This is a genomic window from Bosea sp. 685 (assembly GCF_031884435.1).
Classification (GTDB): domain Bacteria; phylum Pseudomonadota; class Alphaproteobacteria; order Rhizobiales; family Beijerinckiaceae; genus Allobosea.
The window spans coordinates 6060162-6173274 of sequence record NZ_CP134779.1; the positions used below are offsets into that span (position 1 = coordinate 6060162).

General features: G+C 65.1%; 103 protein-coding genes and 2 tRNA genes (1 of these 105 running past the window's edge). 47 read left to right on the forward strand and 58 right to left on the reverse strand.

Annotated elements, in window-relative coordinates:
* Positions 1 to 203: 203 nt before the first annotated feature.
* Positions 204 to 1001 (reverse strand): response regulator, encoded by a 798-nt coding sequence (locus RMR04_RS29510; RefSeq protein ID WP_311912064.1) that lies wholly within the window; start codon positions 999 to 1001, stop codon positions 204 to 206.
* A 197-nt stretch (positions 1002 to 1198) separates the two neighbouring features.
* Here RMR04_RS29510 and RMR04_RS29515 point away from each other — a divergent pair, with 197 nt between their 5' ends.
* Genes RMR04_RS29515 through RMR04_RS29525 form a run of 3 tightly spaced genes read left to right on the forward strand, consistent with a single transcriptional unit; the run spans position 1199 to position 3644 of the window.
* Positions 1199 to 1417 (forward strand): NepR family anti-sigma factor, encoded by a 219-nt coding sequence (locus RMR04_RS29515; protein WP_311912065.1) that lies wholly within the window; start codon positions 1199 to 1201, stop codon positions 1415 to 1417.
* Positions 1414 to 1974 (forward strand): sigma-70 family RNA polymerase sigma factor, encoded by a 561-nt coding sequence (locus RMR04_RS29520; RefSeq protein ID WP_311912066.1) that lies wholly within the window; start codon positions 1414 to 1416, stop codon positions 1972 to 1974. The genes RMR04_RS29515 and RMR04_RS29520 overlap by 4 nt, the downstream gene beginning before the upstream one ends.
* Positions 1974 to 3644 carry a sensor histidine kinase gene (locus tag RMR04_RS29525; RefSeq protein ID WP_311912067.1) on the forward strand — a complete coding sequence of 557 codons (1671 nt, stop codon included), beginning with the start codon at positions 1974 to 1976 and terminating at the stop codon, positions 3642 to 3644. The genes RMR04_RS29520 and RMR04_RS29525 overlap by 1 nt, the downstream gene beginning before the upstream one ends.
* 127 nt (positions 3645 to 3771) lie before the next feature.
* Here RMR04_RS29525 and RMR04_RS29530 read toward each other — a convergent pair whose 3' ends face one another.
* The 3 genes from RMR04_RS29530 to RMR04_RS29540 form a co-directional block, all read right to left on the reverse strand.
* Positions 3772 to 4650 (reverse strand): transglutaminase family protein, encoded by an 879-nt coding sequence (locus tag RMR04_RS29530; protein ID WP_311912068.1) that lies wholly within the window; start codon positions 4648 to 4650, stop codon positions 3772 to 3774.
* Positions 4651 to 4798: 148 nt separating this feature from the next.
* Complete coding sequence (locus RMR04_RS29535; protein WP_311912069.1) at positions 4799 to 5077, reverse strand: hypothetical protein; 279 nt, start codon at positions 5075 to 5077, stop codon at positions 4799 to 4801.
* Between the two features lie 134 nt (positions 5078 to 5211).
* Complete coding sequence (locus RMR04_RS29540; RefSeq protein WP_311912070.1) at positions 5212 to 7020, reverse strand: ABC transporter ATP-binding protein/permease; 1809 nt, start codon at positions 7018 to 7020, stop codon at positions 5212 to 5214.
* 224 nt (positions 7021 to 7244) lie between these two features.
* Here RMR04_RS29540 and RMR04_RS29545 point away from each other — a divergent pair, with 224 nt between their 5' ends.
* From RMR04_RS29545 to RMR04_RS29555, 3 genes are all read left to right on the forward strand, one after another.
* Positions 7245 to 8000 (forward strand): Crp/Fnr family transcriptional regulator, encoded by a 756-nt coding sequence (locus RMR04_RS29545; protein WP_311912071.1) that lies wholly within the window; start codon positions 7245 to 7247, stop codon positions 7998 to 8000.
* A 195-nt stretch (positions 8001 to 8195) separates the two neighbouring features.
* Complete coding sequence (locus RMR04_RS29550; RefSeq protein ID WP_311912072.1) at positions 8196 to 8933, forward strand: class I SAM-dependent methyltransferase; 738 nt, start codon at positions 8196 to 8198, stop codon at positions 8931 to 8933.
* Between the two features lie 209 nt (positions 8934 to 9142).
* Positions 9143 to 9712: an NADPH-dependent FMN reductase gene (locus RMR04_RS29555; protein WP_311912073.1), complete on the forward strand. Its 570-nt coding sequence runs from the start codon at positions 9143 to 9145 to the stop codon at positions 9710 to 9712.
* A gap of 12 nt (positions 9713 to 9724) precedes the next feature.
* Here RMR04_RS29555 and RMR04_RS29560 read toward each other — a convergent pair whose 3' ends face one another.
* Positions 9725 to 10237, reverse strand: coding sequence for a hypothetical protein (locus RMR04_RS29560; RefSeq protein WP_311912074.1), 513 nt, complete (start codon positions 10235 to 10237; stop codon positions 9725 to 9727).
* Positions 10238 to 10528: 291 nt separating this feature from the next.
* On the opposite strand from RMR04_RS29560, the gene RMR04_RS29565 reads away from it, so the two are divergent.
* Positions 10529 to 11461 carry a glutaminase gene (locus tag RMR04_RS29565; protein ID WP_311912075.1) on the forward strand — a complete coding sequence of 311 codons (933 nt, stop codon included), beginning with the start codon at positions 10529 to 10531 and terminating at the stop codon, positions 11459 to 11461.
* A 10-nt stretch (positions 11462 to 11471) separates the two neighbouring features.
* Here RMR04_RS29565 and RMR04_RS29570 read toward each other — a convergent pair whose 3' ends face one another.
* The 8 genes from RMR04_RS29570 to RMR04_RS29605 all read right to left on the reverse strand — a co-directional run bounded on the left by RMR04_RS29570 (position 11472) and on the right by RMR04_RS29605 (position 18214).
* Complete coding sequence (locus tag RMR04_RS29570; protein WP_311912076.1) at positions 11472 to 12305, reverse strand: shikimate dehydrogenase family protein; 834 nt, start codon at positions 12303 to 12305, stop codon at positions 11472 to 11474.
* 43 nt (positions 12306 to 12348) lie between these two features.
* Positions 12349 to 13371, reverse strand: a complete 1023-nt coding sequence (locus tag RMR04_RS29575; RefSeq protein WP_311912077.1) for a Gfo/Idh/MocA family protein — start codon at positions 13369 to 13371, stop codon at positions 12349 to 12351.
* A 127-nt stretch (positions 13372 to 13498) separates the two neighbouring features.
* The gene (locus RMR04_RS29580; RefSeq protein WP_311912078.1) at positions 13499 to 14533 is read right to left on the reverse strand and encodes a Gfo/Idh/MocA family protein; all 1035 of its coding nucleotides are present in this window, start codon (positions 14531 to 14533) and stop codon (positions 13499 to 13501) included.
* 37 nt (positions 14534 to 14570) lie between these two features.
* On the reverse strand, positions 14571 to 15020 hold the full coding sequence (aroQ, locus tag RMR04_RS29585) for a type II 3-dehydroquinate dehydratase (RefSeq protein ID WP_311912079.1): 450 nt from the start codon (positions 15018 to 15020) through the stop codon (positions 14571 to 14573).
* A 133-nt stretch (positions 15021 to 15153) separates the two neighbouring features.
* Entirely contained in the window at positions 15154 to 15885 is a 732-nt protein-coding gene (locus RMR04_RS29590; RefSeq protein WP_311915983.1) for an amino acid ABC transporter ATP-binding protein, read from the reverse strand.
* 72 nt (positions 15886 to 15957) lie between these two features.
* Positions 15958 to 16800, reverse strand: a complete 843-nt coding sequence (locus RMR04_RS29595; RefSeq protein ID WP_410492167.1) for a transporter substrate-binding domain-containing protein — start codon at positions 16798 to 16800, stop codon at positions 15958 to 15960.
* Positions 16801 to 16892: 92 nt separating this feature from the next.
* Positions 16893 to 17534, reverse strand: a complete 642-nt coding sequence (locus RMR04_RS29600) for an amino acid ABC transporter permease (protein ID WP_311912080.1) — start codon at positions 17532 to 17534, stop codon at positions 16893 to 16895.
* A gap of 11 nt (positions 17535 to 17545) precedes the next feature.
* The gene (locus RMR04_RS29605) at positions 17546 to 18214 is read right to left on the reverse strand and encodes an amino acid ABC transporter permease (RefSeq protein WP_311912081.1); all 669 of its coding nucleotides are present in this window, start codon (positions 18212 to 18214) and stop codon (positions 17546 to 17548) included.
* Positions 18215 to 18466: 252 nt separating this feature from the next.
* On the opposite strand from RMR04_RS29605, the gene RMR04_RS29610 reads away from it, so the two are divergent.
* Positions 18467 to 19138, forward strand: coding sequence for a TetR/AcrR family transcriptional regulator (locus tag RMR04_RS29610; RefSeq protein WP_311912082.1), 672 nt, complete (start codon positions 18467 to 18469; stop codon positions 19136 to 19138).
* A 31-nt stretch (positions 19139 to 19169) separates the two neighbouring features.
* Here the strand turns inward: RMR04_RS29610 and RMR04_RS29615 are convergent, their stop codons facing one another.
* Complete coding sequence (locus RMR04_RS29615) at positions 19170 to 20003, reverse strand: sugar phosphate isomerase/epimerase family protein (protein ID WP_311912083.1); 834 nt, start codon at positions 20001 to 20003, stop codon at positions 19170 to 19172.
* Positions 20004 to 20024: 21 nt separating this feature from the next.
* Positions 20025 to 20720 carry a GntR family transcriptional regulator gene (locus RMR04_RS29620; RefSeq protein ID WP_311912084.1) on the reverse strand — a complete coding sequence of 232 codons (696 nt, stop codon included), beginning with the start codon at positions 20718 to 20720 and terminating at the stop codon, positions 20025 to 20027.
* Between the two features lie 367 nt (positions 20721 to 21087).
* Here RMR04_RS29620 and RMR04_RS29625 point away from each other — a divergent pair, with 367 nt between their 5' ends.
* The 3 genes from RMR04_RS29625 (at position 21088) to hpaI (ending at position 23729) form a co-directional block, all read left to right on the forward strand.
* Positions 21088 to 21981, forward strand: coding sequence for a dioxygenase family protein (locus RMR04_RS29625; protein ID WP_311912085.1), 894 nt, complete (start codon positions 21088 to 21090; stop codon positions 21979 to 21981).
* A gap of 174 nt (positions 21982 to 22155) precedes the next feature.
* Complete coding sequence (gene hpaH, locus RMR04_RS29630; RefSeq protein ID WP_311912086.1) at positions 22156 to 22938, forward strand: 2-oxo-hept-4-ene-1,7-dioate hydratase; 783 nt, start codon at positions 22156 to 22158, stop codon at positions 22936 to 22938.
* A gap of 8 nt (positions 22939 to 22946) precedes the next feature.
* Positions 22947 to 23729: a 4-hydroxy-2-oxoheptanedioate aldolase gene (gene hpaI / locus RMR04_RS29635; protein ID WP_311912087.1), complete on the forward strand. Its 783-nt coding sequence runs from the start codon at positions 22947 to 22949 to the stop codon at positions 23727 to 23729.
* 75 nt (positions 23730 to 23804) lie between these two features.
* Here hpaI and RMR04_RS29640 read toward each other — a convergent pair whose 3' ends face one another.
* Entirely contained in the window at positions 23805 to 25895 is a 2091-nt protein-coding gene (locus RMR04_RS29640; RefSeq protein WP_311912088.1) for a M48 family metallopeptidase, read from the reverse strand.
* 685 nt (positions 25896 to 26580) lie between these two features.
* Between RMR04_RS29640 and RMR04_RS29645 the strand changes: the two genes are divergently transcribed.
* The gene (locus tag RMR04_RS29645) at positions 26581 to 28197 is read left to right on the forward strand and encodes a carboxylesterase/lipase family protein (RefSeq protein ID WP_311912089.1); all 1617 of its coding nucleotides are present in this window, start codon (positions 26581 to 26583) and stop codon (positions 28195 to 28197) included.
* A gap of 344 nt (positions 28198 to 28541) precedes the next feature.
* Here RMR04_RS29645 and gyrB read toward each other — a convergent pair whose 3' ends face one another.
* The 11 genes from gyrB to RMR04_RS29700 form a co-directional block, all read right to left on the reverse strand.
* The gene (gene gyrB / locus RMR04_RS29650; protein WP_311912090.1) at positions 28542 to 30962 is read right to left on the reverse strand and encodes a DNA topoisomerase (ATP-hydrolyzing) subunit B; all 2421 of its coding nucleotides are present in this window, start codon (positions 30960 to 30962) and stop codon (positions 28542 to 28544) included.
* Positions 30963 to 31092: 130 nt separating this feature from the next.
* Positions 31093 to 32928: a DNA helicase RecQ gene (gene recQ / locus RMR04_RS29655; protein WP_311912091.1), complete on the reverse strand. Its 1836-nt coding sequence runs from the start codon at positions 32926 to 32928 to the stop codon at positions 31093 to 31095.
* 39 nt (positions 32929 to 32967) lie between these two features.
* The gene (locus tag RMR04_RS29660) at positions 32968 to 33324 is read right to left on the reverse strand and encodes a hypothetical protein (RefSeq protein ID WP_311912092.1); all 357 of its coding nucleotides are present in this window, start codon (positions 33322 to 33324) and stop codon (positions 32968 to 32970) included.
* A 6-nt stretch (positions 33325 to 33330) separates the two neighbouring features.
* Positions 33331 to 33945 carry a LysE family translocator gene (locus RMR04_RS29665; RefSeq protein ID WP_311912093.1) on the reverse strand — a complete coding sequence of 205 codons (615 nt, stop codon included), beginning with the start codon at positions 33943 to 33945 and terminating at the stop codon, positions 33331 to 33333.
* A gap of 84 nt (positions 33946 to 34029) precedes the next feature.
* Entirely contained in the window at positions 34030 to 35355 is a 1326-nt protein-coding gene (locus RMR04_RS29670) for a methyl-accepting chemotaxis protein (protein ID WP_311912094.1), read from the reverse strand.
* 71 nt (positions 35356 to 35426) lie between these two features.
* Entirely contained in the window at positions 35427 to 36554 is a 1128-nt protein-coding gene (gene recF / locus RMR04_RS29675; RefSeq protein WP_311912095.1) for a DNA replication/repair protein RecF, read from the reverse strand.
* 129 nt (positions 36555 to 36683) lie between these two features.
* Positions 36684 to 37799, reverse strand: coding sequence for a DNA polymerase III subunit beta (gene dnaN, locus RMR04_RS29680; protein WP_092173020.1), 1116 nt, complete (start codon positions 37797 to 37799; stop codon positions 36684 to 36686).
* Between the two features lie 165 nt (positions 37800 to 37964).
* Positions 37965 to 39488, reverse strand: coding sequence for a chromosomal replication initiator protein DnaA (dnaA, locus tag RMR04_RS29685; RefSeq protein WP_311912096.1), 1524 nt, complete (start codon positions 39486 to 39488; stop codon positions 37965 to 37967).
* A gap of 792 nt (positions 39489 to 40280) precedes the next feature.
* Entirely contained in the window at positions 40281 to 40547 is a 267-nt protein-coding gene (gene rpsT / locus RMR04_RS29690) for a 30S ribosomal protein S20 (protein WP_092173014.1), read from the reverse strand.
* A 184-nt stretch (positions 40548 to 40731) separates the two neighbouring features.
* Positions 40732 to 41721 carry a threo-3-hydroxy-L-aspartate ammonia-lyase gene (locus RMR04_RS29695; RefSeq protein WP_311912097.1) on the reverse strand — a complete coding sequence of 330 codons (990 nt, stop codon included), beginning with the start codon at positions 41719 to 41721 and terminating at the stop codon, positions 40732 to 40734.
* A gap of 193 nt (positions 41722 to 41914) precedes the next feature.
* Positions 41915 to 43339 (reverse strand): sodium:proton antiporter, encoded by a 1425-nt coding sequence (locus tag RMR04_RS29700; RefSeq protein ID WP_410492168.1) that lies wholly within the window; start codon positions 43337 to 43339, stop codon positions 41915 to 41917.
* A gap of 137 nt (positions 43340 to 43476) precedes the next feature.
* On the opposite strand from RMR04_RS29700, the gene RMR04_RS29705 reads away from it, so the two are divergent.
* Both RMR04_RS29705 and RMR04_RS29710 read left to right on the forward strand, forming a co-directional pair.
* Complete coding sequence (locus RMR04_RS29705) at positions 43477 to 43956, forward strand: hypothetical protein (protein ID WP_311912099.1); 480 nt, start codon at positions 43477 to 43479, stop codon at positions 43954 to 43956.
* A 229-nt stretch (positions 43957 to 44185) separates the two neighbouring features.
* The gene (locus RMR04_RS29710) at positions 44186 to 44974 is read left to right on the forward strand and encodes a class II glutamine amidotransferase (RefSeq protein ID WP_311912100.1); all 789 of its coding nucleotides are present in this window, start codon (positions 44186 to 44188) and stop codon (positions 44972 to 44974) included.
* A 24-nt stretch (positions 44975 to 44998) separates the two neighbouring features.
* Here RMR04_RS29710 and RMR04_RS29715 read toward each other — a convergent pair whose 3' ends face one another.
* Complete coding sequence (locus RMR04_RS29715) at positions 44999 to 45850, reverse strand: hypothetical protein (RefSeq protein ID WP_410492169.1); 852 nt, start codon at positions 45848 to 45850, stop codon at positions 44999 to 45001.
* A 205-nt stretch (positions 45851 to 46055) separates the two neighbouring features.
* Between RMR04_RS29715 and hrpB the strand changes: the two genes are divergently transcribed.
* Entirely contained in the window at positions 46056 to 48563 is a 2508-nt protein-coding gene (gene hrpB, locus RMR04_RS29720) for an ATP-dependent helicase HrpB (RefSeq protein WP_311912102.1), read from the forward strand.
* 146 nt (positions 48564 to 48709) lie between these two features.
* Here the strand turns inward: hrpB and RMR04_RS29725 are convergent, their stop codons facing one another.
* The 3 genes from RMR04_RS29725 to aroA form a co-directional block, all read right to left on the reverse strand.
* A complete protein-coding gene (locus RMR04_RS29725; protein WP_311912103.1) occupies positions 48710 to 49525 on the reverse strand; it encodes a DUF1194 domain-containing protein in 816 nt (271 codons plus the stop codon).
* Positions 49526 to 49661: 136 nt separating this feature from the next.
* Positions 49662 to 50348, reverse strand: a complete 687-nt coding sequence (cmk, locus tag RMR04_RS29730; protein WP_311912104.1) for a (d)CMP kinase — start codon at positions 50346 to 50348, stop codon at positions 49662 to 49664.
* Positions 50345 to 51685 (reverse strand): 3-phosphoshikimate 1-carboxyvinyltransferase, encoded by a 1341-nt coding sequence (gene aroA / locus RMR04_RS29735; RefSeq protein ID WP_311912105.1) that lies wholly within the window; start codon positions 51683 to 51685, stop codon positions 50345 to 50347. The genes cmk and aroA overlap by 4 nt, the downstream gene beginning before the upstream one ends.
* 165 nt (positions 51686 to 51850) lie before the next feature.
* On the opposite strand from aroA, the gene RMR04_RS29740 reads away from it, so the two are divergent.
* Positions 51851 to 52252: a TIGR02300 family protein gene (locus tag RMR04_RS29740; protein WP_311912106.1), complete on the forward strand. Its 402-nt coding sequence runs from the start codon at positions 51851 to 51853 to the stop codon at positions 52250 to 52252.
* 212 nt (positions 52253 to 52464) lie between these two features.
* Positions 52465 to 52540 (forward strand) — tRNA-Ala (locus RMR04_RS29745).
* A gap of 241 nt (positions 52541 to 52781) precedes the next feature.
* On the opposite strand, the gene RMR04_RS29750 is transcribed toward RMR04_RS29745, so the two are convergent.
* Positions 52782 to 53033 carry a hypothetical protein gene (locus RMR04_RS29750; RefSeq protein ID WP_311912107.1) on the reverse strand — a complete coding sequence of 84 codons (252 nt, stop codon included), beginning with the start codon at positions 53031 to 53033 and terminating at the stop codon, positions 52782 to 52784.
* 781 nt (positions 53034 to 53814) lie between these two features.
* Here RMR04_RS29750 and RMR04_RS29755 point away from each other — a divergent pair.
* Entirely contained in the window at positions 53815 to 54327 is a 513-nt protein-coding gene (locus tag RMR04_RS29755) for a DUF4142 domain-containing protein (RefSeq protein WP_311912108.1), read from the forward strand.
* Positions 54328 to 54440: 113 nt separating this feature from the next.
* Here the strand turns inward: RMR04_RS29755 and RMR04_RS29760 are convergent, their stop codons facing one another.
* The 3 genes from RMR04_RS29760 to RMR04_RS29770 all read right to left on the reverse strand — a co-directional run bounded on the left by RMR04_RS29760 (position 54441) and on the right by RMR04_RS29770 (position 55729).
* A complete protein-coding gene (locus RMR04_RS29760; RefSeq protein ID WP_311912109.1) occupies positions 54441 to 54635 on the reverse strand; it encodes a hypothetical protein in 195 nt (64 codons plus the stop codon).
* 292 nt (positions 54636 to 54927) lie between these two features.
* Positions 54928 to 55515 (reverse strand): SCO family protein, encoded by a 588-nt coding sequence (locus RMR04_RS29765; protein ID WP_311912110.1) that lies wholly within the window; start codon positions 55513 to 55515, stop codon positions 54928 to 54930.
* A 37-nt stretch (positions 55516 to 55552) separates the two neighbouring features.
* On the reverse strand, positions 55553 to 55729 hold the full coding sequence (locus tag RMR04_RS29770) for a hypothetical protein (protein WP_158516160.1): 177 nt from the start codon (positions 55727 to 55729) through the stop codon (positions 55553 to 55555).
* 473 nt (positions 55730 to 56202) lie between these two features.
* Here RMR04_RS29770 and RMR04_RS29775 point away from each other — a divergent pair, with 473 nt between their 5' ends.
* The 4 genes from RMR04_RS29775 (at position 56203) to RMR04_RS29790 (ending at position 59693) form a co-directional block, all read left to right on the forward strand.
* On the forward strand, positions 56203 to 56778 hold the full coding sequence (locus RMR04_RS29775; RefSeq protein WP_311912111.1) for a hypothetical protein: 576 nt from the start codon (positions 56203 to 56205) through the stop codon (positions 56776 to 56778).
* 114 nt (positions 56779 to 56892) lie between these two features.
* On the forward strand, positions 56893 to 57213 hold the full coding sequence (locus RMR04_RS29780; protein WP_311912112.1) for a hypothetical protein: 321 nt from the start codon (positions 56893 to 56895) through the stop codon (positions 57211 to 57213).
* Positions 57206 to 57988: a hypothetical protein gene (locus RMR04_RS29785; protein WP_311912113.1), complete on the forward strand. Its 783-nt coding sequence runs from the start codon at positions 57206 to 57208 to the stop codon at positions 57986 to 57988. The genes RMR04_RS29780 and RMR04_RS29785 overlap by 8 nt, the downstream gene beginning before the upstream one ends.
* Before the next feature lie 502 nt (positions 57989 to 58490).
* Entirely contained in the window at positions 58491 to 59693 is a 1203-nt protein-coding gene (locus RMR04_RS29790; RefSeq protein ID WP_311915986.1) for a BaiN/RdsA family NAD(P)/FAD-dependent oxidoreductase, read from the forward strand.
* Between the two features lie 798 nt (positions 59694 to 60491).
* Here RMR04_RS29790 and RMR04_RS29795 read toward each other — a convergent pair.
* Positions 60492 to 61016 carry a hypothetical protein gene (locus RMR04_RS29795; RefSeq protein ID WP_311912114.1) on the reverse strand — a complete coding sequence of 175 codons (525 nt, stop codon included), beginning with the start codon at positions 61014 to 61016 and terminating at the stop codon, positions 60492 to 60494.
* A gap of 303 nt (positions 61017 to 61319) precedes the next feature.
* Positions 61320 to 61394, reverse strand: a tRNA-Gly gene (locus tag RMR04_RS29800).
* A 342-nt stretch (positions 61395 to 61736) separates the two neighbouring features.
* Between RMR04_RS29800 and RMR04_RS29805 the strand changes: the two genes are divergently transcribed.
* From RMR04_RS29805 to RMR04_RS29820, 4 genes are all read left to right on the forward strand, one after another.
* A complete protein-coding gene (locus RMR04_RS29805) occupies positions 61737 to 62696 on the forward strand; it encodes a DMT family transporter (protein WP_311912115.1) in 960 nt (319 codons plus the stop codon).
* A gap of 35 nt (positions 62697 to 62731) precedes the next feature.
* A complete protein-coding gene (locus tag RMR04_RS29810; protein WP_311912116.1) occupies positions 62732 to 63790 on the forward strand; it encodes a Glu/Leu/Phe/Val family dehydrogenase in 1059 nt (352 codons plus the stop codon).
* Positions 63787 to 64917 (forward strand): acetylornithine deacetylase, encoded by a 1131-nt coding sequence (gene argE / locus RMR04_RS29815; protein ID WP_311912117.1) that lies wholly within the window; start codon positions 63787 to 63789, stop codon positions 64915 to 64917. The genes RMR04_RS29810 and argE (RMR04_RS29815) overlap by 4 nt, the downstream gene beginning before the upstream one ends.
* A gap of 105 nt (positions 64918 to 65022) precedes the next feature.
* Entirely contained in the window at positions 65023 to 66339 is a 1317-nt protein-coding gene (locus RMR04_RS29820; RefSeq protein ID WP_311912118.1) for an MFS transporter, read from the forward strand.
* A 38-nt stretch (positions 66340 to 66377) separates the two neighbouring features.
* On the opposite strand, the gene RMR04_RS29825 is transcribed toward RMR04_RS29820, so the two are convergent.
* Entirely contained in the window at positions 66378 to 67208 is an 831-nt protein-coding gene (locus RMR04_RS29825; protein ID WP_311912119.1) for an AraC family transcriptional regulator, read from the reverse strand.
* A gap of 16 nt (positions 67209 to 67224) precedes the next feature.
* On the reverse strand, positions 67225 to 67845 hold the full coding sequence (locus tag RMR04_RS29830; RefSeq protein WP_311912120.1) for a TetR/AcrR family transcriptional regulator: 621 nt from the start codon (positions 67843 to 67845) through the stop codon (positions 67225 to 67227).
* A 305-nt stretch (positions 67846 to 68150) separates the two neighbouring features.
* Here RMR04_RS29830 and RMR04_RS29835 point away from each other — a divergent pair, with 305 nt between their 5' ends.
* The 10 genes from RMR04_RS29835 to RMR04_RS29880 all read left to right on the forward strand — a co-directional run bounded on the left by RMR04_RS29835 (position 68151) and on the right by RMR04_RS29880 (position 78866).
* Positions 68151 to 69020: a siderophore-interacting protein gene (locus tag RMR04_RS29835; protein ID WP_311912121.1), complete on the forward strand. Its 870-nt coding sequence runs from the start codon at positions 68151 to 68153 to the stop codon at positions 69018 to 69020.
* A gap of 314 nt (positions 69021 to 69334) precedes the next feature.
* A complete protein-coding gene (locus RMR04_RS29840) occupies positions 69335 to 70114 on the forward strand; it encodes an IclR family transcriptional regulator (protein WP_311912122.1) in 780 nt (259 codons plus the stop codon).
* Positions 70092 to 71201 (forward strand): ABC transporter substrate-binding protein, encoded by a 1110-nt coding sequence (locus tag RMR04_RS29845; RefSeq protein WP_311912123.1) that lies wholly within the window; start codon positions 70092 to 70094, stop codon positions 71199 to 71201. The genes RMR04_RS29840 and RMR04_RS29845 overlap by 23 nt, the downstream gene beginning before the upstream one ends.
* Before the next feature lie 77 nt (positions 71202 to 71278).
* Positions 71279 to 72985 carry an ABC transporter permease gene (locus tag RMR04_RS29850; RefSeq protein WP_311912124.1) on the forward strand — a complete coding sequence of 569 codons (1707 nt, stop codon included), beginning with the start codon at positions 71279 to 71281 and terminating at the stop codon, positions 72983 to 72985.
* Positions 72978 to 74054, forward strand: coding sequence for an ABC transporter ATP-binding protein (locus RMR04_RS29855; protein ID WP_311912125.1), 1077 nt, complete (start codon positions 72978 to 72980; stop codon positions 74052 to 74054). Before RMR04_RS29850 ends, RMR04_RS29855 begins: the two co-directional genes overlap by 8 nt.
* A gap of 34 nt (positions 74055 to 74088) precedes the next feature.
* Positions 74089 to 74973: an HpcH/HpaI aldolase/citrate lyase family protein gene (locus tag RMR04_RS29860; protein WP_311912126.1), complete on the forward strand. Its 885-nt coding sequence runs from the start codon at positions 74089 to 74091 to the stop codon at positions 74971 to 74973.
* Between the two features lie 3 nt (positions 74974 to 74976).
* Positions 74977 to 76203 carry a CaiB/BaiF CoA transferase family protein gene (locus RMR04_RS29865; protein WP_311912127.1) on the forward strand — a complete coding sequence of 409 codons (1227 nt, stop codon included), beginning with the start codon at positions 74977 to 74979 and terminating at the stop codon, positions 76201 to 76203.
* 54 nt (positions 76204 to 76257) lie between these two features.
* Positions 76258 to 77217 carry a Bug family tripartite tricarboxylate transporter substrate binding protein gene (locus RMR04_RS29870; RefSeq protein WP_311912128.1) on the forward strand — a complete coding sequence of 320 codons (960 nt, stop codon included), beginning with the start codon at positions 76258 to 76260 and terminating at the stop codon, positions 77215 to 77217.
* A gap of 65 nt (positions 77218 to 77282) precedes the next feature.
* Entirely contained in the window at positions 77283 to 78113 is an 831-nt protein-coding gene (locus RMR04_RS29875; protein WP_311915987.1) for an amidohydrolase family protein, read from the forward strand.
* 51 nt (positions 78114 to 78164) lie between these two features.
* On the forward strand, positions 78165 to 78866 hold the full coding sequence (locus RMR04_RS29880; protein WP_311912129.1) for an RraA family protein: 702 nt from the start codon (positions 78165 to 78167) through the stop codon (positions 78864 to 78866).
* Positions 78867 to 79078: 212 nt separating this feature from the next.
* Here the strand turns inward: RMR04_RS29880 and RMR04_RS29885 are convergent, their stop codons facing one another.
* The 3 genes from RMR04_RS29885 to RMR04_RS29895 form a co-directional block, all read right to left on the reverse strand.
* The gene (locus RMR04_RS29885; protein ID WP_311912130.1) at positions 79079 to 80005 is read right to left on the reverse strand and encodes a transposase; all 927 of its coding nucleotides are present in this window, start codon (positions 80003 to 80005) and stop codon (positions 79079 to 79081) included.
* A 270-nt stretch (positions 80006 to 80275) separates the two neighbouring features.
* The gene (locus tag RMR04_RS29890; protein ID WP_311912131.1) at positions 80276 to 81628 is read right to left on the reverse strand and encodes an NAD(P)H-dependent oxidoreductase; all 1353 of its coding nucleotides are present in this window, start codon (positions 81626 to 81628) and stop codon (positions 80276 to 80278) included.
* Positions 81629 to 81914: 286 nt separating this feature from the next.
* On the reverse strand, positions 81915 to 82823 hold the full coding sequence (locus RMR04_RS29895; RefSeq protein ID WP_311912132.1) for a LysR substrate-binding domain-containing protein: 909 nt from the start codon (positions 82821 to 82823) through the stop codon (positions 81915 to 81917).
* Between the two features lie 379 nt (positions 82824 to 83202).
* On the opposite strand from RMR04_RS29895, the gene RMR04_RS29900 reads away from it, so the two are divergent.
* From RMR04_RS29900 to RMR04_RS29915, 4 genes are all read left to right on the forward strand, one after another.
* Positions 83203 to 84258 (forward strand): TRAP transporter substrate-binding protein, encoded by a 1056-nt coding sequence (locus RMR04_RS29900; RefSeq protein ID WP_311912133.1) that lies wholly within the window; start codon positions 83203 to 83205, stop codon positions 84256 to 84258.
* Positions 84255 to 86138, forward strand: a complete 1884-nt coding sequence (locus RMR04_RS29905; protein WP_410492170.1) for a TRAP transporter large permease — start codon at positions 84255 to 84257, stop codon at positions 86136 to 86138. Before RMR04_RS29900 ends, RMR04_RS29905 begins: the two co-directional genes overlap by 4 nt.
* Before the next feature lie 79 nt (positions 86139 to 86217).
* Positions 86218 to 86568, forward strand: coding sequence for an antitoxin Xre/MbcA/ParS toxin-binding domain-containing protein (locus tag RMR04_RS29910; RefSeq protein ID WP_311912134.1), 351 nt, complete (start codon positions 86218 to 86220; stop codon positions 86566 to 86568).
* A gap of 2 nt (positions 86569 to 86570) precedes the next feature.
* Positions 86571 to 87074 carry an RES family NAD+ phosphorylase gene (locus tag RMR04_RS29915; RefSeq protein ID WP_311912135.1) on the forward strand — a complete coding sequence of 168 codons (504 nt, stop codon included), beginning with the start codon at positions 86571 to 86573 and terminating at the stop codon, positions 87072 to 87074.
* Between the two features lie 48 nt (positions 87075 to 87122).
* On the opposite strand, the gene RMR04_RS29920 is transcribed toward RMR04_RS29915, so the two are convergent.
* On the reverse strand, positions 87123 to 88154 hold the full coding sequence (locus RMR04_RS29920; RefSeq protein WP_311912136.1) for a 2'-deoxycytidine 5'-triphosphate deaminase: 1032 nt from the start codon (positions 88152 to 88154) through the stop codon (positions 87123 to 87125).
* Positions 88155 to 88491: 337 nt separating this feature from the next.
* On the opposite strand from RMR04_RS29920, the gene apaG reads away from it, so the two are divergent.
* The 3 genes from apaG (at position 88492) to RMR04_RS29935 (ending at position 91294) form a co-directional block, all read left to right on the forward strand.
* Positions 88492 to 88884 carry a Co2+/Mg2+ efflux protein ApaG gene (apaG, locus tag RMR04_RS29925; protein WP_310155749.1) on the forward strand — a complete coding sequence of 131 codons (393 nt, stop codon included), beginning with the start codon at positions 88492 to 88494 and terminating at the stop codon, positions 88882 to 88884.
* Positions 88885 to 88928: 44 nt separating this feature from the next.
* A complete protein-coding gene (argE, locus tag RMR04_RS29930; RefSeq protein WP_311915989.1) occupies positions 88929 to 90059 on the forward strand; it encodes an acetylornithine deacetylase in 1131 nt (376 codons plus the stop codon).
* A gap of 311 nt (positions 90060 to 90370) precedes the next feature.
* Positions 90371 to 91294: an IS5 family transposase gene (locus RMR04_RS29935; RefSeq protein ID WP_311909523.1), complete on the forward strand. Its 924-nt coding sequence runs from the start codon at positions 90371 to 90373 to the stop codon at positions 91292 to 91294.
* Between the two features lie 253 nt (positions 91295 to 91547).
* On the opposite strand, the gene RMR04_RS29940 is transcribed toward RMR04_RS29935, so the two are convergent.
* From RMR04_RS29940 to RMR04_RS29950, 3 genes are read right to left on the reverse strand one after another with little or no spacing between them, the layout of a single operon-like run.
* The gene (locus RMR04_RS29940) at positions 91548 to 92555 is read right to left on the reverse strand and encodes an Hsp33 family molecular chaperone (RefSeq protein WP_311912137.1); all 1008 of its coding nucleotides are present in this window, start codon (positions 92553 to 92555) and stop codon (positions 91548 to 91550) included.
* Positions 92555 to 93502, reverse strand: a complete 948-nt coding sequence (argF, locus tag RMR04_RS29945; RefSeq protein WP_311912138.1) for an ornithine carbamoyltransferase — start codon at positions 93500 to 93502, stop codon at positions 92555 to 92557. Before argF ends, RMR04_RS29940 begins: the two co-directional genes overlap by 1 nt.
* 31 nt (positions 93503 to 93533) lie before the next feature.
* Positions 93534 to 94757 carry an aspartate aminotransferase family protein gene (locus RMR04_RS29950; RefSeq protein WP_311912139.1) on the reverse strand — a complete coding sequence of 408 codons (1224 nt, stop codon included), beginning with the start codon at positions 94755 to 94757 and terminating at the stop codon, positions 93534 to 93536.
* 550 nt (positions 94758 to 95307) lie between these two features.
* Here RMR04_RS29950 and RMR04_RS29955 point away from each other — a divergent pair.
* Positions 95308 to 95862: a GcrA family cell cycle regulator gene (locus tag RMR04_RS29955; protein WP_311915990.1), complete on the forward strand. Its 555-nt coding sequence runs from the start codon at positions 95308 to 95310 to the stop codon at positions 95860 to 95862.
* A gap of 145 nt (positions 95863 to 96007) precedes the next feature.
* On the opposite strand, the gene RMR04_RS29960 is transcribed toward RMR04_RS29955, so the two are convergent.
* Positions 96008 to 96913: a hydrogen peroxide-inducible genes activator gene (locus RMR04_RS29960; RefSeq protein WP_311912140.1), complete on the reverse strand. Its 906-nt coding sequence runs from the start codon at positions 96911 to 96913 to the stop codon at positions 96008 to 96010.
* A gap of 194 nt (positions 96914 to 97107) precedes the next feature.
* Between RMR04_RS29960 and katG the strand changes: the two genes are divergently transcribed.
* On the forward strand, positions 97108 to 99372 hold the full coding sequence (gene katG, locus RMR04_RS29965; protein WP_311912141.1) for a catalase/peroxidase HPI: 2265 nt from the start codon (positions 97108 to 97110) through the stop codon (positions 99370 to 99372).
* A 118-nt stretch (positions 99373 to 99490) separates the two neighbouring features.
* Here the strand turns inward: katG and RMR04_RS29970 are convergent, their stop codons facing one another.
* The 9 genes from RMR04_RS29970 to RMR04_RS30010 all read right to left on the reverse strand — a co-directional run bounded on the left by RMR04_RS29970 (position 99491) and on the right by RMR04_RS30010 (position 108255).
* The gene (locus RMR04_RS29970; RefSeq protein ID WP_311912142.1) at positions 99491 to 100540 is read right to left on the reverse strand and encodes an amino acid ABC transporter permease; all 1050 of its coding nucleotides are present in this window, start codon (positions 100538 to 100540) and stop codon (positions 99491 to 99493) included.
* Positions 100537 to 101700 carry an amino acid ABC transporter permease gene (locus RMR04_RS29975; RefSeq protein WP_311912143.1) on the reverse strand — a complete coding sequence of 388 codons (1164 nt, stop codon included), beginning with the start codon at positions 101698 to 101700 and terminating at the stop codon, positions 100537 to 100539. The genes RMR04_RS29970 and RMR04_RS29975 overlap by 4 nt, the downstream gene beginning before the upstream one ends.
* 89 nt (positions 101701 to 101789) lie before the next feature.
* A complete protein-coding gene (locus tag RMR04_RS29980) occupies positions 101790 to 102371 on the reverse strand; it encodes a YdcF family protein (protein ID WP_311912144.1) in 582 nt (193 codons plus the stop codon).
* Between the two features lie 188 nt (positions 102372 to 102559).
* Positions 102560 to 103588, reverse strand: coding sequence for an amino acid ABC transporter substrate-binding protein (locus RMR04_RS29985; protein WP_311912145.1), 1029 nt, complete (start codon positions 103586 to 103588; stop codon positions 102560 to 102562).
* 221 nt (positions 103589 to 103809) lie between these two features.
* Positions 103810 to 104409 (reverse strand): short chain dehydrogenase, encoded by a 600-nt coding sequence (locus tag RMR04_RS29990; protein ID WP_311912146.1) that lies wholly within the window; start codon positions 104407 to 104409, stop codon positions 103810 to 103812.
* Positions 104406 to 104768, reverse strand: a complete 363-nt coding sequence (locus RMR04_RS29995; protein ID WP_311912147.1) for a MerR family transcriptional regulator — start codon at positions 104766 to 104768, stop codon at positions 104406 to 104408. The genes RMR04_RS29990 and RMR04_RS29995 overlap by 4 nt, the downstream gene beginning before the upstream one ends.
* 271 nt (positions 104769 to 105039) lie before the next feature.
* Positions 105040 to 106083 (reverse strand): GMP reductase, encoded by a 1044-nt coding sequence (locus tag RMR04_RS30000; protein ID WP_311912148.1) that lies wholly within the window; start codon positions 106081 to 106083, stop codon positions 105040 to 105042.
* A gap of 121 nt (positions 106084 to 106204) precedes the next feature.
* Positions 106205 to 107140: an acetamidase/formamidase family protein gene (locus RMR04_RS30005; RefSeq protein WP_311912149.1), complete on the reverse strand. Its 936-nt coding sequence runs from the start codon at positions 107138 to 107140 to the stop codon at positions 106205 to 106207.
* A 23-nt stretch (positions 107141 to 107163) separates the two neighbouring features.
* Complete coding sequence (locus RMR04_RS30010) at positions 107164 to 108255, reverse strand: DMT family transporter (protein WP_311912150.1); 1092 nt, start codon at positions 108253 to 108255, stop codon at positions 107164 to 107166.
* A 369-nt stretch (positions 108256 to 108624) separates the two neighbouring features.
* Between RMR04_RS30010 and RMR04_RS30015 the strand changes: the two genes are divergently transcribed.
* On the forward strand, positions 108625 to 109650 hold the full coding sequence (locus RMR04_RS30015; protein WP_311912151.1) for an AbrB family transcriptional regulator: 1026 nt from the start codon (positions 108625 to 108627) through the stop codon (positions 109648 to 109650).
* Positions 109651 to 109716: 66 nt separating this feature from the next.
* Here the strand turns inward: RMR04_RS30015 and RMR04_RS30020 are convergent, their stop codons facing one another.
* Positions 109717 to 110889 (reverse strand): glycosyltransferase, encoded by a 1173-nt coding sequence (locus RMR04_RS30020; protein WP_311912152.1) that lies wholly within the window; start codon positions 110887 to 110889, stop codon positions 109717 to 109719.
* Between the two features lie 330 nt (positions 110890 to 111219).
* Between RMR04_RS30020 and RMR04_RS30025 the strand changes: the two genes are divergently transcribed.
* The gene (locus RMR04_RS30025; protein ID WP_311912153.1) at positions 111220 to 112272 is read left to right on the forward strand and encodes a glycosyltransferase family 2 protein; all 1053 of its coding nucleotides are present in this window, start codon (positions 111220 to 111222) and stop codon (positions 112270 to 112272) included.
* A gap of 2 nt (positions 112273 to 112274) precedes the next feature.
* Here RMR04_RS30025 and RMR04_RS30030 read toward each other — a convergent pair whose 3' ends face one another.
* Positions 112275 to 113113: the 3' portion of an O-antigen ligase family protein gene (locus RMR04_RS30030; protein ID WP_311912154.1), read on the reverse strand. Its footprint extends 463 nt past the window's final position; the window shows 839 of its 1302 coding nt (coding positions 464–1302); its start codon lies off the right edge, out of view; its stop codon occupies positions 112275 to 112277.

Here is a 113113-nt window from a genome sequence, read left to right on the forward strand (position 1 = left end):
CAAGACCTCCCGAAAGGCGACCGGTTTGGTCCGGCCTGCCATTGCGCGTAACGCCGGAGCGACCCACTGGTTCCTGCCTCGTTCATGCGCCCTGATCGGTCCACCCATGCTTCCCCGGTCGACCTAAGCCGACAGTCCCGAACGACGAAAAAAGCCGGCGGCATGGAAATACCGCCGGCTCTCATCAATAGGTTAGAGCAGGATCAAGCTGCCTTGCGGCCGGCCCGGCGATCGAAGAACAGAGCCTGGCTGATCGCAGCCTTCACCGCCTCGGGCTGGAACGGCTTGGTGATCAGAAAGGCCGGTTCCGGCCGGTCACCGGTCAGCAGACGCTCTGGATAGGCGGTGATGAAGATCACCGGCACATCAATCGAGGAGAGGATCTCGTTGACGGCGTCGAGGCCGGAGCTGCCATCGGCGAGCTGGATGTCGGCCAGGACAAGGCCGGGGCGCTTCTTGGCGACGAGGGCGATCGCCTCACGATGCGTGCGGGCGACACCGGTCACGGTATGGCCGAGTTCCTCCACCATGGTCTCGATGTCGAGTGCGATGATCGGCTCGTCCTCGATGATCAGCACATCGGTCGCGACCTGCTCGGCGATCTCCTGACCGGCCGCTTGGATGAGGCCGGCAGCGTCGGACGCTGAAATATCCATGATCGTGGCGACCTCCTCGATCGAGAAACCTTCGACGGTGCGTAGCAGGAAGGCCTGGCGCGGCCGCGGCGTCAGCGCTTCGAGATTGCGCTCGGCCGAGGGCCGATCGGTCTCGGCGGAGCGCGCGCCCGTGGCGTTGAGGCTGACCGAGGACCACAGCTTCAAAAACGTATGGTAGAGGCCGAGCCTGGGATCGAACCCGCGCGGGAACGAAGAGGGATCGTCGACGAGTGCTTCAAGCATCGCGACGACATAGGCGTCTCCGCTCGCCTGCGTCCCGCTCAGCGCCCGGGCGAACCGGCGCAGATAAGGCAGGTGCGGCGCAATTTCTTTCGCAATCGACATGCAAAGATCCCTTGATAACAGGCCGAAAATGAGCACCTGCGGTGGCTTTCTGACAAGCAATTTATTTTTTGTTCTTCGTGGAACCTTTTCCGCTAAAGCCTGTTATCTGGCCGTATAAGTGCCGGCTTGGGCGGGTCGGCATGATCAAGCGCGGGACCAGCTGGAAAAGCAGGCTTGCTTTCGTTGCGAGGGCTGACATGAACAACGCGAGCGTCTCGATGGCGGAATCCGGCGGGGGTGACAATGACGAGGTCGAACTGATCCTCGATCCCAGAGTGCAGGAATCGATCGGGCGGTCTCTGAAGGCGCATTACGACGATATCGTCAACGCGCCGGTGCCCGACAAATTCCTGGTGCTGCTCGCCCAGCTCGAAGCTCAGGAAGCCCGCGCCGCTTCGGGGAACATGTCCGAATGAGCGCCTCTGATTTCAAAGACGGGCTGATCAAGGAGATCCCGAATCTGCGCGCCTTCGCGGCCTCGCTTTCCGGCTCGATGCAGCTCGCCGACGATCTCGTGCAGGACACGCTGCTCAAGGCCTGGGGCAATTCGGAGAAATTCGAGCCCGGCACGAGCCTGCGCGCCTGGCTCTTCACGATCCTGCGCAATACCTATTATTCGCTCTACCGCAAGCGCGGGCGGGAGGTGCAGGACAGCGAGGGCACCTATGCTGAGCGCATGGCGACGCATGGCAACCAGGAAAGCCATCTCGACCTGGCCGATTTCCGCAAAGCGCTCGCCAAGCTGCCCGAGGAACAGCGCGAAGTGCTGATCATGGTTGGCGCGACCGGGCTGTCCTATGAGGAAACCGCCGAGATCTGCGGCGTCGCCATCGGCACGATCAAGAGCCGGGTCAACCGCGCCCGGACGAAGCTGGCCGAGCTGCTTTCGATCGGCGGCCTTGACGATCTCGGGCCAGACCGCAAGAGCGCGGCCGCCATTCAAAGGGCCGGTTCCGAAATCGTCGGCCTCTAATGCGGCTGGCGCGCTTCAAGACCGTCAGAGGGCGCCTGCTCGCGCTGCTGATCGGCATAGCGCTGCCAATCGCCTGCCTGACCGCGATCACCGCCGTCACCACCTACCAGACCGTCACCGCCGCGATCCGCGCGTCCCAGATGCGCACGGCCGAGGACTACGCCGTGCGCACTCGCGTCTGGTATCGCGGCGCCTTGCGGTCGCTGCTCGCCGGCGGTTCCGCATTGGCCCTGAACCCTCGCGACAGCAGCGATTGCGGCAAAGTCGGCGGCCAGACGCTCGCTCGGGTCGCCGGCTATCGCGCCATCCATATCCTGCCGCAGAGCGGCGGCGCCTGCGCCTTCTCGCTCGATCCCGAGGTCAACGCCGCCGATCTCGCCGCGGCAACGGCATCGTTGCAGGCAAAACCCCCGGTTCAGATCTGGGCCGGGGCGGAGCTCGCCCAGGCGCGCTACGACCATGTGACGCTGGGTGGCAAGCGCTATCTCGCCGTCTATGCGCGAAGCGACGATGCCGGCAGCCCGATGCGGGAAGGCTTGCTGCTGGTCGATCCGGAGTTGCTGGACCAGGTCTTCGACCTCGGCGACGGCGAGCCTGGACTCGTGGTCGCCCTGGCCGGCCGCGACGGTGACATCATCGTTTCGCGCGGTGCCGCGAAGCCGGACGACACTTCATGGCTGCCGGCGCAAGACCTGGCGTCGCGAGACCTGGCGTTACCGGCGAAGGAGCCCTGGCAGACGCAGAGCCGCGCCGAGGTCTTGCGCGTCTACGCCACCCACACCGTCGCCGACCCTGATTTCTACATCGTCGCCAGCTTCGACGATGCGCCGGGGCGGGCGGCCCGGACACAGTTTCTGGTGCTGCTACTGGCGCCGCTGATGACGCTGGCTCTGCTCTGCGTGGTCTATCTGCGCGCGATCGACAAGCATTGCGTGCGCTGGCTGCGCGGCATCGAGGCGGCAGCCAGGACACGCTCGACCCTGACGACGGCACGCGCGGTGATCGCCGACGACATGCCAAGCGACATCCGCAGCGTCGCGGAAGCTTTCAACATCATGGTCGAGGAGCAGGAGGTCAGGCAGCGCAAGCTGCAGACGGCGCTCGACGACAACCGTTTCCTCGTTCGCGAACTGCATCACCGCGTGAAGAACAGCCTGCAGGTGGTGCAGAGCTATATCGGTCTGACCAAGCGCGATTACCGCGGCGAGGCGCGGATGGCTTTGGCCGACGCCGAATGCCGCGTTCACGTGCTCTCGGCCGCCTATCGCTTCACGCTCGCCGATGGCGAGATGCAGCCCGTGCGCGTCGACCTCTTCGTCGACGATGTAGTGACGATGATCTCGAACCTGCTGCGCCGCCGCGACCAATGGGTCACCAGCACCGTCGAGACGCGCGCCTCGCTCTCGGTCGACCGGATCATCCCGCTCGGGTTCCTGATCGTCGATGTGATGTCGCGCGCGCTGCGCAGCACGCCGGGCGTCAGCATTCAGATCTCCGTCTCCGACATCGACGACGGGATGATCGAGATCGCCATCGAGGCCGATCGCGAGATCGCACATAGCGAGCCGCCCAAGCTCTTCGCCGGCCTCGTCACCCAGATCGAGGCGGTTCAGGCAGGCGCACCGGAAGGGTCGCGGCTTGGCGCCTGGAGGGTCGCCCATTCCGCCTGACGCGTTTTCTTCACGCGAGCCGGTACCCACGTCACTCGAAAACGCTCTACATCCTTGTTTTATCGCATTTTCTTCACGCGAACCGGTGTCCACTTCGCTCGAAAATGCTCTAGGGAGCGCCGCGCCATCAGGCCGGCTTGTCGATCGGCTCGATATTGACGCCGACGCTCAGCCCGAGAAACGAGCCCGTCCCCCCGGTGAAACTGCCGGAGACCGGCGAGGCATCCTCGGGCACGCGCGCGACGGCGACGCGCAGAAGTTGCCTGTCAGCGACAAGATCATTGGTCGGGTCGAACTCCACCCAGCCATCGCCGGGGATGAAGACATCGGCCCAGGCATGGGTCAGGCCGATGCTGGAGACCAGCCCGGCCGCGTCGGGCGAGCGGTCGTGAATATAGCCCGTCACGAAACGCGAGGCGAAGCCCATGCGCCGGGCGAGCTCGATGAAGAGCCAGGCATAATCGCGGCAGGAGCCGGCCAGCCCCCGCAGCGTATCGGCGGGATGCTGGGTGCCTTCGTCGAAGCGCACCGCATAACTCAGCCCGGTATAGATCGCATGGGCGAGATCGCGCAGCAGATGCCCGGAACCATGGCCGATGCGGGCGCGAAAATCCGCCAGCCATTGGTCGAGCAGGCCGTCAGGGTCGGCTGCAGCGAGATCGAGATAGGGCTGGAGCACGGCGCGCTCCGCTTCGCTGTAGACGACGCCGGTCACGGCTGCGGGATTCTCGATCTCGGTGCGCAGCAGGGCCGAACCAAAGCGCTGGATCACCAGCTCGCTGACGATGTCGAGCGTATTGGCCGGCGCGTCGAAATTCGCGACCGCGACCGAATTGCCATAAGCATCGTGCATCCAGCGCAACCGCGCCCGCGGAGCGATCGACAGCGCGGTATCGACCACCCGCAGATCGAAGGAATCGCGCGGGCGCAGCATCAGCCGATGCGGCCCGAATTGCACCGGAGCGGCATAGCGATAGGTGGTGGCGTGACGGATGCGTAGATACATCGTATCCCCCTGGCCGCTTCTGCGACAGCATCCGCGACGAACAAAAACGAGCCGCCCGGAGGCGGCTCGAAGTGCATCGCGCGAGGGAGCGCTGGGTCGTCAACGCGCGACCCCGGAAACGGTTCCGCCCCCGCGAAAATAAATCAAATCAGCGGATGATCACCCTTGGACCACTCTCCGCCATGGCCTGCTGCGAGGTGGCGATGGCGCGCTTGGTGCGATCGACGACCTTCTGGCCGGAATCCACGGAAGCGAAGCGGGTATCGGTCGGCTCATGGCGCTCAGTCTTGGCCTGCGCGACCGTGCTCGAGCTCTGGTCGTCGGGGCGCTGCCAATCCGCGCCGAATGTCAGGCTGGCGACGGCCACGCCCATGAAGCCGAAGAACAGGCCAGCGCGTTTGATGGGGGCAAGGCTGTCATTCAACATCTGTCTCTCCCAACGCCACAACCAGCCACCATCAGCCGGTTTATGCAGGAGTTAACGCAAGGATCGCCTCACAGTTCCATTTCGGCACGATCGGGGCGCGGACCGGCGATCACGTCGACGTGAACCGCCTCTCCTCAAGCCGCGTCGTCATTGGCGGAGCCACGGCTGCGGAACAGCCGCCAGAGTGATTTACCCAGTCGCCGCGAGCTCAAATGAGCGCCGACGAGGCGCTTCTCCAGCGTGATCTTGCGGTCATGGAACTCCTCGAGACCGATCCGATGGCCGACGCTGATCACCGTCGCATGGGCAAGCTCGCCCTCGAACAGACCCAACAGCGTATTCTGGCTATCCTCGTCCAGCGCCGAAGTCGCCTCGTCCATGATGACGATGTCGGGCTTCTGGATGAGGAGGCGGGTGAAGGCGACGCGCTGACGCTCGCCGCCGGAGAGGATCTGATCCCATCGATCCTCGTCATCGAGGCGCTTGGCGAGATAAGCCAGCCCGCAGCGCTTCATGGCAGCGATGACGACATCATCTGGGATCGGCGCATCCGCTTGCGGATAGAGCAGCACGGTGCGGAAGCTGCCCATCGGCAGATAGGGCTTCTGCGGCACGAAGGCGATCGACTTGCCACGCGGCACCTCAATCCGTCCCGAACCCCAGGGCCACAACCCCGCCAAGGCGCGGATCAGCGTGCTCTTGCCGGAGCCGCTTTCGCCGACGATCAGCACCTTCTCGCCCAATTCGATCACCACCGAGGCATCGGCGATGACCACGCGGCCATTGCTGTGGGCGATCGAGAGATTCTCGATATGGATCGCGCCATCTTCGCTCTCACCGAGGCTGATCTGGGTTTCGCCTTCCATGATCGTGCCGACATCGAGCGCCTCCAGCGCCTCCTGGAGCTCGTCGACGCGGGCCACCGAGGCGAACCACTCGGCCAGCCGCACGAAATTGTCGACGAACCAGATCAGGGCCGCTTGCACGGCGCTGAAGGCCGCGACGACCTGCATCACGGCACCCAGCGTGACCTCGCCCGAAAGATATTTCGGCGCGATCAGCAGCAGCGGCACGATCGGAAACAGCGCGCCATTGGTGTTGAGCACCAGCGCGATGACGCCTTGCTGGCGGATGACGCCCAGCCAGGCCGCGACGACGCGGCCGTAATTCTCGCCGACGGAGGTCCGTTCATCGGCATCGCCGCGGATCAGCGCAATGCTCTCGGCGTTCTCGCGCAGCCTTGTCATCTCGGCGCGAAACTGCGCCTCCGCTTCGTTCTTCGCCGAGATGCGGCCGACCAGCGGCCGACCGGCAACATAGGCGGCGAACGAGGCGATGATCGCATAAAGGATCGCCGCGATCGCCATATAGCTCGGGATCACGATCTCCACACCGCCGAGCACGAAGCGGGCCGAACCTGCGACATGCCAGAGGATGGCGGCGAAGGTCGCAGCGGTGACGGCCGCGCTGATCAGACCGATCGCGAATTCGACGAGCGGTTCGACGGCGAGGCGGACATCCTCCGCGATACGATATTCCGGCGCGCTCTGCTCCTTGGCGGTGAACTGCATCCGGTAATAGCGCTGGTCGGCGATCCACCAGCCGGCGATGCGGCGCGTCAGATCTTCACGCCAGCGCATCTGCAGCAGCATGCGGCTGATCACCAGCGCCGACAGCGTCAATGCCGAGACCGCGATAAGCAGCGGCAACCAGCCGATCGTGCCCCAGACCGCCGCGACATCGCGCTTTTCGAGAGCGTCGAAGAACAGCCGATTCCAGGCATTGATTCCGACGGCGGTCGCGATCTGTGCCGCGACGAAGACAAGCACGACGATCGTCAGCCCCCAGGCACGCAGCCGGGTTTTGCCCATCCAGAATTTCAGTGCCGTCGCGAAGAAGCGGCTCATACGCGAGCGTTTCGGGACACTCAGCGTGTCGGACATGCAGCGGCCACTCCAGAATCGTCACGGCACCATGACGGACGCTGATCGAGAACGTCCTGCCGCGGCGCAAGTTCCCTTGCCGCTCCACGCATGCTGCGCCGCACAAGACAAGAATGCGTGCGAGAAACACGTGCAAGACGGGAACAAGTGACAGGATGCCGGGTTATCCTCTCCGGCCAGACGCGCATGCCGGCAGCCATTGCAAGAGCGGATCAATCGACAGGATGGCGACAAGCGCGAATCAGAGCCGCATCGGCGTGCCCTGCCTGGCCTGTCCGCTCCGGCTCAAGCCGGCCTTCAAGGACAAGACCGACGATGAGGTGCGCTTCATCCAGGCGATGAAGACAGAGCATCGCCTGCTGCCAGCCGGCGCCGACATCATCCGACCCGGACAGGAGGACGCGGCGCTCTACACGCTCTTCTCCGGCTGGGCGTTCCGCTACAAATCCCTGCCCGACGGCCGGCGCCAGATCCTGAACATCCTGCTGCCGGGAGACCTCGTCGGCTTGCAGGCGTCCCTGCTGAGCGCCGCCCAGCACGGCATCGAAGCCCTGACCGAGGTCGAGCTCTGCGCCTTTCCACGCAAGCGGCTCTGGGATCTGTTCGTGCGGATGCCGAGCCTGTCTTATGAGATCGCCTGGCTCGGCTCGCGCGATGAGAGCCTGCTCGACGAGAACCTGACCTCTGTCGGCCAGCGCAATGCTGCCGAGCGCATCGCAGCGCTGCTGATCTCGCTCCATCGTCGCGCCGACGCGCTTGGCCTGGTGAGCGAGAACAGCTTCCGGTTTCCACTCTCGCAGCAGCAACTCGCCGACGCGCTCGGATTATCGCTCGTCCACACCAGCAAGACATGGGCGAAGCTGCGCCGGGCCGGCCTTTTCGCGATCTCAGGCGGGCGATTGACCTTGCTCAATCCGCGCCTGACCGCTCGCATGGCCTCGCTTTTCGAACAGGAACGCGAGCCGAGACCGCTGATCTGAAGGCGCCGCCTGCCTCAGCAAGCGGCAGATCTTCGTGCCCTCAAGGCTCTTGAACCCTATATGTCGGGCAGGTAACGTCATTATTTCGTCATGGTTGCCGCATGTTGCGTCAGCATCAGGGGTCAAATGTCTCAAACTCTCCACCATCGTCGTCCGCGCACCGGCTCTCTGGCTGCAAGGCTAGGCCAGTCGAGCATGGCCGTGCGCATCGAGGATGAGGTGCGCGTGACCGCTGCCGACCTCGTCGACAGCATGGCCGAGGCGCGCTTGAGGGTCGCCGCGGTCCGCTACAAGGTCGAAGGCGAGGTCCGCCAGAAAGCCGAGAAGTTCAGGACCCATGTTTCCAGGGTTGCCGGCGAGGCCAAATCGAAGCTGAGCGACGAAGCTCGCTTCATCAAGTCGTGGATCGACGATCCCGGCCGTACCGGCTCCGTGACGCCGTCCAGCCCGTTCCTGGCGCGACGCATGGCGTCCTTCGTCGACCCCGCCATTCCCGGGCCGGTGATCGAGATCGGCCCCGGTACCGGGCCGGTGACCGAGGCGCTGATCGAACGCGGCATCAGCGAGGAACGGCTCATCCTGGTCGAATACAGCCCGGAATTCTGTGCGCTGCTGCGCCAGCGCTTTCCCCGCGCGACCGTGGTGGAGGGCGACGCCTATGCGCTTTCGACGACGCTGGCAGGCCACCTCCAGGAGAAGGCGATCGCCGTCGTCTCCAGCCTGCCCCTGTTCAATCGCCCGCCGGCGATGCGCAGCGCGCTCGCCAAGGACGCCTTCGCCTTGCTGGTCGAGGGCGCACCCCTGATCCAGTTCACCTATTCGGTGATCTCACCCGTGCCCCGCAAGGGCTCCGGGCTGAAGGCCTTCGCCTCGGATTGGGTCTTGCGCAATATCCCGCCCGCCCGCGTCTGGGTCTATCGCCAGGCGACATAGGGCTTGCGACACAGGGCATGGGACATGGGGCATGGGACATAGGGTTTGCGAGGCGGCCTTCCCGACGCCCTGATTGCTCGGACATAATCGGGCGCTTCATTGCATCCGCGCAATCGTGACATCGCGCTCGGCAGCCTTGGCGTCGCGGGTGCAACGGCATAGCCTTCATGCCAGTCGCTCCCGACCGTCCTGATCCGACCGAGGCCGTCATGTCCGCACCCAAAATTCTGGTTTTCTCCGGCTCGTCGCGCCCCGGCTCGCTCAATGCGAAGCTCGCGGCCCTGGCGGCAAAGAAGCTCACCGCGGCGGGAGCGCAGGTCACGCTGATCTCGCTCGCCGACTACCCCTTGCCGCTGGTCGATGCGACGGGCTTCGGCCATGCGCCGCAGCCGGCCCATGACCTGCGTGCGCAGATCGACGCTCATGCCGGCCTGTTCATCGCCAGCCCGGAGTACAATGCGGGCTATGCGCCGGCGCTGAAGAATGCGCTGGACTGGGCGAGCGTCGCCAAGCCCGGAGCGCCTGCGACCGGGCTGGCCGGCAAGGTCGTGGCGCTCGGCGGAGCCTCGCCGGGCGCTCTGGGCAGCTATCGCGGTCTGACGCAGCTGCGCACCGTGCTGGAGCTCGGTTTCGGCGCGCTGCTGATCCCCGAGATGGTTGCGGTCGGCGGCGCCGACAAAGCCTTCGGCGAAGATGGCGAGATCACCGACCCCCGCACCAGCGGCTTCCTCGACGCGGCTCTGGAGCGCTTGATCAAGCTGTCCAGCCAGCAGGTCTGAACCCGACCGTCGTCACTGCAACTCGCAAGGCCCTTTCGCGGGCGAGAGTCGCCAGAGCATGTCGTCGGGCTTGCTCGGGATCTTGACGGCCTTGTCCGCGATTTCCTCGGCATCATAGGGGTTGGGGTTGGCGACGATGCCGTCGCTCCTGACGTCGAGCGTGCCGCCGGGGCCGGCGTCGATGCGCCAGGACCCGGCCTCCCATTCCGGCTGACAGCGCAGGCCCTTGCCATTCGGCCGGCAGAAGCCGCCGAGCTGATAATCATAGCCTGTCGCCGCATTGCGCCGGCGCAGGTTGATGTAAAACTGGACATAGCTGCCGCCCGGCTCCGGCGGCACGGCATCGGGCAGGTGAACCAGCCGGATGCTCGCCACAAGCTGCCCCGGATGCGCCTTGAGATGGCTTTCGTCGTAGTCTCGCTCCCAGCAAGCGGCCTGTTTTGGTGGCAGCTCGCGTTCGAGCGGGCGCGCCGAGGCGGGCAAGGTGAGGCAAAACCCCAGCATCAGGGCAGAGATCGCGGCCATCTGCATCGCATCGGCTCCCGGCGGTCTATTCTCCCGCGCTGAAGATCACGACAGATCCAGGCGCAGCGCAACGGCTTTCATCCAGAGGCGCGCTTGACCCACCTGGACGGCTCAGGCTTGTTGCGCGAGCCAAAGCGTTTTCGAGCGAAGTGGACGCCGGTTCCCTCGCGACAAACGCGAGGCGTTTGCGCGGAGAAAACACGTTAAAACAAAAAGCTAGCGCAATTGAGCGATCCAATCGGATCGCTCAATTGCGCTAGGACGGGCCGCAAAGCCGGCGGGGTGGAAAGCTTGACGGACATAACCCGACTGGTCCGCGATATCGCCCAGGACATGGCGGCAGCCGAGGATCGCGGCGCGGTCGCGAGCTATATTCCACCCCTGGCGACGATCGACCCCAGCCGTTTCGGGCTCTGTATCGTCACGGCGGATGGCGCGGTCCATGCCGCTGGCGACGCCGAGCAGGCCTTCTCGATCCAGAGCGTCTCGAAGGTGTTCGCGCTGACGCAAGCGCTCGGCAAGATCGGCGACACGCTCTGGCGTCGCGTCGGCCGCGAGCCCTCCGGCACGCCCTTCAACTCGATCGTCCAGCTCGAGCGCGAACAGGGCATTCCGCGCAACCCCTTCATCAATGCGGGCGCGCTGGTTGTCGCCGACATCAACCTCGCCGGGCATGAGCCGCGCGTGGCGATCGGCGAATTGCTGCGCTTCGTGCGCTATCTCGCCGATGACGACACGATCACCATCGACGAGGCGGTGGCGCGCGCCGAACAGGCGACCGGATTCCGCAATGTCGCGCTCGCCAACTATATGAAGGCCTTCGGCAATATCCAGCACGCGCCGGAGCTGACGCTCGGCGTCTATTTCCACCAATGCGCCATCGCGATGACATGCCGGCAGCTTGCCATGGCCGGGCGCTATCTGATGCATGGCGGGCTCTACCAGCCCGGCGGCGCACGCGTCGTCTCGGCCCAACGGGCGCGCCGTATCAACGCGCTGATGCTGACCTGCGGCCATTACGACGCCTCGGGCGATTTCGCCTTCCGCGTCGGATTGCCGGGGAAATCGGGTGTCGGCGGCGGAATTCTGGCGATCGCGCCCGGGAAGGCCTCGATCGCGGTCTGGTCGCCGGGGCTGAACGCCAATGGCAACTCCAAGCTGGGTACGCAGGCGCTGGAGCGGATTGCCGAAGCGACGGGCTGGTCGGTTTTCAGCGCGACCTAGATGTGAGCTCTCAATAGTTGATCCGCGAAACCGCCCGGAGTTCGTCTGCGGTAGCCGTCGGAAATCCGAAGAACTCCAGATAGGCCGGGATCTGCTCGAACAGCATGTCGGTGCCGATCTGGAAGGCGCAGCCACGGGCGCGGGCCGCCGCCAGGAAGGGCGTGATCTCCTGCTTCATCACGACCTCGCCGACGAAAGCCGAGGGCGCGATGCGCTCGACGTCGACCGGCAACGGATCGCCCTCCTTCATGCCGAGCGGCGTCGCATTGACGACGATGTCGTAGCCGGCGGGGTCGTTGGAGCCGACCGAGACCTTGAGCTTGGGATAATGGGTGCGCAGGCGCTCACTGAGCCCCTCCGCCATGGGGGTGTAGGCGTCGAACAGGCCAAGTTCGGCGACGCCAGCCTTGGCCAGCGAGGCCGCGATGGCAGAGCCGACGCCGCCCGCGCCGACCACGAGCGTACGCGCGCCCAGGAGCGTGCGGCCCTTGCGCAGGACGCCACGCACGAAGCCTTCGCCATCGAACATATCGCCGATAAGCGATCCATCGGGACCAAGGCGGATCGCGTTGCAGGCGCCCGCGACCTTCGCCGTGGTCATGACCTCGTCCAGGAGCGCGATCGTCGCGACCTTGTGCGGCATGGTGACGAGAGCACCATGAATGTTGGAGAGCCTGAACAGCGGCTTGAGAAAGGCGGCATAATCCTGCGCCTTGCAGCCCATCGGCACGACGACGGCATCGATGCCGTGCTGCTCGAAATAGGGATTGTAAATCATCGGCGCCTTGAAGGACTCGGTCGGATAGCCGAGATGGGCGATGAGCTTCGTCGTGCCGCGTATCATGGCGAACAGGCTTTCATGGTCTTGCTTTGCCGAGGCCGGCCCCTCATCGCGTGATCGTCACAGCCGCGCCCGAGCGTGCGCTCTGGCCGATCGCGTCCAGGGTCAGGGCGATGTCGATGGATTCGGCGGGCGTCGCGCCGGTCCAATGCGCGACGCCTTGCGTCACCAGACGCTGAAACGACTCGGCTTCGGCCAGGAAGCCGTTGCCGGGCGCGACCTCGATGATCTCCGGGACGGCCGCGATGGTAGTTCCGCGCCGCAGCGTCAGGACCGGCGGGCCGCCGACTGGGGGATGGTTGAGGTAGCTGGTCTCGATCGTCCCGGCGTCGCCGGCGATCAGGGCATGGCGGTGATAGGCCGTAGCGAAGCTGCAGGAAACCTGCGCCAGCGCGCCGCTCGGAAATTCCAATGACGCCACGACGCTGAGATCGACGCCGGTCTCGCTCCAGCGAGCCATGGCGCTGACGCGTTCGGGCCGCTCGCCCGCGGCCAGCAGCGCAAGGCTGACGGCATAGCTGCCGGCATCGAGCAGCGCGCCACCGCCGACCTCCGGCTTCAGGCGGATATTGCTCGGGTCGGAAAAGGCGACGCCGAAGCTGGAGCGGATCAATTGGACCTTGCCGATCGCGCCTTCCGCCAGCAAGTCGCGCAGCTTCAGGGTCTGCGGCTGGGCGCGATAGGGATAGGCCTCGACGAGATGGCGTCCGAGCCGTTGGGCGGCTGCAAACATGGCGCGCGCCTCGACTGCCGTCATCGCCAGCGGCTTTTCGCAGAGTACATGCTTGCCCGCTTCCATGGCGCGGATCGACCATTCCGCATGGAGCGAATTCGGCAGCGGATTGTAGATCGCGTCGATCTCCGGATCTGCCAGCAGGGCCTCATAGGAGCCGTGCGACCGCGGAATCCCGCATTCCTGCGCGAAGCGCTGCGCCTTGCCAGCATCGCGGCTCGCGACCGCCGCGACCGTCACGGTCTTTGACGGCGCAACCCCGCTGGTGAAAGCGCGCGCGATGTTCGCCGCGCCCAGAACCCCGATGCGCAGCGGCCGCGATCCCGTGTCATCCATGATGCATCTCCTCGAAGAGGTTGAACGGTCCCGCTCTCATCTAAAAGTGAGAGCAGGATCAATGCGAAAAACCGGTTCCCACTTTTTCGCACCCTGCTCTAATGGCTCGCCGCGATATCCAGGCATTTTAGTCGATCGCGATCATAGCGCCCGTCGCAGCCGACCGCTTGACGGCTTCGACCACCTTCAAGGTGTTGAGGCCTTCGCGACCCGAAACGACCGGCGTGGCACCGTCGCGGATGACCTCGCAGAAATGCCGGATCTGCGCCTTGAGCGGGTCTTCCGGCGTGAACGGCACGCGTTCGCGAATAAGCGGTTCCCACCAGCTTCGTTTGTCGGGGTTCGACCAGAGTTCGAGCTGCGGAATGGTCAGCGAGCCATGCGTTCCGCCGATCTGGTAGCAGGACTGGTCCTGCTGCGGGTAGGCCGGATTCTCGCCAGTGGTCAGCTCCCAGCTCCAGGGCGCGACGACCGAGTCCGAGACGTTCACCGTGCCGAGCACTCCGCTGGCGAAGCGCAGTAAGATGACGGCCGTCTCCTCCACCGCATTGCCACGGACCGCGTTCGATTCCTGCGCCTGCACCGAGACGATCTCGCCGCAGAGATAGCGCAACAGATCGACGTCGTGGATCAGGTTCAGGAAGACCGGCCCGGCGCCGGTCTCGCGACGCCAGCCGATCTCGAAATACTCATCAGGCTTCATCAGCCAGAAGCTGCCATGCAGCGTCAGGACGCGGCCAAGCCGACCGGCCTCGATGATCTCCTTGGCCTTCCGGATCATCGGATTGTAGCGGCGGTGATGGCCGACGAGCAGTGGAACCCCAGCCTTCTCGGCCGCCTCGACGAGTGTTTGAGCTGCCCCGACCGCGTCGGCGATCGGCTTCTCGACAATGGCCGGCACACCGGCCGCGATCACCTCCAACCCGTTCTGGACATGGAGCTGGTTCGGCGTGGCGATGATGACGCCGTCGGGGCGGTCAACCGCAGTGAGAGCGGCAAAGCTCTCATACCAGCGTGTCCCGAGCTTTTCGGCCAGATCGCGCCCAATCGGCGAGGGATCGACGATGGCCGACAGGATCGCGCCCGGCTCCGTCTCGACATGTTCGGCATGGCGCTTGCCGATCAGGCCGGCGCCCATCACGGCAAGTTTTACTGGCTTCATCTGATGCTCCGCTGAATCGTCGGCAACCAGAGGTCGCTCAGGCCGCCTTCTCGTCGATCAATCGCGCGACCCGCTGCAAGGCGAGCGAATAGCCCTGCGTGCCGAAGCCGGCGATGACGCCGTCGGCCCGCAGCGAGACATAGGAATGATGCCGGAAGGCCTCGCGCTTATGGACATTGGAGATGTGCACCTCGACGACAGGCGGCTCGAAGGTGTTGAGTGCATCGAGGATCGCCACCGAAGTGTGGGTGAAAGCGGCCGGGTTGATGACGATGCCACCAGCCTCATCCCGCGCCGCGTGAATCCAGTCGATGATCTCGTATTCGCGATTGCTCTGGTGGAAGCGGAGGTCGAGCTTCAATTCGCCCGCAAGCTTGCGGCATTCGGCTTCGACATCGGCCAAGGTGACATGGCCGTAGATATGGGGCTGGCGCTTTCCGAGCAGGTTGAGGTTGGGTCCGTTCAGGACATAGACGAGGCGGCTCATGATCGACTCCAGATGGCTTTATCGACGCGCGACTTCGCGTGAATTGCGCTAGAGCAGGATGCGAAAAAGTGGGAACCGGTTTTTCGCATCCTGCTCTAACTCCTTGATGAGAGACGGATTCAGATTTCCGGCTCTAGTGCTCGCGTAGGATCTCGCCGAGAAACTGCTTGGTGCGGGCGTGGGTGGGATTGCTGAAGAAGACCTGCGGCGGCGCTTCCTCGACGATCTCGCCTGAAGCCATGAAGATGACGCGGTCGGCGACCTGGCGGGCGAAACCCATTTCATGGGTGACGCAGATCATGGTCATGCCCTCCTCGGCGAGCGCGACCATGGTGTCGAGCACCTCCTTGACCATCTCGGGGTCGAGCGCCGAGGTCGGTTCGTCGAAGAGCATCACCTTGGGGCCCATGCAGAGCGCACGTGCGATCGCGACGCGCTGCTGCTGGCCACCGGAGAGCTGGGCCGGATATTTGTCGGCCTGCTCGAGGATCTTGACCCGGTCGAGCAGGCGGCGCGCATTGGCTTCGGCGTCCTTCCGGCTCTGGCGCAGCGTGCGCATCGGGGCGAGCGTGCAGTTCTCCAGCACGGTCAGATGCGGAAACAGGTTGAAGTTCTGGAAGACCATGCCGACCTCGCGCCGAATGGCATCGATCGTGCTGGAATCGTCACCGAGCGTGATGCCATCGACGCGGATGGCGCCCTTCTCATAGGCTTCGAGACGGTTGATGCAGCGGATCAGGGTCGATTTACCCGATCCCGACGGCCCGCACAGGACGATCTTCTCGCCTGCGCGGACCGAAAGGTTGATGCCGGTCAGAGCCTTGAACCCGCCATACCATTTGTCGACGCTCTCCATCACGATCATGGGCGTGTCCGTGGCTGGGCCGAGGTGATCAAGGCTGGTCATGACCGGGCTCCCGAAATGGACGTGTTGGCGTCAGGCAACGACGAAGGGAACGCCTTCGACGCTGGCGGGGAAGCTCGGCATCGGCACCTTGATCCACTTCGCGTAGATCTTCGCAAGCTCGCCATTGGCCACGATCTTGTCGATGAAGGCGTTCGCAGCCGCATTGATCTCCTTCTCGCCGAGCCGCGTGCAGGCGCCATTGAACAGGCGCTGGAATTCAAGCTTGTCCTCGAACGTGTCAGGCTTGGCGGCGTTGAGGCGTCCCACATAGAACATGTTGCCGCCAACGGCCTGGACCTGGCCCGAGATGAGTGCCTGGATGGTGGCGGCATCGTCATCGAAGCGCCGGATCGTGGTGCCTTCCGGTGCGTTCTTTGTGACCTGCGTGTCCTGCGTGCTGGAGCGCGGTACGCCGATTGTCAGCTTGCCCATGTCGGCATTGGTCTTCACCACGATCGTCTTCGGCGCCACCAGCGTGATGTAGTTCGCGACATAGGGCTTGGAGAACTGCACCGCCTTGGCGCGCTCCGGCAACATCGCCATGGTCGCGAACAGAATATCGACGCGGCCTGCCGTCAGTGCGGGAATGCGGTTGGCCACGGCAAGCGGCACGAATTCGACGGTCACTCCGAGCTCCTTGGCGAAGAGTTCTCCGACATCGGCGTCGAGGCCCTCTTGCTTGCCGCTGGTATTGACGAAGCCGAAAGGCGGATTGTCGCCCTGGATGCCGATGACGAGCTTGCCCTTGCTCTTGATCTCGGCCGGCGTGATCGCCAGAGCAGGCCGCGTCAGCAGGGCAGGTGCAGCAAGGGCGACTGAGGCGCCGAGCAGCAGGTGACGGCGGTTCAGCATCGTGCGGGTCAAATCAGTCATGGTCTCTCTCCCTGGGTTGGCTTCTTGCTGGGTTGGCTTCTTGTGGGGCAGGCATTTTGAGTCAGGCATGGTGGCGCGTTGTGCCGGCATCCTCACCGTGTGGCCGTGGCGAGGCGGCGTTCGAGCCAGGCGCCGTAGAGCGACAGCGGCCAGCACATGGCGAAATAGAGAGCCCCGACGACGCCGAAGACGAGCAGGGGCTGGAAAATCTGGTTCGAGACGATGCTGCCGGCGCGCGCCAGCTCGGTGAAGCCGACGATGGCTGCCAGCGACGTGCCCTTGATCAATTGCACCAGGAAGCCGATCGTCGCCGGCAGCGAGATGCGCAGCGCCTGCGGCAGGATGACGTCCTTCATCCGCGAGACGTAATTCAGGCTCAAAGCCTTGGCGGCCTCGGTCTGGCCGCGCGGCACCGCCTCGATCGAGCCGCGCCAGATCTCCCCGAGATAGGCGCTGGCGTGCAGCGTGAAGCCGATCGCGACCGCGACCCAGGCATCGAGCTTCAGCCCGACAAGCGCCAGCCCGTAATAGACCACAAAGAGCTGCATCAAGAGCGGCGTGCCCTGGAACAGGCCGATATAGCCCGCCGCGACGCGCTCCAGCACAGGGATGCCCGAGGTCCGCGCCAGCGCGACGATGAGGCCCGTGACGCCACCGCCGAGGAAGCCGATGGCCGACAGAGCCAGCGTCCATTTCAGGCCGGCGAGGAGGAAGAGGAATTCGTTGAGACCCATCACGCCCTCCCTCACTTGACCGGATAGCTGAGATAGCGCGACTGGATCAGCCCGAAGACCCGCATCAGCAGCCAGGACATGACGAGATAGAACAGCGTCACCGCGCCATAGACCTCGAAGCTGCGGAAGCTGTCGGATTCGATCCTCTGGGCGACGGAGGTCAGTTCGTAGGCCGCGATCGCCGAGGCCACGCTCGTGGTCAGGGTCAGCAGGATGAATTGGCTGGTAAGCGAGGGGTAGATCGCGCGCAGAGCCGGCTTCAGCACGATCAGGCGGAAGACCTGGGTCTTGTGCAGGCCAAGCGCCAGACCGGCCTCGATCTGCCCCTTGCCGATCGATTGCACGCCGCCGCGGATGATCTCGATCGCATAGGCGCCGCCATTGATGCCGAGCGCGATGATCGCCGTCGGCGTCGGATCGAGCCGGATGCCAGCGAGAGGCAGGGCAAAATAGATGAAATAGATCTGGACCAGAAAGGGCGTGTTCCGGATCAGCTCGACGAAGGCGATGACGAACCAGCGCACCTGCCTGATGCCGGAATCGCGCAGCATCACGCCGCCGATCCCGATGATGATCGCGAGAATCATGCCGCCCAAGGCCAATCCGAGCGTGCCGAGACAGGCCGCCAGCAGGCTGGGGAGCCCGTCGATGACGGGCAAGAAGTCGAGCGTGTAGTTCACGGCGTTTTCCCTGGAGCGGCCAACCTTCTGAACGGGTTGATCCGAGCATTATATCGTCGATTACCGCGCCTCTGATCGGGCGCCTTGGCGGATTTCTCAGGCTCGGTGCGCATTACGCGCGCCATGCCAGCGATAGATCCGCGAATTCCAATTGTACTGGATAGTTCAATTGGTCAAGCGAAATTAACTGCCTGGTCCATTTACAGCCGCGCACAGCGCGCTAGGGTCGCGACCCGTTTGGAACGTTGCGAGATGAATCGGATGGTGACCGTCCCGCCCCTGCCGGCGAAGCGCCGCAAATCGGCGAGCTGGACGCAGGATCCTGAAGGCGTGCGCCGCGACATCCTCGCGGTGGCGCGCGCCGAATTCGTGGAGAACGGCCTCAGCGGCGCCCGCGTTGACGAGATCGCGGCCAAGACCTCCAACAGCAAGCGGATGATCTATTACTATTTCGGCGACAAGGAGGGGCTCTACCGGGCCGTGCTGGAGGAGGCTTATGCCCGCATCCGCACCTTCGAGCGCAGCCTGGATCTCGCAGCGCTGCCACCGCGCGAGGCGATCGCCACGCTGACGGGCTTCACCTTCGACTATCACGCCGACAATCCGGATTTCGTCCGCCTCGTCATGGTCGAGAACATCCACCACGCCCGCCATCTCGCGACCTCCACCAAGATCAGCGTGCTGAACCTCTCGGCGATCGACATGATCCGCGAGGTCTATGAACGCGGGTTGGCGGAAGGCCTGTTCCGCGAGGGGCTCGACCCGATCGACATCCACCTGACGATCAGCGCCCTGAGCTTCTACAACGTCTCGAACCAGGCCAGCATCCGGCAGGTCTTCGGCCATGACATGGCGGCCCCGGAGGCGCGCGAGCGCCGCCGCCGAAGCGCCATCGAAACCGTATTGCGGATGGTCTGTCGCTGACGGGAAATGATCTGGCGCCTGCACCATCAGCTCAGGCCGATTCAGCCAGATTGCGGACCGCGATAACGGTCATCGCGGCGTCGAAGACGGCCTGTGCATGCTCCAGCGCCGGGGCGCCGCGATTGGGCACCTCGACTGAGAGCGTCACATCGGCCGGGAGCTCGGTCAGCAGATTGTGCAATGGCAGGACGCCTTGCCCCGGCAATAATCGCCCGCCGCGCGCCTCCTGGATGATCGCCTCGACCGATACGGGCCGATCCGCGCCTGCATCGCAAAGCTGAGCGCTCCTGATGAGATGTGGCGGCATCTCCCGCAGATCGGCCGGGGTTCCGCCGCCGCGCGTGAGATGCAGCGCATCGACGAGCACGCCGCCATTGGCGCGTTCTGCCTCCAGCACGACCCGCGCCGCGTCCTGTATGGTTGCCACTTGCCGCCAGGGCATGTTTTCGAGATCGACGCCCAGGCCGAAGCCGGCAGCCAGATCGCAGAGCTCGGCGAAGTTGGCGACAAGCCGGCCATGCTCGGGATCGTCACCGCAGACGCTCAGCCGCTTCGCTCCGAGTTCGGCCGCGCTTTCGAGAACCTGCGCCAGGCTGACCGGCGAGAAGCTGCCGTCGATGACGACGAATTCGATATCGTGGACGCGCAGGCCCGTATTCGCGAGCAAAGCCCGCATCGAGGCCATCAGCGCGCTGCCCGGCCGAATCTCGTAGAACGGGGCGCCCGGGAAAGCCGGGTGGAGCCGCAAACCCACCGTGGCGTAGCCGATCTTCGCGGCAAGGGCGACGAAATCGAGCGGCGCGACGTCGATCGTGGTGAAATGCGCGATCCCGAGCGGTGGCGGCGAGGCGGATGACGGCTGCATCAGGATCGCGCCCCTCTCGGCTCAGGGCTGAAGCTGGTCGGACAGGCGGGCGCGCAGATTGGTGCCGGTGCGCAGGATATGCTCACGCAGCTTCTCGCAGGCGTAAGTCCCATCGCGCGCCACCGCGCCCTGCGCGATCTCGCTGTGCTCGGCGGCGACATTCCGATCGCCACCCTGCGCCACCAGAAAAACCCGGCGATAGCGATCGTTCAGATTGTGCAGCATGGCGCAGAAATTCAGCAGCAGCGGCATGCCGCAGCCCGCGATCAGAGTCATATGGAAGTCGCGATGGGCGTGTTCCCAGGCTTCCAGCGTCGCCGGCGCGCCGGCGACCCGCTCGGTGCGGTTGAGGCGGTGGAGCGCGCGCATGACGTCGCTCTCCCAGTTCAGATCGCCATTGGCGATGGCCGAGGAGAGCGCGAGGCTCTCGAACTCGACCCGCAGGCGGGTGATTTCCGCCAGATTGCTCAGTGAAACCGGCGCGACCGAATAGCCCTTATTGTCGTGCAGTTCGACGAGGCCGACCGCGATCAGGCGGGCCAGTGCCTCGCGCAGCGGGCTCAGCGAAACATCGAGCTCGCGCCTGACCGCGTCGAGATTGATCTTGGTTCCGGGGCGTAGCTCGCCCGACAAAATCGCCTCGCGCAGCCGGTCGACCAGACGCGATGCCTTGGTGTTCTTGCTGTCGCTCGAACCATGGGTCGGTGAGCCGGGCATGGATGCGGGTTCCTCGGAAGCGGAACTCCCACCTCTGGCAAATCCTGCCCTCGACGCCAATGCATCGGCCGGCTCGTCGGCGACAAAACTCATGCTGCCACCCCCTTCAACCGTGCCGGTCCAACCATCACCGATGGCTATTATAATCGATTATCAATGTCAATCACTCCGACCGAGCAAGCCACGAAACCCAACCTTCACCGTCAACGATCGATGGGCGTATGAATAATTATTGTTTTATTTGAGTATGTTATTCGAATTCTGGAAAATCTTCCTCGGCAAAAACCGGCGTGCCAACTCGCACCCCGGCTCGCCAAAGTTGACAGATAATCGATTTTAATCAATGGAGGGACGCAAGGAGGACGCCATGATCATCGAGAATCACCACGATGTGACGCGCGACGCACTGGCGGTGATGGCGCGCACGCAGAACCCGCGGCAGCGCGAAATCCTGGCCTCGCTCGTGACCCATCTCCATGCCTTTATCCGCGACGTGCGCCTGACCGAAGTCGAGTTTCGCGAAGCGACCGCGCTCCTGAACGAGATCGGCAAGCTCACCAGCGACAGCCATAACGAGATGGTGCTGATGGCCGGCTCGCTCGGCGTCTCCTCGCTGGTCTGCCTGCTCAATAATGGCGATGGCGGCAACACCGAAACCTCGCAATCGCTGCTCGGCCCGTTCTGGAGATTGAACGCGCCGCGTGTCAGGAATGGCGGCACGATCATCCGCTCCGATACACCAGGCGATCCGCTGCTGGTGACGGCCCGCGTCGTCGACCAGGCCGGCGCGCCCATCGCCGGCGCCGAGGTCGATGTCTGGCACGCCTCGCCGGTCGGGCTTTACGAGAATCAGGATCCCGAACAGGCTGAGATGAACCTGCGCGGCAAGTTCACCACCGATGCGGATGGCCGCTTCTGGTTCAGCACCGTGAAGATGGTCGGTTACCCGATCCCGACCAATGGCGTCGTCGGTCGGCTGCTGGCGGCACAGGACCGGCATCCCTATCGCCCGGCGCATCTGCATGCGCTGATCGTCAAGCCGGGCTTCAAGGTCCTGATCTCGCAGGTCTACGATCCCGAGGATCCGCATATCGACACGGACGTCCAGTTCGGCGTCACCAGGGCCTTGCTCGGCGATTATGTCCGCCATGACCAGCCGCACCCGTCCGATGCCGGCATCGCCACGCCATGGTACGCGCTGGATTACACCTATGTGATGGAGCCCGGCGAAACCGTGCTGCCGCGCCCGCCGATCAAGTAGCGAACCCACCGCTGCATTCCGCAAGCCGGCCCGGCTAGAGCGTTTTCGAGCGAAGTGGGCCCCGGTTCGCGTGAAGAAAACGCGTCAAATCGGCCCCAGAGTCCATAACAGCCTCTAGAGCAATTGAACGATCCAATCGGATCGGAGATTGCTCCGACCGCGCAGGAGACCATCATGCTGACTGAAGACGAGCGCCAACAGGGTGCCGACGCATTGCTCCAGGCGGAGCGCACGCGCCAGCCGATTCCCCAGCTCAGCAAGACCTATCCCGGTATCGAGATCGAGGACGCCTACCGCATCCAGGGTCTCTGGGCGCAGGCGCGAATCGCCAATGGCGCCCGTATGGTCGGCCACAAGATCGGCCTGACTTCGCGCGCCATGCAGATGGCGTCGAAGATGACCGAGCCGGATTATGGCTGCATCCTCGACGACGCGCTCTACAATGACGGCGCCCAGATCAAGGCAAGCGACTTCATCAAGCCGCGCCTGGAGGTCGAACTCGCCTTCGTCATGGGGCAGGACCTGGAAGGCCCTGGCGCGCGCATCTACGACGTCATGCGCGCGACCGAGATGGTGCTGCCAGCGCTCGAGATCATCGATTACCGCACCGAGGTTCCGCGCGCGATCACCGACACCATCGCCGACAATGCCGCCTTCGGGGCGATCGTGGTCGGTGGACGGCCGATCCGCCCGATGGATGTCGATATCCGCTGGGTCGGCGCGACGCTGTCGAAGAACGGCATCATCGAGGAATCCGGCGTCTCAGCCGCGATCATGGGCCACCCCGCCGCCGGCATTGCCTGGCTCGTCAACAAATTGCACGCTGTCGGAACGGGGCTGAGGAAAGGCGAGATCGTGCTCGCCGGCTCCTTCACCCGGCCGGTCGATATCGCAGCCGGCGACGTCATCCAGGCCGATTACGGTCCGCTCGGCGCCATCGGCGTCTCGTTCAGTTGAGATTCGCCATGGAACTCCCGCCCAATCTCTTCAAGCGCGCCCTGAACGAGAGCCGCTCGCAGATCGGCCTGTGGTGCAGCCTGCCGGGCAGCTATGCGGCCGAGGCGGTGGCGGGCTCCGGCTTCGACTGGCTCCTGCTCGATACCGAGCATTCACCCGGCGATCCGCTGACCGTACTGGCGCAGCTGCAGGCGGTCGCGCCCTATCCGGTCTCGGCAGTGGTGAGGCCAGCCAGCAACGATGCTGTGCTGATCAAGCGATTGCTCGATTTCGGCGCGCAGACCCTGCTGATCCCCTATGTTCAAAACGCTGGGGAGGCGCGGGCTGCGGTCGCGGCGATGCGCTATCCGCCCGAGGGCATCAGGGGCGTCTCGGGCGTGACGCGGGCAACCCGCTTCGGCCGCGTCGCGGATTACGGCCAGCGCGCCCATGAGGAGCTCTGCCTGCTCGTGCAGATCGAGACCGGCGAGGCGCTCGACCAGCTCGAGGCGATCGCCTCGGTCGAGGGCGTCGACGGCGTCTTCATCGGCCCGGCCGATCTGGCGGCGAGCCTCGGCTATGTCGGCCAGCCCGGCCATCCCGAGGTCAAGGCGCTGATTGAGACGGCGATCGGCCGCATCGGGGCCTGCGGCAAGCCCGCCGGCATCCTGACGCCCGACAACGCCTTCGCCGCACGCTGCATCGAGCTCGGCACCACCTTCACGGCCGTGGGCGTCGATGCGGCCATGCTGGTCCGGGCGACAGAGGCGCTCTGCGAGCAGTTCAAGGGCCCACGCAGCGCGCGAAGCTGAAGCGAGATCGCTTCGGCTCCTGGTCCGCAAGGCAAAAAGCGAGAGTTGGATCGGAAAACGGAACTCCGCGATCATCTATTTTTTGTCCGCCGCAAGCGCCTGTCGCGCGTGGGCGGCGGCGATATAGCGTCCCACCATGTCGGAAAAGGCGTCCGCCTTCATTCCACGGATTCCGAGAGCATCGAGTTCGACCATGCGTCTTTTGCGATTGACCTTGTTGTAAAAGGAAAACCGCGCCCGCTCGGGGAGCGGCGCGCCATCGGCCAGGAAAAGCTGTAGCGCGAGACGATGGGCAACATGGACCTGGTATCCGACAACAGCGTCCCATCGCACAGGCTGCGCCAGCCAATGCGAGCGCAGCGTCTCCGGCGTAAGGACCATGAAGGGGTGGCTTACCCGGTGACGCACAAAGACGAACAAGGCGAGGCACAAGACAATACCAGCTCCAAGGAGTGCCGCCACTATCGCCCTTTTGGTCCCGTCATCGCCGAATCCCATCTGGATGGGGAAAAGGTAGGTGCAGGCTATGAAGGCGCCCAAGAGCACCGCGATCAACATCATCGCCGGGGCGGCTATCGGACGGATATTCTCGAAGAGAACGATCTCCCCATCGGCAACGCCGGCCACCGCAGTCTGTAATTCCTGCCTATATTCGGCTTGAGCCTTATCGGCGTTCACGAGGAAATCGCTGGACAGATCGCGGCAGAACGCGCCCCAGTCCGCAAATGCGCGGGCCCCGAAAGAGGTTGCTTCGGAACTTCGCCGGCGTGTCGCATGCGCCAGCAGCTTTTCATCGACCGGCACACCAAGCGCCTGAATGCGCTGGATCGTCGGCGGGTGGCTGTCGGTCGGATGCGGTTGCCTGTCCTCCAGATGCTCGGCGGGGTTTTGGAAACCCCGCTCGGCCGTCAGCGCGGCAACGGCCTCCACCAGATTCGTGCCGAACTGGCGGTCGCCTCGGAAAGCGCTTTCGAGAATGAACTCTACATTCGAATCGGTGGCGTGGCTGCGTATGAGCGCCGAAGCGGCGGCATCTGGCCCGCTGGCAAGGCTGCCGTGGCGATCGGCTTCGAATTCCCGGATCCGGCTCCAATGCGCCACCGCCGTATCGAAGCGCGACAAGGCGTGATAGCCGAGACGAAGACCAGCGCCGATGCCGAAATCGCCATTGAGATCGGCCTGATAGAGGGCGCCGAGCGAACGTTTCAGGCTGGAATAGATGGGCACGAAGCGTTGCGAATAGCGCGTGTCCTCCCCGACAAAGTGGGCGAGCTCATGCCCGACGATTGCGGCGATCTCCGCCGTGTCCAGGAGTTCGAGGAACGGGGCCGGCATATGCAGCGTTCGGCCTTCGATAAGCTGGTCCCCTGGGAGAAGGCGCACGCGGCTCTCCGTCACGTAGAAGCCGCTGGTGAGACCGATCACGATAGTGTCGGGCGCCCCGGCCTGCATGCGCGAGGCGAGATGACGCACGAAGCTCCACAGGGCTGGAGCATCCTGTTGCGTCGCTATGCGTGCCCGCTCGACGATCGGTCCGGGTTCGGCGAGCGCAAAGACGCGGCGCAGCCCCCGAACGGCGGTGACCGCGCAGTACAGGCCGATCCCGGCAAGAATGATACCTGCAAGACCAAGCTTGATAGCATCGCCGGAAACATCGCCCCAGAACGGCAGGCTTATGGTCTCGAACAGCGTGGCGCCCAAGCCAGCAAAGCCAAGGCCCAGCATCACCGCTGCCAGCAGGAACGGCAACAATAACCGCAGGCGCATAAAGCTTCGGACAAGCTGGTCACGAGAGCGGCGAGCCCGTCGTCCAGCGAGGTTGGATGCCAGAATGCCAACGGCTCCGCCTGAAAAAGCCAGGATGCCTCCGGCAATCGTCACATAGGCAAAGGGATGCCGAACCGCTGATACCGTTTGAAGAAGGTCGTTCTTGCCGGCAGCCCTCTCCACCATGGCGAGCGCCATGGAGGCCGGATAAGACCGCCCGCCTTCAAAACGTATCATCGCATTGGGAGTCTTCGCCGCGATGGGTCGGAGTTCGGCAATCGTCCGCGCCATATCCTCGCTGGCGGCGCCGACCGATTGGCGGGCCTGACCAGACCTTTCGAGCTGCCATACGCCAAGGGCAGCGAGGAGCAATGGCAGGACGATCAGCCAGAACGTCATCGCGACGACCGCTGGTACACCGCGCCTCCGACCGGCCCCATTTATCTGTGTCGCATCTGTCATCGAACTCGCTGACCCCGTTTCAAATCAAAATGGAGAACGCGCGCCGGCACAGCTCTGTTCATGTCTTGCTGCCCATCATTATCTTGCCGCCCATCAAAGTCTTGCCACCTGCCAACGCATATCGATGGGCTGGAACAGATGACAAAGCAGGACAAACCTAGTCTGCCCGTTTAGGTGACCCGGTTACACTCTAAGGCATCATGGGTTTGGCCGCGACAATCGAGCGATCGTCGCGGTCGGCGTCAACAGCGACGGCGGCCGCGAGGCGCTGGGCATGGATATCGGCCTTTCCGAGGCGGAGATCTCTTCGACGCGTCAATCCAAAGCCGCCGGACATGTCGTCAGCGGCAATCATCTCGTCGTAACACTATGTCTCCGTGATCGGTCGTCACTTTGTCGATCTCGCCATGTCGACATCCCCTCGCCACGTCACGCGACATTGGCATCGGGGGCTCGGGTCAAATTCCGGCGAACTGCCTACTGATCCAGACAATGATCTCGGCCGGTGCACGGCCGCCGACAGCCAGCCGGAGTGACGCGCCGATCCTGATTGAGCGACTTCACTTGCGCGCCGAAATATTTCAAGCTTAAAATATATTCGACCTGCAGGGAGGGTTTTGGGATGTTTCTGACCGATCGAAGGACTGTTCTCGTAGGCCTATCGAGCACGCTCGCCGCTACGGCGCTGGGGCAGAACATGCCGGTGGTCGAGACCGCGAGTGGCAAACTGCAGGGCCTGGTGCAAGAAAGCGCCACCGCCTTCTTCGGCATCCCCTACGCCGCCGCCCCCGTCGGGCCGCTACGCTATCGCGCGCCGCAGCCGGCCGCGCCCTGGACTGGTATGCGCGACGCGGGCAAGCCGGGCGCAGCCTCGATCCAGAACTTGGCGGGCGCGGCTGCCTGGCTCTATGACGGCGCCGACCCGCAATCGGAAGACTGCCTTTTCCTCAACGTCTGGACGCCCTCTCCTCAAGGCAAGCGGCCGGTGATGGTCTGGCTCCATGGCGGCGCCTGGCGCACCGGCCATGGCCTCGTCGCCGGCACGAACGGCGCGGCACTGGCCGCGCGCGGCGACGTCGTCGTGGTGACGGTGAATTACCGGCTCGGCGTCCTGGGCTGGCTGGCGCATCCGGAGCTCAAGGACGAGCACTCCGGCACCTTCGCGAATTGGGGGCATCAGGACCAGATCGCGGCGCTGCGCTGGGTGAAGGACAACATCGCCGCGTTCGGCGGCGATCCGGCGCGGGTGACGCTTTTCGGCCAGTCGGCCGGCGGGCAGAGTGTCGCGACGATCGCGCAGAACCCCGCCAATGCCGGACTGTTCGACAAGATCATCATCCAGAGCGGCTCGCTGCACGGTGCCCCCGGCTTTCCTGAGCCCGACACCGCGGCTGCCTATGCGGAGGCGCTGGCGAAGCGGCTCGGGACCAGCATCGCCGGCCTGCGCGAGCTTCCCGCCCGGCAGCTCCACGACGCCGAGCTTCTTCAGGCGCGCGATCCGGCCATGGTGCGCTCGCTCGGACGCCCGCCAATCCTGCCTGTGCTCGATGGTAAGGTGCTGACGGCCTGGCCACGTGACGGGCAATTGCCGGCCGTCCCCATGCTGATCGGCACGACGCGCGACGAAGGCGTGTTCTGGTACGATCTGGTCAATCCCGACGGCAAAGCTGTGGGCGGGCTGAAGCCGCCGCAGACGGAAGCCGAGTTGCAGGCGATGATCCGCGATCTGGTCGCGATCTATCGCCCGGAGGCAGCCCATCTGCCGGTGGCTGAGATCGTCGAGGCCTATCGGTCCACCGCGACGCCGGTCGGGAGCGGTGATCCGAAAAGTCTCGGGATTGCCGCGTATGGCGACATCGTCTTCCGCCTGCGCGCGCTCGAGGCCGCCAGGCGCCATGCGCGGGCCGGGCACGCCGCCTATCTCTACGAATTCGATCATCCCCTCGCGCCACCGGCGCGCGGCGTGCCGCACACGGCCGAGATCCCGTTCGTCTTCGGCACCTATCGCCACCCGTTCTTCAGCGCCAAGGTGGGAGCCGGCCAGGCCGAAGCCAGGCTGTCCGAGCTGATGCTGACAAGCTGGGCCCGCTTCGCTCATACCGGCACGCCGACTTCCGATATCGCGGCCTGGCGGCCCGTCTCGCCGGACGGCAAGGGCATCAACATCCTCGGAGGCGAAAGCGGCTATCAGCCTGCCGACGCCGTCCAGCCGGGACGCACTGCGGCTTGGAAGATCTGAGGCGCCCTTACCGCATTCCCGCCCCAATCCTTTTTTGGGGAGCGTTGATGACAAACATATCGATCAGGAACGGGAAGGTCCTTTTAGCTGGGTCCGTTTCCGGACAGCTCGATCGACCGTCTCTTCATCTAAGAGCGAGAGCAGGATGCGAAAAATTGGGCACCGGTTTTTCGCATTGATCCTGCTCTAACTCCTTGATGAGAGCCGGATGATGTTTGACGTGGTCGGTGTGCGCCTGCCCTCTCACTCACCCAGATTATGGGTCGCGCCGCCTCGGCTGCCCAATTGTCTTGATTGACGATTCGCAGGAGTTGGTTTTTCGGACCGGCCCCTGGCAGCCCAGCTCAGGTATCGACGGTCGCGTTGAGGGCGTTGCTCTGGATGAATTCGCGGCGCGGCTCCACGACATCGCCCATCAGCTTGACGAAGAGGTCGTCGGCCTCGTCGTTCTGGTCGTTCTTGACGCGCAGCAGCGAGCGGGCTTCGCGGTCGAGCGTGGTTTCCCAGAGCTGTTCCGGGTTCATCTCGCCGAGGCCTTTGTAGCGCTGCAGCGAGACGCCCTTCTTGCCGATGGCGGTCACGGCATCGAACAGGTCCGTCGGGCCGTTGACGGCATGGTCGTCGCCCTTGCGGCTGAGCAGGCCGGGCTTGGCATAGGCCTCCTGCAGCGAGGCGCTCGACGCATCGAGCTTACGTGCCTCCGCGCTGGCGAGCAGGCCGGCATCGATCGCAGCGACCTGCTTCACGCCGCGCACCATGCGCGAGAACAGGAAGCCGCCATCGGCGACCTTGCCCTCCCAGCCGCGCTCAAGATCGTCGGAGATCGCATCGAGACGCGCCGCGACGGCGGCCGCCTTCTCGTTGGCCTGCGCTTCGCTGTCTTCGGAGAAGGGATGAAGCGCCCCGGCGATCGCCATCTGCTCGACGACGCGGCGGTCATAGCGCGAATGCAATTGCCCAAGCGTGAAGCGGATGCCGCGCGCCTCCTCGATCAGGACGCGCAGATCGGAGCCTGCCCGCTCGGCGTTGTCGCTCGTCTTGAAGACCGCGCCGTCGAGCGCGGTTTCGACGAGGTAATCCTCGAGCGCGCGCTCGTCCTTGAGATAAGTCTGCGATTTGCCGCGCGCCGCCTTGTAGAGCGGCGGCTGGGCGATGAAGAGATGCCCGCGCTCGATCACCTCCGGCATCTGCCGGTAGAAGAAGGTCAAGAGCAGGGTGCGAATGTGGGAGCCGTCCACGTCCGCGTCGGTCATGATGATGATCTTGTGGTAGCGCAGCTTCTCGACGTTGAACTCTTCGCGGATGCCGGCACCGAGCGCAATGATCAGCGTGCCGACCTGCTCGGATGAGAGCATCTTGTCGACGCGCGCCCGCTCGACATTGAGGATCTTGCCGCGCAAGGGCAGCACGGCCTGGTATTCGCGGGCGCGGCCTTGCTTGGCGGAGCCACCGGCCGAGTCTCCCTCGACGATGAAGAGCTCGGACTTGGCTGGATCGCGTTCCTGACAGTCGGCGAGCTTGCCGGGGAGCGAGGCGATGTCGAGCGCGCCCTTGCGGCGGGTGAGGTCGCGCGCCTTGCGGGCGGCCTCGCGCGCGGCAGCGGCTTCAGCGACCTTGCCGACGATCAGCCTGGCCTCGGGCGGGTGCTCTTCGAGCCAGGTCGAGAGCGCCTGGTTGACGACGTTCTCGACGACGGGGCGCACCTCCGAGGATACCAGCTTGTCCTTGGTCTGCGAGGAGAATTTCGGGTCGGGCACCTTGACCGAAACGATCGCGGTCAGGCCCTCGCGGCAATCATCGCCGGTGAGCGCGACTTTTTCCTTCTTCAGAATGCCCGAGGTCTCGGCATAGCCGGTGATCTGGCGCGTCAGCGCGGCACGGAAGCCGGCGAGATGGGTGCCACCGTCGCGCTGCGGGATGTTGTTGGTGAAGCAGAGCACGTTCTCGTGGTAGCTGTCGTTCCACCACAGCGCGACATCGACGGTGATACCGTCCTTCTCGGCCGAGAGCATCACCGGCTTGGTGATGATCGCCGTCTTGGCGCGGTCGAGATAGCGTACGAAGGCCTCGACGCCGCCCTCATACATCAACTCCTCGCGCACCACCTCGGAATGGCGGGCATCGGTCAGGACGATGCGGACGCCCGAATTCAGGAAGGCGAGCTCACGCAGGCGGTGTTCGAGCGTCTTGTAGTCGAACTCGATCATGGTGAAGGTTTCTTGGGACGGGGTGAAGGTCACCTCCGTGCCGCGCTTGTCGCCGGCCGGCCCCACGACCGCGAGCGGCGCCACCGCATCGCCATGGCGGAACTCCATGAAATGCTCCTGGCCACCGCGCCAGATGCGCAGCTTCAGCGAGACCGAGAGCGCGTTCACCACGGAGACGCCGACGCCGTGCAGGCCGCCCGAGACCTTGTAGGAGTTCTGGTCGAACTTACCGCCGGCATGGAGCTGGGTCATGATGACCTCGGCCGCCGAGATGCCTTCCTCGCTGTGGATATTGGTCGGAATACCGCGGCCATTATCCGTGACGGTGACCGAGCCCTCGGCGTTCAGCGTGACGGTGACGAGGTCGGCATGGCCGGCCAGCGCCTCGTCGATCGCGTTGTCGACCACCTCATAGACCATGTGATGCAGGCCCGAGCCGTCATCGGTGTCGCCGATATACATGCCGGGGCGCTTGCGCACCGCATCCAAGCCTTTGAGAACCTTGATAGAATCAGCGCCATAGGCGGCATCTTCAAGGTCGCGGGCAGCATCGCTCATGTCGTGGTCCTTCGGCGGAGGCGCGGGCATCCGCGATCGTCTTGATTCGTATGGCTGAATATAGGGGGTAATGACGGCTTTTTCACGCGTGTACGCGTGCGTGCGCGAGTCTTACAGCCTCTAGGCTGAATCAGCCCGCAAACCCCGCGATCGCCTCCAGGAAGGCCTCGCCATATTGCGCGAGCTTCCGCTCGCCGACGCCTTCGATCGCGCGCATCGCCTCCAGCCCCAGCGGCCGCTCGCGCGCCATCGCGATCAGGGTGCGGTCGGTGAAGATGATGTAGGCCGCGACGCCCTCCTCGCGGGCGATCGACAGGCGCAGCTGCCTGAGATGCTCGAACAGCCCGGCCGTGCCCTCATCGAGCCCGTCGGCACGGGCCGCCTCGCGCCCGGCGCGGCGCGTACGGCGATCGGCATGGAGATCGGCCCGAAGCGCGATCGCCTCGCGGCCGAACAGGATATCCTCACCCCTCGGGGTCAGGCAGAAGCCGCCATGCTCGACGCTGGCCTCGGCCAGGGCGCCGGCGGCGAAGAGTTTTCGCGTCAATGCGGTCCAGGCGCTCTTGGGCTTGTCCTGGCCGACACCGAAGGTCTTCAGCCCATCATGGTTCTGGCGGCGGATGGTCTCGGACATGGTGCCGGTCAGGATGTCGGCGAGATGGCCCGCGCCAAAACGCTGGCCCGAGCGCGCCACCGCCGAGAGCAGCTTTCGCGCATCCAGCGTAGCGTCGGTCAACTCGGCCTCGCCGCCGCAGAGATCGCAGCGGATCGGCGCGTTACCATGGCGGCAGGTCTGCGTCTCCTCGCCGAAATAGGCGAGCAGCGCGCTCCTGCGGCAGAGCGCGGATTCGCACAGGTCGATCATGGCGTTCAGGCGCTTGTGCTCGATCCGGCGGCGCTCGTCCTCGACCGCCTTCTCGTCGATCTGGCGGCGGCGCAGCGCCATGTCCTCGATGCCGTAGAGGGTCAGCGTATCGGCCGGCAGGCCATCGCGGCCGGCGCGGCCGATCTCCTGGTAGTAGCTCTCGATCGAGCCCGGCATGTCGGCATGGACGACGAAGCGGACATCGGGCTTGTTGATGCCCATGCCGAAGGCGATGGTGGCGCAGACGACGACGCCGTCCTCCTGCAGGAAGATGTCCTGATTGCGGTTGCGCAGGCCCTGCTCCATGCCGGCATGATAAGGCAGCGCGTTGTAGCCCTTCTCGCGCAGGCCCTCGCTCAAACGCTCGGTGCGGCCGCGCGAGGAGCAGTAGACGATGCCGCTGCCGCCGCGATGGCGCGTCAGGAACTCGGCGATCTGGCGCTTGGGCTGGTCCTTGGGCGCGAAGGCGAGCTTCAGATTCGGGCGGTCGAAGGAGTGGACGACGCTGTGCGGCGGCTTGGGGAAGAGCTGCTGGGCGATGTCCTCGCGCGTCTGCCGGTCGGCGGTTGCGGTCAGGGCCGTCACCGGCACGCCGCCCAGCGCCTCGCGCGCTTTGGCGAGCAGGCGGTATTCGGGGCGGAAATCATGGCCCCATTGCGAGACGCAATGCGCCTCGTCGATGGCGAGCCGGGTCACGCCGAGCCGGCGCAGGCGCGAGACCAGCCCCTCGCCGGCCAACCGCTCGGGCGAAACGAAGAGCAGCCGCAATTCGCCGGCATTGAGCTTGTCCCAGGCCTCGGCGGCCTCCGTCTCGCTGTTCATCGAATTGAGCGAGGCGGCGGCGACGCCGGCCCGCGTCAATTGCCCGACCTGGTCGCGCATCAGCGCGATCAGCGGCGAGACCACCAGCGTCAAACCGCCCGCGACCAGCGCCGGCAGCTGATAGCACATCGATTTGCCCGAACCCGTCGGCATCACGGCGAAGACGTCTTGGCCGGCAAGGGCGGCCGCGATCACCTCCCATTGGCCGGGACGGAATTCGTCATAGCCGAAGACGGATTTGAGGATCGCGCGGGCGGCTGATTCGCGGGATTGCGGCATGCCCAGTGGTGTGCCCGACCGCCGCGCGGATTGCCAGCCTCAGGACAGTCCGGCCAACAGATGAAGCACAGCCGCCAGGACGAAGGCCGCCGTGATCAGCCTGGAAGCGAACGGGCGCAGATCGAACCAGAGGCACTGGAGCGCCAATCGCAGCAGCCAGAACAGGCCGCCCGCGACGGGCAGCAGCCAGGATGCCGCGGGATTTCCCGCCTGGCTGATCAGCGCCGCGCCATAGACGACGAAGACGAAGCTCAGCATCACATTGAGCGTTTGCGTGATCGCGCTGTTCAGCCCGCCCGATGGCGCGAGCCGCTCCGGCCAGCCGAAAAGCCGCCAGAACGCCGCATGGAACAGCGCGAAGCCGAGATCGAGCAGGCCCGCCGCCAGCAGCAGCACGGAGGTTCAGCTTCGGATGGCGATGGCGGCTGCAGCCCCCGCCATGACGCCACCCGTCAGCCGGTTGATCCGGCGCAGCGCGCGCGGGCTCGCCACCAGCCGCCGTGCCCGGTCGGCCGCATAGGCATAGGCGATCAGGGTCGAACCGATGATCAATGTGATCAGCATGGCGATCTCGGCGAAGGCAAGCGGCGTCAGAGCGGAGAGGTCGACGACCAGCGGCAGGATCGACAGGAAGAAGACGATGACTTTGGGATTGCCCATCGTCAGCGCGATGCCGCCCAGGAACAGGCGCCACCCTTCACCGCGCGCCGCCGGAGCTTGCTTCAACGCTCCCGCAGGCGCCGTCCAGAGCCTGAAGGCGAGATAGATCAGATAGGAGCAGCCGGCATATTTGATCGCGACGAACAGTCCGTGGAAGCTCTGCATCAGCACGGCAAGCCCGAGCGCGGTCAGCGAGAGCCAGATCAGGTCACCCGCGGCAATGCCGGCGGCGAAGGGCAGCGAGCGGCGAAAGCCGGTGGCGAGCGAGCGCGCCACCAGCGCCGCAATGCCCGGCCCCGGCGAGGCGACGGCGAGGAAATAGACACCGGCGAAAATCAGAAGGCTCGAAAAATCCATATCCGTGCGACCGCTTATCGTGATGGTGCCCAAGGCTAACAGCCTTGCCGCATCCGGTCCCATCGCATTGCGTGGTCTGATCGATCAGACAGCCTCACGCACGACCGCACGGTGCTTGTCGGCGCGGGCCTGCGCGACCTCGCCGAGAAAGTCGCCGATCGAACGCTCCAGCTCCTGCGACAGGTTGGATGCCGCCTTGACGCGCTGGTCCATCTGCCGCGCCAGTTCCGCCGCCTCGCCCGCGAGCCCCTCGACGAGCGCGGCATGATTGGCGATCGCATCGACACCGGAGGACGAGGTCTCGGCCCGCTCGGCGATGGCGTGGATCCGGCCGGTCTGCTCGGCAACGGATTCGGCGACGATCCGGGCGCTCTCCTGCATCGCCTGCATGGTCTGGCTGAGCTCGCGCACCGCGGCCTCGATCGCCTGGCCCGCGCTGACGACCTCGGCGACGCCCTGGCGGATCGTCTCGGTGGCGCTGTTGGTCGCGGTCGCCAGCGATTTGACCTCGGCGGCCACGACCGCGAAGCCGCGCCCGGCCTCGCCCGCGCGCGCCGCCTCGATGGTGGCGTTGAGGGCGAGCAGATTGGTTTGCGAAGCAAGGTTGCGGATGAGTTCGACGACGCTGCCGATCCGCTCATTCGCCTGGCGCAGCGTGGCGACATTATCCGTGATGCCGCGACATTCCGCACTGGCCTCATCGGTAGCGCGGCGGGAAATCGCGCTCTCCTGCCTGATCCGCTCGCTCGAGGCCCCGAAAGCGCGGGTCGCCGCAACGATTTCCGCCACCGAGGCCGAGACCTGCTCGGGGCGGCGCTGGGTTCCCGCGACCGCCTGGAGCGTGGCCCCGGCCTTGCCGGACAGCGCTTCGGAGAAGCCGGCAACCTCGCTCATGCCGGCCTCGATCGCCGAGATGCGCTCGGCGATGCCATTGCGGAAGGCGTGCTCGATCGCGTTCAGGCGGCCTTCCGTCTCGGTTTCGATCGCCTCGTCGAAGCAAGCCAGCGAGAACGAGATATCCGTCAGCATCAGCCTGCAGAAGACGCGCAGGGCGTCATCGATCGGACCCCAGCGCCGCTTCCAAAGCGAGACGATGACGGCGAGGAAGTTGGAGAAATCCTCGAGGAAGAACTGCGGGTAATCGGCGAGGTGGATCTTGCCGCCATTGGCGCGGGCGACGATCCGCTTCTTCGCCGCGAGATAATCCGCATCGAGCCGCAGACCGAACAGATAGCGGTATTTCAACGCCTCGTCGGCAAATGTCTCTTGATGCCGCCAGAGCTCGCCGCTGCCGAAGGTCTTCCTGTAGAGCGAGCACACCGAAGCGTCGAAATGCGGCTCCAGAATCGCCAGAAGGCGAGCGGCGAGAGCGGCCTCGGCAGCCGTGAAGGAGGGCGGCGACGGTTGCATCGCCCTCACTCTCGTCAAAAATGGTTAACCGTCCCTGCTGGGTCCGCGCGGCCTCCCACCACAGGGCAATCTCAGCTCAGCGGGACGACACGCCCGGCATTGACCAGGAAGCGCTCAGACCCCTCCGGCAGGCTGGAGAACAGCGCCGGGTCGGCCCCGGTCATCCAGACCTGGCAGCCGAGCGCGAGCAGGGCGTCATAGAGCGCCGCCCGCCGGCGCGGATCGAGATGGGCGGCGATCTCGTCCAGCAGCACGAGCGGGGCAATGCCGCTCATCGCAGCGACCAGCCTGGCATGAGCGAGCACGAGGCCGATCAGAAGCGCCTTCTGTTCGCCGGTGGACCCCAGTTCGGCGGGGATGTCCTTGGGCGCATGGCGGACTTCGAGATCCGAGGCCTGCGGCCCGATCAGCGTTCGCCCGGCGGCGCGGTCGCGAGCCCGGCTCTGCCGCAGCAAGGCGCGGTACTCATCCTCGGCGTCGAGCGCCGGCCGCTGTGCCACCAGAGTATCGAGTTCGCCCGCCAGTGCCAGCTCCGCATGGGGGAAGGGCGAGGCGTCATCGCGGGTCTCCGCGATGATCGCGCTCAAGCGCGCCACCGTCTCGGCGCGGGCGGCGGCGACCGCGACGCCAAGCTCGGCGACCTCGCGCTCGACGGCGTCGAGCCATTGCGTCTGATGCGGCGTCTCCTCGAGGATACGGTTGCGTGAGCGCAAGGCGCGCTCCAGCGCGTTCGAGCGGGTCGCATGCGTCGGGTCGACCGCCAGCACCAGCCGGTCGAGGAAGCGGCGGCGGTCGCCGGCGGCGCCCCTGAACAGCCCATCGACATCCGGCGTCAGCCAGACCAGGCGCAGATGCTCGCTGAAGGCCAGCGCCGAGCCGACCGGAACGCCATCGATGCGTGAGAGGCGGCTGCGCTTGCCCTCGCCATCGCGCTCGCTCAGCCCCATGCCCAGGCGCGGCCCGTCATCGGCGAGCGCGATCGAGACGGCAAAAGAGCTCGGTCCGCCCTGGCGCGCCATGTCGGCAAGGTCGACGCGGCGCAAGCCGCGCCCAGGCGCAAACAGCGAAAGTGCTTCCAGCAGATTGGTCTTGCCCGCTCCATTCTCGCCGACGAGCGCAACGATTTGGCCCTCGATCGTCAGATCAAGAGCCTCGTAGGAGCGGAAATCCTGAAGGATCAGGCGCGCGACGGCCGTCACGACGCTGAATGCCGGCTAGATCACGTCGCATTCGGACGGTCACGCCCGAATGCAAAAAACGTGATCGATTCCAAGGATCTAGAGCATTGCTCCAGCGAAAAACCGGTGCCCACTTTTTCGCGCAATGCTCTAAACGCGCATCGGCATCAGCACATAGAGCGCAGACGCGCCTTCGCGATCCTGGATCACGGTCGGCGAGCCGGGATCGGCCAGCTTGAGCAGGGCCGTGTCGCCATCGAGCTGGGCGGCGATATCCATGAGATAGCGGGCATTGAAGCCGATATCGAGCGGGCTCGCATCATAGTCGACCTCGATCTCCTCGGTCGCCGAGCCGGAATCGGGATTGGTGACCGAGAGCGTCATGCGGCCATCGGCCATGGAGAGCTTCACGGCCCGGCCGCGCTCGGAGGAGATCGTCGAGACGCGGTCGACCGAGGCCGCGAAATCACCCTTGTCGACGGTCAATCGCTTGTCGTTGCCGCTGGGGATGACCCGCTGATAATCGGGGAAAGTGCCGTCGATCAGCTTCGAGGTCAGTACAACGGCCTGGGTCGCGACGCGGATCTTGGTCGCGGACAATTCGATCGCCACTTCGGTCTCGCCGTCCTCCAGCAGTTTCTGGATTTCGGAGACGGCCTTGCGCGGGATAATGACACCCGGCATGCCGGCAGCGCCTGCAGGCGCTGCGGTGTCGACGCGGGCGAGACGGTGGCCGTCGGTGGCGACCGCGCGCAGCAGGCTGCGGCCCTCGACATCGAGCGTGTGGAGATAGATGCCGTTCAGATAATAGCGCGTCTCCTCGGTCGAGATCGCGAATTGCGTCTTGTCGATCAGGCGCTTGAACTCGCCCGCCGGGAGCACGAAGCGATGCGCCATCTCGCCGGCCGTGATGTCGGGGAAGTCGCTTTCCGGCAAGGTCTGGAGCTGAAAGCGCGAGCGGCCCGAGCGCAGGGTCAGCCCGGTCTCGCCAGTCGTCTCAAGCGAGACCTGCGCGCCGTCGGGCAGCTTGCGGACGATATCGTACAGCGTATGGGCCGGGACGGTCGTCGCGCCGGGCTCGGCGACATCGGCGGCGATCGTTTCCACGACCTCGATATCGAGGTCGGTCGCCTTGAGCCTCAGGCCGGCCTCCGCTCCACTGAGCAGCAGGTTCGACAGGATCGGGATCGTGTTGCGGCGCTCCACCACGCGATGCACGTGGCCCAGCGACTTCAGCAGCGTGGAACGTTCGACCGTGACCTTCATATCTCTTAGTCTTCTGGCGTGATTGCGCCCGGGCCAAGGAGGCGCGGGCGGCGGAATGGCCCGCGACATTGCCGGAGGCGCGCCACCGGCGCAAGGGCAGGCGCGCCGGCAATCACAATCAAAGCGGGCGGAGGGGCTTCAATGCCCGTCGCTCACTCCTGCTGCTCACTCCTGCAGCATGCGCTTCAAGAGATCGACCTCGTCATGGAGCAAGCGATCCTCGGTGATCGCCTTCTCGATCTTGCGCACCGCATGCAGCACCGTGGTGTGATCGCGCCCGCCGAACCGGCGGCCGATCTCGGGCAGGGAGCGCGGGGTCAGCGCCTTGGAGAGATACATCGCGATCTGGCGCGGCTTCACCACCGCCGCCGTCCGCCGCTCCGAAAGGATATCGGCCCGGCTGACATTGTAGCGCGTTGCGACCAGCTTCTGGATGTCCTCGATCTTGACGCGGCGCGGCTCGCGGGTCCGCACCAGATCGCGGATCGCGGCCTCGGCCGTCTCCAGGGTGACCGCCTGGCCAGACAGCGTGGCATGGGCGAGCAAGCGGTTGGCGGCGCCGTCGAGATCGCGGCCATTGGTGGCGACGACGCAAGCGACATAGGCGACGACATCGGGATTGACGTGGAAATTCGGATGGGCGGCATGCAGCGCCGCCAACCGACCGCCAAGAATCTTGCCGCGCAGCGTCTCGTCGAGATCGCCGACCTCGACCACGAGCCCACCGCCCAGACGCGAGCGAATGCGCTCGTCCAGGGCCTCGAGATCATTGGCGAGCCTGTCACCGGCCACGACGATCTGCTTGCCGGCGTCGATCAGCGCATTGATCGTATGGCCGAACTCCTGCTGGATCGACTTGCCCTGGATGAACTGCACATCATCGACCACGAGCAGGTCGATGCCGCGCAGCTTCTCCTTGAAGGCGAGCGCGGTCTGCGACTTCAGCGCGGCGACGAAGCCGTACATGAAGCGGTCGGCGGTGAAATAAGCGACGCGCTTGCCCTGGCGGCGCGCCTCCTGAGCGATCGCCTGCAGCAGATGCGTCTTGCCCAAGCCGACGCCGGCATGAATGTAGAGCGGGTTGTAGGGCGTCGATCCGGCAGGAGCCGCAGCGATACGCTCGGCAGCCGCGAAAGCGAGCTGGTTCGACTTGCCGACGATGAAGTTCTCGAAGGTCAGGCGCCGGTCGAGCACCGTGCCGCAAGCGTCGACGATGTCGCGCTCGCATGGCGTCGCTGCCTCACCATGACGGACCTCAGCGGAAGCCGCCACGGGCGTAGCCACCGCAGAGCGCGGACGCGCGGCGGCCATCTCCCGCACCGGAGCCGGGGCGCTGTCACGCGACACCTGGCGGACGGACAGGATGACGCCATTCACGGCGCCGAGTTCGGCCTGGCAATTGACCTGAAGACGCTCGGCGTAATGCGCCTCGAGCCAGCTCTTCAGAAAACGGGTCGGCACGGTCAGATAGGCGACGCTGTCGACGAGCCCGCCGATCTCGACGCGGGCGAACCAGCTCGAGAACACGTCCTCGCCAAGCTCCGCACGCAAGCGGCGGCGAACGCGGTCCCAGGCCTCCCCGAGCGAACCCTGCAGGGGGGCGATCGTCTCCGTGATCGTGGCTGCAATCAAGGGAAGCGGCGCCGCCACTGCCTCGATCGCTGCCACTGTCTCCTGCCGTTCAAACATGTGTGTTGCCCCGTTTCTTTTAAAAAATTGGCGCGCTTGAGCGAGAACCGCCGCAATGCGGCAGCCTCGCCGGCGCTACTGTCCGGTCGATAGAACAGGCTTTCCGCGAACGCTGCGCGCTCGCAGGGGGGCCTGCCTTCGCTCCTGTCGATTACGCCTGGAAAGCCCGCCGCGGGACGAAGCCGCACTTCATCTCAATCTGACAAGACAAAGAGCCGCATCCTCCAACCCCCCTGGGTCGCGAGCCAAACACCCTCATTTCTTATGAAAATCCCCGGTGGCCATTGCTGTCCGCCCGGCGATGAAATGACCTTACAGGGCGCTCTCGAAAGGGATCAACATCCCCTTCAGCCGGCTTCCGAGAGTCGAGGCCCGAAAGGGGTACCCTGACCTACCGGCATTCACCGCGCAATTGGTTGTGGAACTTAAGATTTTCTTTACGGATGCCCCATGCCGCCGGGGGCGAATCTTTTTTTCCAAATGTGCGATCCACCCGAGGTGAGTCCGGGGGAATCCCGAGGGTCAAATCCTTTGCCCGCTAAACTCATGAAAAATAAGCGCTTTCGCTGCGCGGTCAAAACCGCCGGAGAGGCCGATTTTGCGCCCTCAGAGCGCTCCGGGAGTCAACCCCGCAAAGCCGTGGAAAGATTGCAGAATCTTGCTGACACGCGCTCCGAATCAATCATTCGCGCGCTGTAGCAGCCGGGTCACAGCAGGTTTGCAGCCAACGAAAAAACCCGGCCTCGCGGCCGGGTTTTTCAGTCGAAAATCCGCTCTGCGGAATGGCGAAAATCAGGAGGCGAGAGCGCCAACCCGATGCGCCAGGCGCGAGACCTTGCGGGACGCCGTATTCTTGTGAACGATGCCCTTCTGAGCAGCCCGCATGATCTCCGGCTGGGCAGCCTTCAGAGCGTCGGCAGCGGCGCTCTTGTCGCCGGAGGCGATCGCCTCCTCGACCTTGCGCAGGAAGGTGCGCATGCGCGAGCGGCGCGCCTTATTGACCTCGGTGCGACGCGCGATCTTGCGCGTGGCCTTCTTGGCCGACGTCGTATTGGCCATCGAAACGTCCTCGTTGTCATCGCGTCCGTTCGCCTCAGGCTATGTGCCTGGCGGGGTCGGACCGCGACCGTGATGGAAAATGCGTGGGCGGCGGCCGTTGCTTTGCGCGGACCGTCGCGAGAGGCAGGCGTATAGTCGCTGCCGCGCCCGGCGTCAACGCCGGAATGGCCCGCGACCGCAGGTTTTAGCTGGCTGGCGCGATGAAACGGGCAAAGCTCGCCAGATCGACGTTGCCGCCGCTCAAGATCACGCCGACGCGCTTGCCCGCGACAGGCACCGCGCCGGTGAAGGCGGCGGCGGCAGCCAGGCATCCGGTCGGCTCGACCACGAGCTTCATCCGCTCGGCGAAGAAGCGCATCGCGTCGATCAGCGCGGCGTCGCTGACGGTGACGATGTCCTCGACCAGGGCCTGGATGATCGGGAAGGTGAGATCGCCCAGGAACGAGGTCTGCGCCCCGTCGGCGATCGTCTTGGGCACCGCGATCTTGACGATCTTGCCGGAGCGGAAGGATTGCTGGCCGTCATTGCCGGCCTCGGGCTCGACGCCAAAGACGCGGCAGCCCGGATTCAGCGCCTTGGCAGCCAAGGCCGCCCCCGCCAGCAGGCCGCCGCCGCCGAGGCAGACCAGCAGGATGTCGAGGGGGCCGGCATCCTCGATCAGCTCCTTGGTCGCCGTGCCCTGCCCGGCGATGACATGAGGGTGGTCGTAGGGCGGGATCACGGTCAGGCCGCGCTCGGCCGCGAGCCGGCCGCCGATCGCGAGGCGGTCCTGGCTGTAGCGGTCATAGCGCACGACCTCGCCGCCATAGGCCTGCGTCGCCTCGACCTTCGCCACCGGTGCATCCTCCGGCATGATGATCGTCGTCGGTACGCCGAGCAGCTTGCCCGCCAGCGCAATCGCCTGGGCATGATTGCCCGAGGAGTAGGTCACGACGCCGGCGCGCTTCTGCTCCGGCGACAATGCGGCGATCGCATTATAGCCGCCGCGGAATTTGAAGGCGCCCATGCGCTGCAGGTTCTCGGCCTTGAAGACGAGGCTGGCGTCGGTACGCCTGTTGGCGGTAGCCGAGGTCAGAACCGGGGTATGGTGGGCGACGCCCTTGATGCGCAGCGCCGCCGCCTCGACATCGGCATAGGTCGGCAGAGAGGGCTTGCTGGCAGCTGCGTCGGTCATGGAAATGTGTCCTGCGGCGTGATCGTCTCAACGCTATCTGCCAGCACAGGCAGCCAGGCTTCAAGTCAGAGACGGTGACATCAGCCATGCGTGGCGTTGATCGATGCACAAGCCTCGATGCAAGCCGCGGGGAACCCGAGAAGCCCCGGCGAGAGACGCTCGGGACGAGCCCGGGCATGACGACATCGCCGGTTCACCTGAAGAACAACAGCGTCTGCACCAGGAACAGCGGGATCAGGATCGCGCCCGACCAGAGCATGTAGCCGAAGAAGCTCGGCATCGCGACCTTCCGGTCCTTGGCGATAGCATAGACCATGAAATTCGGCGCGTTGCCGATATAGCTGTTGGCGCCCATGAAGACCGCGCCGGCCGAGATCGCCGTCAGCGTCAGCGCGCCCGTTGTCATCAGCGACTTGGGATCGCCGCCGGCGAGTTCGAAGAAGACGAGATAGGTCGGCGCGTTGTCGAGGAAGGAGGACAGCGCCCCGGTCAGCCAGAAATAGGCGATGTTGTTGGGCGTGCCATCGACATGGCTGACCAGCGCGACCAGCGGCGCGAAGGCTCCGTTCCGGCCCGCCTGCAGCATCGCCAGAACCGGGATGATGCAGATGAAGATGCCGGCGAAGAGTTTCGCGACCTCCTTGATCGGCCCCCAGCTGAATTCGTTGCCGGCGCGCACGGGCCCCGGCGTCAGCTTCAGCGAAACTCCCGCCAGCGCGAGCAGGATGAGGTCGCGCGCCAGATTCTGCCATTCCACCGCGATGCCGTGCACGGTGAAGGCGACGCCCGGCTTCCAGCTTGCCGACATCAGGATGGCGAGAATGACGCCGCCGAGCAGGGCGATGTTGACCTTGCCGTAGAGCTTGATGTCGCGGTCCGGCGTCGGGTCCTTGAGCGCGGGAAGGCCCTCCTCCTTGCGGTAGAACCAGCTGTCGAGCCCATAGAACAGCGCCAGCAGCACGATGACGGCAAAGCCGGTCTCCGGCAGCAGATGCGTGGTCGTCCAGAAGAAGCTCACTCCGCGCAGGAAGCCGAGGAATAGCGGGGGGTCGCCGAGCGGTGTCAGCGAGCCGCCGATATTCGAGACCAGGAAGATGAAGAACACGACGACATGGACGTTGAAGCGCCGCGCGTCATTGGCGCGCAGGATCGGGCGGATCATGATGATCGAGGCGCCCGTGGTGCCGACGAAGCTCGCCATCAGCGTGCCGATCGCCAGGAGGACCGTGTTGGTCGCGGGCGTGCCGTGCAGATTGCCCATGATCAGGATACCGCCGGCGATCGTGAACAGGGCGAAGAGCAGGATGATGAAGGGGATATAGTCGAGCAGCCCCGTATGCAGGAGCGCGCCCAGCGCCGGGTCGAAGCCGCGCGACAGGACCAGCGGCGCCAGCACCAGCACCGACCAGAAAGCAGCGAACTTGCCGTAGTTCAGCTCCCAGAAATGCGGAAACAGCACGGGGCCGAGCGCAATCGAGAGCAGCATGCCGGCGAAGGGCAGCGCCCAGGCCGCTCCCATCGCCGCGCCGCCGATATCGCCTGCAGCCAGCGCCGCGCTGGAGATCAGGCATAGCGCGAGCACCGCGCCGGTTCGTGTCAGAAAGCCCGCCAAAGCCATTCCCCGCCCGCTTTTCGCGTGGTTGTCATCATCACCAGTGCCTAGCTGGTTAGCCGAGGACCGAAAGCCTAGCAACCGAGGGCCAAATCAGTATAGGCCCGGCTGACGCAACGAGAGACGATCAGGGGATTTCGAGGATGCGAGCGCTTCTGCCAGTTCTGGTGGCCCTTATCTTCGTCCCGGCCCTGGCCAGCCCGGTCTTCGCCCAGGTCTTAATCGCCGAGATCAGGGCCCAGATCTTCCTCGAACGCTCCGGCAAGCTCTCGGATAATCTCATCGGCGCCAACAAGGCGCTGCACAACACGGTCATCGGCGAGGGCGATGCCGGCGAGCCGGCCGACGCGGTTCTGGTGACATTGGTGTTCACCGGCGCGAAGAACACCAAATCCTCCGACAAGATCGCCCGCGACCTTGCCTCCATCACGGTCAGGCAGCGGGCCAAGACCGGCGAGAAGACCCTGCTGCGGCGCGTTTATGGCGGTTTCCTGTTTGGCGAGAGCGGGCGCATCCACAAGGCCTTCCTGCTCGACAACGCGACCTGTGCGCCGCTCGATATCGAGGTCAAAATCGGCCGCAGCGCCAAGAGCGCGAAGCTCGATTTCAGCTGCGGCGAGTAGCCCGTCGTCATCCTGTGCGCGCCGCAGCACAGCGCGATGTGGTGCAGGCACGGGACCGTCGTCGGGATGAGCCGCCTTTTCGTCTCGCGGTTCCGCATCTGCGCCGCGGCACTGCGCGCCGCAGCGCCTGCGGAATGACCCGCATGGGTCGATTGTTATGCCGGCATTCATCCCTGTAGAATAATCTCCTCCTGGCGGCATCCCGGCCGCAGCCGATTCGGGACCGATCATGTGCCGTTTCCTCGCCTATTCAGGCGCGCCCGTTTTCCTTGAGGATCTCGTTGCAGCGCCCTGCCATTCGCTGATCCATCAGTCGCTCCATGCCGAGGAAACCAAGACCGGCACGAATGGCGACGGTTTCGGCGTCGGCTGGTATGGCGACAGGCCGGAGCCCGGGCTCTACCGGGAGGTACGGCCCGCCTGGGCGGATGAAAACCTGCTCTCGATCGCGCGCCAGGTCCGCTCGCATCTGTTCTTCGCCCATGTCCGCGCCGCGACCGGCACCGCGACGACGCGGGCCAACTGCCACCCCTTCGCCCATGGCCACCACCTCTTCATGCATAACGGCCAGATCGGCGGCTACGGCCTGATCCGCCGCAAGCTGGAGAGCCTGATTCCGGATGCGCTCTATGGCGTGCGCGTCGGCACGACCGATTCCGAGGCGATTTTCCTGCTCACCTTGGCCCGCATGGCCGAGGGTTTCTCTCCCGGCGAGGCGTTGGCCTGGGCGCTGGGCGAAGCGCTCGCCTTGATGCAGCAGGCCGGCATTCGCGAGCCCTTGCGCTGCGCCGCGGCGCTTGCCGATGGCGACAGCGTCCATGCCGTGCGTTGGTCCTCCGACCCCAAGCCGCCGACGCTCTATCTCTGCGACCGCGGCGACAGCGTCATCATCGCCTCAGAACCGGTCGATGCCGCGCGCGATTGCTGGCAGGCCCTGCCGGCCAATACGCTGGTCACGGTGCGAACTGGGGCGGTCGCGCTGTCGCCCTTCGAGGTCGGGCTGAAGCAGGCGGCCTGAGGCGAGGGCGGGCTCAGTCCGAAACTAGGCCCGAAGCCTCACGATCCCATAGGGATTGAACTTGAATTCGTCCTCGTCATAGGTCGATGCAAATGAGTGACTCGCCTTGCGCTCGCGCAGCGTCACCTCCAGCCCGCGCTTCGCGATCTCGTCGGCGACCTCGTCCATGAGCGCGACGACCGCCCGTTCGCTGCCCAGCGACTTCGGCGCATAGACCTCCGGCAGCCCGACGAGGTGAAAGCCGACGCTTTCCAGATAGCCCTTGGCCTCCAGCGGGCGTTTTGCGAAGGCGAGGCGGCAGATTCGGCCGAGCGCCAGGTTGTCGCCGGGATCGCGCACGGCCTGGCGCGCCGCTTGCGCCTGGGCTGCCAGCTCCTGCCAGCGCGCCAGCCCATGCGCGATCCCGGCGCTTTCCCCTTTCACGGCCACCGCTCCGGCCTGGATGAGCTGCTGCGCCAGCAGCAAGGCGGTGGCGGAGGTCTCGACGGCCGTCTCGGCCGTCATTTGCGGCCCCATCACATAAAGCACCGAGCCATGCTCCGCGACGGCCCGCTCGTCCGAGTCCGTCCAGGCATTGGGCTGCACGCGATCCCAGCACACCGCAAATGATCGCTCCATCCGGTCATCCGCCTCATCCTGGGAATAATCCGTGTCGACGCTGAAGCCCTTGGCGACAGTGCCGATCGCGTTGCGGGCGGCTTCGGACAGCCGCGCCAGATCGTGTGTGCGCCCGAGAAAACACAGGACATGGCGTGGCATGACGGACGGTTGAGGCGTCGCGGGAGCAGGCTTTGGCTCGTCGGCGCGGGACGCGCCTCCCAACGCCGATGCGCCGATGAACCATAGGAGGCCGCGACGAATGAGGCTCACATGCATTGGGTCTCTCGAAAGCGGGACCTGCTTCAGCGGGTCGACAGCGCGATCCTGCCGAATCCTGCCAGCCTTGGGCAATCGATTCCTGTTGCAAGCATCCTGGGTCGAGCATCGGGCCTTGCCGGAAACCCGGGCGCCGCATTCCGCTTCAAGGCTTGTGCTCCGAAGACTTGCGCTTCGCCTCTCGTCGCGCCACAGGCGAGACGTCATGCGCGCCTTCGACACGAAGCTTCCCATCGATGCCGTTCTGGACGAACTCGCAGCCTCGCTGCGGGCGCGGCCCAACGTCGTCCTCGTCGCGCCGCCCGGCGCGGGCAAGACCACGCGCGTGCCACTCGCCTTGCTCGACGAACCCTGGGCGAAGGGCGGCAAGCTGATTCTGCTCGAGCCGCGCCGGCTCGCGGCGCGCGGCGCGGCCAACCGCATGGCGCAGACACTGGGCGAACGCGTTGGCGAGACGGTCGGCCTGCGCGTCCGGCTCGGCTCCAAGATCGGCCCGAAAACCCGCATCGAGGTCGTCACCGAAGGCGTCTTCGCCCGGATGATCCTCGACGATCCCGGGCTCGACGGCATCGCGGCCGTGCTCTTCGACGAATTCCACGAGCGCTCGCTCGATGCCGATTTCGGCCTGGCGCTGGCGCTCGATGCACAAGCGGGCCTGCGCGAGGATCTGCGCATCCTGGTGATGTCGGCGACGCTCGATGGCGCGCGCGTCGCGCGACTGCTCGGCGATGCACCCGTGATCGAGAGCCAGGGGCGGGCCTTTCCCGTCGAGACACGCTATCGCGGCCGCGATCCGCTGAAGCGCATCGAGGATCAGGTCACGGAGGCCGTGCTTCTGGCGCTGAACGAGCAGGCGGGCTCGCTGCTCGTCTTCCTGCCCGGGCAGGGCGAGATCCGCCGTGTCGAGGAGCGCCTGCGCGAGCGCATCCGCGAGGCTTCCGTCGAGATCGCACCGCTCTATGGCGCGCTCGACCAGGCAGAACAGGACCGCGCCGTGCTGCCTGCGCCCAAGGGCCGCCGCAAGGTCGTATTGGCGACCGCCATCGCCGAGACCTCGCTGACGATTGAGGGCGTGCGCGTGGTGATCGATTCAGGCCTTGCCCGCGTACCGGTCTACGAGCCCGATATCGGCGTGACCCGGTTGGAGACGCGCCGCGTCAGCCGCGCGGCGGCAGACCAGCGTCGCGGCCGCGCCGGGCGCACCGAGCCCGGCATCTGCTACCGGCTCTGGGAGGAGGCCGGCACCGGCGCGCTGGAGGCCTTCGCACGGCCCGAAATCCTCTCCGCCGACCTTGCCCCCCTGCTGCTCGATTGCGCCGCCTGGGGTGTGACCGACCCGACGAGCCTCGCCTTCCTCGATACGCCGCCCGCACCGGCCCTGAAGGAGGCGCGCGCCCTGCTGACGACGCTGCACGCGCTCGACGGCGATGGCCGCATCACGCCGGAGGGCAAGGCGTTGCAGGCGCTGCCGCTGCCACCCCGGCTGGCGCGCATGGTCGTCGCCGCCGCGGGCTTCGGCCAGGCGAGCCCGGCGGCCGCGCTTGCCGCGTTGCTGGTCGAGCGCGGGCTGGGCGGCGATGCGATCGATCTTGCCGAGCGCCTGGAGCGGCTCGGCCGCGAGCGCGGCGGCCGCGCTGCCGATATGCGCCGGCTGGCCGAAGGCTGGGCGCGCAGCGCGGAGAAGGCGCGTCCGAAGCTGCGGGAGCTGGCGCTGCGGCCTGGCCTCTTGCTGGCGCTGGCCTATCCTGACCGCATCGCCAGGGCGCGCAGCGCGGGCTCCGGCCAGTATCTGCTCGCCAATGGCCGCGGCGCGGCGCTGGAGCCCTCCCAGCGGCTGGCGCGCGAGCCCTGGCTCGTGGTCGCGGAGATGACCGGGGCCGCCCAGCAGGCGCGTATCATGGCGGCGGTAGTGATCACGGAGGAGGAAACCCTCTGGCTCGCGGGCGAGGGGCTGGCGCCTTTCACGATCGAGGAGCGCAGCGAGGTCACATTCGAGCGGGCTGCGAGAGCGCTGCGTGTCCGCGCTGTCAGGCGCTATGGCGCGCTGCTGCTGGCGGAACGGCCATTGCCGGTCGACGCCTCCCTGGACAATGCCACGGCGCTGGCCGGGGGCATCGCCGCGCTCGGCATCGGGCTCCTGCCCTGGACGAAGGCGCAAGTGCAATTGCGCGAGCGCGTCGCATTCCTGCGCAGGGCGATGGTGGCCTCGAGCGGCGACAATCACTGGCCCGACCTGACGGATGAGGGCCTTGGGCCCGATGTCGCGACATGGCTTGCGCCGCATCTTCTGGGGCGTGCGTCACTTGCGGCGATCCAGGCCTCCGACCTCGATGCGGCGCTGGCCGAGCTTCTGCCCTGGGATCTGAAACGCCGGCTCGATGCCGAGGCTCCGACGCATTTTACCGCGCCGACGGGCTCCAGCCTCGCGGTCGACTATGCCGCCGAGGCCGGTCCGACGATCTCGGTGCGGGTACAGGAGCTCTTCGGGCTTGGCCTCCACCCTGCGCTGGCCGGCGGGCGCGTGCCGCTGGTGCTGGAATTGCTCTCGCCGGGGCACAAGCCCATCCAGATCACCCGCGACTTGCCTGGCTTCTGGCGCGGCTCATGGTCAGCGGTGAAGTCCGAGATGAAGGGTCGCTACCCGCGCCATCCCTGGCCGGACGATCCGGCCGCTGCCCCGCCGACGACAAGGGCGAAGCCGCGCGGGACGTGAGGCTGTGCAGTCATGCTCGCCCGTGTGGCGAGTATCCATGTCTTGAACACAAGCCTGGATCAGCGAAGACGTGGATGGTCGGGACAAGCCCGACCATGACGCAAGTCCGACCACGACGACGGAGTAGAATTCCCGCGTGTCGCTGTTCAATTCCCCATCCGGTCGCGCCATTGCCGCTCGCCCGCCAGGCAGCTCGGGTTCTGGCTGGTCGACTGCGCCTTCTGGACGAGCGCCTCGCCATCTCGCGGCATCTCGGCGATCTCGCGCACCAGCTTGGTCCGCGTCGCATCGACGAATTGATGGCGCTCGCGAATCGGGATCACGAAGGCGCCGATGCCGGTGACCACGCAGTCCTTGTAGTAGACGTCGAGGTTGTCGATATCGAAATAGCTCGCCTGCTTCAGCATGATCGGCAGGCCGTTGATGTTGATGCCCTTGGCGGCGGCTTCATCGCGCGCGGCAGTGACGGGGCGCCCGTCATTGTTGGCGCCGTCACCGGAGATGTCGATGACCCGGCGCATCGCCGTGACGTTGGACTTTTCCAGAAGCGCCATACCGAGGTCGATTGCCCCTGAGATCGAGGTGCGCCGGCCGCGCCGCGTCGGCGCCTCGCCCAGCTCCTCGGCGAAGGCCAGCGCCGATTGCGGCGTGTCGATGATGGTCCAGGATTTGACGATGTGCTGGAAGTCGGTGCCGGCCCATTCGAAATAGGTCACGGCGATCTTGCCGATCGCCCCCTTGGCGATTGCGTTATGCAGCTCCTTGGAGCGGAAGGCCTCGATATAGCCGTTTCGCTGCAAGGCGAGCTCGTCGATATCCATCGAATAGGACACATCGAGCGCCAGGACGAGCGCGACATCGACCTCCTCAGCGGGCGCTGCGGCCTGCTGCGCCTTGGTCGCCGTGCCGGTCAACAGACCCGCTGCCGTGAGACTCAAGAGACCGAACAGCCAACGCCGCATCGCCACCTCCGTCATCCTATCGTGACGGCAGTGTGCGCTTCGTTTCGTTTCCCGCCAAGGCCGAAAGCTGGGCACGCTCAGTCGCTTATTATCGCATTCTCGTGACCTGGATCGGTGTGCGGATCGCCCGGAAAAGCTAGGATCCTCCAACAGAACCCGGAAGGGTCTCGACGTCGGTGCGACGGGCATCGACGATGCCGATCGCGGCCGCGGCCGCTTCCTCGATGGTCAGGGCCGAGGTGTCGAGCAGGACGGCGTCCTCGGCCAGCTTGAGGGGAGCGTCGCTGCGGCCGGAATCGCGCGCGTCGCGCCGGCGGATATCGGCCAGGATGCCTTCGAAAGTGGCAGGCTCGCCGCGCCCCGTCAGCTCGCGATGGCGGCGCGCGGCGCGCACTTCGGGCGTGGCGGTGACGAAGAGTTTCGCGCGCGCCTCCGGGCAGATCACCGTGCCGATATCGCGCCCGTCCAGCACCGCACCGCCGGCTTGCCCGGCGAAGCGGCGCTGGCGCGCGATCAAGCCGCTGCGCACGGCCGGCATTGCAGCGACGACGGAAGCCGCCTCGCCGATCTCGCGCCCGCGCAGGCTGTCTTCGGGAAAGGCGGCTTCATCGAAGCTCGCGACGATCGCCGCTGCGGCGTCCGCGTCCTGGATGTCGTGGCCTGCATCGAGTACGGCCCTGGCGACCATGCGGTAGAGCAGTCCGGTATCGAGATAGGGCAGGCGATAATGCGCGGCGAGCCGGCGCGCCAGCGTGCCCTTGCCGGAGGCGGCCGGACCGTCGACCGCGATGACAAGCCGCTCCCGCCCATCGTTGCGGCTCATGCGATGTCGCCTCCAAGTCCGTTCATCAGGGCAACGAAGCTCGGAAAGCTCGTCGCGATCATCGCGCCGTCATCGACCGTCATCGGTTGACGCGTCGCCAGCCCCATCACCAGGAAGCTCATGGCGATGCGGTGGTCGAGATGGGTCGCGACTAGGCCGCCCCCGTCGACCGCGCCGTCTCTGCCCTCGACGACCAGATCATCGCCTTCAATCGCGCAAATGACGCCGGCTGCCTTCAGCCCGGCCTCGACGGCGGCCAGGCGATCGGATTCCTTGACGCGCAATTCCTGCAGGCCGCGCAGCCGCGTCGTGCCCGTGGCGAAGGAGGCCGCGACCGCCAGCACCGGATATTCGTCGATCATCGCGGGCGCGCGCTCGGGCGGAACCGTGACGCCCTTCAGGGCGCCGGCCCGCACGCGCAGCGTCGCGACCGCCTCGCCACCCTCATTCGCCTCGCTCTCGACGCTGATATCCGCGCCCATCTCGCGCAACGTGGTCAAAAGCCCGCTGCGCAGCGGATTGGTCATCACGCTCTCGATCAGGATGTCCGAGCCCGGCACGATCAGGGCCGCGACCAGCGGAAAGGCGGCCGAGGACGGGTCTGTCGGCACCATGATCGGCGCGGCCTGCAATTCGGGCTGGCCCTTGAGCACGATGCGCCGTCCATGAGCGCCATCCGGCGAAACCGAGACCTCCGCGCCGAAATGCGTCAGCATTTTTTCGGTGTGGTCGCGCGTCGCCTCCGTTTCGATCACGGTCGTCTCGCCGGGCGCGGCCAGGCCCGCCAGCAGCACGGCGGACTTGATCTGCGCCGAGGCGACCGGGGTGCGATAGGTAATCGGCACGGCCTCCTTCGGCCCGCGCAGGGTCAGCGGCACGCGCCCGCCCTCCTCCTGCGCGACGATCGTCGTACCCATCAGTTCGAGCGGGTCGAGGATACGCCGCATCGGGCGCTTGCGCAGCGAGGCGTCGCCGTCGAAAACCGTGGTGATCGGATGAGCACCGCAGACGCCCATCATCAAGCGCGAGCCGGTGCCGGCATTGCCGAAATCGAGCACGCCGCCGGGTTCGCGCAATCCACCGACGCCGACGCCGCGGACGCGCCAGCTGCCCGGCCTGTCGTGATGGACGATCGCGCCGAGCGCGCGCGCGGCATCGGCCGTGCGCATCACGTCCTCACCCTCGAGCAGGCCGCTGATCGTTGTCTCGCCGATCGCGAGCAGGCCGAAGATGAGCGAGCGGTGCGAGATCGACTTGTCGCCAGGCACGCGCACGCGTCCCGAAAGTGGGCCCCTGCTGCGTGCGGTGACGGGGATCAGGTGCTGCGCGTGGGCCACTTTGGTCTCTGCCGGCTGGTCTGGGGGAAGCGCGGGCTGCCTAGCATGACCCTTAGCCAGGCGTCACGCGCCCCTCGGGGCGAAATCAACATTTGACAGGGCCGTCTGCCCCGACTAACGGACGCGCCTGCTTTTCAGAACATGAATGATTGAAGGTCCGACGCAGTGGCGAAACCGGAACTTGGCACTAAGCGCGTTTGCCCGACGACGGGCCGCAAATTCTACGACCTGAACAAGGATCCGATCGTCTCGCCCTATACCGGGCAGACCTTCCCGCGTTCGATGTTCGAGCCCCAGGCGAAGGCGGCGGCAGTCGCCGCCGCCAAGCCCGCAGATGACGAGGATGAGATCGAGGTCGCCGACGGCGCAGTCGAACTCGTCTCGCTCGACGAAGCCGACGCGGAGGCCACCGAGAAGGAGGCCGTCGTCACCAGCGAGGACGATATCGAAGTCGAGGACGACGACATCGCCCCCGAGGACGACACCTTCCTTGAGGAAGACGAGGAAGGCGATGACGACGTCGCCGATCTGATCGACGGCGATATCGAAGGCGACGAGGACGTCTGAGGATTCCGCCCTCTCGGCGGGTGCTGTGAAGGCAGGCGCTGTGAAGGAATGACGATTAGGCGACATTCAGCGCTTGAGTCTTCCGGCACTCCCGCCTATAGAGCGCTTCGCCGCTCGCGGCAGTGACAAGGACGGGACGGTCGATCACCCCAAAGGTGAGGAATGACCGCCCGGGAATATCCCGGCTGACCCCCAAATCAGCCGGCTAGCGTGGGGCCATAGCTCAGTTGGGAGAGCGCTTGAATGGCATTCAAGAGGTCGGCGGTTCGATTCCGCCTGGCTCCACCATCTCCTTCCAAGCTGAATAGCTGGAACTAGAGCGGTTTCCGATCCAATTGGATCGTTCAACGGCTCTAGATCATTGTTTTAACGCGTTTTCTTCACGCGAACCGATCTCCAGTTCGCTCGAAAACGCTCTAGGCGGGACTACCCGGGATCAACCGGGACTATCCCCGCCTTACCCCCCACCGATCAAGATTGGTGACGGTTTCCGGCGAATCAGCCGGCATGCCGCGTCCCGCGACCCAGGCTAGGTATCGGCCTGCGCGACACCGAGCTTGCGCCAGAGCTGCGTCCTGTCCAGGCAGGAGACGTCATAGGTCACTTCGCGACCTTTGAATTCCTGATGAGTGGCGAGCTGTTTGGTCATGGAGCGGGTGATGTCGTCGATCCGCGCTTCGCAGGCTTCGACACTCGTGAAGCCCATCTCGCTGATTCGCGTTGCCGTGCAGGTCGGCTCCCCCGACACGCAGGCCATGATGACCATCGTAAAGGCATCCATGAATTCACTCCCAAGGTAGCTTTGCGCCGGGGGTGGCCTCTATCCGCTCAAAAGTGATGCTTCATGGTTACCCGAGCCTTAAGAAGCCCCGCCGGGCATAAGGAGCAAATCCCGAGCCATCGCCGTCTTCGCAGCGCGTGCCTGGCTGCGGCGAGAGCAGGATGTGAAAAAGTGGGCACCGGTTTCTCGTATCGATCTGGCTGGGTCGCTCGCTCGAAAACGCTCTAACGCCTGCGCCGCCGTCTGGTCCGCGCCCGCCGGCGCCTGACGGCTTTCATCATCAGTGTCAGCATGGCGAGCAGCATATTCGACAACGTTCGGTTCTGGAGTTTCGCCCGGCATCCTCTCGACCCTCGAAGGCAGCCTTATGTCGAAAGGCTACATCGATGCTGGCACGTTTAAGGCAGCAGTCTGCGCAACCGCGACGCTCGGCATGGCTGGCTAGCCTTTTATTGAGGCGCGCCTTCTTCACGCGAACCGGTGACCACATCGCTCGAAAGCGCTCAGGCGCCCAATCCAGAATGTGGCGCGCCTTGTGAACCTGTTCCGGTTCTGCCGCGACTAACCGATCGGGCGTCGCGTTTGCGCAGCCTTGCCGCCCCGGCCCTTCCCCTCCCAATGGTGGCCGGGGCGGCACCTGTCGCAATCGGGCACTCTCGCCAGTTGATGCCGGTTTGGGCAGGTCCGTAGCCTGCGGATGCCAGGTTTCGCGCGCAAATGAACATTCAGCGCTGGCGGAAGTTCACCCCTTTTAAGTTTTAGCGAATCTGGGGAGAGTTTCATGGATCGCCGGTCATTTCTGCAAGCGGCAATGGTTTCTGCTCTCCCCTCGGCAGCATTTGGACAAAGCGCGCCGGCTGGAATGTCACCTGAACAGAAACATGCGGCGGAAACCCTGGAAGCGAGTGCGATGTCGCTTGAGGCAAGCCGCGCGGCGGCCACCAAGGCCGTCGATGCGAATGTCCGGCGATTTGCCCAGTTCGAGGCGGCCGAGCAAGAGGTGGTGGCATCCGTGGTCAAGGCTGCCACCGGTATGTCGGAAACCGCTCCTCCGCCCTTGAGTGCCGAGGCGAAAGCCATGGTCGAGATTCTGAAGGCGATGCCGTCCGGTCCGGAATTCGACAAGGCCTATGTGAAAGGGCAGATCGAAGGGCACCAGCGGCTTCTGCAAATTCAGGAGGTCTATCTGACCAATGGCAAGAATCCGACCCACCGCTCGATCGCGATGTTGATTCGCGGCCATATCAAAGAGCATCTGGCTCAGCTGGAGCTCATGCATAAGCTGCCGGCGTAGTTTGCGCGGGCGCGCCGAAGGTTGATTGTCAGCCGGCCAGCCTGAGGCCTTCGACGCCGCGCTCTTGAACGCGGCCTTGATGCGAACGGGTGTCCACGTCGCTTGAAAACGCTCTAATGCTTCGCCTCGGCCCGGCTGAGGTTACGCTCGTAATCTTGAACCTCGCTGCGAAGCTTTTCCAGTTCGTCGCGCTCGGGCGTATTCTCGGCAGACCCGGCGAGCTCCTGAATCCGCGTCATCGCCGTATTGTAGGACATCTCCGCTTGTCCCTCGGGCGCCAGTTTAACATCCGGTTTTGAATCGGCCATCGCGACCTCCAGCGGCGGTTCATGCCACGCTGGTAACGCCGCGCCCGGCTGCACAGTTCCGCGCCGATGAAGCGACATCCCTGGAAGATCCGCTCCGTCTCCCAGACAACGACGCAATGGTATGGCGCGTCAGTCGTTCGTGATGGCGTTAGACGTCCGGGTCGATCGAAGCTTGCGCCGCACCCGCCGGTTCGGCTGCCCTATCGAGCCGTCATTTGAAACCGGCAGCCATGGCTTGCCGATGCCTCCGGGCGGGCAAGACCGCCCATGGCCTCGCGCGGCAGTGCGAGCCTTATAGATGCCGCAGCCACTCCGCCGCGGCCTCCGCCGGCGGCCGCTCGCTGTTGAAGGCGCCGATGAAATTGCCGTCCTTGCCCATCAGATAGACCAGCGCGGTGTGGTCCATGGTGTAGTCGCCATCCTTGAGCGGGACCTTCTTGGCATAGGCGCGATAGGCCTTGACCGTGGCGTCGATCGCCGCCTGGTCACCGGTCAGTCCGACGATGCGCGGGTCGAAGCTACCGAGATAGCTCTTCAGGGTCTCCGGCGTGTCGCGTGCGGGATCGACGCTGATGAAGAGCGCGCGCAGCTTCTCGCCCTTGGGACCGGCGGCGCGCAGCATCTCCGAGATCTCGAACAGCTTGGTCGGGCAGATGTCGGGGCAATGGGTGAAGCCGAAGAAGACCAGGAAGGGCGCGCCGCGCAGCTCCTTGTCGGTCAGCGTCTTGCCGTCCGGGGTCGTCAGCGCGAACGGCCCGCCGACGCTCGCTGTTCCCGTCTGATTTTGCCGTGTCGGCGAAAAGGTGATGATCGCGGCGGCGGCGAGCGCGAGCGCCCCCAGAAGAAAAACGATCAGGGGCAGGATGAGGCGGCGTTGCACAGCGGGCGATCCGGTTTCAGGGCGTTTGGATTGAGGCTCAGAAGCAGGCGACGAGGGCAGCGATGAGACCGTCGGTGAAAAGCCGGTCGCCTTCGCGCCACCACAGCAAGAGCCCGGTCAAAAGCAGGCCGAGCGCGCCGCCGGCGAGCAGCAGGATGCCCGCTCGCGACGGCGGGGCCGTATCCTGCTGCGGATCGTCCTGCGCTTGCGTCATGCGCCAACTCATACCCCCGCGCGGCCGCCGCCGGAAGCGGCCTCCGTGACGCAGGTCATGAGCGCTGGGGGAGGATTGGAGCGGGCGATCGGGATCGAACCGACGACATTCAGCTTGGGAAGCGGGGCCTAGCCGTTGATTTAACGTGCCTGCATTCCCCCAATCGGACAGCGACAAAACAGCCACAAGCGAGATTGGGGGCTGTCATTGCCAATGTCGGCTATGGGTCGTTAGCGGTCCTCCGTTCGCAACAGACTATCTACGAACAGAAGGGCCCGCTTCTCCTCATTCGTTAGCGTTGCCTCCCCACCGACGGAATACCTTTGGTCCAAACCAACCAGGGCGGCATGAACATCGGGCGGCAGGGGCTTCGCATGCTGAACGATGAAAGGCGTTCCAGAATCTGAGACGGCGGCCCGCGATGATCGGTCAAACTTCAGTGCCCATTGCGTCGTGACGGTTCGCGCGCCGAGTTGGCCAGCTTTCAGGCCGACTACGAGGCATATTGCAGTGCCCATATCGCCGCTGAGAGCGGGATAGGTTGCAAGGAAGATATCGCCGACCTTCAGCTTCTGAAAGTCGTCAGGGAGGCCTTGATCGCGCATGGGGTATCATCATCGAACGAGCCGTTGTCCGCAACGGGTGGAAAGCGGGCGTGTGAATTGGGTATCATGGATGCCATGATCGACAGAACAGGCCGAGATCGCGCCGCTGCATTGGTGGAGGAATTTTGGGCTGGCACGACGACGAACCGGCAGCTCGAGGAAGCTTGGCCGGATAGCAAAGACCCTGGTATCACGGCGGCGGAGGATTTCGTCTGGTGCCTCTACGACGATTTCAAAGAGCAAACAGCTCACGAGGCCGATCGCGCCGATCCAAAGCTAAGTGGGGTCGTCGCGAATTGCATCCGCTTTCTGCAGTCAGACGAGCCATACGAATGGCCTCTCTACAGCTACCCATGGGGCGTTGTGCGTTATCCACGCTGGGCCGTCTGGGCATCACTCGGGCTGCTCAGTCGATGGAACAAGGCCGCAGCCGTACGTGACTAAAATACCGGCGCGAAATGCGCGGGCATGGCGATGTGGCTGCGTGGCCATTTCGTTACTCGCAGGTCAGTTAAGGGTCGAAAGCGGCCCTTAACTCGCTCAGCGGATAAGGCTGGCATGAGCAACGTAATTTTCTTGCAGTTTCCCACTGTACTCCTTGGTCGCTGGCGATCCGAAGACGATTACAACAGTGCGGAATACGAGATTGTCGTGGAGGGCGGCGGGCTCAAGATCACCGCCGTTGATGCCAATGACGGCGAGCATTTTGAGGTCTCCAGCGTCAAGTTCGACAGAGAGACGATCCTATTTGATACGCTGATGCCATCGACCGGCCGGATAGCGCATTTGGCTCTCAAAGCAATTCCGGGCTCGCAGCGTGCAACACTGACGCTGACATTCACCGACACGATAGAACTGACTAGGCCGTCCGATGAGTGATGATCTGCTGTCAGGCCTGCGCGAAATCGGCTGGCGAAATTGGGACCCAATCGGTTTGCTCGCTGCCGGAGAGCAGTGGCAGGAGAAGTCGTTCGCCGACGAATACGATGACTACCTTCGCAAGGTCGCAGCTGATTTCCGTGCGGGCGGATCAATTGCGCAAGCGGTTGAATATCTCCTTCGGATCGAGCGCGAACATATGGTGCTCGGTGTCCGCTCGGGTCAGGAAAGGCGAGCCGAGGCGACGGCGCAAGCAATCCAGCTCTACGTGGCACGTTCGGCTCACATCGAGGACATGCACGATGGTTACGTCCCCGCTTCGGACTTTCTCGTCAGGGCCGCCAACGGCGAAGTGCCTCTTACCGGGACGGAGTTTGCCGAGCAGAATCTGCGCTTGCTAATTGGCTATATGAGCGACGCAGATACGTCGAACCGCGATTGGGCCACCCTGTTGTTGGCCGGGCTGGAGATAGACACACTCGCAGTGCGAGAGGCGCTCTTGAAGGCGACCCAGGACTGTGATGCGTCCGTTCGTGCAGAGGCACTTCTTGGGCTGGCAGAGCGCGATTCGGTCTTAGCCCTCCCGCTTGTCTTGCACGAGCTGGAGCGGAGTGAGTGTGGTTACGGCACGTTTCAGGCTGCCCATGCGATAGCCAACCCGTCGTTGCTTAGCGGGCTGCGCAAATGGTCGGGAAAAGGCTCTACCCCCGGGATCAACGACGAGATCAACGATGCCATTGCAGCGTGCGAAGCCGCGCTCGCCAACAGCAAATGATACATCCGCAACGGGTCGTACGCGAACACTAGCCGCGCGAGAGGTTGGACTGCGGCAACACATTGAAATCATTCGACTCTGGTCCCGTCAGATTCTGACGGCCAGCAAAGTCAAATTCGGGCAGCCCATTTAAATTAAAGGGAATTTGGAGCGGGCGATCGGGATCGAACCGACGACATTCAGCTTGGGAAGCGGCGCCAAGCCGTTGAATGTCTTCCCCGCGTTCCCTAAGGGATTGGCAGACCGGATCGCAGAGTCGCGACAAGATCCTCGCCTGCAGTCTCACCGGTTGATCGACGATCGCGGATCATCTACGCGAGGCAAAGCGTACTGCGATGCCATTCGAGGCGCTGCGCAATGGCCGTCAGGGCTGTTCTGGGGCTAGAGCGTTTTCGAGCGAATTGGACACCGGTTCGCGTGAAGAAAACGCGTTCAAACAAAGGGCTGGAGCGATTGAGCGATCCAACTGGATCGGACATTCCTCAAGCAGCATTCGATGTCGATTGAGCGTTTCGACACTGTCATCCTCGGTGCCGGTGCTGCTGGAATGATGTGCGCGATCCACGCCGCAGCGCGCGGCGGGCGTGTTCTCATCGTCGATCATGCCAAAGCGCCCGGCGAAAAAATCCGCATTTCCGGCGGGGGCCGCTGCAACTTCACCAATATCGGAACAAGCGCGCGCAATTTTTTGTCGAATAATCCGCATTTCGCCAAATCTGCGCTGGGCCGATACACGCAGCATGATTTCGTGGCGTTGGTCGAAAAACACGGCATTGCCTATCACGAGAAGGCACTGGGGCAGCTCTTCTGCGATGATTCCGCCAAGGATATTATCGCAATGCTGATGGATGAGATGGCGCGCGCGGCCTGCGAATTGCGCCTCAGAACCACAGTGGAAAGCCTGGAGCGGAGCGATGACGGCTTTGCGATCGTGCTTGGCGGTGAGGGGGCTGCCAAAATTCGGTGCCGGCAGTTTGTCGTTGCGTCCGGAGGAAAATCCATCCCGAAAATGGGAGCATCCAGCCTTGGCTACCAGATCGCCGGCCAGTTTGGTCTGGCGGTGACGGAGACACGCCCAGCCCTGGTGCCGCTGACATTCGGTGAAGACATTCTTGCCGGGTTTCGCGAGATGGCCGGCGTCGCTGCAGATGCGCGGGTCTCGTGCGGCAAGACCACATTCGACGAGGCGCTGCTGTTCACCCATCGCGGGCTTTCCGGCCCGGCGATCCTGCAGATTTCGTCCTATTGGCGCGAGAAGGCACCGATCAGGATCGCGTTCCTGCCCACGCGGGACGTGTTCGCCGATTTGCGCGCTTCCAGACAGGAAAACGGCCGCAGAAGCATCGCCAATACGCTAAGTGATATTCTGCCGAAGCGATTGGCTGTTTATCTCTCCGATGCCCATGGTTGGGCGGGACCCATCGGCGACGCAAGCGACAAGAAGCTCGCGGCGATCGCGTCCACCATTCAGGGCTGGGAGGTCATGCCCATCGGATCGGAAGGATACCGGACAGCGGAGGTGACGCTCGGTGGCGTCGATACGTCTGCTCTGAACTCACGGACGATGGCAGCAAGCACAGTCGACGGCCTGTACTTCATCGGTGAAGTGGTCGACGTGACGGGCTGGCTTGGCGGCTACAACTTCCAATGGGCGTGGTCATCAGGCTGGGCGGCAGGGACCGCCATCGCCGAACGCACCGGCTGAGATGCCCGCGCGGCGCGCGGGCAAATTCCTGAACGATTGAAAATGCACGCCGGTATTCCCAGCCAGACCAAGCCAGAGAGTTCGGATGACCGACACTGCTCGAGAGAAAGCTCTATAACCTGTTGTAATAAAAGGTTTTTGGAGCGGGCGATCGGGGGCGAACCGACGATATTCAGCTTGGGAAGCGGGGCCAAGTCGTTGAATTGCGGCACCTGCGTTCCCGAACGTATAGACCGACAATGCCCTCAACGGGTGGGTGGAAAGCGGAAATCCATCCTTGTATGAGTCTTGCCCGTTCTACGAAATCAACGGCCTAAAGTGACTGCAAAATCTTTCAACGCCACGAACAAATTAGTCGGCATCCTGCTGCTTTTTTTCGTCGGAATCCTAGTGTTCGATAGTGTCGAATTATCTATCGCCAATTGGGTCGTATTCCCAAGTGGCAACAATCAGTTTGCATTTCGCCTTAAAATTTATGCCGTGTATCTAATTTCTGCATACATCGGAATCATAGTCGGGATGCTTGGCTACCTAACCGATGAACTCGTTGTCAGAATTGGCAGCTTGGTTTTTGTATTTCTGAATTTTGTGATCATTGGAGTTTTGAACTCAGAGCTACAAACGATCTGCGCGCGCATCTTATCCATTTTGGTTGGATAAGGAATCCGCTGGCTGCAAATGTCAGTAGGGGGTGGTGGTTAGCGGACGTCCGGAAATTCAGCCGGTTGAGCGGTTTGGGCGAGGCGTAGACTTCGCAATGAAAGGCCTGTTGCGAGCGACGTCATAGTCGCTGTCCGCCTAGCTTGAGAGGTCGCAAACCAGCTCTGCGGCTCCGCCACGACTGACGATCTTCGCCTCTCCCCACGATGTTGGCGTTGCACGAGCGAGGTCTTTTCCGAGAACACTTTCAACTTCTTGCTGCGAAGCAGCAAATAGAATGGAGACGACACTTATGCCGTTCTCGATACCCATGTCGAAGGTAAGTTGTTGAGTGCGAAGGCCGCGATATATTCCCGTTAACGGGATACTTACTCGTCGATAACCCGCAATATCGCGCTTTTCTAATTTTGCCTTGCCGAATGCTACCGCGAATTGCGCGGGAAGGTTCACTTTTGCCAAGCGCGACGCACCCGGGTCGGGGACGTATCGAAGTCGTATCTCTTTCCAAAGAGCCGATACGGGCGCAGATGTTCTGCACGCGGAATCGCTATCGGCCTTTTCGATTCCGCCAATGAAATCATCGAGGTTGACGAGTTCCGTACCCGTCGCCGGGCAACCAGCGTATAAGCACAAGGCAAAGGTTGCCGTGAGCGCCCTCGTCATGGATGTCGGTCCCATCGGTCGAGGCCATAGCCCTATTGCGTGGCCACGATGCGTGTCGATCTAGCATGTCAGCGACCGTCCGCTAAGGATGGTCGTAAGCGGACTCGCTCGACGAAAGAGACTGCCACCGATTGCCGCGTTTCGGTGCGGGTTAAGGCGGCCAGTCCCCTTGCGCAGCGCCGGTTAGTCTTAACCCATTGAAATTACACGCTCGCGCTCCCTGCCAAGCCATGCCAGAGAGTGGAGCTCATTGGCACGGCTAGATGGAAACCGGCGCTAAAATGCTGCAATTAAACAGATTTTTGGAGCGGGCGATCGGGATCGAACCGACGACATTCAGCTTGGGAAGCTGACGTTCTACCACTGAACTACGCCCGCATGCCGGTTCGCGGGCATGCGCCTGCCACCGACATCTGCCTCCATAGCGGGATCGTCGGCGCGAGTCATCTCCCAATAAGGGCCAATGCGCGATCTCGATTCGCGCTGCCCTTGCCTGGCAAAGTGGCATCGCCGGTTCGCCAGGGAGATGGCGAGGCGGCGCTTCTTTTCTGAAATCCTCGATTTTCGCCAATAGCATCAGGCGCCTCCGCATCACGCTGCCCGGCACGCTCGAAACGGCTGGCAGGGCATGGCGCAGAGATTCCACCATCGCGACCTCGATAGGCTGACGCTGGCGACGAAGCGCGTCGGCGGCTGCTTCGGCTGCGAGGGAGCAGCGTCGTGAGCGCGCGCGGGACCGGCGGCATCGGTGCCCTGTTCTGGCGCAGGCCCTATGCGCTGCTGCCGTTCCCGCCGCTGTTCTGGGCCGGGAATCTGCTCATTGGCCGGGCCTATGCCGGCGAGTTGCCGCCCTTCGGGCTGACCTTCTGGCGTTGGGTGGTGGCGTCCTCATGCATCCTGCCCTTCGTCTGGCGCGAACTCGTCGCCAAGCGCCGGGACATCCTGGCGCATTGGCGCCTTATCGCCGCCATCAGCATCAGCGGCTTCGCCGGCTACCCGATCCTCAACTATGTCGCGTTGCAGACCACGCCGGCGGCCACCGCCGCGATGCTCAACTCCGCCTTGCCGTTGATGGTCCCGCTCTTCGCCTGGATCATCGCGCGCGATGTTCCCTCCATGCGGACGATCGCCGGCATCGTGATCTCCTTCATCGGCGTCGCCTGGATCATCGGCCAGGGCGACATCGCGGCCCTCGCCTCGCTCTCGGTCGGCGGCGGGGAAATCCTCGTCCTGCTCGCAGTCGCCGGCTACGCGCTCTATTCCGTCCTGCTGCGCTATCGCCCCAGGACCCTCTCCGACATGGCGTTCCTGGCGGTGATGTCGCTCGTGACCATGATCCTGCTGCTGCCGTTCTGGATCGGCGAGGAGGCGTCGGGGCGGTCGCTGCCGTTCGCGCCCCATACGATCGCCTCGGTCCTGTTCATCGGCATATTCGCCTCGCTGATCGGGGCTGCGTGCTGGAACCATTGTGTAGCGACGCTCGGGCCGACCCTGACCGGCGCGTCATTCCATCTGGTGGCGGTCTATTCGTCGGCTCTCGCCTTCCTCCTTCTCGGCGAGCCCGTCCGGACCTTCCACCTCGTCGGCATCGCCTTGATCCTGCTTGGCTTCGCGATCGCGATCCTGCCGTTCCGCATGATCGGCTTCGGCCCGGCGCGCAAAACCTCCGCCAAGCCGTGACCGATTCCTTACCCCATTCGAGAGAGACCCCAGGCATGACGGTGTTCCGTTCCGTCGACTTCTCCGGCCATGAGCAGGTCGTCCATGTCTGCGATCCGGCTACTGGCCTGCGCGCCATCATCGCGGTCCACAGTACGGCGCTCGGGCCCGCGATCGGCGGCTGCCGCATCCGCGCCTATGCCGACGAGACCGAGGCCCTGACCGATGTCCTGCGCCTCTCGCGTGGCATGAGCCTGAAGGCCGCCGTCGCAGGCGTGCCGTTCGGCGGCGGCAAGATGGTCGTGATGGCCGATCCGCGGCGCGACAAGACCCCGGCCTTGCTGCGGGCCGTGGGCGTGGCGGTCGCGCGGCTGGGCGGGCGCTACGTCACCGGCGAGGATCTCGGCACGACCGTCGCCGACATGGCCGAGATCGGCGCTGCCACGGACCATGTCCTCGGCCTGCCCGAGAGCCTTGGCGGCAGCGGCGACCCTTCGCCGCGCACCGCCCTCGGCTGCTTCGTCGGCATCGCGGCGAGCGTTCGCCATCGTCTCGGCAAGAGCGACCTCAAAGGCGTGCGCGTTGCCGTGCAAGGGCTCGGCAATGTCGGCTGGAATCTCTCCCGGCTGCTTGCCGAGGCTGGGGCCGAGCTGATCGTGAGCGATGTCCGTGAGGAGCTGGTGCAGGAGGCGGTCCATGTCTTTCGCGCCAGGCCGGCCGATCCGCAGGCGATCCATGCCGTCGAGGCGGATGTCTTTTCCCCTTGCGCGCTGGGCGCGGCCATCAACGACATAACCTTGCCGGAGCTCAGGGTCTCGGTGGTCGCGGGTGCCGCCAACAACCAGCTCGCCGATGAGGTCCGCCACGATGCGATGCTGCGGGAGCGCGGCATCCTCTACGCGCCCGATTATGTGATCAATGGCGGCGGGATGATCCAGCTCGCGCTGGAGCGGATCGGCCTCGACCGGGCGGAGGCCGAGCGGCGCGTCCGCGCCATCGGCGAGACCTTGTCGGGAATCTACGAACTGGCGGACGAGGCGGGCATCCCGACCGCAGCCGCGGCCCGCAATGTCGCGCAGGAGCGCCTGACCTCGGCCAGGGCGCGGGCGGCATGAGCTATCCAATGATCAGCGACCCGATGACGCCCGCCGGTTTGCTCCATCGCCTCGTCGCCTTCGACACGACCTCCCGCAACTCCAATCTGGAGCTCGTAGGCTGGGCGACGGCCCTGCTCGAAACCGCCGGCGCCAGGATCCGGCTCACGCATGACAGCGGCGGCGCCAAGGCCAATCTGCTCGCCAGCTTCGGTCCGGATGTGCCGGGTGGGATCGTGCTCTCCGCCCATACCGACACGGTGCCCGTCGACGGCCAGAGCTGGAGCAGCAACCCTTTCGAGCTGAGGCAGTGCGACGGCCGCTTCTACGGGCGCGGCGCGACCGACATGAAAGGTTTTGTCGCCTGCTGCCTGGCCTTCGCGCCGCAATGGGGCCAGGCGCGATTGAAGCGCCCGGTTCACCTGGCCCTGAGCTATGACGAGGAGATCGGCTGCTTCGGCGTCCCTAGGCTCGTCGCCGATCTCGTCGCGAACCTGTCCAGGCCAGCCCTCGTCGTGGTCGGCGAACCCACGGGCATGCGTATCGGCGATCGTCATCGCGGCTATCTCGGATTCCGGACGATTTTCCACGGCCATGCCGTGCATTCCGGCAATCCCGGCAAGGGGGTGAGCGCCATCGCGGCGGCGGCGCGTTTCGTCGGCCTTCTCGACGGACACGGGACGCAAGACGCCAAGGGCGACGACCGGACGACGTTCAATGTCGGTCAGATCTCGGGCGGGACCGGCATCAACATCGTGCCAGGCCGCTGCGAGGTCCTCTGGGAGATAAGGCCGGCCGCGAGCGCCGACATCGCCGCGTTGAGGAGCGCGACCGATGCGTTCGTGCAGTGCGCGGCGCGGCCCGGCCCGCCGCCTGAGACCCGGGAAACCGTGATGATTCCGCCGCTGCGGCCGGAGGCGGACAATCCGGCGCTTACGATCGCGCAGGGGCTCGGCGGTACCTTGCCGCTGCTGGAGCTGCCCTTCGGAACCGAGGCCGGCTTCTTCCAGGCGGCGGGCATCCCGACGGTCGTCTGCGGCCCGGGTTCGATCGAGCAGGCGCATCAGGCGGATGAATGGATCGCGGCGGAACAGCTCGACGAAGCGATGCGCTTTCTCGGTCGCGCGACGCAATGGGCCGAGGCCTAAGGCAACACAAAGCAGCTTAAGGCAACACAAAAACACAAGGGGATCTTCATGTCGGCAGAACAGATGCAAACAGGCCTCGGGCCGTCCGGGCCAATCTCGGCGCCCATGCGCGCCAAATCCCGTCGCGCCATCATCGCGGCGACGATCGGCAATATGCTCGAAACCTATGATTTCGCGGTCTATGGCTTCTTCGCGATCATCATCTCGCGGCTTTTCTTTCCCGCCGGCGACGAGACGGTGTCGCTGCTTCTGACCGTCGCGACCTTCGGCGTCGGCTTCTTCATGCGGCCCGTCGGCGCCATCGTGCTCGGCAGCATGGCCGATAGCAAAGGGCGCAAATTCGCGCTGTCGGTGACGATCCTGCTGATGGCGCTCGGCACCGCCATGATCGGGTTCGCGCCGACCTATGCCAGCATCGGCGCCTGGGCTCCCGCCATCATCGTGCTCGCGCGCCTCATCCAGGGCTTCTCGGCCGGGGGCGAGATCGGCGCCGCGACGGCTTTTCTCGTCGAGCATGCGCCTCCAGGCCGCCGCGGCTTCTTCGCGAGCTGGCAGCAGGCCAGCCAGGCCTGCGCCCTGCTGCTCGGCTCGCTCCTGGGCGCGGCGATCACCGGCCTGCTCTCCCAGGAGGCGCTGGAGAGCTGGGGCTGGCGCATCCCTTTCCTGCTCGGCCTGCTGATCGGCCCCGTCGGCTTCTATATCCGCGCGCAGACCGAGGAAGCCGAGGAGTTCACGCAAGCCGCCGCCAAATTGCCCGGTTCGCCGCTGAGCGAGGCGCTGCGCTTCCATAAACGCAGCATCGCCACGGGTTTCGGCATCACGATCACCTGGACCGTCTGCACCTATTTCTTCCTGATCTACATGCCGACCTATGCGGTGCGCCAGCTTCACCTGCCGCAGAGCACGACCTTCCTGGCCAACGCGGTCAGCCTGGTCGTGCTGCTCGTGCTGGCGCCGGTCTTCGGTGCCTTGTCGGACCGCATCGGCCGCCGCCCGCTTCTGGTCGGTCCGGCGCTGGCCATCGTGGTGCTGACCTATCCCCTGCTCGCGCTCCTCAGCGCGTCGCCGACGCTGTGGTCGCTGCTCGCCTTCCAGATCGTTTTCGCCACCCTGATCGCGGCCTTCACCGGCACCGCGCCGGCCGCGATCGCGGAAATATGCCCGGCGGAGATCCGTTCGACGGGGACCTCGATCGCCTACAATCTCGCCGTCACGATATTCGGCGGCTTTGCGCCGTTCATCGCGACCTGGCTCATCGCCAGAACCGGCAACGGCCTGTCGCCGGCCTGGTATGTGACCGCGGCGGTGGCGTTCAGCGCTGCGATCATCCTGGCACTGCATGGTCGTCCGCGCGGAGCCTCCGCAGGTCTCGGCATGCCCGATCCGATCCTGACAGCCGCTCCGGCCGGTCGCGAAGGCTGATCGATCAAGGGCCGGGGCGCGATAGCTCCCCGGCCCATTCAGCTGCGGGCGGCCGTGGCGAATTGCAGCGGGGTCATGCCGTAGCAGCGCTTGAAGTGCCTGGTCAGGGCGCTCTGATCGTAGAAGCCGCAATCGACCGCGACATCGGCGATACCAGTGCCTTGAGCGAGGCGGCGGCAAGCCACGTCCAGGCGAAGCTGCGTGACATAGGCATGGGGCGTCAGCCCCGTCGTCCGCTTGAACAGGCTGATGACCTGATACTGGGTCAGCGCCAGCGCCTGGCTGAGGTCGGAGAGCGAGAGAGCCTCGTTCAGCCTCGCCCGGATCATGTCGAGGGCCGTCTTCAGCCGGGCGCGATCGCGCGGCGCGGGCTCGATGCGGCCGCCGCCGCTGCCATGGCGCGCGAACAGCAGCGCGAATGTCGAGATCATCAGCTCATTGGCCTGGAGCGCGTCGCGCCCATCCTGGAGCACGCCGTGCAACTGGAGGAAGCGCGAGATCAGGTCGAGATCGGGGAACAGGTTCCGGGTGAAATAAGGCACCGCTTGGATGCCGAGCCCCCGCGCCACCTCGTCGATCGCGGCTTGCTCGAGATAGAGTGAGCGATAGCGCCATCTCCGGCTCGCTCCCATCCCGCCCGAATGCGGCTCGGCGGGGTTGAAGGCCAGCAGGGTTGAAGCGCTCGCCTGTTCGACAAGCCCCCTGCTCCTGACGACGGAGCCGCCGAACTCAGTCGCGGCAATGACGAACGCCTCGTGGCGATGCGGAGCGTATTGCTGCGTCTGGAAGTCGGCGCGCATCAGGCTCAGGCCATCCAGGCGGTGGTCCCGCCAGTAATGGGCCACATTGAGTGGATCGATGCGCGCCATCGCAGCTCCCTTCCGATCAGCCGCTCGCTTGGTTGTCCGCAGGTAGCGTCATGGCGGGTTGGACCATGCGCAGCAGGGCATCGACGAGCTGCTGTATGAATTTTGGGTCGAGGCGGCGCGTGCCGAGCAGGATCCGGAACCAGACGGCGCCCGAGAACAGGTCGATGACGAAGTCGGCATTGTCGGGAAAGGCGATTTCCCCGCGATCAGCGGCCCGTTTCAAGATGGAGCGCAGAATCTCCCGGCGCGGCGCGACATAGGCGTCGTGCAATTGATTGGCGAGGCCGGGATCCGCCTGGGCCTCGGCGATCAGCCCCGAGAGGATGTTGCCGGCGGGCGTGTCCGCATAAAGCTCGGATAGTCGCTGCAGGAGCCGCGTCAGATCGCTGGCCAGGCTGCCCGCATTCTCGGCCCCGAGGCCGGTGGGGACGAGCCGGCCATAGACCTCGATGAAGAGCGCGGCCTTGTTGGGCCACCAGCGATAGATCGTCTGCTTGCCGACGCCGGCCTGCGCGGCGATGTCCTCGATCCCTGCATGGCCGTAGCCGCGCCGGCCAGCAATCTCGGCCGCGGCTGCGAGCACGGCCTCATGGGACTGCGCCGATCGGCGGGGAGCGGTGATGGCGGTAGAGGTCATGAGCCAAGCTATGCGAGACGGAACGTCTCGTCTAGTCCACCACATACCACCCCGGATTACGTTCGTGCCGACGATGTTTGGACATGTGCAGACACTCGACGTCGTTCGGACTTGCCGACATGGCACATCGCCCTACACAAGCGAAAACGATAGAATATGATCCATGCTCAGACCGCTCCTCCGCGCTTCAACGTGTATAGTTTAGAAATATACCAATGAGATAGTCTTGTAGATCGGTTTTCAACTTGCGCGCGACGACTTATGAGACAGGCCTTGGCGATCCAAGGGCAGGTTCGGAACGATCGATGACGCAGCAGATGTTTCACGAAGTAGCGGTCGCGCGGCGCCAGCTGCTGACACCGGGCATGGTGCGGCTGACATTCGCGGGAGACGGCCTCTCGGCATTTCGCTCCACCGGGATCGGAGACGAATATGTCCGCCTGTTCTTCCCGGATGAGGCGACGGGCGAAACCGTGCTCCCCATCATCGATGGCGAAGGGCGCTGGACCTATCCGGAAGGCAAGCCGCCGGTCCGCTACTCCACCTATACCGTGCGCCGGTTCGATGCGGCTGCGCGCGAGCTCGACATCGATTTCGTCGTGCATGAGGGCGGTTTGGCCAGCGAATGGGCGCAGGCCGCTTCGCCCGGGCACCGCATCGTCATCAATAATCCGCGCGGCCTGTATCAGCCGCCACCGGATGTCCGCTGGCAGGTGCTGCTGGCCGATGCTACCGGGTTGCCGGCCCTGGCGCGGCTCCTCGAGGACACGCCCGACGATATCGCCAGCCGCGTCGTCATCGAGGTTGCCGACGCGGCGCACGAACAGGCGCTGCCGCCTCATCCCCGGGCCCTGGTGACCTGGCTGCACGGCTCCGGCAACGGCTTGCGCGCCAGCAGGCTGGCGGAGATTTTCCAGCGGATTCCGCTACCGGAGGGCTGCGGCTATCTCTGGGGATCGGGCGAGCAGACGGCCATCCGCGCGATCCGCCAGCGGGCCCGCAAGATGCCCGTCTTCCAGGATGGTCGCAGCAAGCTGATCGCCTACTGGATCGAGGAGGAGGCAGAGGGCCGCGGCCGTCCCGAAGCGCTCGCATCCGGGGTCAGCGCCCGGATCGAGGCCGACTGGTCCGGGCTTGTGGAGGCGAAGACGCCGGATCTGGTGAGCATGAGCTGATACTGATGGCGTCCGGCGCTGAGCGATGGCGTTATTCTCCGCCGTCATTCCGGGGCACGCCGAAGGCGTGAGCCCGGAATGACGGTGGTGGTTCCAACTCAAGTCATCGAGCTCTAGCGAAGCATCGCTCCAAGAGGGCGATGCTCTCATCCACCCACGAACACAATCATCACCTCGGTCGATCCCACTGCGGGCTCGCGCCGAGGTGGCCCTGTGCTCAGGCCTGCGGTTTGACAGCCCCGGCGCCCAGGCGCTATGGCTCATTCATAAAATAAAACACGTTCAAAATACTGAACGACGGGATGAGGCGACGGATGAGTGGGCGAGGCGCTGAGCGCATCCTCGAATTCATCGAATGGCTGGCGCGCCGCTACGAGCCGGCGACGCTTGCCGAGATCACGCAGGCGATGGCGGTGCCCAAGAGCAGCGCGCTCATGCTACTGCGCTCGCTGGTTTCGGCCGGCTATGTGCTGCGGCAGCCCGACGGGCTTTATGTGCTGATCCGCTTGCCGGGCGAGCCTTCTCCCGGGCAGCAGGGCTGGGGCACGATCCTGCGGGTTGTCGAACCCGTCCTGCGCGAGGCCGTCAACGCTGCCCGCGAGTCGGGCTTCATCGCCATCCTGACCGAAGGCAAGGTCCGTTATCTCAACAAGCTCCTGCCCCTGCGCGAGATCCGCTACGACCGGGACATCTCGCATGCGCGCACCTTGCACGAAGTCGCCAGCGGCATCGTCCTGCTGACGGGAATGAGCCAGGCTGAGCGCGAGGCCTATCTCGCCGGGCTCGATGACGCGACGGCGGCAACCGTGAGGGCGCATGTCGAAGCCGCCAGGCGCGACGGCGCCTTCGTCAATCTCAAGGGCGTCGTCGAAGGCGCAGCCGGAATCGCGGCGCCGATCCTGTCGCAGGACGGCAGGGTCGTCGCCGCCCTCAACATCTCGGGACCGCGTGAGCGGATCGCGCAAGACCAAGAGCGCCTGAAGGCGCTGACCATCGCCGCCGCCGCGCAGGCAAGCCACGAGCTTGCGAAGCGCTCGGCGTTCTTTGCGAAAAACACAGGGAGAAACGACCGTGATCAAGGGCCTTCTGACTAGTCTGTTCGCTGCCGCCGCGCTGGTGGCCTCGCCTGGCATCGGCTCGGCGCAGGCGCCGGCCACGCCAAGCTATTATCCCGCCGATTACGGCGCGACGATCGAGGCGTCGCGCAAGGAAAACGGGCTCGTCATCTATTCCAACATGGCGAACAACAACTGGAAGCCAGTGCTCGACGGCTTCCGCCAGATCTATCCCTGGATCAAGGTCGAGACGCTCGATCTCGGCTCGGGCACCGTGCATTCGCGCTGGGAGGCCGAGGCCGGTAGCGGCGCGCGCACGGCCGATCTGCTGATCTCCGGCGCCAATGACCGCTGGGCCGCCTATGGCTTGGACGGGCGCATGCTCGACTACAGGAGCCCCGAGGCCGAGAAGGTGCCCGCCTTCGGCAAGCCCTATCCCGGCGTGTTCGTGGCCTCGTCCGATCCGCTGGTGCTGACCTACAACACGGCACTTCTGAAGGAGGGCCAGCGGCCGACAGGCCTCGCCTCGCTCGCCAAGATGGCCGCGGCCGATCCGGGAACCTATAAGGGCCGGATCACCACCTATGACGCGGCGCGCAATTCCTTCGGCCTCGCGGCCTGGTGGCAGACCTTGCACGAGAAGGGCGATGCCGGCTGGGCGGCCTTGCGCACGATCGGGCCGATGATCCGCGGCGAGGTCTCGGGCGGGCCGATGAACGAGAAGATCGCGGCCGGCGAATATGTCGTCGGCATCGCGGTCTCCGGCATCACCATCTTCCCGCGCCTCGACGAGCCGGGCGGCAAGATCCTCGGCTTCGCCTTCCCCGATGACGGCACGCCGGTGATGCTGCGCGGCATGGGCATTCCCAAGCAGGCGGCCAACATCAATTCCGCCAAGCTCTTTCTCGATTTCCTGCTCAGCAACAAGGGCCAGACCCTGCTCGGCAAGGGCGGTCTCGTGCCCTATCGCGAGGACGTGGCGGAAAGCGAGGTCCGCTACACCTATCAGGGCATCGCCCAGAAGGTCGGCGAGAAGAACATGATCGTCGTCGGCTTCGACAAGGCGCTGATCGAGCAAGCCAAACCCTTCGTCGAGAAATGGAACGCCGCCATGCAGGGCCGCTGAGGCCGTCCGCACGCCGCAGCCGCTGCCGCTGCGGCCATTCCGACCACAAGGTTGCCGATCACAAGGTTCGCCCCATCATGGATGCCGCCCTCGAGCGAACGGGCTTCGACCGTTCGCGCCTGATCTTCTGGAGCGTCGCCGCGCTGACGACGCTGCTCGTCATCGGGCCGATCGCGCCGATCGCGATGCAAGCCTTCCTGAGCAAGCCGCTCTATGACGCTTCGGCTGCGCTGACCGCAGGCAATTTCGGCCGCCTGGTCACTGAAGCCGGCATCGGCGAGATCGCGCTCAACACGGTGATCTTCGTGGTTGTTTCGACCATCTTCGCCCAGGTCTTCGGGGCGCTCGCCGCGATCGTGATCGGGCGCACCAACCTGCCGGGCAAAGGCTGGCTCGGCGAGATCCTGGTCTGGCCGCTCTTCGTCAGCCATCTCGTCATCGCCTTTGGCTGGCTCACCATGTACGGCCCCTCGGGCTACGTCACGCTGGCGGTGCGGAGCTGGACCGGCGTGACGCCGTGGGACCTCTATTCCCTCTCCGGCATGGGCGTCGTCGCCGGGCTGTCGCAGGCGCCGCTCGCCTATCTCATGTGCCTGGGCGCCGTCAGCAAGGCCGATGCGCAGCTCGAGGCGGCGGCGCGCTCGGTCGGCGCCGGTCCGTTCCGGGCGCTGTGGAGCGTGACCGTGCCGATGATGCGCCCGGCCCTGATCTATTCGACCGTGCTGAACTTCGTCGTCGCAATCGAGATGCTCTCGATCCCGCTCCTGTTCGGCGCCCCCAACAAGATCGAGACCATCACCAGCTTCCTCTATGACAAGGGCATCAACGCCGCCGTCCAGCCCGATTACGGCATCGTCGGCGCCGCCGCGCTCATCCTGCTGGCGATCGTCGCCTTGCTGGTCTGGCTCCAGGGCCGCCTCATGGTCGGCAGCAACCGCTTCGTCACCGTGCGCGGCAAGGCGAGCCGGCCTGCTCTGCTCGATCTCGGCCGCTGGCGCTGGATCGTCTTCGCGGCGGTGTTCGCCTATGTCTTCTTCACCATCGTCCTCGTCTTCGCCGGCACGCTGATGCGGGCGAGCGTGAGCTTCCTGACCCCGCTCGTGCCGTTCTGGACGCTGCTGACGACGAAGAATTTCGACCTGATCCTGCAGACGCCGAATTATATGCGCTCGATCGGCAATTCGGTGCTGATCTCATTGATCGGCGGCGTGATCGGTACTGCTCTGGTCGCGATCATCACGCTGGTCTCGCGCCGCTCCGAGTTCAAGGGCGCGCGCCCGCTGGAATACATCGCGCTGTTCCCGCGCTCGCTGCCCGGCATCATCGCCGGCCTCGGCTTCTTCTACGCGGTGATCTGGGTGCCGGGGCTCGATGCGATCCGCGGCACGATCTGGATCCTGATCCTCGCCTTCATGGTGCGCTACATCCCGGTGGGCTTCGGCACGATCGCGCCGGCGCTGGCCCAGATCGGCGACGAGCTCGATCGCGGCGCGCGCATCTCCGGCGCCGACTGGTGGACGACGGTGACGCGTATCATCGCACCGCTGCTCAAGCCGGCGCTGTTCTCGACCTTCGCGCTGCTCTTCATCCACTTCTTCAAAGAGTATGTGACGGCCGTCTTCCTGTTCCAGCCCGGCTCCGAGATCATCGGTACGACGATGCTGCAGCTCTGGGCCCAGGGCGATAACGGCCCCGTCTCGGCTCTCGCGACCATCCAGGTCGTCATCACCGCCATCTTCGTGCTGGTCGCACGCCGCGTCCTGGGAGCCAAAATCTATGGCTGATCTCGTTCTCGACCGTCTCACCATCGCCTATGGCGACGTCAATGCCGTCGACGACATCTCGCTCACCGTCCCCTCCGGCGAGTTCCTGACGCTGCTCGGCCCCTCCGGCTGCGGCAAATCGACGACATTGTTTGCGATCTCGGGCCTGAATGAAGCGACCTCCGGCACGATCCGCATCGGCGACAAGGTCTTCTTCGACGGCGCCAAGGGCATTGCCGTGCCGCCGGAGAAGCGCAATATCGGCCTCGTCTTCCAGAGCTACGCGCTCTGGCCGCACAAGACGGTGGCGCAGAACCTCTCCTTCCCGCTGGAGCTGCGCAAGGTCGGGCGCGCCGAGCGCGACAGCCGCATCAAGGAAGGGCTCGATCTCGTCGAGATGGGCAAATATGCCGAGCGCTATCCCTTCGAGCTCTCCGGCGGCCAGCAGCAGCGCGTCGCGCTGGCGCGCGCTTTGGTCTATCGGCCGCGGCTGCTGCTGCTGGACGAGCCCTTGTCCAATCTCGACGCCAAATTGCGCGAGCGGGCCCGAATCTGGCTGCGTGAATTGCAGGAACGGCTCAACGTCACGACGATCTACGTCACTCACGACCAGTCGGAGGCGCTCGCGGTATCCGATCGCATCGCGGTGATGAGCATGGGCAAGATCCAGCAACTGGGCACGCCGACCGATATCTACGAGCGCCCGGCCAACGCCTTCGTCGCCGATTTCATCGGTTCGGCCAATTTCATCGAGGCGGAGCTTGTCGGCCGCTCCGCCGGGCAGGCGCAATTGCGGCTCGGCGACGGCACGCAGCTCGTCGCCAGCTCCTGCCCCGAGGCGATCAATGGCAAGCTCGTCCTGGCGGTGCGGCCCGAGCGCATCGAACTGACCGATGCTCCCGGCGCGAATGTGCTCGGGGCGCGGATCACGCACAGCTCCTATCTCGGCTCGGTCCATGAGCACGAAATGACGGGGCAAGGCTTCAGGCTGCGTGTCCAGACCAGCCGGGCGGTGAGCTCACCAGAGGTGCTGGTCCGCATCCCGCCGGAAGCGATCATGATCTTCCAGAACGGCCCCGAAGCGCTTTGAACAAGGGACCCGCTTTGAACAAGGGATCTTCGCCATGCTGATGCGCAGCAAGCTCTTCGTCCCCGGCTCGCGGCCGGAGCTCTTCGCCAAGGCGGCCGGCTCGGCTGCGGATTCGCTGTCCTTCGATCTGGAGGATGCCGTCGCCGAAGAGCGTAAGGACGAAGCCCGGGCCCAGCTCGCGGCGTTCCTGCGCGCTCCCGAAGCCGCGCGCGGCAAGACCGTCGTCGTGCGCGTCAATGCGCTGCGCACCCGGCATTTCCAAGCGGATATGGCGGCGGTGGTCATGCCGAGCGTGCACCTCGTCAACCTGCCGATGGTCGAGGATGCCGAGACGGTGCGGCAGGCTGCCCAGCTGCTCGACACGCTTGATGCCGCGGCTGGTCGTACCCAGCCGACCGGGCTGCTGGTCAATATCGAGACGCCGAAGGCCTTGCGCCGGGCGGCCGAACTCGCAACCGCCCATCCCCGCGTCGTCGGGCTCCAGATCGGCTATGCCGACCTGCTCGAACCGACAGGGATCGACCGGCGCGACGAGGCGGCGCTGGCGCATATCCGCGTTGCCGTCCGCCTCGCCGCCGCTGAAGCCGGCATCGCGGCCTATGACGGTGCCTTCGGCGGGGTCAATGACCCCGACGGATACCGCGCCGAGTGCGCGGCGGCCCGGCGCCATGGCTTCGCCGGCAAGAGCTGCATCCATCCAAGCCAGATCGCGATCGCCAATGAGAGCTTCATGCCCACGGCGGTCGAGATCGCCCGCGCCCGGACGATCCTGGCTGCCGCCGAGGAGGCGCAAGCCAAAGGCGTCGGCGCCTATATGGTCGATGGCCAGATGATCGACGCGCCCTTTCTGACTCGCGCCCGCGCCATCGTCGCCTTGGCCGATGCGGCCGAGCGCGCGCAGACCAATCCGGACATCTGAGACATGAGCGAACTTCATCGCCGCGATTACGAGCCGGCCGCGAAAGGCAGCCTCGACGGCATCCGCATCCTCGATCTGTCGCGTCTCTTCGCCGGCAATGTCCTGACCCAGGTGCTCGGCGATTTCGGCGCCGAGGTGATCAAGGTCGAGCCGCCCGAGGGCGACACGCTGCGTGCCTGGAAGACCGAGGGCATCGAGACGCATTGGAAGGTCTATGCGCGCAACAAGAAGAGCCTGTGCCTCAACCTGCGCGACCCGCGCGCCTGCGCGCTGATCCGCGACCTCGTCCCGAGCGCCCAGATCCTGATCGAGAGCTTCCGGCCCGGCGTGCTGGAGAAGATGGGGCTCTCGCCGCAAGCGCTGCTCGCGATCAATCCCAGCCTCGTCATCATCCGCATCTCCGGTTGGGGGCAGGACGGGCCTTATGCGCAGCGCCCCGGCTTCGGCACGGTCATCGAGGGCGCCTCGGGCTTCGCCGCGATCAACGGCTTCGGCGATCGGGAGCCCGTGCTGCCGCCGATGTATCTCGCTGACGGCATCGCCGGGCTCTATGGCGTCTCGGCGGCGATGATCGCGTTGCGCGAGGTCGAGATCAATGGCGGCAAGGGCCAGGTCGTCGATCTGCCGCTGCTGGACCCGCTTTTCGCGATCCTGAGCCCGCAAGCCGCGAATTACCGCCTGACCGGCAAGGTCAAGCCGCGCACCGGCAGCCGCTCGACCAACTCCGCCCCGCGCAACGCCTATCGCTGCAGCGACGGCGCCTATGTCAGCCTGTCCGGCTCGATCCAGAAGATGACCGAACGGCTCTTCCGCGCGATCGGCCGGCCGGACTTGATCGAGGACCCGCGCTTCCGCACCAACGCCGACAGATTGCGCCATGTCGAGGAGCTGGACGCCATCATCGGCGCCTTCATCGCGCAGCGCAGCCAGGCCGAGAACGTCGCCTTCTTCGAGAAGGCCGAGGTCACGATAGGCCCGATCTACGATACGCCGCAGATCATGGCCGATCCGCATGTGATCGCGCGCGAGCTGATTGCCGACTACCCCGATGCGGAGATGGGCCAGCTGCCGATGCACCATGTCGTGCCGCGCCTGACCGACACGCCGGGCTCGATCCGCACTCGGGCGCCACGCCTGGGCGAGCATAACCGCGAGATCCTGGCCGGGCTCGGCTTGACCGAGGACGCGATAGTGGAATTGGCACAGGCCGGCGTGCTCCACAGCGGCTGATCCCGGCCCCATCGATAGTGCCAGACCATGCAGATCCAGGAAGGATATCCATAAATGAGCCAGACGCTGCTCCGTATCGCCGCTGTACTGTTTGCGTTGTCACCTTTGCCGACGCTCGCGCAATATCCGGACCGGCCGATCAAGATGGTCGTGCCCTATGCGGCCGGTGGCGGCGCGGACAGCACCGCCCGCATCGTCGGCCAGCAGATGAGCCAGGCGCTCGGCCAGCAGATCGTGATCGAGAACCGTCCGGGCGCCGGCGGCGTGATCGGCGCCGATTTCGTCGCCAAGGCCCCGGCCGATGGCTACACGCTGCTCTTCGATGCCTCGGCCTTCGCCGCCAATCCGACCCTGCGCAAATTGCCCTTCGACCCCAAGGCGGATTTCATTCCGGTCTCGCTCGTCGTGATCGCGCCCAATATCCTCGTGGCCAGCCCCAAGGCGCCCTACAAGACGGTCGCGGAACTGCTCGACTACGCGCGCAAGAACCCGGAGAAGGCGAGCTACGCCTCGGCGGGTGCGGGATCGGCCTCTCATCTGGCCGGCGAGGCGCTGAACCATGCTGCCAGCCTCAACATCGTGCATGTGCCCTATCGCGGCGGCGCGCCGGCGCTCAACGATGTCATCGGCGACCGCGTCTCGCTCTATTTCGGCAATACGGCTTCCACGCTCGGCCAGGTCACGTCGGGCTCCGTGCGGGCGCTCGCCATCGGCTCCCCGAAGCGCTCGCCATTGCTGCCCGAGGTTCCCACGCTGATCGAAAGCGGCCTCAAGGATTTCGAGACGCAGGAATGGAACGGGCTGTTCGCGCCGAAGGGCACGCCGCCCGCCATCGTCGAGCGCCTCTCGCGCGAAATCGTCGCCGCGGTCGCCAATCCGGAGATCAAGGCGAAGCTCGAAAAGCTCGGGCTCGAGCCGGTCGGCAACAAGCCCGACGCCTTCGCGCGATTCCTGGATGACGAGATCGGCCGCACGGCCGCCACCGTCAAATCCCGCAACATCAAGATCGATTGAAGGTCATCGATCGCGCGAAGGAGCCGCCGATGGCGGATGATGGTCCGGTCCCCAACTCTGCTGGCATGGCGGCGCCTCGCTCCGCCGTGCCGGCGGGTGCTTGCGACGCGCATTGCCATATCCTGGATCCGCGCTTTCCGAGCCCTGATGCGGCGAAGCCGTCCGGCATGACGTTTGACGACTACCGGCTGCTGCAGGCGCGTCTGGGCACGCAGCGGGCGGTGGTCGTGCAGTCCAAGTTCCATCGCAAGGACCATGCTTGCCTGCTCGACGCCTTGCGTCGCTTCGATGGGGCCGGTCGCGGCATCGGCGTGCTCGATCCTGGCGCCAGCGATGACGAACTGAAGCGGCTCGACGCAGGCGGCGTGCGCGGTCTGCGCTTCAGCGTCTGGAACCCGGCCGACACCGTCACGACCATCGAGATGATCGAGCCCTTGGCCCGGCGCATCGCCGATCTCGGCTGGCACGCGCAGCTTCACATGATGGGCGACCAGATCGTCGCGCATGCGGCGCTGCTCAAGCGCCTGCCATGCCCGATCGTCTTCGACCATATGGGCCGGCTGCCGCCGTCACTGGGACCGGAGCACGCAGCCTTCGCGGTGATCGGCGACCTGGTTACGGCCGGCCGGGCCTGGGTCAAGCTCGCCGGCGCCTATCTCAATACGCAAGCCGGCGCGCCGGATTACCCTGACGCCAGCGCGATCGCGCGCGCCTTCATTGATCTCGCGCCCGAGCGGCTCGTCTGGGGCAGCGACTGGCCGCATATCACCGAGCCTGCCGGGCACAAGCCGGATGACGCCGCCCTGCTCGATCTCCTCGACGGCTGGTCCGGCGCGGAGGCGGTGCGGACGCGCATCCTCGTCGACAATCCCGCAGAACTTTATGGTTTCGGCTGAGATCTCAGCCGTTTCGCTTCATACCCCGTCGAAACTGGACACGTACACGCCATGAGCAATGTCGGCTTCCGGATTTTCCGAAGGATCAATCGCCCCGATCCGGGCCTGGTCCGAGCACTGGCCGTGATCCCGGTCGCCAATATCGCCGACGAGATGAACCGGCTGTTCTGTCTGGATGCCGCGATCCGGCCGTGGAACCGGGCGCTGATGGCGGGCTGTGCCTTCACGGTGCGGGCCCGGCCGGGCTGCAACCTCCTGGTCCACAAGGCGCTCGACATGGCCGTGCCCGGGGATGTCGTGATCGTCGAGGATGGCGGCGATCTGACGACGGCGCTCGCCGGCGAGAACATGGTGCTCTGGGCGCGCAAGCGCGGCCTCGCCGGCCTCGTGATCGATGGCGCGATGCGCGATGTCGACGCCATCCGCGAGCTGGATTTTCCCGTCTATGCGCGCGGCGCCACCCCTCGCGGCCCGCATCGCAACGGGCCGGGCGAGATCAACGTGCCGATCTCCTGCGGCGGTGTCGTCGTCAATCCCGGCGATATCGTGCTCGGCGACGGTGACGGCGTCCTGATCGTTCCGCCGCGCGAGGCGCAGGCCATCCTCGAACGCGCCAAGGGCAAGCTCGCCAAGGAGCTCAAGACGCGCGAAAGCCTCGCGGAGGGCACATGGGACCGCTCGGCCTATGCGGACGAGGCGCTGGCACGGATGGGCTGCGAGATCATCGACGCGGCGTTCGACCACGGCCGCTGATCACATGCAAACCGGGCCCTGTCTCTCGACAGGGCCCGGCGTTGTGCAGGGCTTAGAGTAGAATGGGTTGGGGTGGAAACGGCGCCGGTATGCTCTCTGTCCGCGGTCCTACCCTCCGCGTCATCCCGGACAAGCGGCCCCCGGGTCCGGCCTTCGGCCGGCCCAAGGACAGGCTCCGCCGCGCAGCTCCGGCAACTGTGTTGTTTGGAGTGTCATGGTTGGAAGGCGGTGTCAGTTTTGAGCATGGCGTTGAGGGTTACGAGGAGCTTTCTTGCGACGGCGATGATGGCGACCTTTGCGGCTGGGCTGCGTGCGCGGATTGCGTCGTAGAAGGTCTTGAAGCGCGCAGATGTCCGGATGGCGGCGAGCGCGGCCATGTAGAGGGCTTTGCGGACGCGTCGCCTTCCGCCCTTGATCATGCGCTGGCCGCGCCTGCGCCCGCTGTCGTCGTTGAAGGGTGCGAGGCCTGCGAGCGCGGCGATGGCCTTTGGCGAGACGTGGCCGAGTTCGGGCATCAGGGCGATGAGAGTGGCGGCTGTGACGGGGCCGATGCCGGGCGCCGAGCGCAGCAGGGCCTGCGTCCTTGTCAGGGTCTCATCTGCCTGCAGTGCCTCGCTGACGAGGTGCTCGAGCGTAGCGATCTCCGCATCGAGCCAAGCGAGATGGCGGGCGAGGCTGCCGGTGGGATCTTGCCCCTCGCTGTCGCGGACGCGCTCGGCGGCGCGCATCTCGACGAGCTGATCGCGGCGTTTGTGCAGCTGTGCCAAGGCGTTGCGAGCGGGATCGGAGGCTGCGTCGGGCATGAGCGCCAGCATGCGCGCCATCGCAGCCAGCATCTCGGCGTCGATCGCATCGGTCTTGGCCAGGCGGCCGGTGGCGCGGGCGAAGTCGCGGGCGCGCGCCGGATTGATCCGGGCGAAGCGGCAGCCGGCCTGCTCCAGGGTCTGGCGCAGCGTGTGGTCATAGGGGCCGGTTGCCTCGAAGGCGACGAAGCTGGCCTGGCAGTCGAGCGACGACAGCCAGGTCGCGATCGCCTCACTCGTATTGGCGATCCGAAGGCTCGTCCCGCTCGTCTCCTCGAACAGGTCGAGATGGCTCTTGGCGATATCGCAACCGATGAAGCAGGGGTGTATGGTCATGGTGCCTGTCCCTGTGCTGCGAGGTCCGGTGCAAGCGGCCTCGGTCAACTGTTCAGGATGGGGTCTTCGAACGCGGGCGGGAACCGAGCCGGAACGCGGTGTTTGCCACCGGGGATCCAACGGCTTCCCGCCCGCACCAATCATGACACCAATCAAACACACAGGGATCCATCATAGGGTTCGACAGCGCTTTACGATGGATCCCGGGACTGCGCTGCGCTTGCCCGGGATGACGGCGCGGTTCCGAGAAAGATCACCTCGCTCTGGCCGTCACACGGCGTTGGGCTGGCGGAAAGCCGCTTCCATCTCGCGCCGGACGCGGACCGCCTGGCTATCGGGATCGTAGACGACATCGTCCCATTTGATCCGCTGGCCCTCGGCGATCTCGGTCTTGAGCTTGACGTTGTGAGCCAGGCCCAGCGGCAGATAGCCCTCCTTCAGCGAGGCATCGGCCGGGGTCTGCTTGCCCCAGACGCAGAAGCCGCCTTCGCCATCAAGCATCTCGCCCGGCGTGAGCTTGCGCTTGGCGGTGGCGACGACGTCCGAGTTGAAGCAGATCGGCGCGCCCGTCGATTCCTTGCGCAGCGCGGCAGAGGCGACCGAAATGCCGAGCTCCAGGCCGATCATATGGATCGGGCGATAAAGCGAGGCGTATTTGCCGGTCTTGTCGGGCAGCATGCTGTATTCGCGGAAGCACTCCTCGCTATAGGCGCTGTCGCTCTCGAAAACGACATAGGTGCCCATGACCAGGCTATGGGGCACGTCGCTGCCGTCGCGATAGACCGACGACGTCACCTCGGTGACGCCTTTGCGCTCCAATACGCCGCCATCGGCCTTGGGCTTGCAGATCTCGGCATGCTCGAAGCGCGTCGCCGGCGGGAAGGATAGGCCGTCGGCCTGTGAATGCAGTCCCGTGGCGTTGCAGACCGCCGTCATCTCGATGCCCGACTTGGTGCCGTCGACGAAGGAGTTGAACATCTTCGGATTGATCGAGTTGCGATCCTTGATCTTCATGTATTTGTCGAGGATGTCCCAGACCGTCTCGGGCGTCGACTGGTGGTAGGTCGGGTGGTAGCGCGTGCCCTTGCCGGCGGAGACCACCTTGAAACCGGCGGCGCGAGCCCAGTCGACATGGTCGGCGATCAAGGCCGGCTGGTCGCCCCAGGCGAGCGAATAGACCACGCCGGCCTGCTTCGCCTTGCGCGCCAGGAGCGGCCCGGCGACAGCGTCGGCCTCGACATTGACCATGATGATATGCTTGCCGTGCTCGATCGCCTTGAGCGCGAAGCGGATGCCGGCGCCGGGGTCGCCCGTCGCCTCGATGATCACCTCGACGCCGGGATGCGTGATCAGCGCCTCGGCATTGTCGGTCACGATCGTGCTGCCGTTCTTGAGCGCGTCGTCGACGGAGGTCGCGGCGTATTGCGTTTCGGGCCAGCAGCCGAGTTTGAGCTGCGAGCGGGCGCGGGTGGTGTTCAGATCGGCGACACCGACGAGATGCATGCCGTCGGTCGAGCGGACCTGCGACATGAACATCAGGCCGAACTTGCCCGCTCCGATCAGTCCGACGGTGACCGGCTTACCCGCGGCCTGACGCTCCAGCAGCATGCGATGCAGATTCATGACGTGTCCTCTAGAAAAACGGATTTAACGGCGCGCCGGCCTCAAAGCCGGATCGGGAGCGGTCTTCGGGAAAAGCGTCGCGAAGGCTCGGCCGGGAGGGGCGCAGATAGCCGCCAGGGCCGTCGCCGGGCTTGAGGCGACATCCTCTTTGGTCATTGCGTTTCCCTGTCGAGCGGCGGGTTGTCGCAACCAGAGGTCAATATGCCCCGCCTTGCTACGACCAGAAGGTTAGGGAGCGGCCGGCATCGGGGCAATTCAGATTATCTGCGCCAACGATGTAGAACGGCTAAACTGTCGCGGCCTCAGTGTGCTGCACCTGCGAACGATCCCGCTCGACCCGGAGCCAGTCCAGGAAGGTGCGGGTCTTGCGGTGCCGCAGATGATTGTGCGGGCAGACGATCCATTGCGTCGCGACCATGACCTCGGGGGCGTCGCGGACCGGGCGGATCAGGGTGCCGTCGGCAAGCTCGCGCCAGGCGAGCAATTCGCTTTCGAGCGCGATGCCCATGCCGCTGGCGGCAGCGTCGATCGCCATATGGCTGCGGTCGAAGAGGACACGATGCCAGCGTCGCCCCGGCTCGACCCCGGCCTCGGCAAACCAGCGCGGCCATTGCATCTGCGATTTGACGGAGTGGATCAGGCGCTGCTCGGGCAGATCCGCGGCTTTGAGGCTGGCTGGCGGCAGCAGCGATGGCGAGCAGAGCGGGAAGAAGCGCTCCCGTCCGAGCCCCTCGATGAACAGGCCGGGCCAGACGCCTTCGCCATGCCTGATCTCGATATCGACGTTTTCCTTGCTGAAATCAGTCGGTTCATTGGTGCCGTCGAGCCGCAATTCGATATCTGGATTGGCATCCACGAAGCTGTGGAGGCGCGGCAGGAGCCATTTGCTGGAGACGCTGGGCGCGGCCCGCACCGTCAGGGTCGTGGCCGAGCGGATGCCGCGCACATGCTGCGTCACATCGGCGATATGCTCGATCTCGCGCCCGACCATCTGGAAATAGCGCTCGCCGGCCTCGGTCAGCGTGATGTTGCGGCCGACCTTCAGTGTCAACGCCGTTCCCAGATGCAGCTCCAGCGCCTGGATCTGCTGGCTGACGGCAGAGGGCGTGACGCGGAGCTCCTCGGCGGCGCGCGAGACGCTGCCGGCGCGCGCCACCGCATGGAAGACGATGATCGAGCGGAACGGAATCTGCATCGCGAACCTTTAAGGTCAGCTAAAAGGACGCGAAATATAACTCAATTGTGCGCAGTGGCCAGCAATCTAGGCTGACGCTGCTGGAGACGGCCGCAAGGTCGGCGCCAGAAGGGAAAGCCTCCGTTCAGAGAGGCGTCAGGAACGCTGGATACCGGCGCAAAAACCGGACCGCCCAAGGAAGAGGACCGCTCGAACAGCCCCCGGCCATAGCCGAATACGCGCATGTCCCGCCGCGGGATGGCGCCGGCGCCGCCATGCGCGCCGCCTGGCGCGACCGGCGCTCAGCCGAGACGCGGGTTTCAGACCAGGCGCAGCCAGACTCGAACAGGATACCGACGCGCATCAGCGACGTTGGAGACAAAATTCAGGAGGACCGTCCATGCCAGATCATCACAAGCCTTCATCCGCGCCCGCATCGTCGCAGCGCGTGACGCTGTCCCGGCGCAGCCTCCTTGCTGGTGCAGCCGCCATCCCGCTCGTCGTCATTCGCACCGGGCCGGCGCGCGCTGCCGAATTCGAGTACAAGCTCGCGACCGGACAATCTCTGACCCAGCCGATCAACACCCGGCTCGGCGAGGCTGCGCTGCGCATCAAGGAGGCGAGCGGCGGCCGGATGGAGATCCGTTTCTTCCCCGCCTCGCAGCTCGGCTCCGATACCGATCTGCTGACGCAGATCAGGAGCGGCGGCGTCGATTTTCTCAACATTGCCGGCTCGGTGCTCTCCACCGTCGCACCGCTTGCGGGCATCGCCAATGTCGGCTTCGCTTTCGCCGATTACGGCCAGGTCTGGAAGGCGATGGATGGCGATCTCGGCAAGCTGATCGCCACGCAGATCGAGAAGACCGGCGCGCTCGTCGTCGCCAAACCGGCCGACAACACCTTCCGGCAGATCACCTCCTCGGCCAAGCCGATCAAGACGCCGGCAGACCTCGCCGGCTACCGTATCCGCGTGCCGGTCTCGCCGATCTTCACCTCGCTGTTCAAATCCCTCGGCGCCAGCCCGACCTCGATCAACTTCAACGAGCTCTACACGGCGCTGCAGACCCGCCTCGTCGACGGCCAGGAAAACGGGCTCGTCACCATCGAGGCCGGCAAGATCTACGAGGTCCAGAAATACGTTTCCGAGACCAACCATATCTGGGATCCGTTCTTCATCCTCGGTAATCGACGCTCGATGAGCGCCCTGCCCGATGATCTGAAGGCGATCGTCAAGCGCGAACTCGACCGCGCCGCGCTGGAGCAGCGCGACGACACGACCAAGCTCAACACCACGCTGAAGGACCAGCTCATCGCCAAGGGCCTGACCTTCGAGGCCGCCGACAAGGAGGCTTTCCGCAAGGGCCTCAGCGCGGCCGGCTTCTACAAGGAGTGGCGCGGCAAGTTCGGCGAGGATAACTGGAAGGCGCTCGAGGCCGTGGTCGGGGCGCTGGCATGAGCGCGGCGATCGGCGATCCGCATAATATGGTCGCACTCAACCCGGGGCGCAGCTCCGGGTTGATCGGGAGGATCGAGCGCGGCTTGCGCCTGCTCGTCGAAATCCCTGCCGCGGCGGTCGTCGTCGCCGAGGTGGTGATCCTGTTCCTGGGGATTCTCGCCCGCACCTTCCACCAGCCGCTGATCTGGTCGGACGAACTGGCCTCGATCCTGTTCCTCTGGCTCGCCATGCTGGGCAGCACGATTGCCGTCCAGCGCACATCGCATATGCGATTGACCTTCTTCGTCTCGTTCCTCTCGCCGCGCGCCGAGGCCTGGGCGGCAACGCTTGCGGCCGGGGGCGTCGCGATCTTCCTTGCCCTGATCCTGCATCCGACCTGGGAGTATATGGAGGATCAGTCCTTTGTTGAGACGCCCGCACTCGGCTGGCCCGGCACCATCCGCGCCGCCGCCATTCCGGTGGGCTGCCTGATCGCGCTGGTCAGCGTGCTCTTGAGCCTGGCGCGGCATTCATGGCGCGATGTGCTCTCGGTCGCGGCGCTGTATGCGCTGATCGCCGGTGCGCTTTATCTCATCGGCCCCTCGCTGAAGGGGCTCGGCAACTGGAACCTGCTGATCTTCTTCGTCGGGCTGCTCGGCCTTGCCGTCATGGCGGGCGTGCCGATCGCTTTTTCCTTCTGCCTGGCAACGGCAGCCTTCCTGCTGATCACGACGCGGACGCCGCTGCTGGTCGTGGTCGGGCGCATCGATGAGGGCATGAGCTCGCTGATCCTGCTCGCCGTGCCGCTCTTCGTCTTGCTCGGGCAACTGGTCGAGGCGACCGGCATGGCGCGCGTCATGGTCGCGTTTCTCGCCTCAGTGCTCGGCCATGTCCGGGGCGGCATGTCCTATGTCATGCTGGGGGCGATGCTGCTGGTCTCGGGCATTTCAGGCTCGAAGACCGCCGATATGGCGGCGATCGCCCCGGTGCTGTTTCCGGAGATGCGCAAGCGCGGCATGAAGGATGGCGAGCTCGTCTCGCTGCTCGCCGCGTCGGGCGCGATGAGCGAGACGATCCCGCCCTCGATCGTGCTGATCGCGATCGCCTCGGTCACCGGTGTCTCGATCGCGGCGCTGTTCACCGCCGGCATCCTGCCGGCGCTGGTGCTGGCCTTGGTGCTGGCGCTGGTGGCGCGCTATCGCGCCGGAAAAGAGGAGGATGCCAGCATCAAGATCGAGCGTGCGCCGATGTCGCTCGTGGCCAAGACGCTCTGGATCGCGATCCCGGCGCTGATCCTGCCCTTCCTGATCCGCAGCGCGGTGGTCGAGGGCGTCGCGACCGCCACCGAGGTCTCGACCATCGGCATCGCCTACAGCCTCGTGCTCGGGCTCCTGATCTATCGCGGCGGGCTGGTTTGGAAGAACGCCCTGCCGATGCTGGTGCAGACGGCCTCGCTCTCGGGCGCGATCCTGTTCATCGTCGGCGCAGCCAGCGCCATGGCCTGGGCGCTTGCCCAGTCGGGTTTCTCACACGAACTGGCAGCGCGCATGGCAAACGTGCCGGGCGGCGCCAATGGCTTCCTGCTGATCTCGGTGATCGCCTTCATCGTGCTCGGCAGCGTGCTGGAGGGCATTCCGGCGATCGTGCTGTTCGGGCCGCTGCTGTTCCCGATCGCCAAGCAGTTCGGCATCCACGAGGTGCATTACAGCATGGTCGTCATCCTCGCGATGGGGCTCGGGCTGTTCGCGCCGCCCTTCGGGCTTTGCTATTACGCCGCCTGCATCATTGGCGACGTGCCGCCCGATGCCGGCATGCGCCGCATCTGGATCTACCTGGCCTGGCTCTTCCTGGGCCTGCTGCTGATCACCTTCATCCCGTGGATCTCGATCGGGTTTCTGTGATGGACGGGCCGGCGCTCTTGCATTCCGCTTATTCTGACGCAATATAGCGTCAGAATAAGCGGAGCAAGGAGAGAGCATCATGGGTCTTGCTCAGTACGCGGATGACGGCATTTTTGCTCCTCGCAAAATCGCCGACGTTTTCCGCACCACCAGCGAAGAGGTCGCCCGTACCGCTGGTCTCGGCAAGGACGCCGTCCAGCGCCGCGACCGGGTTCAATCGGACCGGACGCAAAGCCGGCTGCGCGAGATGATCGAGGTGATCAACAAAGTTGAGCCGCGCTTTGGCTCAGCGCTGATCGCCTATGCCTGGTATCGTTCGGAACCGCTGTCCGGGTTTTCCGGCCAGACCGCGATGCAGCTTGTGCGCGCGGGTCGTGCCGAAGATGTTCTCGACTATGTCGACGCGGTGGATGCGGGCGTGCACGCCTGACGATGGCGCTCAACTACCAGGGGAAGCTCTATCGCGCGCTCAATCCGCTTTATGCGCGCGAACCGCTATCCGGTCGTGGAGCTGCATTATATGGCGGACGGTTCAATCCAAAGGGCGTGCCGGCGCTTTATACCTCGTTGTCTATTATGACAGCGTTGCGCGAGGCCAACCAAGTCGGGAGCCTCCAACCGACCACGCTCGTTTCCTATGAAGCGGCGATCGAGCAGATCTTCGACACGCGCGATACCCTAGCAATCGCTGCAGAGGGTATCGACGCCGATCTGCTCGCAGCGCCAAGCTGGCGCGACGAGGCGAAGGCGAACGGCAAATCTCGAACGCAGTCCTTCGCGCAGCGATTGATGGCGAAGGGTTATCGCGGGCTTTTGGTCCGCAGCTTCGCTGCCGGGGCCGGAGCGAGTGATCTCAATCTCGTACTCTGGGCCTGGAGCGATGCCCCACCCGCCCGACTTATCCTGATCGACGACGAGGGCAGGCTGTCCAGCTGAGCCCGCTTATTGGCTCCCAACGGGATTCAACACGCGAATCCCAATAGCCTAGAAAAACTGCTTCGCGAGCTTCAGCCCCTGGCCCTGATAGGTCGACTTTATCGACTGCCCATAGAGCTTGTCGGGGCGCTCGATCATGTTCTCGAAGACGATCGTGCCGACCCTCTGGCCATGGTCGAGCATGAACGGAACGTCGTGGCTCCTGATCTCAAGGACGATCTTGCTTTTGCCGGAGGAATCGGTGACCCGGCCGAAGAACGGGTCCAGGAAGCCGGCATAATGCACCCGCACTTCTCCGACCGCAGTGTCATAGGCGACCATCTCGGCCGCCTCGTTCTCGTTGATGACGATGTCTTCAAGCGAGGCCATGATGTAGAATTCGTCCGGGACCAGGACGAGCTCGCGCCGGCCGGGACGGCATTTGATCGGCTCCCAGAAATCGTTCCGATCGTATTCTCCGACCTTTTGCAGGTCGATCAGGCCGGTGGTCTTGCGGGCCCGGTAGGCGATGACCCCGTCGGCGGCGGCGCCCTCCAGATCGATAGAGACGGAGATCGATCGGTTCGCCGGCTGCGCTGCATCAGAAGCGTGGTGACGGAAGCGCAACTGGCTCAGCGTGTCGCCGGCGCGCGCGATGATCGGAAACGAGCGCGGCACGACCTCCGCATAAAGCGGCCCGTCATAGCCCGCCGGGATCTCGTCGAAGGACGTGCCGCCATCGGCGATCAACCGGACGAAGATGTCGAGGCGGCCTGACGAGCTCTTGGGATTGGCCCGGGCGCTCGTATCCGCCCCCAGCGAGACGCGCTCCTGCAGCGGGATGATGTGGACGCAATTGCGCTCGAGCACCTGCGGCTTGGACAGGTCGACCTCATGCGTCGCGAGATCCTTGAGCCTCTCCGAAACCGCTTTGCCCTTGCCCGGCAGGAAGCTGGTCGGGACCCTGAACGCGGTGGCGCCGAGGCGCAGATCGAGGCTCGCAGGCTGGATCAGATCCTCATGAATCTGCGAACTCGCGCGTATGGTCCCGTCCGCGATCGCCGAGCGAATTGTCTGCGAAGGCCAAATTCCGTAATTCATACTCAGATGTCCGATGAAGGGCTTGGCGGAAGCTTACAGTGAAAACGCGGCGTATTCCGCGTTTCCGGCGCGGCCATCCACAGTGCTGTTTGGGTGTCTTGGCTGTTTGGGCGTCTCGACTCGGCAAATCGGCGCTTGAACGCGCCAACTGGGTCCTGGATCGGTATCGCCCGGCATGGCTGCCGGTGGTGCGAGCATCAGCCGGGCATCCGGGCTTGCGCTTGCCTGTCGCGCCGCGTCAGGATTGACGCCGCCGTCGCCCGGTTCATAACAGAGGCCTCGCCCGCCGGCCACGACCGGGCCGCGCGATGCCCGCGCCATCGAGGGAGCCGTCACGATGTATCAAGCGGAGACGCATGGCGTGCGCGTGACCGCCGCGCCGAAGTTCATGGAGGGGGAATCCTCGCATGAGCAGCGCCGCTATTTCTGGGCCTATTCCATCGAGATCGTGAATCTGTCGCTTCAGACCGTGCAATTGATGACCCGGCACTGGTTCATCACCGATGGCCGCGGCGAGGTTCATGAGGTGCGCGGCGACGGCGTCATCGGCCAGCAGCCGGTGCTGCGGCCGGGCGAGAGCTTCAGCTATACCTCCGGCTGCCCGTTGATGACGCCGGACGGCTCGATGAGCGGCTTTTACGCCATGCTCGGCGAGGACGGCGCGATCTTCGATGTGGTCGTGCCGCTCTTTCCGCTCGATTCGCCCTATGTGAAGAAGGTTCTGCATTGACTGCTTCCCCCCAGCCGACCGGGCAACGCTATGCGCCGCTCGACATGCTCGCCCGCCTCGTCGCCTTCGATACGGTCAGCCATAAATCCAATCTCGATCTGATCGCCTTCGTCGAGGACTACCTCGCCGGCTGGGGCGTCGCCTCCATACGCATCCCCAATGCGACCGGGGACAAGGCGGCGCTCTTCGCCACCATCGGTCCGCAGGATCGCGGCGGCGTCCTGCTCTCGGGCCATACCGACGTCGTTCCGGTCGAGGGCCAGGCCTGGAGCCGCGATCCGTTCACGCTGCATGTCGAGGGCGGCCGGGCCTATGGCCGTGGCGCCGTCGACATGAAGGGCTTCATTGCGCTGGCGCTGGCGCTGGTGCCGGATTTCCTCGCCGCCGATCTCAAGACGCCGATCCATCTGTTCTTCTCCTATGACGAGGAGGTCACGTGCCTTGGCGTAGTCGACGGCATCGCGCGGATGGGTAAGGACCTGCCGCGGCCGCGCGCCGTCATCGTCGGCGAGCCGACCTCGCTCGACCTCGCCGACGCGCATAAAGGCATCCGCACCTTCTTCACCACGATCACCGGTGTTGCGGCGCATTCGTCGAAACCGCATCTGGGCGCCAGCGCCGTCCATGCCGGCACGCGTCTGGCGGCCGGGCTGGTGGCGATGGCCGATGAGCGGGAAGGCAGGCTCGACCCGAGCGGCCGCTTCGACCCGCCCTACGACACCGTCCATGTCGGCAAGTTCCATGGCGGCATCGCCCGCAACATCCTGGCCGATCGCTGCGACCTGTCCTGGGAGGTGCGCACCTTGCCGGGCTCGGATCCCGACGATGTGCCGGCGCGCTTCAAAGCCCTCTCGGACGAAGTTCTCGGCCGGATGCGCAAGACTGCGCCCTCGGCGGCCATCGAGACGGTGATGAGCTCGGATGTGCCCGGCCTCGCGCCCGATCCAGGATCGGAAGCCGAGACGCTGGTAATGCGGCTCGCCGGCCGCAACAGCACCATCGCGGTCGCCTATGCCACCGAGGCCGGCCATTTCCAGCGCGCCGGCTTAGCCACCATCGTCTGTGGCCCGGGCTCGATCGACCAGGCCCATCAGCCCGACGAGTTCATCACGTTGGAGCAGTTCGCTGCCGGCGAAGCCTTCATGCGCAGGCTGCTGGCGGAATGCCGGAGGTAATCGGGCGTAGCGCTGAATGAAGAGGCGCGGGGAACCCCTCTCCCGGATGGGAGAGGGGCAGGGGTGAGGGCAGGCCAGACAACCAGATCGCGCAAGCGGCTCCGCATCGCCTCCCATGCTTTCAGGATGAAGCCGGCGCCGCGGCTCAGTCGCGCCCCAACAATCAGCGGCAGGCCCTCATCCCTGCCCTTCTCCCATCCGGATTTCTCTGCGAAAGGGCCCTGGCGTTGAGGTTTGATTGCTGATTCACTTCGCTCGGGTGCGGCGGGGTGATCGGCATGTCGGATCAGATGTCTTTGGCTGAGGCGTTTTTGGACCCACGCCTGGGTGCGAACGCGAAGCTTGCGAAGATCGATGGGCTGATCGCGTGGGATCGGCTGGCGCCCTTGGCCGGCAAGCTGCGCCAGGCTGAGACGGGCAGGCCGCCTTACGCGCCGCTTGCGATGCTCAAGGCGCTCTATCTGCAGGCGCTTTACGATTTGTCGGATCCCGGCCTGGAGGAGGCGCTGCTGGACCGGCTGTCGTTTCGACGTTTCTGCGGGTTTGCGCTCGATGGCGGCACGCCCGACGAGACGACCTTGTGCCGCTTTCGGCTGGCGGCAGCGCAGGCGGGCGTGCTCGAGGCCTGCTTTGCCGAGATCGGCGCGCAGCTCTCGGCCAAGGGTCTGATCCTGAAGAAGGGCACATTGCTCGACGCCACAATCGTTCAGGCGACGCATGCTGCCCCGTCACGCGAAGCCGGGCTGGGCAAGGGCCACCCCCGTGAACCCGGCGCCGACTGGGGCAAGAAGAACGGCAAGGCCCATTTCGGCTACAAGCTGCATGTCGGCGTCGACGAGGGCTCGGGCCTGATCCGCACGGCGCTCGTGACCTCGGCGCGGATACAGGACGTCGAGATGGCCCCAGGGCTCGTCAGCGGCGACGAGGCCGCCGTCTATGCCGATCGCGGCTATGAGAGCAAGGCCCAGCGCGCCGCCCTGAAGGCCTTGGGCATCAAGGACCGGATCATGCATCGCCGGCACAAGCACATCGCTGTCCTGCCGCGCTGGCTGCAGCGCCGCAACGCCCTGATCGCGCGCCGCCGCGCTCCCGTCGAAGCTGTCTTCAGCGCCATGAAGCGCCTCTATGGCAAAGCCCGGACGCGATGCCACTCGTTCGTCGCCAACACCGCAGACCTGATTGCCTTCGCAACCGTCTACAATCTCCGGCGCGCCACCATCATCGCAGGCGGCTGAACCAGGTCGACTGCGAGCTCTCCAAGCCAACCGCTGAAGACCGCCCGTCACAGGCGAACAATCCGCCGTCAAAATATCAGTCCTCAGCCGCGTTTCGCAGAGGAATCCATCCGGGAGAAGGGTTCCCCGCGCTTTGTCGTGAACCCGCGCGCGCTGAAAGTCCCGCCGGCTCATCGCCGCGAGGGTTTCGGGTCTGGCTTTGTGCGTATCCTGAAGCGGACATGCGGAGCCGTTTGACGCTTTGGCCGTCGCCTTACTCCGCCGCCGGCAGCCCAGCCTCGACCTCCGACGCCTCAAAGGTATAGCGCCGCGAGCAGAATTCGCAGGTCACGCCGAGCGTGCCGTCATCGGCGACCATCGCCTTGCGATCCTCGGCTGAAAAGCCGCGCAGCATGCCGAGCACGCGCTCGCGTGAGCAGCGGCAGGCCTCCTGCACCACGACCGGCTCGAAGACGCGCGCACCGCGCTCATGGAACAGGCGGTAGAGCAGGCGCTCGCTCTCCAGCATCGGGTCGAGCAATTCATGGTCCTCGACCGTCTCGACCAGCGAGCGTGCCTCGGCCCAGGAATCGTCGCTGATGCCGTCCGGGTCGGTGCTGCTCAGGATCTCATGGCCTTCAGGCGCATCGCCGGGGTGAAGATCGGCGGCGCGCAGGCGATCGACCGAATGCGGCATGAACTGCACGAGCAATCCGCCGGCGCGCCATTCCCGGCCCGCGCCGGTGACGACGCTGCCGACGCCGAGCCGGATGCGGCTGGGAATCTGCTCCGACTGGCGGAAATACTGATGCGCCGCCTCTTCCAGGCTCTGCCGGTTCAGAGTGACGACGCCCTGATAGCGCGTGGTCTGCGAGCCCTGGTCGACCGTCATGGCGAGATGGCCTTCGCCGAGCAGGTCGCCGGTGCTCAGATTGCCCGAGGCCACGGCCTGCTCCAGCTTGGCCTCGTCGATATGCGCGACGGCGCGGTAGGTGTCGGGCGCGTTGAAATCGACCACCATCATCGAGATCGGCCCGTCGCTCTTGGTCTGGAGCTGGAAGCGGCCCTCGAATTTCAACGCCGTCCCGAGCAGCACGGTCAGCGCCGCCGCCTCGCCGAGCACGCGCGAGACGGCTTCCGGATAATCGTGCCGGCCGAGAATGGTGTCGATCGAGGGGCCGAGCCGCACGACGCGGCCGCGCACGTCGAGATCGGGCACCGTGAACGGCACCACCCGGTCGTCGAGCACGGCGACGCCTGCCCCCGGATCCTCAGCCGCCATCAGGCGGAGACTCCGCCGAAGCACCAGGCCAGGATGCCCTTCTGCGCGTGCAGGCGGTTCTCGGCCTCGTCGAACACAGCCGATTGCGGCCCGTCCATCACCGAATCGGTGACCTCCTCGCCGCGGCTCGCCGGCAGGCAATGCATGAAGATCGCGTCCTTCTCGGCACGGTCGAGCAGGCGGTCGTCGACCTGGTAGGGCCGCAGCAGATTGTGGCGCGTGCCTTCCTCGTCACCCATCGAGACCCAGCAATCGGTGATGACGCAATCGGCGCCCTCGACCGCCGCTTCCGGCCGCGTCGTCAGCTTCACCCTGGCGCCCTGGTCACGCGCCCAATCGAGCAGCGCCGGCGGCGGCGCCAATTCCTCGGGCGTCGCGATGGCCAGCTCGAAATCGAGCCGGCCGGCGGCATGAACCCAGGAGGTCAGGACATTGTTGGTGTCGCCGGTCCAGGCGATGCGCTTGCCCTTGATCGACCCCTTGCGCTCCTCGAAGGTCATGACGTCGGCCATGACCTGGCAGGGATGCTGGCGCTTGGTCAGCCCGTTGATCACCGGCACGGTCGCATATTTCGACATCTCGACCACGGAATCATGATCGAGCATGCGGATCATGATCGCGTCGACATAACGCGAGAGCACGCGGGCCGTATCGGCGATGGTCTCGCGCTCGCCGAGTTCGATCTCCTGGCCGGTCACCATCATCGGCGAACCGCCGAGTTCGCGGATGCCGACATCGAAGGAGACACGGGTGCGCAGGGAGGGCTGCTCGAAGATCATGGCGATGACCTTGCCTTCGAGCAGACGATCTCCGGCTGCATCAGGGGTGCGCCGACGCGCCTTGATCTCTTCGCCGGCGCGCAGGATGGCGCGCAATTCCTTGGTCGAGAAATCGGAGATGTCGAGGAAATGGCGCGTCACGGGCGCTTCCTTCAGGTCTTGGGTCATGGCAAGTCTTGGGTCATGAAAAGAGCGGGGCTTATTCGGCGGCGGGGCGCTTCAGCGTGGCTTCGACGCCGCGCGCGGCCTGGTCGAGCCGCGAGACCGCCTCGGAGACCTCGGCATCGCTGATGATCAAGGGCGGCAACAAGCGCACGACATTGTCGCCGGCGGCGACGACGAGCAGGCCGGCGGCCCGCGCCTCCGCGACGAAATCGGTGTTCGGCGTAATGAGCTTCAGCCCGAGCATCAGCCCCTCCCCGCGAATCTCCTCGATCACGTCGGGATGCTGGTCCTTGAGCTGGGCCAGCGACTGGCGCAGCCGCAGGCTGGTCTGCGCCACCTTTTCGATGAAGCCATCCCCGAGAATGACATCGAGCACGGCGTTGCCGACCGCCATGGCGAGCGGGTTGCCGCCAAACGTGGTGCCGTGCGTGCCGAGCGTCATGCCCGAGGCCGCCTCTTCGGTCGCCAGGCAGGCGCCCATCGGGAAGCCGCCGCCGATACCCTTGGCGATCGACATGATGTCGGGCGCCACACCGGCATGCTCATAGGAGAAGAACTTGCCGGTGCGGCCGACGCCGGTCTGGATCTCGTCGAAGATCAGCATCAGGCCGTGCTCGTCGCAGAGCTCGCGCAGCTGCCGCAGCATGCGCGGCGGCACCGAACGCAGGCCGCCCTCGCCCTGGATCGGCTCGATCATCAAGGCTGCGGTCTCCGGGCCGATCACGGCCTTCAGCGCCTTTTCGTCGTCGAACGGCACCTGGTCGAAGCCGTCGACCTTGGGGCCGAAACCGTCGATGTATTTCTGCTGGCCGCCGGCGGCGATGGTCGCCAGCGTCCGGCCGTGGAAGGCGCCCTCGAAGGTGATGATGCGATAGCGCTCGGGATGACCCTTCGCGGCATGGTACTTCCGCGCCATCTTGATGGCGCACTCATTCGCCTCGGCGCCCGAATTGGTGAAGAAGACGCGCTCCGCGAAGGTCGCCTCGCAGAGCCGGCGCGCCAGCTTCTCGCCATCGGGCATCGTGTAGAGGTTGGAGGTGTGCCAGATCTTGCCCGCCTGCTCGGTCAGGGCCTTGACCAGATGCGGATGGGCGTGGCCGAGCGAGTTGACGGCGATACCGGCGCCAAAATCGAGATAGCGCGTGCCGTCACTGGTGATCGCCCAAGCGCCTTCGCCGCGCTCGAAGGCGACGGGGGCGCGGGCATAGGTCGGCAGCAATACGGACGGGACAGTGGAAGCAGTAACGGCGGATGACATGGAGACGGTCCTCGCGACGGGGCGGATGAGAACGGAAGGGCGCTGAGCTTGAACGACAATCTGGGCGCGAGCCGGCATCTTGCCAGCATCATGCGACCCGACGGCGACGTTATCGTCGCAGCCAGTTCCCGATCTCTCGTCGCGCCGTCATCCGCATCGCAGGAGGACCCTGATCCGTCAAAAACATAAGCGCCGCCCAAAAGGGCGGCCCGACAAGGTTGACTATGCAAAAGCGGCTGGGCGCTGTCAATTGCGCCGCAAGCGGTTTCATGCCGCAACGTAAGCGTTGCCGAATGGATTCACTTGACGGGACATTTGCGAATGGCCTGGGGAAAAGCCGTTTTCTGATTCGCGGACTCTTGTCGCCGAGTCCCGCCATCTTGTATGATCTCGTCAGTCAGATACGACATCTCGTGCGGCGTCCCCTGTATCGTCAGTTCCGGGTGTAACAGCTTCCGTTGAGCAACGGACGCTGCCGGTCATGGATTCCGTCATGAGCCACCCTAGCCTGGGCCCGCGAGGGGCTGGGCGGAGACGATAGGTGAAGCCGATGAACGAAGCCGGAGCATGGACGGAAGAACGCGTCGAGCTTCTCAAGAAGCTCTGGAGCGACGGCCTGAGCGCCAGCCAGATCGCGGGTGAGCTCGGCAGCGTCACGCGCAATGCCGTGATCGGAAAAGTCCACCGTCTCGGCCTGTCCGGCCGGGCCAAGAATCCGGCCGCGGCGAGCACGCCGCGCGCCAGCACGCCGCGCAAGGCGCCGACCCGCTCGCCGAGCCATCCGATGGCTGGCGCCCATCCCGGCATGACGCGTGGCAACAATGCGCTGGCTCCGCAATATGCTGCCGAGGCGGACGCCGAAGCCGAGCAGGAGACGGTTCTCTCCGAGGATGTGGTGGTGCCGTTCTCCGAACGCGTCACCATCATGGACCTGCGCGAATATATGTGCCGCTGGCCGATGGGCGATCCCACGACACCGGAATTCCGCTTCTGCGGCGGCCGTTCGCAGACCGGCATGCCCTATTGCACCTACCACTCGCGCATCGCCTACCAGCCGGCGGCGGATCGCAGGCGCGACCGCAGCAAGATGGCCGGACGGGGCTGAGGCTCAATAGCAAGTCAGGCGCTCGGCTTCTTCCGCTGAGCGCCTCTAGACCATGCTGCTTCTGCGCGGAAACGCGCCGCCATCCCGGATCTGCCCGCTAACGCGGCTTGCCCGGGATGACGGCGCGTTTCCGCGTTTGCGGGCTCTATGACCGAGCGGCCCCGGCCGACAGGCGCACAGCTTCGGAAATCTGCGAAAACTGCTTGGATAGCGGGCTCGTCTTGCGCCAGACCATACCGATCGTGCGCGATGGCTGGGGTGGCTTGAAGCGTGTGATCGAGACCGAGGCCGAGCGCGTCTCGACCGCCACGGCCATTTCCGGGATCAAGGTGATCCCCAGACCCGCATCGACCATCTGCACCAGTGTCGACAGCGAGCTTGCATCCAGCAGGTCGCGCGACTGCACCGCACGCGGGTTCTTGTTGCAGAACGAGAGGGCTTGCTCGCGAAAGCAGTGCCCTTCCTCCAGCAGCAGCAACCGCATTTCGCGGAGAGCTTCGGGATGGGGAGCGGGTTTGCCCTCGTCCTCGCGCGGCCGGACGAGGACGAAGCTTTCCGTGAAGAGGGTGGTTTCGGTCAATGAAGGCTCCGATACCGGCAAGGCGACAATCGCCATGTCGAGCCGGCCTTCATTCAGTTCCTGAACCAGCTTCGGTGTCAGCGTCTCCCTGACATGCAGGTCAAGGCCGTCATAGAGACGGTTCAGCTCGCCGATGAGGCTTGGCAGCAGATAGGGCGCGACCGTCGGTATCACGCCGATGCGCAGCCGCGCGACCAGCCCGCCGCGGGAGCTGCGCGCATAGTCTTCCAGCTCCTCGAGCGAACGCAGGATCTCCTTGCTGCGCAGGGCGATCTCTTCGCCGAAGCTCGTCAAGCGAAGCTGGCGCCTGTCTCTCTCGAAGAGCTCGGCGCCGAGCTCTTCCTCGAAGGCCTTTATCTGCATCGAGAGGGCCGGCTGGGAGATGGCGCAGCTCTCCGCCGCGCGTCCGAAGTGACCGTGGCGTGTCAGCGCCTCGAAATAGCGCAGCTGCTTCAGTGTCAGGTTCGTCATAATCTCAGCTTATCGCTACAATCAGAAAATCGGAATTAATATAATGAAACTCCTTTGCTAAGACGCTCTCAGCGGCGTTCCGCGCGTCCGACCCCCACTCGTCTAACAGGCCACGATATCGGATCGCATGCCTGGGCGCCGATCTGCTTGTCGAGAGAACCGCGCAACCGGCGTAACGTGAACTGGAGAGAAGCATGAATGCGAAGACTGAAGCGGGCGCGGGAAAATGCCCGGTCGCTCACGGCGCCAGTGGCGCCCAGAGCCGCGACTGGTGGCCCAATCAGCTGCGCGTCGATCTGCTGAACCAGCACTCGTCCAAATCCGACCCGCTGGACCAGGCCTTCGACTACCGCCAGGAATTCGGCAAGCTCGACTATGAGGAGCTGAAGAACGACCTGCGCAAGCTGATGACCGACTCGCAGGATTGGTGGCCCGCCGATTTCGGCCATTATGGCCCGTTGTTCATTCGCATGGCCTGGCATAGCGCCGGCACCTATCGCCTCGCCGACGGCCGGGGCGGCGGCGGCCGCGGCCAGCAGCGCTTCGCTCCGCTCAACAGCTGGCCGGACAATGTCAGCCTCGACAAGGCGCGCCGCCTGCTCTGGCCGATCAAGCAGAAATACGGCCAGCGGATTTCCTGGGCCGACCTGATGATCCTCACCGGCAACGTCGCGCTCGAGACCATGGGCTTCCGTACTTTCGGCTTCGCCGCTGGCCGTGCCGACACCTGGGAACCCGACCAGGATGTCTACTGGGGCCGTGAGACCACCTGGCTCGGTGGCGATGTGCGTTATGCTCACGGTTCGGAAGGCGTGGCGAAGCCTGCCGACGAAGCCGTGCTCGTGTCGGACGACAACGCCGACGGCAAGGTGCATTCGCGCAACCTCGAAAACCCGCTCGCCGCAGCGCAGATGGGCCTGATCTACGTGAATCCGGAAGGCCCGGACGGCAATCCCGACCCATTGCTGGCCGCCAGGGACATTCGCGACACCTTCGCCCGCATGGCGATGGACGACGAGGAGACCGTGGCGCTGATCGCGGGCGGCCACACCTTCGGCAAGACCCACGGCGCCGCCCCGGCCGACAATGTCGGACCCGATCCTGAAGCCACGGATCTGGAAGCGCAGGGCTTGGGCTGGCACAACCGCTTTGGCTCCGGCAGAGGCGGCGACACCATCACCAGCGGCATCGAGGTCACCTGGACGCAGACGCCGGCGCAGTGGAGCAATTTCTTTTTCGAGAACCTGTTCAAGTTCGAATGGGTGCAGACGCGCAGCCCCGCCGGCGCGATCCAGTGGGAGGCCAAGGACGCGGAGGCCGTCATCCCCGACGCCCATAATCCGGCGAAGAAGCACAAGCCGACCATGCTGACGACCGACCTGTCGCTGCGCTTCGACCCGGCCTATGAGACAATCTCGCGCCGCTTCCTGAACAATCCGCAGGCCTTCGCCGAGGCCTTCGCCCGCGCCTGGTTCAAGCTGACCCATCGCGATCTTGGGCCCCGTTCGCGCTATCTCGGGCCGGAAGTGCCGAGGGAAGAGCTGATCTGGCAGGATCCGGTGCCGGCCGTCGATCACCCCTTGGTCAATGACGCCGATGTCGCCGCGCTCAAGGCCAAGATCGCGGCCTCGGGCTTGACGGTATCGGAACTCGTCGGCACGGCCTGGGCCTCGGCCTCGACCTTCCGTGGCGGCGACAAGCGTGGCGGCGCCAATGGCGCGCGCCTGCGCCTGGCTCCGCAGAAGGACTGGGAGGTCAACCAGCCCTTGCAGCTCGCCAAGGTGCTTTCGGTGCTGGAGGGGATCCGGTTCGCGTTCAACCAAGGCGCAAGCGGCGGCAAGACGATCTCGCTGGCCGACCTGATCGTGCTCGCCGGCAATACCGGCGTCGAGCAGGCGGCGAAGACCGCGGGCCACGACGTGACCGTGCCATTTGCGCCCGGCCGCACCGACGCCTCGCAGGCGCAGACCGACATCCATTCCTTCGAGGTCATGGAGCCGGCCGCGGACGGCTTCCGCAACTACCAGAATGCGGCGCTCAAGGTGCCCGCCGAGGCGGTGCTGATCGACAAGGCGCAGTTGCTGACGCTGACCGCGCCCGAACTGACCGTGCTGATCGGCGGCCTGCGCGCGATCAACATCAATGCCGACGGAGCCACGCATGGCATCCTGACCGACCGACCGGGCGCGCTGACCAACGACTTCTTCGTCAACCTGCTCGACATGGGGACGCAGTGGAAGGCGGTCTCCGAGGCCAAGGACGTGTTCGAGGGCATCGACCGCAAGAGCGGCGCTCCGAAATGGACCGGCACCCGCGTCGATCTCGTCTTCGGTTCGAACTCGGTGCTGCGCGCCTTGGCCGAGGTCTATGCCAGCTCGGATGCGCAGGAGAAGTTCGTGAAGGACTTCGTCGCGGCCTGGACCAAGGTGACGAATCTCGATCGCTTCGACCTGGTCTGATCCAGGCGTAAAAAGCCTTCAGCGGCCGTCTTTGACGGCCGCTGAAGCACATCCGATTATAAATCTTGAGCCCCGAACCTGGTAGTGCCGGCTCGTTGAAGACTGGGCCATGCAGGTTTCAGCGCTGCCTCTGGCGGCCGCTGCGTTCCAGCGCCCGGCTCCAGCGCGACAGGCCGTAGCAGATCAGCCAGTAGATCCCGCCGGAGAAGAAATAGGCCTCCATGTTCATGCCGACCCAGGCCGGATCGGCGAGCGAGGCCTGGGCGATGCCGAGCAGGTCGAGGATCGAGACCACCAGCACCAGCGTGGTATTCTTCACCAGCGCGATGAACTCGTTCGTCATCGCCGGCAGCGAGATGCGCAGCGCTTGGGGCAGGACGATCAGCCCGGTCGCTTTCCAATAGGTCAGGCCGAGCGCTGTCGCAGCCTCGCGCTGGCCCGAAGGCAGGGCCTGCAGGCCACCGCGCACGGCTTCCGCCATATAGGCGGCGATGACCAGGCCGAGCCCGATCACGGCGCGCGCCAGCCTGTCGATGCCGACGCCGCTGGGCAGGATCAATGGCAGCAGCAGCGAGGCGAGGAAGATCACCGCGATGATCGGCACGCCGCGCCAGAATTCGATGAACAGGATGCTGACGAGGCGGATGACCTTGAGCTCGGATTGCCGCCCGAGCGCGAACAAAATGCCGAGCGGGATCGCGATCAGGCTGGAATAGACCGAGATGAACAAGGTCAGCATCAGCCCGCCCCATTCGCGCGTCTCGACCGGCCCGAGGCCAAAGCCGCCGGCCAGGAGCCAGATGCCGAGCGGCGGCAGGATGACGAGGGCAAGCAGGCCCAGCCGCAATTGCAGGCGCTTCGGCGCGAAGACGATGGCCGCGACCGAGAGCAGGAACAGGATGCCGGTGAGATCGACACGCCAGCGCTGGTCGGCCGGGTAGAGCCCGTACATGAACTGGCCGAAACGGGCGCGGATGAAGACCCAGCATGCGCCGCCGGCCGTGCAGTCGCCCCGCGACGTGCCCACCCAATTCGCGTCGATCAAGGCCCAGCGCAGGAACGGCACCGCGATCCAGGCGATGCAGAACGCGATGACGAGCGTGCCGACCGCCGTCGCGGGTGTGCCGAACAGGCGCTTGCGCCAGAGCGGGAAGGTAGCCTCGCTCATCGCGTCACCAGCGCGATCCTGGCATTGTACCAGTTCATCAGGGCCGAGACGGCGAGCCCGATGACGAGATAGACCGCCAGCGTCATGGCGATGATCTCGATCGCCTGGCCGGTGTTGTTCAGCGCCGAGCCCATGAACAGGCTGACCACGTCGGGATAGGCGATGGCCGCGCCGAAGGAGGAGTTCTTCAGCACGTTGAGATACTGGTTCGTCATCGGCGGCATCATCACCCGCAATGCCTGGGGGATGGTGACGAAGCGCAGGATCTGCCCGCGCCGCAGGCCAAGCGCCGAGGCGGCTTCGGTCTGGCCATGCGGCACGGCCTGGATGCCACCGCGCACGATCTCGGCGATGAAGCCTGCCGTATAGGTCACCAGCGCCGCCAGCAGCGCGACGAATTCGGGGATCACCACGAAGCCGCCGCGATAGTTGAAGCCGCGCAGGATGGGGATGTCCCAGCGTGTCGCCAGGCTCGCCCAGGCGATGGCGAGGATGGGGACCAGGATGACCAGCACGGCGCCGATGGCGAGCACGGGCGCATCGCGGCCGGTGCGCTCCTTGCGCCTGCGCGCCCAGAACGCGACCAGCCACTGCGCCAGCCAGGCCAGCAGGATCGCAGCCACGGCCCAGCGGAAATTGGCGGGCGCATCCGGCAGCGGGATCGTCAGCCCGCGATTATTGAGGAAGGCGATGCCGAAGACGCTCAGGCTGTCGCGCGGCGCCGGCAGGGCAGCGATCACGCCGAAATACCAGAACAGCACGAAGAACAGCAGCGGGATGTTGCGGACGAACTCGATATAAGCCCCTGCCAGGGTCGAGAGCAGCCAATGCGAGGACAGCCTTGCGATGCCGAGCACGAAGCCCAGAGCCGTGGCCAGCACGATCGCGATCACCGTCACCAGCGTGGTGTTGGCGACGCCGGCCCAGAACAGGCCAAGGATATTGTCGGCCTGGGTATAGCTCGTCAGCACGAAGGGCACGTCGATGCCCGAGGTTCGCCAGAGGAAATCGAAGCCCGAGGCAATGCCGGCCTTGACCATGTTCTGCGAGGCGTTGCGTACGAAATAGATGGTCAGGGCGACAAGCCCGACGATGAGCGCGGCCTGGTAGATCCAGTCGCGCACGCGCTTGTCGTTGATGAGGGCGAGGGCTTTGGTCAAGAAACCTATATCCTGATCTCTAATAACAATTTTGTAGAAAGCCTGGAAATTCTCTAATTTCGAGATTCCGCATTATTAAAAGCGGCGTTCTATTGCGGCCATTCAGCGATAAACCCGTTGGCCATATAAGGTTGGATTTTATCCCATTCACTGAGCACTCGCGCACAAAGTTCCGGATCCGTATGCCAGAGTGCATTGGGCGTTTCGTAGTGATTTACGACAACGAGCATTTTCTCAGGCTCCGGCCAGTGGCGATGAAGCGTCATCGGATACCGGCGCGAAGTCCAGAGGTTACCAAGGCAAATCACGGTGCGGATCGTGTCGAGACCGAGATGCGCGTCGATGATCGGCAATGAGAATATGACGTTCTCGCCAGTGTTCGTCGCCTTGTGCTCCTCGAGGATCGAATCAGCGGGCACCCCGAGCGACACAAGCCCCGCCTTGATGATGTGACACTCGGTCATGTCGGAGCCTGGCGTAAGGCCGCCACTGACAATGAGCCAGCGGCAGTAACCATCGCGCCAGAGATGATAAGCCGCATCGATGCGCTCTTTCACGCCATCGCGCGTTCCGAATACGAACAACAGGTCGGCTGGTTTGAGCTCCGTGGTTAGGAGATGCTCACTGTCGATCCGGGCAATTTCATCGGAATTCGGTACTCGGCCGATCATCCCCAAATATCCAAATCACATAAGATTGTTGCCCGAAACGCGCCATTTAGCTGAACGTCGAGTCGCAAGCACCACCGTGATGCTTGCGACTCTGGTGTGAAGCCCGGATCAGCGCGGCCTACGCCGCTTGTCCGAGATGACGGCGCGCGTTCATGAATCGAGCTAGGAGCGGCAGAACCGCTCAGCTCTCACTGGAACGGCGGGGTGAAGAGCAGGCCGCCCTTGGTCCAGAGCTGGTTCTGGCCGCGCTCCAGCTTCAGCGTCGAGCCCTGGCCGACGGTGCGCTCGAAGCTCTCGCCATAATTCCCGACCTGCTTGATGACCTTGTACATCCAGTCGTCGGGCAGCCCCATCATCGCGCCGAAGCCGCCTTCCGCGCCGAGCAGGCGGCGAACTTCGGTGTTCTTGGAATTGGCCTTCATCTCGTCGACATTGGCGGAGGTGACACCGAGCGCCTCGGCGGCGATGGTGCCGTTCAGCACCCAGCGCACGATCAACTGCCAGCGCTCATCGCCCCAGCGCGTCACTGGTCCCTGCGGGTCGTTCGAGATCGGCTGGGTCAGGATGATGTGCTCGTCGGGCACCTTGAGCTTGACGCGCTGGCCGGCGAGCGCGCCGACGCCGGCGGTGTAGGCGTCGCAGCGGCCGGAATCATAGGCGGTGATGGCGTCGTCGTTCTTCTGGAAATTGGTGATGGTGACCTTGAGGTTGCGCTCGCGGAACCAGTCGGCGGCGTTCTTCTCCTCGGTCGAGCCGGCGGCGACGCAGACCGAGGCGCCATCGAGATCGGCCGCCGTCTTGGCGTTGGCCTTCTTGCGGACGATGAAGGTCTGGCCTTCGTAGAAATTGATGCCCTGGAAGTTGAGGCCGAGCGTCGCATTGCGCGAGAAGGTGATGGTCGAATTGCGGGCGAGCACGTCGACCTGGCCCGATTGCAGGATCGGCCAGCGCTGCTGCACCGAGGTCGGGGTGAACTTGACCTTGGTCGCGTCGCCGAGCACGGCGGCCGCCAGCGCCTTGCAGTAATCGACATCCAGCCCGGTCCATTCGCCCTTGTCATTGGCGAAGGAGAAGCCGGGCAGGCCGAGATGCACGCCGCATTCGATGTTCCCGCGCGCCTTGATCGCATCGAGCGTCGGGCTCGGAGCGAGTTGTTGGGCGTTCGCCAGCGAGGCGCCGGCGGCGAGGAACGCCGCAGCCAGAATTGTTGTCTTCATGATCGTCGCTCTCCCCGAAGCCGTGGGCGGCTTTTCGTACTGAAGCGGCGACTATGCAACAGCCGGGGCGAGAGTGGTAGCGGGGGCGGCGACGGCTTCAGATGGATTGCAGTCATCGAACCCGTCGCAAAAGACCTCGTCTGCAACAGATTTTTGCGACAGGAATAGCTGCGACTTCCCAATTGGGCCCCTTCGTCGCGAAGCCTGGAAATTCCGCGAATCTATTGGACGATGATCACCTTGCCGGTGATGGCGCCTTCCACGCTCTTTGCGTAGGCAAGCCCTACCCGCTTTGACGAAACGGGTTCATGGCCGGGGAACCATTCCCCGTATCTTGGCACGGAAACATCTAGCAGGCCGGGACTCACGACATTGATGCGAAGGCCGCGAGGCATCTCGATCGCCGCGCCAAGAACAAAACCTCCAAGCGCGCCGTTCGCCGCCGCCGCGCCTGTCCCCATCCGGATAGGATCGCGATCGAGCACCCCACTTGTCAGCGTGAACGAGCCGCCATCGCTGACGCTCGTCAAACCTGCCAACACAAGATTCACCTGCCCCATGACCTTGTGGCGCAGGCCCAGCATGAATGTCTCTTCGGTGAACTCGGCAAGCGGGCCGAAATGGACGGTCCCGGCGGTCGAAATCACGGCATCGACCTTGCCACATTTCATGTACATGGCGTCAACCGAGGAGCGGTCAGCCATATCAACCTGAATATCACCGCTCGACCGTCCGGCCCGGATGATGTCGTGGCGAGAGCCCAACTCCTCACAGGCTGCCTTACCGATATCGCCTTCGGCACCGACGACGATAATCCTCATGACGCCCTCTTCGCCAATTCGTCATACCGTTTGAGCTTGTAGGCGAGGAGTTCAGCGCAACGGTCCAAAGCAGCGCGGCGCTTTTCCAATTGCGTGGCGTGATCAAGAAGCACCGCCCTGCGTTCGGACAGCGTTTCGTTCCCCTGCTGATAGAGCTGCGCAAAATAGCGCATCCGCTCCATTGGCATGCCCGTCTCGCGCAACGAGGACAGAAGAACAAGCCACTCGACATTTTCGCCGGAGAAGTCCCGCTGCCTGTCGCTTCCTCGCCTAATTTTCGGAAGCAACCCCAATGTTTCGTAGTAGCGGATGGTGTCGATGCTCAATCCGCTTGTGGATGCCGCTTCCGAAATACGCATATCCCTGCTGCCCATCGCCTGCCAACACCATGCAGGCTAGCGAGCTGGAGTAGCTCCAGGTCAAGGAAGAAAACGCTTCATTCGAGCTGACTGGGCTCGTCGCTTTAATCCCGACTAAAGCGGCGGCAAATCGCCCGATCTTGCAACGTCGCGGAATGGGGCTTTTCGCAACAATGCAATGTCCGCAGCGCGGCGGGGCAGCCCCTCTCAGAGCCCGGCTGGATGAAGGCGAAGGACCTTTCCAAACAGTCTCTAGCCCGGCCGACCCCCATCACCCCCCGAACACCGTGTTCAGCTGGCTGCCGACCATGATGAAGGTGGTGCGCTTGGGCACCTCCTTCAGCCTGACCGCGCCGATATAGGTCATCGCCGAACGCACCCCGCCCATCAATTCCGACATCGTGCCTTCGACCGGGCCGCGATAGGGCACCTCGACGGTCTTGCCCTCGGAGGCGCGGTATTTGGCGACGCCGCCGGCATAGCGCTTCATCGCCGTGTCAGACGACATGCCGTAGAAGGTCATGCCGATGGCGACCCTCTCGCCATCGCGCTCCTCATAGCGGATCTCGCCCTCGCATTCGTCATGGCCGGCCAGCATGCCGCCCAGCATAACGAAATCGGCGCCAGCACCATAGGCCTTGGCGAGGTCGCCCGGCACGGTGCAGCCGCCATCGCCGCAGACCAGGCCCTTCAGCCCGTGCGCCGCATCGGCGCATTCGATGATGGCCGAGAGCTGCGGATAGCCGACGCCGGTCATTTTGCGCGTGGTGCAGACCGAGCCCGGCCCGATGCCGACCTTGACGATGTCGGCGCCGGCCAGGATCAGCGCCTCCGTCATGTCGCCGGTAACGACATTGCCGGCCATGATCGCGGCATCGGGAAAGGCGGCGCGCGTCGCCTTGACCGTGTCGACGAATTTCTCGGTGTAGCCATTGGCGACGTCGAGGCAGATCTTGCTGATCGGCGCCTTCGCATGGACGGCCTTGAGCTTGTCATGGTCGCTCTCGGTGGTGCCCAGCGAATAGAAGGCGTTGGCGGCTTCGGGCTCCTTGAAAAAGGCGATCAGCTCGTCGGCACCGTAATGCTTGTGCAGGGCGACCATGGCGCCATGCTTCAGCAGCGCGCGGGCCATCGCCATGGTACCGACCACATCCATATTGGCCGCGATCAGCGGAAAGCCGCTCCATTCCGTGCCGGTATGGGCGAAGCGGAAACCGCGGGTGACGTCGACATGGGCGCGGCTGCCCAGCGTCGAGCGCTTGGGCCTGATCAGCACGTCGCGGAAGTCGAGTTTTGGATCGTTCTCGATGCGCATGGTCGGGCCTCCGACGGCAGCTCGGCGCACGCAGAGGGTCGCGTGCATCGATTCATAGCCGCTCGGGGCCGCGAGAGGCAATCCAGACCGTAGCGCTCGACGTTCCCTGGATTGCTTCGGCTTACGCCACCAGGCTCTTCGCCAGCATGCAATGCACGCCCTTGGAGCCGTTGACCGTCTGGGTCACGCGCAGATCGGCGGCGAGGCTGCACAGCATATAGGCCTCCTCGCGCGCGAGCTTCGTGCGCCCGACGATCAGCGCGATCATCTCGCGCAGCGCCTTCTGGGCGCAGATGTCCAGATCGGGATCGATGCCCATGGTGATGTGGTGGGTCGGCGTCTCCGCCCGGGGCGTCGTGAAGGACAGGTCCTCGCGCAGGATGAACTCGAAGGTGCCTTCGAGCGCGGTCTCGATTGCGGTGACGCAGACCTCGCCATCGCCCTGCGCGCCATGGCCGTCGCCGCAGGAGAACAGCCCGCCCTCGACGAAAACAGGCAGATAGAGCGTCGAACCCGCGACCAGTTCCTTGTTGTCGAGATTGCCGCCGAAGGCGCGCGGTATGAGCGAGGTCAATTTGCCCCAATGCGCCGGGGGCGCCGTGCCCATCACGCCGAAGAAGGGCGCCAGCGGCAGTTCCATGCCCCAGGGCAGATGCGCCAGATTGGTTTTCGCATCGAGCCCGATATGGATCAATTTATGCGTGTCGAACTCGTCGGGCAGCGTGCCCGAGAGCGGCTTGATCATGGTGTAGCCCCAGTCGGTGCGCAGCTTCACCTCGCGGATGCGCACCTCCAGCACCTGGCCAGGCCTGGCGCCCTTCACCGCGACCGGGCCGGTCAGGATATGGCCGGGCACCGAACGGTCTGCCTTGGCATGGATCTCGTGGATCTCAGGCAGGACATGGAAGCCGGATTTCGGCTGCGCCTCGGCCGGGCCGGTGACGGTGCGGATCGTGACGCTGTCGCCGCTCTCGATGCTGAGCACAGGCTTGAGCGCAGCGTCGAAGAAGCCCCAATGGCAGGTCGAAAGGCCGGCTTCGAGCAAATGATGGGTCACAGGCGGCCTTTCGAACGGGGTGGTCAGGTCAAGGGCCCGGGCGGGCTGGGGGCGAGCACCGGCCTGGCATTCTTCCGGATGGTGTAGAGCGTCGCGCCGATGACGATGGCGGCGCCGATCCCGGTGGTCAATGCCGGGATTTCGGCGAAGAACACGAAGCCGGTGAAGCAGGACAGGATCAGCCGGGTGAAGTCGAGTGGCGCGAGCGCGGCCGCCTCACCGACCTGATAGGCCCGCGTGAGCAGCCATTGTCCCGCGGTGCCAAACAGGCTGAGCACGACGAGCCAGAACCACTGCTTCGGGCTCGGCTGTATCCAGAACCACCAGCACGGCACGGCCAGCACCGCCATCAGCACGACGCCCTGATAGAGCAGGATGGTCTCGGTGCGCTCGGTCGCCGCCAGCATGCGCACGCTGACGGTGACGCCGGCGCCAAACAGCGCGCCGGCGATCGAGGCCAAGGCATAGATGTTGAGCCCGCCTGCGGAAGGATCGAGCATGATCATCACGCCGGCGAAGCCGATAATGGTGGCGATCCAGCGCCGCGAATCGACCTTTTCCTTCAGCACGAGCACGGCGGCGATGGTGACGAAGAAGACCTGGCTGAAGCCGATCGCAGTCGCTTGCGCCAGCGGAATATGGATGACCGCCGAGAAGCCGCACAGCATCGAGGCGAGCGTGATGAGGCCGCGCGTGATCTGCAGTCCGGGACGCGTCGTTCGCATCAGCATCGGCAGCGCCGAGCCCGCGATCGCGACGATGACCAGGCTCATGATGATCTGGCGGATCATCAGGATCTCGATCAGCGGGATCGCGGCCCCGACATGCTTCATCGCGCCGACCATGACGGCGTAAACCAGGAGCGACGACAGCATATAGACCGAGCCGCGCAGATTGGGGCTCGCAGTGAGCCAGCGATGGGCGAGGCCATGTCGCAGCCGGGCGATCCAGCCGCGCTGCGCGGGCGCGGTGACTTTGGATATCGCGCTGAGAACGATGGGGGGAGCCGCCTCCGCAGGCGGCTCGTCGGCATGCAGCGGACGGAACGAGGCGTCTGAGACGTCGTCATCGAAACCCGAACGGTCCTGCCGCCCGGTTAGTCGCTCTTCGCTCATCGCCCGAACCATCGGCCGCGCTTTTTGGCGCGCGGCTCAGTTTCCATCCCCGATGCGAAACCATTGATGAAACGGGCATTGTCCGCCAGAGGCCCGGACACATGCCTGGGTTGTGTAGGGCGAACCGGCCGATGCGTGGTGACGGCAAAGTTGGCGGCGGCAAGGGCGGCATTCCGGCCCCGATCTGTTGCGCCCGGGCAAAGGCGTGTAGGAGGCCTCCATCTTCCGCGGGCGGGTGCCTGCATCACGCTTTGCCAGAGTTCAAGTCTTGCCAGGGTTCAAGTCGGACGTATGAGGGATCTGCTGTCGAGTCTGTCGGGGGGCCTTCGCGCACTCGCGCCGGGGCGCTTCCCTTATCGGCGTTTTGCGTTGGCGTTGGTCCTTGGCGGTGTCGGCGGCTGGCTCTTCGTGCAGGGGCGGCTGCCGCTGCCCTGGATGCTCGGCTCGATGGTGGTCTGCACGATCGCAGCCCTGCTGCGTGTGCCCATCGCCGCGCCGCCGGTGATCCGACCGCCGATGACGATGGTGATCGGCGTCATGCTCGGCGCCGGCTTCAAGCCGGAGGTGATCAGCCAAATCCCCAACTGGTTGCCGACCATCGCCGGCCTCGTCCTGTTCATGTGCGCCTGCGGCTTCGTCTGCGTCGGCTATTTCCGCAAATTCGCAGGCTTCGACCCGGTCACCGCCTTCTTCGCCGGCATGCCGGGCGGTCTGGTCGAGATGGTCACGGTCGGCGAGGAAAAGGGCGGCGACGCCCGCATCATCGCGCTGATCCACTCCGCCCGCATCCTGCTGGTGGTGATGACGCTGCCCTTCATCGTGCAGTGGATCGGCGGCGTTCCGCTCGGCGGCACGCGGGTTGCGGGGCCGTCATTCCAGCAGACGCCGCTTTTCGCCGAAATCACCTTGCTGGCCTGCGGGCTGGCCGGCATCGTCGTCGGGCACTGGCTGAGATTGCCGGCAAAGTTCCTGCTCGGGCCGATGCTGGTCAGCGCCGCGGTGCATCTGGCGGGGCTGAGCAACGCGGTTCCGCCTTTCGAGATCGTCAATGGCGCGCAGCTCGTGCTCGGCGTCACCATCGGCTGCCGTTTCGTCGGCACGCCGCCGCGCATCATCCTGCGCGTGCTCATGCTCTCGGTCGGCTCGACGGTGCTCCTGCTGGCGCTGACCTTGAGCTTCGCCTGGCTGGTCGCGCTGGTCTCGGTCCACGGCCATGTGCCGTTGATCCTGGCCTATTCGCCGGGCGGCCTCGCCGAGATGAGCCTGATCGCGCTGGCGCTGCACACCGAGGTCGCCTTCGTGGCAGCCCACCACATCATCCGCGTCTTCCTGGTGATGGTCTGCGCCGGCCCGCTCTTCGGCGTCATCATCGGACAACGCAAAACGGCCGAGTAGCGCATGGCGCCCGCTTGGCCCCCCTGAGCCCTCATTCTGAGGAGCAGCGGAGTTGCCAACCGCTTCTCAGCGCGAAGCGGCCGCGAGCCCCTGCGCCAGCCCCGCCGCCAATGCCGCGCGTTGGCCGGCCATGAAAGCGGCCCCATCCAAGCGCTGCCGGTCGCCAGTGCGGATGGCGCCGAGGCGCGCGACCAGCGCCTGCGCGAAGGCCGGGGGCGTATCGGCGATGCTGAAATTCGCCGGCATCTCCGAAAAGCCCCGGCAGGACAACGTCGTCGCCACCGCGGGCAGGCCGAGTTGCATCGCCTCGATCGTCTTCAATTGCACGCCCGTGCCGGCGCGGCTCGACAGCGCCAGAATCCGGCAGGACCGCAGGAAATCATCGGCATCGGGCACCCTGCCGACAAGCTTCACCTGCGGCGGCAGGTCCGGCATCTCGCTCGGCAGCCGGCCGGCGACGGCGACCGTGATCTCGGGCGGCAGCAGCGGGCAGATCTCGCGCAGGAACCAGTCGAGGCCGATGAAGTTCGGCGCCCAGGTCCAGGTTCCGATCAGGCCGATATCATAGGCGGGCGCGGGCTCCGTCGCCTCGACGGGAGCGTTGCGGGCGGAGCCCGAGACCAGCGGCAGCGCCGCCGACTTCGCCTGATATGCCGGGCCCAGCACGGCGCGATCCTCCTCGGCCAGGGTCCAGACGAAGCGCGCCTCGTCCCAAAGCCGGCGCTCGATGCGCTCCAGCAGCCTTGCCTCGCGGGCGAAGAGCCAGCGCAGCAGCGGGTTGGCGCTGTGCGCCGCGCTCTGCCGCGCCGAGACATGCTCGATATTGTGTTCGACCAGCACGCAAGGACCCAGGCTGAGCAATTCCGGGAAGGCGCCGGGCAACATCACCGAATTCAGGATGAGCGCGTCGAACGGTCCATGCGCGCGCACCGCTTCGATCAAGCGGCCCTCACCAGCCAGCCGGAGCTTCGCGCAGGCGACCGGCAGGCCCTTCGCCAGGGCGGATAAAATCCATTGCAGCTTGCGCCGGGCCGGCACGGCGGCGTTCTCGATATCGATGGCGTCGATCACGACCGCGCCTTCAGGCTGGGCCGGAATCTCGCCCGGCCGCAGGAAGCCAATGGCGGTGACCTCATGGCCGGCGGCGCGCAATGCATCGAGGATCGCGGCATTGGCGATCTCGAAACCGGTGTCGGGCCGGGCGACCGGGATCAACGAGGTCAGGAAGGCGAGGCGCAAGACGGGCGGCCCTTTGGCGGTGGAGGCCGCGAGAGAGACGCAGATCCTATCGCAGGGTCAAGTCCAACCGAGTACCAGCGTCAATGCTTTCTGGCACTTGGCCCCCGTTCCGCGCCGATCGCGCACACGGAACCTTAAGCGCCCTGATGCAGTCTAGTGGAACGAATTTGACATTTGCGACCCGCCCGATATCGGCCGCGCGGCAAATGTCAAATTCATAAGTTCCACTAGAAAACCAAAGATTTGCTAGTGGTTTTGGTGATTCCGACATTTGCTCCGAGCTCGATATAGAACGGGGAGCAAATGTCGGAATCAAACCACTAGTGCGCCATGGCCCTGACCGAGAATGACCCGATCTTCGATGCCGCAGCCGCAGCGCCGCTCGCGGTGACGGGCTTCGACGCGACTGAGACCTTCACGATCATCGCGCGCTCGCCTGACGCGGCCTTGCGCGGCGTCGAAAGCGTCGTCTGCGTGCCGACCTTCAAGCGGCCCGACATGCTGGAGGCGACCTTGCGCTCGCTGGCCGCGCAGCGGGGCGGGCATGACTTCGCGATCATCGTCGTCGAGAATGAGGGCGTCGAGCGTGCCGGCGCCATTCGCGCCAAGGCGCTGCTGGAAGCCGGCCTGTTCAAAGGCCTCGTCATCGTCGAGCCGCGCCAGGGCAACTGCAAGGCCTATAACGCAGCCTGGCGCTGCGCCCTGACACGGTTTCCGGCGCTGAAACAGGTTCTCGGCATCGATGACGACGAGCAGGCCGAGCCCGGCTGGCTCGGCGCCTTCCTGTGCGCGGCGGAGACGGCCCCAGCCGAGCTCTTCGGCGGCTCGGTCACGCCGGTTTTCGAGGATGCCTCGCGCACCTGGCTGAAGGCGCACCCGGTGTTCCGCTCGCATTACAGCGTCACCGGCCCGATCCCGATCCTCTACTCCAGCGCCAACTACCTGATCCGGCGGCAGGTGCTGGAGCGGCTGGGTTTCCCCTTCTTCGACGAGAGCTTCGATTTCACCGGCGGCGGCGACAGCGATTTCTTCTCGCGCGCCAAAGCCGCGGGCTTCCGCTTCTGGTGGGTGCAGGAGGCGGCTCAAGCCGAGACCATGCCGGCAAGGCGCAGCGAAACCGGCTGGATCGCGGCGCGCGCCTTCCGCAATGGCGCGCTCTCGGCGCAGATCGCACGGCGCCAGCAGCCCGGCCCGGCGGGACGGCTCAGGGTCCTGGCGAAATCGCTCGTACTGCTCGCGGCTTCGCCCTTTCGCGGGCTCGCCTTGGCCCTGCGCACGCATTCGGTCCTGATCGGGCTCTATCATGCGCAGGTGGCGCTGGGCCGTCTGATGTCCGAATTCGGCGTCGCCAACGAGCAGTACCGCAAGCCGGAGAAGAACTAGATCTAAGGCGTAACCCGGTATTTCGAAGTCAGTCTCAGCCCGATCACCGAGACCAGGAGCGCGAACCAGACCGGGTCGGCGCGGCGGAAGAAGAAGCTCTCCAGGCAGGCCGAATAGACGCAGAACAGCCAGATCCGGAAGAAGAGCTCGGCCAGCGCCTTGTTCTCGGGCGTGCGCAAAACGCGGTGATGGTCGCGCAGCGGCAGCAGGATCAGCACGATCAGCCCGAGCATCAGCCCGGGAATGCCGAGCCCGATGGCAAGGTCGACATAGCCGCTATGGCCATGGACCATGCCCTGGGCGATGCCGGTCTCGCCTTCGCCGATATCGGCGAACATGACATAGTCGCTGTGCCAGAAGCCCTCAAAACCATAGCCGAGGATCGGCCGGTTCCAGAGCCGATCGAGCGCGAATTTCCAGATCTCGGTGCGACCGGTGAAGGTCTGGCCGGGGCTGAGCGCCTGCAGGATGGTGTCGATCGGCTTGAACAGCACGGAGCCGATGGTTGCCGTGAGCAGCAAGGCGAGCGGGCCGAGCGCCAGCAGCGCGCGCAGCCACAGGCTCCTGATCCGTGCACAGGCGAGCCCGACCAGCACGACGAAGGGCCCGAGCCCCATCGAGGTCTTGGAGCCGGTGAAGAACAGGAAGACCGTCGCGAGCCCAGCGAGCGTCCAGCCCAGGCGCGGCGACGTCGTCATCACGAAGATGCCGATCAGCACGAAAACCACCATCATCGCGCCGGCGATGTTCTTGTGGTCGAACAGGCCGCGCCAGGCCCCGGCATGCTCGGGTTCGAGCGCGTCCCCGGCCGAATGAACCGCGATGTCGGGGTAGATCACGA

Excerpts from the sequence above, each read along its gene's own strand:
- RMR04_RS29820 (WP_311912118.1), top strand. The coding sequence starts at position 65,023 with ATGCGCGCCAAATCCCGTCGCGCCATCATCGCGGCGACGATCGGCAAT.
- RMR04_RS29510 (WP_311912064.1), bottom strand. The coding sequence starts at position 1,001 with ATGTCGATTGCGAAAGAAATTGCGCCGCACCTGCCTTATCTGCGCCGG.
- RMR04_RS29640 (WP_311912088.1), bottom strand. The coding sequence starts at position 25,895 with ATGACGTTCTGGCTGATCGTCCTGCCATTGCTCCTCGCTGCCCTTGGC.
- RMR04_RS29950 (WP_311912139.1), bottom strand. The coding sequence starts at position 94,757 with ATGTCATCCGCCGTTACTGCTTCCACTGTCCCGTCCGTATTGCTGCCG.
- RMR04_RS29880 (WP_311912129.1), top strand. The coding sequence starts at position 78,165 with ATGAGCAATGTCGGCTTCCGGATTTTCCGAAGGATCAATCGCCCCGAT.
- RMR04_RS29715 (WP_410492169.1), bottom strand. The coding sequence starts at position 45,850 with ATGCATGTGAGCCTCATTCGTCGCGGCCTCCTATGGTTCATCGGCGCA.
- argE (WP_311912117.1), top strand. The coding sequence starts at position 63,787 with ATGAGCTATCCAATGATCAGCGACCCGATGACGCCCGCCGGTTTGCTC.
- RMR04_RS29850 (WP_311912124.1), top strand. The coding sequence starts at position 71,279 with ATGGATGCCGCCCTCGAGCGAACGGGCTTCGACCGTTCGCGCCTGATC.
- RMR04_RS29545 (WP_311912071.1), top strand. The coding sequence starts at position 7,245 with ATGGCGACAAGCGCGAATCAGAGCCGCATCGGCGTGCCCTGCCTGGCC.
- hrpB (WP_311912102.1), top strand. The coding sequence starts at position 46,056 with ATGCGCGCCTTCGACACGAAGCTTCCCATCGATGCCGTTCTGGACGAA.
- RMR04_RS29570 (WP_311912076.1), bottom strand. The coding sequence starts at position 12,305 with ATGATACGCGGCACGACGAAGCTCATCGCCCATCTCGGCTATCCGACC.
- RMR04_RS29980 (WP_311912144.1), bottom strand. The coding sequence starts at position 102,371 with ATGATCGGCCGAGTACCGAATTCCGATGAAATTGCCCGGATCGACAGT.
- RMR04_RS29530 (WP_311912068.1), bottom strand. The coding sequence starts at position 4,650 with ATGTATCTACGCATCCGTCACGCCACCACCTATCGCTATGCCGCTCCG.
- gyrB (WP_311912090.1), bottom strand. The coding sequence starts at position 30,962 with ATGAGCGATGCTGCCCGCGACCTTGAAGATGCCGCCTATGGCGCTGAT.
- RMR04_RS29985 (WP_311912145.1), bottom strand. The coding sequence starts at position 103,588 with ATGAAGACAACAATTCTGGCTGCGGCGTTCCTCGCCGCCGGCGCCTCG.
- RMR04_RS29855 (WP_311912125.1), top strand. The coding sequence starts at position 72,978 with ATGGCTGATCTCGTTCTCGACCGTCTCACCATCGCCTATGGCGACGTC.
- RMR04_RS29550 (WP_311912072.1), top strand. The coding sequence starts at position 8,196 with ATGGCCGTGCGCATCGAGGATGAGGTGCGCGTGACCGCTGCCGACCTC.
- RMR04_RS29900 (WP_311912133.1), top strand. The coding sequence starts at position 83,203 with ATGCCAGATCATCACAAGCCTTCATCCGCGCCCGCATCGTCGCAGCGC.
- RMR04_RS29940 (WP_311912137.1), bottom strand. The coding sequence starts at position 92,555 with ATGGCGGCTGAGGATCCGGGGGCAGGCGTCGCCGTGCTCGACGACCGG.
- aroQ (WP_311912079.1), bottom strand. The coding sequence starts at position 15,020 with ATGAGCCGCCTCGTCTATGTCCTGAACGGACCCAACCTCAACCTGCTC.
- RMR04_RS29705 (WP_311912099.1), top strand. The coding sequence starts at position 43,477 with ATGCGAGCGCTTCTGCCAGTTCTGGTGGCCCTTATCTTCGTCCCGGCC.
- RMR04_RS29770 (WP_158516160.1), bottom strand. The coding sequence starts at position 55,729 with ATGACGCAAGCGCAGGACGATCCGCAGCAGGATACGGCCCCGCCGTCG.
- RMR04_RS29610 (WP_311912082.1), top strand. The coding sequence starts at position 18,467 with ATGAATCGGATGGTGACCGTCCCGCCCCTGCCGGCGAAGCGCCGCAAA.
- recQ (WP_311912091.1), bottom strand. The coding sequence starts at position 32,928 with ATGCCGCAATCCCGCGAATCAGCCGCCCGCGCGATCCTCAAATCCGTC.
- RMR04_RS29795 (WP_311912114.1), bottom strand. The coding sequence starts at position 61,016 with ATGACGAGGGCGCTCACGGCAACCTTTGCCTTGTGCTTATACGCTGGT.
- argE (WP_311915989.1), top strand. The coding sequence starts at position 88,929 with ATGCTCGCCCGCCTCGTCGCCTTCGATACGGTCAGCCATAAATCCAAT.
- RMR04_RS29810 (WP_311912116.1), top strand. The coding sequence starts at position 62,732 with ATGACGGTGTTCCGTTCCGTCGACTTCTCCGGCCATGAGCAGGTCGTC.
- RMR04_RS29840 (WP_311912122.1), top strand. The coding sequence starts at position 69,335 with ATGAGTGGGCGAGGCGCTGAGCGCATCCTCGAATTCATCGAATGGCTG.
- RMR04_RS29865 (WP_311912127.1), top strand. The coding sequence starts at position 74,977 with ATGAGCGAACTTCATCGCCGCGATTACGAGCCGGCCGCGAAAGGCAGC.
- katG (WP_311912141.1), top strand. The coding sequence starts at position 97,108 with ATGAATGCGAAGACTGAAGCGGGCGCGGGAAAATGCCCGGTCGCTCAC.
- RMR04_RS29600 (WP_311912080.1), bottom strand. The coding sequence starts at position 17,534 with ATGGGTCTCAACGAATTCCTCTTCCTCCTCGCCGGCCTGAAATGGACG.
- RMR04_RS29540 (WP_311912070.1), bottom strand. The coding sequence starts at position 7,020 with ATGTCCGACACGCTGAGTGTCCCGAAACGCTCGCGTATGAGCCGCTTC.
- RMR04_RS29905 (WP_410492170.1), top strand. The coding sequence starts at position 84,255 with ATGAGCGCGGCGATCGGCGATCCGCATAATATGGTCGCACTCAACCCG.
- RMR04_RS29700 (WP_410492168.1), bottom strand. The coding sequence starts at position 43,339 with ATGGCTTTGGCGGGCTTTCTGACACGAACCGGCGCGGTGCTCGCGCTA.
- RMR04_RS29555 (WP_311912073.1), top strand. The coding sequence starts at position 9,143 with ATGTCCGCACCCAAAATTCTGGTTTTCTCCGGCTCGTCGCGCCCCGGC.
- RMR04_RS29590 (WP_311915983.1), bottom strand. The coding sequence starts at position 15,885 with ATGATCGTGATGGAGAGCGTCGACAAATGGTATGGCGGGTTCAAGGCT.
- RMR04_RS29665 (WP_311912093.1), bottom strand. The coding sequence starts at position 33,945 with ATGGATTTTTCGAGCCTTCTGATTTTCGCCGGTGTCTATTTCCTCGCC.
- RMR04_RS29760 (WP_311912109.1), bottom strand. The coding sequence starts at position 54,635 with ATGGCCGATTCAAAACCGGATGTTAAACTGGCGCCCGAGGGACAAGCG.
- dnaN (WP_092173020.1), bottom strand. The coding sequence starts at position 37,799 with ATGAAGGTCACGGTCGAACGTTCCACGCTGCTGAAGTCGCTGGGCCAC.
- RMR04_RS29995 (WP_311912147.1), bottom strand. The coding sequence starts at position 104,768 with ATGCGTATTTCGGAAGCGGCATCCACAAGCGGATTGAGCATCGACACC.
- RMR04_RS29710 (WP_311912100.1), top strand. The coding sequence starts at position 44,186 with ATGTGCCGTTTCCTCGCCTATTCAGGCGCGCCCGTTTTCCTTGAGGAT.
- RMR04_RS29915 (WP_311912135.1), top strand. The coding sequence starts at position 86,571 with ATGGCGCTCAACTACCAGGGGAAGCTCTATCGCGCGCTCAATCCGCTT.
- argF (WP_311912138.1), bottom strand. The coding sequence starts at position 93,502 with ATGACCCAAGACCTGAAGGAAGCGCCCGTGACGCGCCATTTCCTCGAC.
- RMR04_RS29520 (WP_311912066.1), top strand. The coding sequence starts at position 1,414 with ATGAGCGCCTCTGATTTCAAAGACGGGCTGATCAAGGAGATCCCGAAT.
- RMR04_RS29895 (WP_311912132.1), bottom strand. The coding sequence starts at position 82,823 with ATGCAGATTCCGTTCCGCTCGATCATCGTCTTCCATGCGGTGGCGCGC.
- RMR04_RS29785 (WP_311912113.1), top strand. The coding sequence starts at position 57,206 with ATGAGTGATGATCTGCTGTCAGGCCTGCGCGAAATCGGCTGGCGAAAT.
- RMR04_RS29580 (WP_311912078.1), bottom strand. The coding sequence starts at position 14,533 with ATGAAGCCAGTAAAACTTGCCGTGATGGGCGCCGGCCTGATCGGCAAG.
- RMR04_RS29920 (WP_311912136.1), bottom strand. The coding sequence starts at position 88,154 with ATGAATTACGGAATTTGGCCTTCGCAGACAATTCGCTCGGCGATCGCG.
- hpaI (WP_311912087.1), top strand. The coding sequence starts at position 22,947 with ATGGAACTCCCGCCCAATCTCTTCAAGCGCGCCCTGAACGAGAGCCGC.
- RMR04_RS29885 (WP_311912130.1), bottom strand. The coding sequence starts at position 80,005 with ATGACCATACACCCCTGCTTCATCGGTTGCGATATCGCCAAGAGCCAT.
- RMR04_RS29695 (WP_311912097.1), bottom strand. The coding sequence starts at position 41,721 with ATGACCGACGCAGCTGCCAGCAAGCCCTCTCTGCCGACCTATGCCGAT.
- RMR04_RS29755 (WP_311912108.1), top strand. The coding sequence starts at position 53,815 with ATGGATCGCCGGTCATTTCTGCAAGCGGCAATGGTTTCTGCTCTCCCC.
- RMR04_RS29535 (WP_311912069.1), bottom strand. The coding sequence starts at position 5,077 with ATGTTGAATGACAGCCTTGCCCCCATCAAACGCGCTGGCCTGTTCTTC.
- RMR04_RS29515 (WP_311912065.1), top strand. The coding sequence starts at position 1,199 with ATGAACAACGCGAGCGTCTCGATGGCGGAATCCGGCGGGGGTGACAAT.
- RMR04_RS29525 (WP_311912067.1), top strand. The coding sequence starts at position 1,974 with ATGCGGCTGGCGCGCTTCAAGACCGTCAGAGGGCGCCTGCTCGCGCTG.
- cmk (WP_311912104.1), bottom strand. The coding sequence starts at position 50,348 with ATGAGCCGCAACGATGGGCGGGAGCGGCTTGTCATCGCGGTCGACGGT.
- dnaA (WP_311912096.1), bottom strand. The coding sequence starts at position 39,488 with ATGTTTGAACGGCAGGAGACAGTGGCAGCGATCGAGGCAGTGGCGGCG.
- RMR04_RS29960 (WP_311912140.1), bottom strand. The coding sequence starts at position 96,913 with ATGACGAACCTGACACTGAAGCAGCTGCGCTATTTCGAGGCGCTGACA.
- RMR04_RS29990 (WP_311912146.1), bottom strand. The coding sequence starts at position 104,409 with ATGAGGATTATCGTCGTCGGTGCCGAAGGCGATATCGGTAAGGCAGCC.
- RMR04_RS29670 (WP_311912094.1), bottom strand. The coding sequence starts at position 35,355 with ATGCAACCGTCGCCGCCCTCCTTCACGGCTGCCGAGGCCGCTCTCGCC.
- RMR04_RS29595 (WP_410492167.1), bottom strand. The coding sequence starts at position 16,800 with ATGACTGATTTGACCCGCACGATGCTGAACCGCCGTCACCTGCTGCTC.
- RMR04_RS29780 (WP_311912112.1), top strand. The coding sequence starts at position 56,893 with ATGAGCAACGTAATTTTCTTGCAGTTTCCCACTGTACTCCTTGGTCGC.
- hpaH (WP_311912086.1), top strand. The coding sequence starts at position 22,156 with ATGCTGACTGAAGACGAGCGCCAACAGGGTGCCGACGCATTGCTCCAG.
- RMR04_RS30010 (WP_311912150.1), bottom strand. The coding sequence starts at position 108,255 with ATGAGCGAAGAGCGACTAACCGGGCGGCAGGACCGTTCGGGTTTCGAT.
- RMR04_RS29560 (WP_311912074.1), bottom strand. The coding sequence starts at position 10,237 with ATGGCCGCGATCTCTGCCCTGATGCTGGGGTTTTGCCTCACCTTGCCC.
- RMR04_RS29620 (WP_311912084.1), bottom strand. The coding sequence starts at position 20,720 with ATGCCCGGCTCACCGACCCATGGTTCGAGCGACAGCAAGAACACCAAG.
- RMR04_RS29890 (WP_311912131.1), bottom strand. The coding sequence starts at position 81,628 with ATGAATCTGCATCGCATGCTGCTGGAGCGTCAGGCCGCGGGTAAGCCG.
- RMR04_RS29955 (WP_311915990.1), top strand. The coding sequence starts at position 95,308 with ATGAACGAAGCCGGAGCATGGACGGAAGAACGCGTCGAGCTTCTCAAG.
- apaG (WP_310155749.1), top strand. The coding sequence starts at position 88,492 with ATGTATCAAGCGGAGACGCATGGCGTGCGCGTGACCGCCGCGCCGAAG.
- RMR04_RS29615 (WP_311912083.1), bottom strand. The coding sequence starts at position 20,003 with ATGCAGCCGTCATCCGCCTCGCCGCCACCGCTCGGGATCGCGCATTTC.
- RMR04_RS29910 (WP_311912134.1), top strand. The coding sequence starts at position 86,218 with ATGGGTCTTGCTCAGTACGCGGATGACGGCATTTTTGCTCCTCGCAAA.
- RMR04_RS29860 (WP_311912126.1), top strand. The coding sequence starts at position 74,089 with ATGCTGATGCGCAGCAAGCTCTTCGTCCCCGGCTCGCGGCCGGAGCTC.
- rpsT (WP_092173014.1), bottom strand. The coding sequence starts at position 40,547 with ATGGCCAATACGACGTCGGCCAAGAAGGCCACGCGCAAGATCGCGCGT.
- RMR04_RS30000 (WP_311912148.1), bottom strand. The coding sequence starts at position 106,083 with ATGCGCATCGAGAACGATCCAAAACTCGACTTCCGCGACGTGCTGATC.
- RMR04_RS29875 (WP_311915987.1), top strand. The coding sequence starts at position 77,283 with ATGGCGGCGCCTCGCTCCGCCGTGCCGGCGGGTGCTTGCGACGCGCAT.
- RMR04_RS29825 (WP_311912119.1), bottom strand. The coding sequence starts at position 67,208 with ATGGCGCGCATCGATCCACTCAATGTGGCCCATTACTGGCGGGACCAC.
- RMR04_RS29645 (WP_311912089.1), top strand. The coding sequence starts at position 26,581 with ATGTTTCTGACCGATCGAAGGACTGTTCTCGTAGGCCTATCGAGCACG.
- RMR04_RS29725 (WP_311912103.1), bottom strand. The coding sequence starts at position 49,525 with ATGCGGCGTTGGCTGTTCGGTCTCTTGAGTCTCACGGCAGCGGGTCTG.
- RMR04_RS29970 (WP_311912142.1), bottom strand. The coding sequence starts at position 100,540 with ATGAGCGAGGCTACCTTCCCGCTCTGGCGCAAGCGCCTGTTCGGCACA.
- RMR04_RS29835 (WP_311912121.1), top strand. The coding sequence starts at position 68,151 with ATGACGCAGCAGATGTTTCACGAAGTAGCGGTCGCGCGGCGCCAGCTG.
- RMR04_RS29870 (WP_311912128.1), top strand. The coding sequence starts at position 76,258 with ATGAGCCAGACGCTGCTCCGTATCGCCGCTGTACTGTTTGCGTTGTCA.
- RMR04_RS29750 (WP_311912107.1), bottom strand. The coding sequence starts at position 53,033 with ATGGATGCCTTTACGATGGTCATCATGGCCTGCGTGTCGGGGGAGCCG.
- RMR04_RS29625 (WP_311912085.1), top strand. The coding sequence starts at position 21,088 with ATGATCATCGAGAATCACCACGATGTGACGCGCGACGCACTGGCGGTG.
- RMR04_RS29575 (WP_311912077.1), bottom strand. The coding sequence starts at position 13,371 with ATGGATGACACGGGATCGCGGCCGCTGCGCATCGGGGTTCTGGGCGCG.
- RMR04_RS29830 (WP_311912120.1), bottom strand. The coding sequence starts at position 67,845 with ATGACCTCTACCGCCATCACCGCTCCCCGCCGATCGGCGCAGTCCCAT.
- RMR04_RS30025 (WP_311912153.1), top strand. The coding sequence starts at position 111,220 with ATGGCCCTGACCGAGAATGACCCGATCTTCGATGCCGCAGCCGCAGCG.